This window comes from Streptomyces sp. NPDC088923 (assembly GCF_044749745.1).
Lineage (GTDB): Bacteria > Actinomycetota > Actinomycetes > Streptomycetales > Streptomycetaceae > Streptomyces.
Map to the genome: position 1 here is coordinate 528,705 of NZ_JBIVIO010000002.1, position 113,293 is coordinate 641,997.

Here is a 113,293-nt window from a genome sequence, read left to right on the forward strand (position 1 = left end):
GCGAGCGTCCCGCCGAGCCCCGTCGCCTTCGCCGCGCTCCTCGTCCACGAACTCGGCCACGCCAAGCTCTCCGCGCTCGGCGAACTGACCCACCTCCACGAGGCGGGCCCCGCCGCGGTCTACTTCGCCCCCTGGCGCCCCGACCCGCGCCCCTTCGACGGCCTCCTCCAGGGCGTCTACAGCCACCTCGCCCTCGCCCACTGGTGGCAGGCGTACGCGCTCGGCGGCCCCGAGGGACCCGAACGCGAACACGCCTGGGCGGAGCACACGCGCTGCCACGAGATGGTGGCCGCCGCGCTGCCCCCGCTCGTGGGCTCCGAGGCGCTCACCCCCGGGGGCCGTGCCTTCGCCGACGGGATGGTCGCCGTGCACATCGAGCTGTCCCGCGTCGAGCCGCCCGCCGGACACCTCGCGCGGGCCCGCGCCTACGTCGACACGAAGCGCGCGGCGTGGCGCAGGGAGCGGGACCGGAGTGCCGTTCACGCGTTCGGGCGAACCGCGGGGAAAGGTGCCGGGCAAGGCTCCTGACGGCTCGTGAAAAAGCTTCAGCACACGGTACGTTGAGTGGAATCGAACCACCCGCGGTGTGACCATCGCGGGGCATGCGAGGGGCCCGGCGCCGCGGGGCCGGGACGCAGCCGGGAGGGTGTCGTATGACAACGGGGACAGGCACGAGCGGTGGTGCCGGCCGGCCGCTGGCCGCGCAGCCGATCACGATCAGCTTCGCCGGCTTCAACCGCGCCTGGGCGGCCTGGATCGGTCACCGCCTCAACCTGCGCGGATACCAGGTGTCCTTCCAGCGCTGGGACCCTCCGGTCACCGAGAGCCTGGAGACGAGCTTCGCCGATCTGGTGCTCGCCCCCGGCAAGGTCCTCCTGATCCTCAGTGACTGGTACTTCCAGCTCGGCCCCCGCACCGCGTCCGAGTGGAACACCGCGCTGCGCAACGTCGTCCCGCCGCACCGCGCGCGCTTCGCCGCGGTGAGCGTCGCGAGCGGCGCCCTGCCCACCGCGACCACGGCGCTCGCCCCCTCCGAGCTGACCGGGATCGGGGAGCGCGAGGCCGAGCGCCGCGTCCTGCTCGCCCTCGGCCTGCCGAGCGACCGCCTCCCCACCCGCGTCAACGCGACCCCGGGCCCCCGGTTCCCCCTCGACACCCCCGAGGTCTGGGGCGCCGTCCCGCGCCGCAACACCCGCTTCACGGGCCGCGAGACCCTCCTCAACGAGGCGTACCACTACCTCTCGGAGGCCGGCGAGGGCGCGGGCGTCCTCACCCTCAACGGCATGTCCGGGGTCGGCAAGACCCAGCTCGCCGCCGAGTACGTCTACCGCTTCGGCTCCGAGTACGACGTCGTGTGGTGGATCAGCGCGGAGAACCGCGGCACCTACCGGCGCGGCCTCGCCGAACTCTCCACCGCGCTCGGCCTGCGCACGGGCGACGAGTACGGCGAGCGGCTGCGCGCCGCGCTCGACGCGCTGCGGCGCGGCGACCCGTACGCCAAGTGGCTCATCGTCGTCGACGGCGCCGACGAGCCCGAGGAGGTCTGGGACCTGCTCCCGACCGGGCCCGGGCACGTCCTGATCAGCTCCCGCAACACCGACTGGAGCCAGCACAACAGCCGCCTGCTCGACGTGCCGGTCTACGCGCGCGACGAGTCCGTCGCCTTCATCCGCCGCCGCGCGCCCCGCCTCGACGAGGCGGAGGCGGACCGGCTCGCCGAGGCCCTCGGCGACATGCCCCTCGTCCTCGACCAGGCGGCCGGCTGGCTCAACGACTCGGACATCTCCATCGAGCAGTACATCGAACTGCTGGAGGAGGGCGGCGACACGAGCGTCGTCAAGGTCTCCGCCGACTTCCCCGCGGCCTTCCAGACCGCGTGGAGCATACTGCTCAACCGGCTGCGGGACACCGTGCCCGAGTCCATCGACCTGCTGCGTCTGTGCACGTACTTCGCCCCCGGGCTCATCCCCGTGTGGTTCCTGCGGGACCTGCCCGCGAAGGGCGTACCGGAACAGCTCGTCGGCCTGCTCAACGACCCGCTCCGCTGGAACAGGGCCGTCAACCAGTTGCGTCAGTACTCGGTCGTCCGCCTGGAGTCCCACGAAGGGGCCACCGAGGACGCCCAGTCCGGAGAATCCCTCTACCTGCACCGAATGGTCCATCAAATCGTGCACAGCGACATCTCGGCGGAGGAGGGCGTCGGTCTCGCCGACACGGTGCGGCGCGCTCTCGCGCTCGCCGACCCCGGCCGCCCCACCGACACCCGCAACTGGCCCCGCTACGCCGAGATCGTCCCCCACCTCAAGTACGCCGACGTCCTGCACAGCACGGACGCCGACGTCCAGCGCCTCGTCCTCAACTGCCTGCGGTACATGTACCTCTCGGGCGAGTACGACGCCGGGCGGACCTTCGGGCAGCGCGCCCTGGAGACCTGGCGCGAGGTCCTCGGCGCCGAGCACCCCAGGGTCTGGGACGTCACCCACCACTACGCCAACGTGCTGCGCACCCTCGGCGAGTACGGCCCCACCGAGCGGATCGAGCGCCCCGCCGTCGAGTTCCTGCGCCGCACCAAGGGCGAGGAGGACCTCGACCACCTGCGCGCGGCCGGCGGACTCGCCGCCGACCTGCGCGGGCTCGGCCGCTTCGAGGAGGCCAGGGAACTCTCCCTCTGGCTCGCCGACACCTACCGCGAACTCGTCGGCCCCGAGGACTCCCGCTACCTCAGCGCGCAGAACAACGTCGCCGCCTCGCTCCGGCTCCTCGGCGACTACGAGGGCGCCCTCGCGATCGACCGGCGCATCCTGGAGGACCGCCGCAGGCTGCTCGCCAGGCGGCACCCCTGGACCCTGTTCTCCGAGATCTCGTACGCGACCGACCTGCGCCTGCTCGGGCGCAACGAGGAAGCGTGCTCCAACCTGGAGATGAGCGTCCGCGAGAACCAGCTCGTCATGGGCGGCGACCACCCGCAGACCCTGCGGGCCGAGTTCGGGCTCGCCATGGGCCGCTACCGCCAGGGCCAGCGGCAGGAGGCCGGGGTCGCGCTCGCCTCCGTCGTCGAACGCTGCGAACGCGTCATCGGCGGCCGGCACCCCACCACGCTCCTCTTCCTCGCGAGCCTCAGCTCCTACCTGCGCGAGCACGGGGACATCGACGAGGCGCGCAGGACCGGCGAGCGCGTGGACCTCTCGTACCGCAGGACCCTCGGCGACGCGCACCCGTACACCGCCGGGGTGCGCGGCAATCTCGCCCTCATCCTGCGCAACCTGGGCGAGCGCGAACAGGCGCTGGAGATGAGCGAGGAGGCGCTCGTCACGATGGAGCGCGCGGTCGGCGTCTGGCACCCGTGGTCCCTCGGCTGCGCCGTCAACACCGCCGCGATCCGCAATGTCCTCGGTGACGTCGAGAGCGCGGAACGCCTCACGGCGAAGACCGCGGTGCAGGCCGCCGAGTCCCTCGGCCGTACGCACCCGCTCACCCTCAGCGCCCGTATCGCGCACGCCGCCGACCTGCGCGCCCTGCGCAAGCGCGAGGCCGCCGACAAGGAGGAGTCGGCCGCGCTCGACGACCTCGCCCAGACGCTCGGCCCGCAGCACGTCCACACCGTCTCGGCCCGCTCCCGGCAGCGCCCCTTCTGGGACTTCGAGCCGCAGACGACCTGACGGAGCGCGGCGAAGGCCCCGGGGCGCGGACGGCGGCCCGGGGCCTTCGCCGCCTCGTCGTTCTCCCGCGCGGGCATGAGAGTCAACTCCGCTGCGGAATAATGAAGTTGAGACAGGTGCGGCGGGCGGGGCGAGGGGGAGGACATGGCGGAAGAGGCCGGGCAGGGGAGCGCACCGGACGAGGACATTCCGATCTTCGTCGACACCGGGGTGCCCGGGCAACGCGAGAACGACGGCCTGTGGGACGACGTACGGGCGCGGGGCAACGGCGCGCAACGGGTCGGCACCGTCGTCCGCGACTCCTACGGCGACGCCCTCGACCTCGCCGAGCGCTGCGCCCGCCAGGCCGCGGCCCGCTTCAACGCGCTCGGCCGCGCGGTGCGCCCCGAGGAGGTCGAACTCCAGCTCGCCATCCGTGTCGAGGCCGGGGGCACGATCGGCCTCGCCAAGTCCACCGCGGAGGCACAGCTCCAGCTCACCTTCCGCTGGGCCCCGGGCCGTACGGTCCCCGCGCTCACCGGGGCGGAGGCCGGCGAGGAGACAGCCGCCCCGCAGCACGAGGAGTCGCCCGCCCCGCCCCCGCCGGGAACCGTCTGACACCGGCGGACACGACCGGGCGACGTCTCCCGCACGCACGACAGAAGGCCCCGCCCCCACCGTCTCCGGTGGGAACGGGGCCTTCCCGCTCAAGCAGTCAGCGCGCTCGGACGCTTCCGCGCCTCGGGCGCCTCAGGCGTCGAAGACCTCCGCCACGAGCTGTGCCTGCTCCTGCTGGTGTCGCTTCGCCGAGCCCACCGCCGGGGAGGAGGAGTGCGGGCGGGAGATGCGCCGCAGTCGCTGGCCGTGGGGGAGCGCCGCGCCGACCGAGAGGTCGATGTGGTCGATCAGGTTGAGCGCGATGAACGGCCAGGCACCCTGGTTCGCCGGCTCCTCCTGGGCCCACAGGAACTTCTCCGCGTTCGGGTACTTCGCGAACTCGGCCTGGATCTCGGCGCCGGGCAGCGGGTAGAGCCGCTCCAGGCGGATGATCGCGGTGTCGTCCGCGCCCCGCTTGGTCCGCTCGGCCTCCAGGTCGTAGTAGACCTTCCCGGAGCACAGGACGATCTTGCGGACCTTCGCCGGGTCCGCCGTGGCGTCGCCGATGACGGGGCGGAACTGGCCCGAGGTGAACTCCTCGGCCTTCGAGGTCGCCGCCTTCAGGCGCAGCATCGACTTCGGCGTGAAGACGACGAGCGGCTTGTGGTGCGGGTTGTGGACCTGCCAGCGCAGCAGGTGGAAGTAGTTCGACGGGAGCGTCGGCATCGCGACCGTCATGCTCTTCTGCGCGCACAGCTGGAGGAAGCGCTCGATGCGGGCCGAGGAGTGGTCCGGGCCCTGGCCCTCGTAGCCGTGCGGCAGGAGCAGCGTGACGCCGGAGGTCTGGCCCCACTTCTGCTCGGCGGCCGAGATGTACTCGTCGATGATCGTCTGCGCGCCGTTGATGAAGTCGCCGAACTGCGCCTCCCACAGCACCAGCGCCTCGGGGCGGGCGAGCGAGTAGCCGTACTCGAAGCCCATCGCCGCGTACTCGCTCAGGAGCGAGTCGTAGACGTTGAAGCGCGCCTGGTCCTCGGAGAGGTACTGGAGCGGCGTGTAGTCCTCGCCCGTGACCCGGTCGACGAGCACCGCGTGGCGCTGGCCGAAGGTGCCCCGGCGCGAGTCCTGGCCCGCGAGGCGGACCGGGGTGCCCTCCATGAGCAGGGAGCCGAAGGCGAGCATCTCGCCCGTGCCCCAGTCGATGGCGCCTTCCTCGATCTGCGCCGCGCGCCGCTGGAGCTGCGGGAGCAGCCGCGGGTGCACGGTGACCCGCTCGGGCATGTTGACCTGCGAGTCGGCGATGCGCTTGACGACCTCGGTGGAGATCGAGGTGTCCACGTTGACCGGGAACTCGGCCTGCGGCTGCGCGACCTCGGTCTCGCCGGGCGTCGTGGTGGCCTCGCGGACCTCCGTGAAGACCTTCTCCAGCTGCCCCTGGAAGTCCTGGAGCGCCTGCTCCGCCTCTTCCAGCGTGATGTCGCCCCGGCCGATGAGGGACTCGGTGTAGAGCTTGCGCACCGAGCGCTTCTTGTCGATGAGGTCGTACATGAGCGGCTGCGTGAAGCCGGGGTTGTCCGACTCGTTGTGCCCGCGGCGGCGGTAGCAGATGAGGTCGATCACGACGTCCTTGTTGAACGCCTGACGGAACTCGAAGGCGAGCCGCGCGACGCGGACGACGGCCTCGGGGTCGTCGCCGTTCACGTGGAAGACCGGCGCCTCGATCATGCGGGCCACGTCCGTGGCGTACATCGAGGAGCGGGCCGACTCCGGGGGAGCGGTGAAGCCCACCTGGTTGTTGATGACGACGTGCACGGTGCCGCCGGTGCGGTAGCCGCGCAGCTGCGACATGTTGAGCGTCTCCGCGACGACGCCCTGGCCCGCGAAGGCCGCGTCGCCGTGGAGCGCGACGGGCAGCACGGTGAAGTCGGTGCCGCCCTTGTTGATGATGTCCTGCTTGGCGCGCGCGATGCCCTCGATGACCGGGTCGACGGTCTCCAGGTGCGAGGGGTTCGCGGCGAGGTTGACCTTGATCTGCTCGCCGTCGAGGCCCGTGAAGGTGCCCTCGGCGCCCAGGTGGTACTTGACGTCACCGGAGCCGTGCATCGACTTCGGGTCGAGGTTGCCCTCGAACTCGCGGAAGATCTGCGCGTACGACTTGCCGACGATGTTGGCGAGGACGTTGAGGCGGCCGCGGTGGGCCATGCCGATGACGACCTCGTCGAGGCGCGACTCGGCGGCCGCGTCGAGCACGGCGTCGAGCAGCGGGATGACGGACTCGCCGCCCTCCAGCGAGAAGCGCTTCTGGCCGACGTACTTCGTCTGGAGGAAGGTCTCGAAGGCCTCGGCCGCGTTGAGGCGGCGCAGGATGCGGAGCTGCTCCTCGCGTTCGGGCTTGGCGGTGGTGGCGCCGCGCTCGACCCGGTCCTGAATCCAGTTGCGCTGCTTGGGGTCCTGGATGTGCATGAACTCGATGCCGATGGTGCGGCAGTACGAGTCGCGCAGCACGCCGAGGACGTCGCGCAGCCTCATCATCGTCTTGCCCGCGAAACCGCCGACCGCGAACTCGCGCTCCAGGTCCCACAGCGTGAGCCCGTGCTCGGTGATGTCGAGGTCGGGGTGCTTGCGCTGGTGGTACTCCAGCGGGTCGGTGTCGGCCATGACGTGGCCGCGGACCCGGTAGGAGTGGATCAGCTCGAAGACGCGGGCGGCCTTGGTGACGTCGTCGTCGTGCGAGGCGTCGATGTCGCGGTTCCAGCGGATCGGCTCGTACGGGATGCGCAGCGCCTTGAAGACCTCGTCGTAGAAGTCGTTCTCGCCGAGCAGCAGGTTCGCGACGATGCGCAGGAACTCGCCCGAGGCCGCGCCCTGGATGACGCGGTGGTCGTACGTCGAGGTGAGGGTCATCACCTTGGAGATGCCCAGCTTGTTCAGGGTGTCCTGCGAGGTGCCCTGGAACTCGGCCGGGTACTCCATGGCGCCGACGCCCATGATCACCGCCTGACCGGGCATGAGGCGCGGCACCGAGTGGACGGTGCCGATGCCGCCGGGGTTGGTGAGCGAGACGGTGACGCCGGAGAAGTCGTCCATCGTCAGCTTGTTGTCCCGGGCGCGGCGGACGATGTCCTCGTACGCCTGCCAGAACTCGAAGAAGTTGAGCGTCTCGGCCTTCTTGATCGCCGCGACCACGAGCTGCCGGTCGCCGTTCGGCTTGACCAGGTCGATGGCGAGACCGAGGTTGACGTGCTCGGGCTTGACGAGGGTGGGCTTGCCGTCCTTCGTCGTGAACGAGTTGTTCATCGACGGCATCGCCTTGATCGCCTGCACCATCGCGTAGCCGATGAGGTGCGTGAAGGAGATCTTCCCGCCCCGGGCCCGCTTGAGGTGGTTGTTGATCACGATGCGGTTGTCGAAGAGCAGCTTCACGGGCACCGCGCGCACCGAGGTGGCGGTCGGCAGCTCCAGCGAGGCGTTCATGTTCTTCGCCACGGCGGCGGAGGGGCCGCGCAGCGTCACGAACTCGGGGCCCGCCGCGGCGGACTCGGCCGGCTTCGCGGAGGGCTGCGGCTGCGCCGGGGTCTTCGCGGCGGGCGCGGGCTTCGCCGCGGCGGCCGGCTTCGGCTGCGCGGGAGCCGGGGCGGCCTGCGCGGGGGCCGGGGCGGCCTGCGCCTGCGGGGCGGGGGCCTGCTGCGGCGCGGGGGCGGCCTGGGGGGCTGGTGCCGGGGCCGGGGTCGCGGGCGCCGCGGCGCCGTCCGTGCTCGTACGCGCCGGGGCACTGCCCGGCTTGTAGTCGGCGAAGAAGTCCCACCAGGCACGATCGACCGAATTCGGGTCCTGGAGGTACTGCTGGTAGATCTCGTCCACGAGCCATTCGTTCGCGCCGAAGGCAGCGGCAGGGTCGGAGCCCTGCTTGCCTTGGCCGACCGGCTCGGTCGAGATGCTCGTCGAGTTACTGGGGGACTGTGGCGACACGGCGGTAACCGCCCTCTTCCGCTTCTCACAAGGTGATGGACAGCGGGAATAAAGGCTACGCCTCCGGGACCCGCGGATGCAGGCCGGGCCGGTGATCCGTCGCGTAAGTCACATCGCGGAAGGTGTTTCGCCGTGGTGATTGGCGGGAAACAACCGTGAATTTGACCTACGCCTCCGGCCCCCGCGACGTCGTTGGCGCGCCGGCGGCGGGCCTTCCCGCCGGGGGCTACTGGAATCCGGTGCGGATGTGCGGGCCGGTGGGGGCGGTGGCCGGGCTCAGTGCCCGGTGCGGGCCCCCTGACCTGTCCACATTCGGAAGAACGGGTTCCTCTGGCAGCCTACGTCAACTGCTCGTTCAACGGCTTCCCCGGAAGTGTGACGTGCATGCGGCAGCCCCGAGCTGATTCGGCCACCCGGATACGGCCGCCGTGCAGATCCACCGCCCAGCGCGCGATCGCCAGACCGAGCCCCGTACCGCCGTCGCCGCCCTGGGAGCCCGCCTTCTGCACGTGCGGCAGCGCTCCCCGGTTGAAGCGCTCGAAGACGCGGTGCCACTCGGAGCGCGGGATTCCGGGCCCCTCGTCCATGATCTCCAGCTCCAGGGAGTCGGGGCCCGCGCCCGCGCGCGCCCGCACCGTGACCTTCCCCGCCGCCGGACTGTGCTTGACCGCGTTGTCGATGAGATTGGCCACGACCTGGTGCAGCCGCTCGGGGTCCGCGTACGCGGTCAGCTCGGGCGGCGAGACGTCGAGGGCGAGGGCGACGTCGCTGCGCGTATGGCTCCCCGACTCGGAGGCGAGCTTGCGGCGCGCCACGGCGGCCCCCGTGAGCTGCGCCTCCTTGAGGACGCCCGAGAGGTACGGCCACACCTCGAAGCTCCGCGCCCGCAGCGGCACCGCGCCGTGGTCGAGCCGCGAGAGGTCGAGCAGCGTCTCGACGAGCCGCCCGAGCCGCTCCGTCTGCTTGAGCGCCGTGCGCATCGTCTCGGGGTCGGCGGCCGAGACGCCGTCCACGACGTTCTCCAGGACCGCGCGGAGCGCCGCGATCGGCGTGCGCAGCTCGTGCGAGACGTTCGCGACGAGCTCCTTGCGGTGGTGGTCCTGCGCCTCCAGGTCGTCCGCCATGCGGTTGATCGTCTCGGCGAGCGAGCCCAGCTCGTCGCCCCGGTCCGCGCCCGAGACCCGGCGCGTGTAGTCGCCGTGCGAGATCGCCCGCGCGACCGTCGTCATCTCGGCGAGCGGGGACGCGAGACCGTGCGCGACGAACTGCGTGATCAGGAGCGTCGCGATGACCGAGAAGACCGTGATGAACCGCAGCTCGGTATCGGTGCGCAGCGCCACGAGCAGCAGCCCGGTGGTGATGAAGACCGAGAGCACGACGAGCGTGCCGAGCTTCGCCTTGATCGGGAAGGGCCGCAGCCGCGTCCCCGCCCCGTCCTGGTACTGCGCCATCACGTTCCTCCCCCTCGCGCGTCCAGGCGACCCGCGCCCCTTCACGGCGTCACGACGCTGTGCCGCGTCACGGCGCCGGGGTCTCCAGCGCGTAGCCCACGCCGTGCACGGTCCTGATCCGCTCCGCGCCGATCTTCCGGCGCAGCGCCTTGATGTGGCTGTCGACGGTACGGGTCCCCGAGGCGTCCGCCCAGTCCCACACCTCGGCGAGCAGCTGCTCGCGCGAGAGCACCGCACGCGGCGTCCCCGCCAGGCACACGAGCAGGTCGAACTCGGTCGGCGTCAGGTGCACGTCCTCGCCGCGCACCCGTACCCGCCGCTGCGCGTGGTCCACCTCCAGCTCGCCCAGGCGCAGCACCCCGCTGCGCGGCGTCGCGGCGGCGAGCGCGGCCCGCTCGACGCGGCGCAGGAGCACGTGCACGCGCGCCGCGACCTCGCGCATCGAGAACGGCTTCGTCATGTAGTCGTCCGCGCCCACGCCGAGCCCGACGAGCATGTCCGTCTCGTCGTCGCGCGCGGTGAGCATGAGGACGGGCACCGGGCGGTGCGCCTGCACGCGGCGGCACACCTCCAGCCCGTCGAATCCGGGCAGCATGACGTCGAGGACCAGCAGGTCCGGCTGCCACGCCTCGGCGGTCTCCACCGCCGAGGGCCCGTCCTGCGCGGTCTGCACGAGGAAGCCCTCGGCACGCAGCCGGGCCGCGACCGCGTCCACGATCGTCGGGTCGTCCTCCACCACGAGTACGCGCCGCTGTGCCCCGGCGGCCGGTGCCGTGCCGCTGTGGGAGGTCTGTGTCTGCTCCATCGCCCCGCCCTGAAGGTACGTGTGTCGTCCGTTCCGCTTCTGCCCCGAGCCCACGAGCCCAGACATGAGCCTGCTCACTCGCGGGAACACGCACGGGAACACGTCCGTCCGACGCGCGCGCCCGGCCGACAACACGGGGGCCGGGGGTGGGGGGTCCGCGGTCGTGAAGAGCGTACGGGCACCGGGCGCCGCTTAGCTATGCGGGCCGCAGGGCGAGATGAACGACGTCCGGAACGCCCCGGGCAACAGGGACTTCTTCGGTACGCACCCCCTGGAACCCGGCATTCCGCAAGGCCTCGTCGAAGGCGGGCGAGGGCCGCGCCGACCACACGGCGAGCACCCCACCGGGCGTCAGACGCTCCCGGCAGGCGGCGAGCCCGGCCGCGTCGTACAGCCCGCCGTTGCCCTCGTCGACCGTCCAGCCGGGGCCGTTGTCGATGTCGAGGCACAGCGCGTCGAAGCGCTCCCCGGGGCCGCGCAGGTGGGCGACGAGGTCGGTGCGCAGGATCTCGGTACGGGGATCGGCGAGCGCCCGCGCCGTGTACGCGCCGAGCGGGCCCCTGAGGTGCCACTCCACGATCGCCCCCTCGCGCTCGACGACGACGATCCGCCCCCACCGCTCCCGCCCCGCCGCGCGCACGAGCGAGAAGCCGACCCCGAGCCCACCGATGAGCACCGAGGGCGAGGGCCGCCCGTCGAGCGCGCCGAGCGCCGCGTCGACGAGCAGCCGCTCGGAGCGGCCGTCCGAAGTGTCCATGAGGAACGTGCCGTTGGCGATGATCTGGAGCAGATCCCCGTGCCGCCGCAGCACCACTTCGCCGTACGGGCCCTCGCGCCGGTCGAGGACTTCCGGCGGGGCGTCCGGCCCCGGGCCGAAGCGGGCGCCGGGGAACTCCTCGTCCGGCAGAGCGGTTTTCGGCTGGGCGGCGCTCATCGCACATACCTCCTGGATCGATCGCACCCGCCATCCTCCGGCGGCGCGCCCCGCCCCGGCAAACCGGTTCACGCCCGCTCGGCGCGCGCCCCCTTCGCCACGAAGAGCGCGCCGCCCGCGAGGAAGAGCGCGAGGGCGAGCGCGAGGGCGAGGCGGTCGCCGACGGGCTGGTCGAGCCAGGCCCAGACGCGGGTGGTCGTCGCGTACGGGCGCGGCGTGCGGCCGCCGAGGAAGACGGCGGCCCCGTAGCCGAGCACGGGCAGCCAGCTGAGCCGGGCGCCGAGCACCACGGCGGAGGCCGCGCAGAGCCCCGCGACACCGAGGGTGTTGCGGGCCATGACGCCCGGTCCGTAGGAGGCCGCGCCCCTCTCGCCGGCGGGGGTGACGAGGGACAGGAGCGCGGCCCCGGCGAGCGCGAGCGCGAGGTAGAGCCCGAGGCGCAGGAGGGGGCCCGAACGGGCGGTCGTGGGGGCGATCTCGGGGAGCGGCTCCAGGGTCGCCGCGCCGAGCGCGGCGGCGGCGAGCAGCGGGCAGAGCGCCACGAGCGGGGTGATGGCGTCGGGGTCGAGATAGACCTCGACCGTACGGCTCAGGACACCGCACAGGAGCGCGTTCGCGAGCAGGAGGAGCACCACGCCGGGGACGTGCCGGGCGCGCGCGTGCAGGCGGAGGCCCACCGGGGGGAGGCAGTCGTTCACAGGGCCGGGACCTTCCCGGGCTGCTTCGCGTGGCAGGCGTCGCGGGCGCCGAAGTAGGAGGTGAGCCAGTCGGCGCGGGCGGCGGGGGTCATGGCGCGGAGCCCGCGGTCGGCGGCGCGGAACTCCTTGGTGTTCGCGAAGACGTCGCGCTCCCCGGTGAGCCAGGACATGACGGCCTGCCGCGTGGGGAAGTCGCCGTCGGTCTCCGCTTCGAAGCACGGCAGGAGCGCGTACGCCAGGTCGCGCCGGTAGCGCTCGGGGTCGGTCAGCTCGGCGAGCCGGAAGTCCTGACCGGCCAGGATGCCCGGGGCCTGCGGGAGCGGCCTGCCCCTCCCGCCGGTTCCGCCCCTGTCGTCGTACCGCTCCGGCAGCCCCCGCACCCCGCGCAGCCGCTCCTGCATCGGCCGCGCGACGCGCTCCATGTCGGGCAGCAGGCCCGCGAGGCTCGACCGCACGCACACGGCGGGCACCCCCTGCCGCGCGCAGACCTGCGCCAGCGGCGCGCGTTCCCCGTGCCACAACCGCCCGTCGTGCACGAGCGGCGGGAGGAGCGCGAGGGCCGCGAGCAGCGCGGGGAGCGCGGCGGCGCGGCGGTGGGCGAGGAGCAGGAAGAGGGCGCAGGCGAGGGCGAGCGCCCCGGCCCCGTAGAGGAGCGGCAGCCACGTGGCGGGGGTGTCGCGCGCGACCCAGACGGCCGGGTTGACCCGGGCCGGGGTGTCGCCGCGCAGCACTCCGACGAGCCCGTACAGCAGGACTCCGAGCCCGGGGGCTGCGAGGCGCCAGCGCACGTGGCGCCCCAGGAACTCGCCCGCGAGCGTGGCGGCGCAGATGCCGGCGGCGTCGGCGGGGACGAGCAGGAGTCGCGCGCCGTGGACGCCGCCGCCGAGCGAGGTCGCCCACGTCGCGGCGTACGCGAGGAGCAGGAGGAGGAGGTACGCGGCGACGGTCCACACGAGGGCGGGCAGCGCCGCGACGGCGATCTGTCGCGTGCGCGGGCGCACCATCGTCGCGCGCAGCGCCTCGATCCCCGCCGCGCGGTCCCTGCCGCCCGACCAGCAGCCGGCCGCGAGGGCGAGCGGGAGGCCGATCTGCGCGGCCGCGAGGTGCGTGAACTCGGCGGTCTGCGCCCACACGCCGAGCCACGAGAAGAGCGTCGTGCCGAGCATCAGGGCGAGGACGAGGCCCGTGACGGCGCCCGTGAGAGGGCCCGGGCCGCGCCGCAGTTCGGTCGCGAAGGGCCCGCGTACCGCCACCGGCCGTACCGCGAGGGGCCGTGTCCGTGTCGCTGTCGTCACGCGCCCGCCCCCCAGCCCGGGTTCTCGCGGTGCGCGCGCAGCGCCGCCGTGTAGCCGCGCTCCGTCTCGCTCCCGCCGCCGCTCCACTCCTCGGGCGCCCCGGCGCCGAGCCGGGCGAGGTCGGCGGGGGTCGTACGGAGCACGAGGCGGCCCTCCTCCAGGAGCGTCACCTCGGTGCACGCCTGCGCGACGTCCTCGACGAGGTGCGTCGAGACGAGCACCGTCGTCTCGCGCCCGACCTCGCGCAGCAGCGCGCGGAAGTCGACGCGCTGCTCGGGGTCGAGACCGGCCGTCGGCTCGTCGAGGAGGAGGAGCCTGGGATCGTTGACGAGCGCCTGCGCGATCCCGGCGCGCCGCACCATGCCGCCGGACAGCTCGCGCAGCCGTGAGTCGCCCCGCGCGCCGAGCCCGGTGCGTGTGAGCGCCCGCTCGACGGCCGCGGGCACGTCGTCGGCCGGGACCTCCTTGAGCCACGCGACGTACGCGAGGAACTCGCGCACCGTGAAGCTCCGGTAGTACCCGAACTCCTGCGGCAGATAACCGAGCAGCCGCCGTGCCTCCGTGCGGCCCCGCGCGCTCGCCAGGTCGTGGCCGTGCAGCCGCACGCGCCCCGCGCCGGGCCGCGTGACCGTCGCGAGGACCCGCACGAGCGAGGACTTGCCCGCGCCGTTGGGCCCGAGCAGCCCGTGCACGCCGGGACCGAGCGAGAGGCTCAGCCCGTCGAGGGCGGTGCGGCGGCGGTAACGAACGGTCAGCTCCTCGACTTCAAGGGTCGGGTGCGCGGGCGGGGGCGGCGGGGGAGGAGTCGGGAGGAAGGGGGCGCGCGAGGACATGGGGCTCCAGGGTGTGCGAGGCGGCAGAGGTCAGGTGCGGTGGTAGTGCTCACGGCGGGTGAGGACCGCGAGCGCGGCGAGCACGGCGACGAGCAGCCAGGCGAAGCGCGCGGCGGGCTCGCCCGTGACGAGCGCGATCCGCGCGGGCAGGCCCTGCCAGCCGCCGCCCCCGCCGCCGGGCAGCAGGAGCGCCGCGCCCCAGCCGGCCGCGGCGGCGGCAGCGGCGCCGCCCGGCCCGAGCACGGGCCCCGCGCCGAGCGCGACGAGCGTCAGCGCGAGCGCGGGCAGCAACCAGGCGGCGGCACCGGGGCCTTCGGGCACCCGGGGCAGCAGCGCCCCGGCGGTGGCGAGCAGGGGCACGCTCACGGCGCACACGACGGCCGCGCGCAGCAGGAAGAGCCGCAGTCCGCCGCGCGGGCTGGCGAGGGCGATCTCGTGCGCGGGATCGGCGCCGGGACCGTAGGCGAGCGCGACCCCGGCGAGCGGCAGCAGGGGCGCGCAGGCGACGAGCAGCACTCGCGCGCCCGGGTTCCCGGCCCCGCGCCCGAGCAGCAGGCACAGCGCGGGTACGAGGACGAGCGCGAGCCACCACCCGGGGCGCAGGACGGCGAGGAGGGCGGCGAACGGGGGGCGGAGGCGGGGGCGGTACGGGGCCGGGAGCCGGCCGGGGCGCCGGGTGCGGGGGCGCGCGGAGAGGCCGTGGGAGGTGCCCCGGCGCCGCGCGAACCGCCCCCCGGCGGTCCGCGCGGGCGGCGGGGCGGCGGGGGCCGCGGGCTCGGAAGCCGCGCGGGGGCTCGGGGCCTCGCGCGAGGTGGCCGCTCCCGGTCGTGCGTCGGTCGTCTCGCGGGCGACGGCCGCGAGGAGTCCGGCGCGTACGGCGGCGAGCGCGGGGCCCGCCTCCGTCCGGCGGACCTCGGCGGAGACGAGCGCGGCGCACGCGCCGCACGTCTCGACGTGGGTTTCGAGGGCGCTCGCCGCGGGTTCGGGCAGGGTGCCGTGCGCGTAGCGCGCGGCGTGGGCGGCGCCGGGGTGGCGGGGCGCTGGGGTCATGGGGTGCCTCCCGGGTGGCCGGGGCGGGTGGTGAGGGCGGTGCGCAGCCGGTGGCGGGCGCGCAGCGCGCGGGATTTGACGGTGCCTTCGGGGATGCCGAGGAGGCGGGCGGTCTCGCGGGTGCTGAGCCCGTCCACGACGGTCATCCGCAGCACCTCGCCGAGTTCGGCGGGCAGCCTGCCGAGCGCCTCGCCCGCGTCCCCGTACGCGAGCCCGGACAGGACGCGGTCCTCGGCCGAGGGGGCGGGCGGCACGGGCTCGGCGAGGGGACGTTTCGCGCGCTCCTGACGGCGCAGCGCGTCGGCGAGGCGGCGGCTCGCGAGGGTCCACAGCCAGCCGCCCGTCTCGGCGCCGCGGTGGCGCGCGGCCGAGCGCCACACGGTCAGGAAGGTGTCCTGGAGGATCTCGCCCACGAGTTCCTTGTCGGGGCAGCGCCGCGCGAGCCGCGCGTGGAGCCAGCCGGAGTGGCGGTCGTAGAGCGCGGCGAGCGCGTCGGCGTCGCCCGCCGCCACGGCGCGCAGCAGCGCGGCGTCCTCACCTGCCCCGGTGGGGCGTTCACGTCTCACACCCCCTCTATCGCCGGGCAGCGGCACCGTGGTTCACGATCAGCGGTACGAATTTCGTACGAGTCCTGCTCCGGGTGATCGCTGTGGGCGAACAGGGAAGCGGGAACACCAGAGCTTCTTTGGACATTGAGTCGGTACAGCTCAACTTGACTGCCGAAGGGGAGATCATGGCTCTGACGTCCGCACCGCTCACCCTGCCCGTGCTGCCGCTCGACGACGAGGTCGTCCTGCCCGGCATGGTCGTGCCGCTCGACCTCTCGGACGGCGAGGTGCGCGCCGCCGTGGAGGCCGCCCAGGCCGCCGCCCGCTCCGGCGGCTCCGGGGGCAAGCCGGAGGTGCTGCTCGTGCCGCGCGTCGACGGGGACCACGCCGCCACCGGCGTGCTCGGCACCGTCGAACAGGTCGGCAGACTCGCCGACGGCCACTCGGGGGCCCTCGTCCGGGGCCGGGCCCGTGTCCGCATCGGCGCGGGGACCACGGGACCGGGCGCCGCGCTGTGGGTCGAGGGGACCCGTGTCCAGGAGACCGTGCCCGAGCCGCTGCCCGGCGCGGTGGCCGAACTCGTCACCGAGTACAAGGCGCTCGCGACCGAGTGGCTCAAGAAGCGCGGCGCCTGGCAGGTCGTGGACCGCGTCCAGCAGATCGACGACGTGGCCGCGCTCGCCGACAACTCCGGGTACTCGCCGTTCCTCACCACCGCCCAGAAGACCGAACTCCTGGAGACCGCCGACCCGGTCGCGCGCCTGAAGCTCGCCACGCTCCAGCTTCGCGAGCATCTGGCCGAGCAGGAGATCGCTGAGACGATCGCCAAGGACGTCCAGGACGGCGTGGACAAGCAGCAGCGCGAATTCCTGCTGCGCCGTCAGCTCGACGCGGTCCGCAAGGAACTGCGCGAGCTGAGCGGCGAGGACGGCGAGGACGAGAGCGACGACTACCGCGCCCGCGTCGAGGCCGCCGACCTGCCCGAGAAGGTCCGCGAGGCCGCCCTCAAGGAGGTCGAGAAGCTGGAGCGCGCGAGCGACCAGAGCCCCGAGGGCGCGTGGATTCGCACGTGGCTCGACACGGTCCTCGACCTCCCGTGGAACGAGCGCTCCGAGGACGCGTACGACATCCGCGGCGCCCGCGCGGTGCTCGACGCGGAGCACGCGGGCCTGGACGACGTCAAGGACCGCATCACCGAGTACCTCGCCGTGCGCAAGCGCCGCTCGGACCGCGGCCTCGGCGTCGTCGGCGGCAGGCGCGGCGGCGCGGTCCTCGCGCTGGTGGGCCCGCCCGGCGTCGGAAAAACCTCGCTCGGCGAATCGGTCGCGCACGCGATGGGCCGCTCCTTCGTCCGCGTCGCGCTCGGCGGCGTACGGGACGAGGCGGAGATCAGGGGCCACCGGCGCACGTACGTGGGCGCGCAGGCCGGCCGGATCGTGCGCGCCATCAAGGAGGCCGGGTCGATGAACCCGGTCGTCCTGCTCGACGAGATCGACAAGGTCGGCTCCGACTTCAGGGGCGACCCGGCGGCGGCCCTGCTCGAAGTCCTCGACCCGGCGCAGAACCACACCTTCCGCGACCACTACCTGGAGGTCGAACTCGACCTCAGCGACGTCGTCTTCCTCGCCACGGCGAACGTCCTGGAGTCGATCCCCGAGGCGCTCCTGGACCGCATGGAGCTGGTCCGCCTCGACGGCTACACCGAGGACGAGAAGGTCGTCATCGCGCGGGACCACCTGCTCCCGCGTCAGCGCGAGCGGGCCGGGCTCACCGAGGACGAGCTGACGGTGGACGAGAGCGCCCTGCGCAAGCTCGCGGGCGAGTACACCCGCGAGGCGGGCGTACGGAACCTGGAGCGGGCCCTCGCGCGGCTCCTGCGCAAGCTCGCGGCCCAGCACGAACTGGGCGAGCGGGAGCTGCCCCTCACGGTGACGGAGGCGGAGCTGCGCCCGCTGCTCGGGCGGCCCCACCACGTACCGGAGTCCGCGCAGGACCCCGCCGAGCGGCGCACGGCGGTGCCGGGGGTCGCGACCGGGCTCGCGGTGACGGGCGCGGGCGGCGACGTCCTGTACGTCGAGGCCTCGCTCGCCGACCCGGAGACGGGCGGCGCGGGGCTGACGCTGACCGGTCAGCTCGGCGACGTCATGAAGGAGTCCGCGCGGATCGCGCTCTCGTTCCTGCGCTCGCACGGCGCGGAGCTGGAGCTGCCCGTGGGCGACCTCAAGGAGCGGGGCGTGCACATCCACTTCCCGGCCGGGGCGGTCCCGAAGGACGGGCCGAGCGCGGGCATCACGATGACGACGGCGCTCGCCTCGCTCCTGAGCGGGCGCCAGGTGCGGCCCGAGGTCGCCATGACGGGGGAGGTCTCGCTCACCGGGCGGGTGCTGCCGATCGGCGGGCTCAAGCAGAAGCTGCTCGCCGCCCAGCGCGCCGGGATCACGACCGTCGTGATCCCCAAGCGGAACGAGCCCGACCTCGACGACGTCCCCGCCGAGATCCTCGCGAAGCTGGAGGTCCACCCGGTCACCGACGTCCGCCAGGTCCTGGAGCTGGCGCTCGCCCCCGCGGGCGCGGGGGAGCGGGAGGCGGTGGCCGCCTGACGGGGCGACCGGCCCCCGGGGGCCGGTGGCCGGGACCCGCGCGGTCCCGGCCACCGGCGTGCGGGCTCAGCCGTTGGCGAGGGCCTTGACGCGGTCCAGGGCGCCGTTGAACTTGTTGTGGTCGCCCACCGTCGGGCCCGTCGAGGTGTACTGCCACATCGTGTAGAAGCCCCAGCCGGCCGGCAGGGTCCCCACCGAGGAGGCGTAGCGGGCCACCCAGAGCGGGTTCGTGGAGCCGAAGGCGGCGGAGTTGCCCGTGCAGCTCTGCCACCAGCTCGTCGCCGTGTAGATCACGACGTCGCGCCCGGTGCGGGCCTTGTAGGTGTTGGCGAAGTCCTTGATCCAGCTCACCATCGCGGAGGCGGACTTGCCGTAGCACTGGGCGCCGTACGGGTTCCACTCGATGTCGAGGACGCCGGGCAGGGTCTTGCCGTCCTTCGACCAGCCGCCGCCGTGGTCCACGAAGTAGTTGGCCTGCGCGGCGCCGCTCGTCGTGTCGGGGGTCGCGAAGTGGTACGCGCCCCGGATCATGCCGACGTTGTAGGAGCCGTTGTACTGCTGGGCGAAGGACGGGTTGGTGTAGTACGTCCCTTCGGTGGCTTTGGAGTACGCCCACTTGACGCCGCTGTTCCACAGCGCGCTCCAGTTGACGTTCCCCTGGTAGCTCGCGACGTCGACGCCCTCGGTCTGGGCGGCGCGGGTGTCGCGGGGGAGGCCGCCGACCCCGTCGTGGGCGGCGACGCCCATGCCGAGGTAGGCGCTGCCGCGCTCGGGTACGGAGGGCTCGTCGGCGGCCTGGGCGGCCACCGGCAGGGCGAGGAGGAGGGACAGGGCTGCGAGGAGAGGTCCGGCCGCTCTGAAACGAGAGCGACGGGATGATCGGATCGTATGCACGGACATAGCGTGCCTCCGAGAGGTCCGGCTTGTGGGGAACCTGACGATATGTGCCGCGGCCGGGTCGGGCGCCGTGGCCATGTCAAAACGGAAGCTACGCGAGTAGAGCCGGGGCGGGGTAGGGCACCTTTTGGCCGTCACTGGTCCAGTCCTGGGAAATACTGGACACGCTGCGGTTTCACCCCCGAGAGAGGGCTGTTTTTCAGCCGCCAGGAACGGACGCCATGACCGAGAACGCCTTTCTCGCCCTGGAGCGCGAACTGAGCCTCCTCCTGCGCCGGGCGAGGGCCACGTCGACCGAACTCGCGGGCGAGGTCCACCCGGGCCTGGAGTCGGCCGCGTACAGCTTCCTCGTCCGCCTGGAGAGCGGCGGGCCCCAGCGCGCCACGGATCTCGCGGCGTACTTCGGCGTCGGCAAAGCGACCGTCAGCCGCCAGATCCGCGCCCTCGAACGCCTCGGCCTCGTCACCCGCGCCCCCGACCCCGACGACGGCCGGGCCAGCCTCGTACGTCTCACCCCCGAGGGTGAGGCCCGCTTCCGCCAAGTGCGCGAACGCCGCCGCGCCGGCTACGTCGAGGCGATGTCCGGCTGGCCCCCCGGCGAGGTCGCCGAACTGGCCCGCCTGCTGCACCGCCTGAACGGGTTGTGAGCCCGACCCCCGCCGCGCTACCTCCCCCCGCCCCCCACCTCCGCCAGGATCACGCTCGCGTCGTCGTGCCGCTTCCCCCGCTTCTCGGCACCCTCGGGGGAGCGTTCCAGGCGGCGGACCTCGGCGAGGAGGGCGCGGGGGCCGCGGTTGCGCAGGAGGGTCGCGAGGGCGGTCCAGTCGCCCTGGTGGAAGCGCTCGGTCCAGCGGGTCGCGCCGTCGCTGAGGGCGATGAGGCAGTGCAGCCCCGCCAGGGGCGTCTCGCCGGTCAGGGCGCGCGCGGCGACGTCCGGGTCCGCCGCCGCCGTGAAGAAGCCGCCCTCGGCGTTGCGCAGGGACTCCACCGCGCGCACGTACGCGGCCCGCGCCGCCTCGCGCTCCCCCTCCGCCGCCTCCCGCATCGCCGCGCGCTCCGCGGCGAGCGGCAGGTGGTCGAGGCGGTCGTCGAGCACGGCCCGCACCGCCCCGTCCTGCCCCACGAGCAGCAGCACCGAGTCCGACAGGACCAGGTGTTCGGCCCGGTCGCCGTCCCAGCGGGCCAGCACCACGGTGGCCTGCGGGGTGCGGGGGTGAGAAAGGTCACAGGTCGCCCGATGGAGTTCCGCCGTGCGCCGGATGGACGCGGCGAGGATCTCGCGCAGTGTCAGGTCGGGTCGCGAAACGGACAGTTCGTTGAGGGCGCCCCCGAGTCGTGACACGTACCAGGGCACGCTGTGTGTGCACCCCGTCGCTCCTTCGGGTGGTGTGACCCCGTCAAGAAGGACGAGGCAACCGCCCTGTCCGGAAGCGGGAAGCGATACACAGGTGAAGTCCTCGTCGGCCCGGTCGCTCCCGCCGGGCTCGGTGACCAGTTCGGCGCGCATCACGACAGTCTGCGCGAGCCCTTCACAGAGGCCCCTTCAGGCCCCGTCACGGGTGAATTCCCGCTGGTCAGGGCCTGATTTGCGGCGGAATGATCAGTTCCGTGACGGTGGCGGCGCGGTATCTTGCCAAAGCCCGCCGTGCGCGTCCAACCGGCGCACCACGCACGCCGCCATCCGGGGAATGGGAAACTTGCTCCCCAACTCCCCGGGGCGGTTCACTCCTTCGGGTGGCGGGGCAGGCGATGCGCGCGGCCGCCTCCCGAAGGCACTGGAATGGTCGCGAACGCAACGCGGGGGCGCCTGCACTGACAACCCGTCACCCAGGCGCAGGGGCAGGACGAGTCAGGAATGTGAGCACCGGTGCAGAAAACGCGGCCTCGGGGCAAGGGCGGAGCACGGAGCGAGGAGGAGGTGGCCACGGCGCGGGACCAGCCGATTCCCGGTCAGTTCGCGGGGCGGGAGCCCACACGCCCCGGCGAGGACGAGCCGGGCTCCGCCGCGGACCAGCCGGGCTCCGCTCCGGACCAGCGGACCCTTCCCCGGGACCAGCCGGCCCCCGGCCAGGGCGCGCAGGGCGGCCAGGGCGCACCGGACTCCGCCCCCACCACCCCCGCGCTCCGCATCCCGGGACCCCGGCAGCCCGAGGGCTCCGTGCCCCCGCCCGCACCGCCCGCCGGGCGTCGTAAGCGCGTCCGCTCCCGTCTCGTGATCGCCGTCGCCGTGGTCGCCGCGGCCGTCGCGGTCGCCGGTGCCCCCGCCCTCGCCGACGCCACCGACCGGGTGCACGAGGCGCAGCGGCTCGTGGACGACGCGGGCGTCGCGCAGCAGTCCACCGCGCTCGCCCAGGCCCTCGCCGACGAGCGCGACGAGGTCAGTGCCTACATCGCCGCGGGCCGCCCGCACGGCGACGGCCTCAGCGAACAGCGCAGCGCCCGCGTCGATCGGGGGGTGCAGGAGCTGGAGGCCGCCGACATCCCGAAGGGGCTGCGCGACCAGCTCGACGCGATCAGCGGCGTACGGCGGCAGGCGCTCACGGGCAAGGGCACGGCACTGGCCGCGCACACCTCGTACAGCCGGATCATCGACCACCTGCACGCCCGCGTCGCCCTGCTCGCCGACGCGCTCCCGAAGGACGCCGCCGAGGCCCCGCACGCGCTCGTCGACCTGGACACCGCGGTGACCGAGGCGGGCGCGGTACGGGGGCTGCTCCTCGCGGCGCTCGCCGTGCCCCGGCCCACCGGCACCGAGACCCGCGTCGACCCCCTGACGGGCATCGCCACCACCGTCCCCGTCTCCGACCCGGCGGGCGACCGGCAGCGCGAAGCGCTCAGCCGCGCGGCCCACGAGGCGCAGATCCGCTCCGAGGCCGCGCTCGCCACCTTCCGCGCCACCGCGCGCGAGGCCGACCTCTCCGCGTACACCACCACCGTCACCGGCGCCGACGTCAACAACGCCGAGAAGTACCTCGCCCGGCTCACCGACGAACCCGAGTTCTCCGACGAGGACTTGGGCCTCAAGACCTCCAAGGTCTCCGCAGCGCTCGGCGCCCGCATCGAGCTGATGCGCTCGGCGGACGCGGCGCTCGCCGTGGACCGCTCGCACCGCACCGAGGCGCTGCGCGACGACGAGGTGCGGTCCCTGGAGCTGCGCGTCGCGCTCGTCGGCGTCCTGCTGCTCGCCGCGGCGGGCGTGGGCATGGCCACCGCGCGCTCGCTGACCCGCCCGCTCGCCGCACTGCGCCTCGGCGCGAAACGCCTCGCGGACGCGGAGGACCCCGCGGCCGAGGAGCCGGTGCGCTTCACGGGCCGCAACGACGAGTTCGCCCAGGTCGTGCACTCCGTCAACGTCCTGCACGCGCACGCCTGTTCGCTCCACGAGCGGATCGGGACGCTGGAGGGCGACCGCAAGCACCTGATCGGGCAGCGGCAGTCCGTCGCCGCCGATCGCGACCGGCTCCGTGCCGAGCTGGCCGGGGTCCAGGAGCAGCTGGACCAGGCGAAGGGCTCGATCAACGGCACCTTCGTCAGCCTCGCGCTGCGCACCCTCGGCCTCGTCGAGCGCCAGCTCGGCGTCATCGAGAACCTGGAGGAGCGTGAGCAGGACCCCGACCGCCTCGCGACCCTCTTCAAGCTCGACCACCTCGCGACCGTCATGCGCCGCCACAGCGAGAACCTGCTCGTCCTCGCGGGCGCCGAGCACGGCGTGCAGAACCCGAACCCGGTCCCGCTCGTCGACGTGCTGCGCGCGGCGGTCAGCGAGATCGAGCGCTACGAGCGGGTCCGCATCGCCGCGCTGCCCCCGCACGCGCACATCGCGGGCTTCTGCGCCGACGACCTGAGCCACCTCGTCGCCGAACTCCTGGAGAACGCCACATCGTTCTCGCCGCCCGACGCGCAGGTCGAGGTCTCGGCGTGGCTCCTGGAGAACGGCGAGGTGATGCTCTCGGTGCAGGACGAGGGCATCGGCATGTCCGCCGCGCGCCTCGACGAGGTCAACGAACTCCTCACCTCCTTCCAGCCGGGCGACACCCTCAAGGAAGGGCAGGAGGGGCTCGGGCTCGGCCTCTACGTCGTCGCGCGCCTCGCCTCGCGGCACGGCATCAGGGTCCGGCTGCGCGAGCAGAAGCAGGGCGGCATCGCGGCCGTCGCGGTGCTGCCCCCACCGATACTCGCGACCCCGGCGGCCGGGGTCGTCACCCCCCACGCGGGCGGCCACCTCCCGGGCGCGGCTCCGGCGGTCGCTCTCCCCGGCTCCGAGGCCGAGGCCAACTCCAACGAACTCCCCGGCAGGGAGGTCGCGGAGCCGGTCGCGAACGGTACGGGCACGGGCCTCGCGAGTGCGGGCCAGGAGGCACCGGCCGCCGGTACGACGCAGGAGGCCCCCGCCCCCGGTGCGGACCGGGAAGGCTCCGCCGCCGGTACGGAGGCGCGGCACCCCGTCGCGGAGGGCCGCGTCACCCCCGCCGCCGCACCCGGCACGGACCCGCTCATCGAGGCGGCCGAGGCGAGCGTGGCCGCGGCCCGGAGCCCGCAGGGTGCGAAGCCCGCGGACGAGGTGCCCGCCGCCGAGGCGCCCCCCGCCGGGAGCGCCCCTGCGGAGGACACCCCCGCCGAGCACCCCGCGCCCCCCAAGCCCGCCGCCTCGGGCCCCGGTGTCGCTCCCGCCCCCACGGTCGAGCCGTCGAGCGAGACCACGATGCTCCTGCACCTCCCGCCCGCACCGGACGGCACCCGCCCGGCTCCGGGCGGCGAGAACGGCACGGGCACGGGCCACACCCCGCCCGCGCGGGACGACGCCCCCGTACCGGAACAGCCCTCCGCGAGCGCCGAGCAGCCCCCCGTACGGGACGGGCGTATCCCCGCCCCCGAGGCGGCGCCCCCCGCCCCGGAAGCGGCGGCCCCCGAGGAGCCGCCCGCCCCCGAGGAGCCGCCCGCTCCCGAAGGGCCGCCCGCCGCACCCGCACCCGCACCCCCCGCCTCCCCCTACGCCATAGGGCCGGACGCCCACGCGCGCATCCCGGACACCGCCGAGGCGGAGGCCGCCGCCGCGGAGCGGGTGGAGAGCTGGGACCGGGTCACCGAGAAGGGCCTGCCCAAGCGCACGCCGAAGATCTCGGCGCCCGCCCCCGCACCCCGAGCGGCCACCCCCGGCGTGGACGCCGAGGCCCTGCGCCGCAGGCTCGGCGGCTTCCACCAGGGGGCCACCCAGGGCCGCAAGGACGTGGAGGCCGCCCTCGCCGAGGAGACCGGGAGCCTGACCCCTCCCGGCGCCGAGGACGAGGAACCCGCCCGGCACGGCGCGCAGGCGCCCACCGGGAGCACCCGACCGCCCGCCGCCCCGACCACGGCGGACGCGCGTGAGGTATCAGCCGAGGGGGACTCAGCCGAGGAGGAACGCAGGTGACTGCGCCCGGCCGTACCACAGGTACGGCACGCACCGTCGACTCAACCACGCCGGGCGGCGACCGGACCGGTTACGGCCTCAGCAAAGAGGCCCGTAACCTCCAGTGGCTGCTCACCAACCTCGTCGAGGAGGTACCGGGGCTCCTCTCGGTCGCCGTCGTCTCCTCGGACGGACTGCTGCTGCTCTCCTCCGACCCCGCGCACCAGCGCGCCGCCGCCGAGACGGACCGTCCGCAGGGCCCGCGCGGCTCCAGCGCCGACCTCGCCACGATCGTCTCCGGGCTCGGCAGCCTGTGCGTGGGCGCCGCGCGGCTCATGGACGCGGGCGGCGTCAAACAGACCATGGTCGCGATGGCGGAGGGCGCGCTCTTCGTCATGGCGATCAGCGACGGCTCGCTCCTCGGGGTGCACGCCGCCGCCGACTGCGACATGAGCGTCGTCGCCTACCACATGGCCCTCTTCGTGGGCCGCGCCGGGCACGTCCTGACGCCCGAACTCCGCAGCGAACTGCGGCAGTCGATGGAGGGCGAGGCTCCCGGCGAGCGGCCGGGAGCGAGTACGGCGAAGGGAGCGGGCCAGTGAGCGAGCCCAAGAGTCCGAAGCTCCCGACGAGGGGAGCCGACCGCAAACCCTCGCGCGTGCGCCCGTACTCGCTCACCGGGGGCCGCACCCGTTTCGGGCACGTGCTGCTCGTCGAGACCTTCGTCGCCGCCCTCGAAGCGCCCCAGGAGCGCCCCGAGCTGGTCAACGGCGACCTGCGCACCAAGGTCATGCCGGAGATGCGCGCCATCGTCGAACTGTGCCGCAGGATGCGCACGGTGGCCGAGATCGCGGCGCTCCTGCGCATGCCGCTCGGGGTCGTCCGCGTGCTCCTCAGCGACCTCGCCGACCAGGGAAAGATCCGCGTCTACGGCACCGGGCAGCAGCCCGGCCAGCCCGACCGCGCACTGCTCGAAAGGGTGCTGAGTGGACTCCGCCGCCTCTGATCTCCTCGGCCGCCCCGGGCCCGCGTACGTGGGCACGCGTGCCCCGGCGCAAGCCCCCGCGCCCGGCGAGGAGGACCTCAAACCCTGGCAGCTGGACACGAGCCGGGCTCCCGCGTCGACGAAGATCGTGGTCGCGGGCGGCTTCGGCGTCGGCAAGACGACGCTCGTCGCCGCCGTCTCGGAGATCGTGCCGCTCCAGACCGAGGCCGTCATGACCCGCGCGAGCGAGGACACCGACGACCTCTCCGCGACCCCGGAGAAGTCGACGACGACGGTCGCGATGGACTTCGGGCGCATCACGCTCGACGACGACCTCGTGCTCTACCTCTTCGGTACGCCGGGCCAGCAGCGTTTCTGGTTCATGTGGGACGACATCGTGCGCGGCGCGGTCGGCGCCGTCGTGCTCGCCGACACCCGCAGGCTCGGCGACTGCTTCCCCGCGCTCGACTACTTCGAGAGCTGCGGACTGCCCTACGTCGTCGCCGTCAACCACTTCGACGGCTCGGAGCGGTTCGAGCCGGACGACGTGCGGGAGGCGCTGACGATCCCCGCGCACGTACCTGTGATGATCATGGATGCGCGGCGCAGGATACCGGTCGTCGAGACCCTGCTCGCGCTCGTCGCTCACGCGCTCGACGCCCTGCCCGAGTAGGCGGCGTGACGGTCTCCGTACGGGGGTAGGACGACCCGTACGGAGCCCGGGCCGGCGACGACGTCCCGTACACCCCGGGCGCCCCGCTTCGCGGCCCACGGACGCCCGCCCAGGCAAGGAGAACCGCAAGGCATGCGGAAGGTACTCATCGTGGGGGCCGGGCAGTCCGGTCTCCAGATCGCTCTCGGCCTCCAGTCCCACGGCTACGAGGTCACCCTCATGTCGAACCGCACGGCCGACGAGATCCGCTCCGGGCGGGTCATGTCGACGCAGTGCATGTTCCACACCGCGCTCCAGCACGAACGCGACCTGGAGCTGAACTTCTGGGAGAACCAGGCCCCGCGCATCGAGGGCCTCGGCGTCTCGGTCGCGGCCCCCGACTCCAGCCGCGCGGTCGACTGGGTGGGCAGGCTCGACGGCTTCGCGCAGTCCGTGGACCAGCGCGTGAAGATGGCCGGCTGGATGGAGACCTTCGCGCAGCGCGGCGGCCAGGTCGTCATCCACGGCGCGGCGGTCGGGGACCTCGACTACTTCTCGCGCACGTACGACCTCGTGCTCGTCGCGGCGGGCAAGGGCGAGCTGGTCTCCATGTTCGAGCGGGACGCCTCGCGCTCCGTCTTCGACGCCCCGCAGCGCGCGCTCGCCGTCGCCTACGTGCACGGGCTCGGGCCGCGCCCCGAGCACCCGGACTTCGACGCGGTGCGCTGCAACCTCGTGCCCGGCGTCGGCGAACTGTTCGTCATGCCGACCTTCACCAACACGGGCCGCGCCGACATCCTCTTCTTCGAGGGCGTCCCCGGCGGCCCGCTCGACGCCTTCAAGGGCGTCAAGGACCCCTCCGAGCACCTGGCGCTGACGCTGGAGCTGCTGGAGAAGTTCGTGCCGTGGGAGTACGCGCGCGCCACGAAGGTCGAGCTGACGGACGCGAACGCGACGCTCGCGGGCCGGTACGCGCCCACCGTCCGCAAGCCGGTGGGGCGCCTGCCGGGCGGCGGGGCCGTGCTCGGCGTCGCGGACGTCGTCGTCGCCAACGACCCGATAACGGGGCAGGGTTCGAACTCGGCGTCCAAGTGCGCGGCGAGCTACCTGTCCTCGATCATCGAGCACGGCGACCGGCCCTTCGACGAGGCGTGGATGCGGTCCGCCTTCGACCGCTACTGGGACACCGCCCAGCACGTCGTCAAGTGGACCAACGCGATGCTCGGCGTCCCCCCGGAGCACGTCCTCAACCTGATAGGCGCGGCAGGCCAGTCGCAGCCCGTCGCCGACCGCTTCGCCAACGGCTTCGACGACCCGGCCGACTTCGAGAACTTCTTCTTCGAGCCCGAGAAGACGAACGCCTACCTGGAGTCGGTGCGGGCCGGGGCCTGAGCCCCACGCCGTGCGGGCCCCCGGAAGGGCGGCGGGCCCGCACCGCGGTGATTCACCGTGTCCCCGGGGCCGTGCGCACCCTGCGGCTCACCGCCTCGGTGCGCGCCGCCTCCGCGAGCGCCGCGCTCAGGAGCGGATACGTCGGCGCGAGCTCGCCGAGCAACCCGGCCGCCGCGCCGTCGTCCCGACGCACCAGCGGGTACTGGAGCGCCCCGACGAGCCGCGCCTGCGTGTCCAGGATTCCGGCGGCGGCAGGGGCGAGGCCCCGCAGGCAGCCGGCCGCGTCCGCGCGCCGCCGCGCTCCGACCCGTACTCCGAAGTGGACGAGCAACGCCCGGTCGTCCTCGGGCAGCTCCCCCGCCCCCAGGCGGGCCGCGAGCGCCCGCACGCCCTCGGCCCCGCCGAGCGTGCCCGGGGGCACCGGGAGGTCCGTGCGCCCGGCGGCCCATCGCGCCGCCTCGGGGAGCAGCGCGCGCAGCGCGGCGTCCGGGTCCGGGCGACCCGTGAAGCGGTGGCGCATCACGTACCGCTCCTCGGTGTACGGCACGGTCTCGGCCGCCCACGCGGCGAGAAAGGCGGGCGCGGGAAGCGTTGCCCAGGGGTGGCCGTGCGGGTCGTGGAAGGTCACGAGGCCGTCCGCGTCCAGGTCCAGGGCGACGACGTAGTGGTCGCCGCCGTCCGTGGACGGGGTGCCGGGCTGGTGGAGCAGCAATCCCATGTCCACGGGACCGACGAGGACCGGCCCTTCGGCGAGCGCGGTACGCAGCCGCCGCAGCGCCTCGTCCGGGCCGCCGCCCGCCGTGCGCGCGCACGCCACGCCGAGCAGCCGCAGCGCGGCGTCGACGCCCTGCTCGGGGTCCCAGCCGAGCGCGTCGAAGAAGGGGCGACGGCCGCCGATCCACTGGAAGCCGAAGGCCGAGCCGGTCAGGGTCTCGACGAGCGCGGGCGAGGGGGCGCCGGGCCCCAGGAGCGTGACGAGGGAGTTCGCGTAGCAGTACGGGCCTGAACCGAGGTAGGGCGTGGGCACGGGGTCCTCCGGGAGGTGGGCGCTGGCCTGTCGCCTCCGAGCCGACCGGCTGACACCGTGTGAGGGTCAAGCCCGTGCCTCACGCCTCCTTCGGGCGGGGCTGCCATGGCCACCGGCGGCGCGCGAGCACTCCCTCCGGGTCGTACACGTACCGCCAGCCGCGCGGCATCCCGAGCTTGCTGCCGGGGCGCAGCAGCGGCTCCCGGTTGTAGACGAGCAGGGTCTCCCCGGCGGGGCCCGGGACGGGGACCTTGTACTGCTTGGGGGGCTGCCCGGTGGGGCCGGTCAGTACCGGCAGGGTGCGGCCGTCCAGCGGGCCGCCCACGAACACGACGTTCTCGGTCTTCACGCCTCCAGTGTCACCGAGCGGCTCGGCTGGTGCCCCCACGAGGTGGGTGCGTGCTCACCCATCTCGCGGGGTCTCTCTCAGGCCAGCAGCCCCGAGGACCGCCACAGGCGCCGGCCCACGCCCTCCATCAGCCCGATGTCGTCCAGGAAGTCCGTCAGCCGCTTCGCGCCGTTCTGCATGACCTCCCTGCGGTGCGCGCTCGCCTTCACCTGTCGCAGCGCCTCGCGCTTGTCGAGCCCCGCGTTCGCGTAGACGTCCGGGTTGATGAAGGCGATGGAGAAGATCCGCGCCGCCTCACCCGCCGAGAGCCGCGTGAGGTGCCGCTCCCACTTCGGGGCCGTCACCATCTGCCGCCGCAACTCCTCGCGCGCGTACCGCACGTGCCGCGCCTCCTCGATGACGTGGATACGCGTCACGCCGCGCACGAGCGGCTGCACGCGCTCGTCCGGGAAGGTGAGCCGCTGCATCCAGTCGAGGATCTCCTCGCCGAGCAGCGTGCACGCGAAGGACCCCGGCGTCGTCGAGATCGTCTTGAGGACTCGGCCCATGTTGTGGTTGAAGCGCGTGACCGGGTACGGGTCCACGCCGCCGGTCTTCACCAGGCGCGCGAACATCATCGAGTGCCGGCACTCGTCGGCGATCTCGGTGAGCGCGTACCGCGTGTGGGCGCTCGTGATGTCCTTGTCGTAGATGTGCCGCACGAGCAGCTGCATGAGGATGATCTCGAACCACACGCCGAGCGAGGCGAGCGAGGCCGCCTCGTGCATCGAGAGCGTGACGCGCTGCTCCTCGCTCATCCGCTCCCACATCGGCGTCCCGTACAGCGAGACCAGCTCGGGCGGCCAGAACCACTTGCCCGGCTCGAAGGGCGCGTCCCAGTCCAGCTCCTTGTCGGGGTCGAAGGAGTGCTTCGCCGAGGACTCCAGGAGCCGCTCGGCCACCGCTTCCCTGTTCTTGAGCGTCCCCAGCGCGTCACGGAGGAGCTCGAAGTCCGTCACCGTCGCCATGTCCTGCCACCCTCGTTCTCCGTCGTGCCGGCTCCGGCCGCGTTACCGGCGGTCACACCACTATGAGACTCCGTGTCAGTAAGGGCGTCAATCCCCTTGCCGGAACTTTGCGTTGGGGGTCGCCGCGGGGGAGTAGGTGTCCCGGCGGTCCCGCGCATCGCCTACCGTTTGGCCATGTCCACGCCTCCGCCGCCGCAGCACCCGTACGGAGATCCCCACGGAGATCCCCACGGACCCCCCTACGGCGAGCCGCCCGCCCAGCCCCCGTACCCCTACGAGCAGCAGCAGCCCCATCCCCAGGAGGGGGCGGCCTACGGCTACCCGGCCCAGGACCCGTACGGGCACCAGCAAGCCCAGCAGCCCTACGGCGAACAGCCTTACGGGGGGCAGGCTTACGGGGAACAGGCGCCCTACGGGGGCCAGTACGGGGAGCAGGCATCCGCGCGGTACGGCGAGCAGCCCTACGCGGCTCCCGAGGCCTACGGCGACTGGTCCCAGGCTCCGCAACCCGGCTACGGCACGCCGGAGCCGGCCCCGTACGGAACTCCCTACGGCGCCCCCGAGCCCCTGCCGCCGGGGCAGGAGACCCCGAGCCCGCAGCCTCAGGCGCCCCAGCAGCCGGACCCGCGGTCGTCCGGCCCGTCCCCCGCCCCGGGCTCGCAGCCCTCGTACGGAGCCGCCTACGACTCGCTGTACGGCCCCGGCGCCACGCCCGGTGCCGCCACGGCCGCCGTGCCCGCCTTCGGTGATCCCGCCCCGGAGAGGCCGCGCAAGTCGAAGCGCCCCCTGTTCCTCGGCGTCGGCGCGGGCGTCGCCCTGCTCGTCGTGGTCGGCGCGGTGCTCGCCACGCGCGGCGGTGGCGGCGGCTCCGACCCGGACGCGGGCTTCCCGCAGGTCCACCAGCGCCTCGCGCCCCCCGCGGCCCTCCTCGACGGCGCCTACACGCGCGACCAGGACCTCTCGCGGAACGAGGGCGCGAAGATCAACACCGAGGCGCGCGGCGCCCGCGACGTGCGCGACGCCTCGGCCGTCGTCGTCACGTACGTCGGCGGAGCGGCGGACGGCGGGGGCGGTTCGCTCGTCGTCTCGGGCTTCAACGGCCGCATCCGCGAGCCCGGCGACACGCGCGCCGCGATGCTCAAGGGCGCGGCGGGCGCGAAGGGCGCCAAGCTGCTCGCGCCCGCGAAGAGCTTCGGCGGCGACGCGGAGGCGAAGACGGGCGTGAGCTGCCAGACCATGTCCACGACGCAGGGTTCCGTCACCGTCGTCTTCCCCATGTGCGCCTGGGCCGACGACAACACGGCGGCGACGGTCGCCGAGATCACCCCGAAGAGCGTCGCGGCGAAGACCGCCGACGTCGACCTCGCGGCGGCGGCGAAGCGCGTCGCGCAGGTGCGCTCGGAGATGACGAAGCCGTACTGCCCCGGCGGCAAGGGAGTGTGCTGAGCCGGACGGACGGCACCGGGGCGCGCGGGGGAGGGGCGTGGGGGGAGGCCGGGTGGACGAGGCGTGCGCCGAGCCGGGCGGGAGGGCGTGCGCTGAGCCAGGCGGGACGAGGGCGGTCCCCGGGGTCAGCGCTTCCCCTTCGCCTCCCCCACCACCGCCGCCATCACCGCGCGCGCGATCGGGGCCGCGTTCCCGCCACCGCTGATCTCGCCCCGGTCCGCCGACGCGTCCTCGACCACGACCGCCACGGCGACCCGCGGCGAGGGCTCGTCGGCCCCCTGCGCCCACGAGACGAACCACGCGTACGGGGTCCCCTCGTTGCCGACCCCGTGCTGTGCCGTGCCCGTCTTGCCGCCCACCGTCGCCCCCTTGATCGCCGCGCGCCGCCCGGTCCCCTTCTCGACCGCGTCCACCATGAGCTCCCGCAGCCGCGCCGCCGTCGAGGGGGTCATGGCCTGCCGCAGCGTGCGCGAGGGCGGCGCGTCCACGAGGCCCCCGCCGTGCGTCGTGGTGCGCTCCACCAGCCGGGGGCGCGGCACCGAGCCGCCGGAGGCGACGGCCGAGGCGACCAGCGCCATCTGGAGCGGCGTGGCGCGCGTGTCGTACTGGCCGATCGAGGAGAGCGCGAGCTGCGCCTTGTCGAGCCGGGTGCCGAAGACGGAGCGCACGACGGGCGAGGGGATGCCCGGGCCCGCCTCGTCGAAGCCGAAACGCCCGGCCGCGCGCACCATGCCGTCGAGCCCGGTCCGTACCCCGAGCGCCGCGAACACCGTGTTGCACGACCACCGGAAGGCGTACCGCAGGCTCGCGTCCCCGCACCCCTCCACCTCGTTCGCGAGCCTCGTGTCGCTCCCCGGCAGCCGGTACGGGTCGGGCGCGTCCGTCGCCTCGTCCACGTCCGCCACGGCGCCCGAGTCCAGCGCCGCCGCCGCCGTCACGATCTTGAACGTCGAGCCGGGCGGATAGGTCTGCCGCAGCGCCCGGTTGAGGAGCGGCTGCCCCGGATCGGACGTCAGGCGCGCCCAGGCCGCCGTCACGGCGCGACTCGTCCCCGAGAGCGCGGCGGGGTCGTACGAGGGCGAGCTGACCAGCGCGAGGACGCGGCCCGTGGACGGGTCGAGCGCGGCGACGGCGCCCGTGCGGCCCGCGAGCCCCTCGTACGCGGCGCGCTGCGCCTTCGGGTCGATCGTCGTGACGACGTTCCCGCCCCTGGGCCGCGCGCGCACGAGGTCGTCCCACAGCGGAAAGGCGCTCAGAGCGGGGTCGGTGCCGGTGAGGAGCCCGTCCTCGGCGCGCTCGAGGAGCGTGCTCCCGTACACCTGTGAGGCGAAGCCCGTGACGGGCGCGTAGAGCGGGCCCTCGGTGTACGTACGCTCGTACCGCAGCTGCTCGTGCGTGTCCCGCGAGCCCGTGACCGCGCGCCCGCCGACGAGGATGTCACCGCGCGGCCGGTCCCAACGGGCGATAGCGGCGCGGCGGTTGGCGGGGTTGTCGTCGTAGGCGGAGGCGCGGACGAGCTGGACGCGGACGGCGTTGAGCACGAGGGCGACCAGCAGCAGGAGGCAGAAGAGGGCGGCGCGCCGCTGGTAGCGGCTCACCCCCCGCTCCGTACGTCCCCGAGCCGCACCCCGCCCGTGTCGGGTACGTCCCCGAGGCGCGCCGCCCGGTCGCTCATGCGCAGCAGCAGCGCCACGATGACCCAGTTCGTGACGACCGAGGAGCCGCCCTGCGCGAGGAAGGGCATCGCCATGCCCGTGAGGGGGATGAGGCCCGTCACGCCGCCCGCGATGACGAAGACCTGGAGCGCGACGATCGAGGCGAGCCCCGTCGCGAGCAGCCGCCCGAAGGTGTCGGGGAGTTCGAGACCCGTACGGAAGCCGCGCGCGACGAGCAGCGCGTAGAGGAGGAAGAGCGCCGTGAGGCCCGCGAGGCCCAGTTCCTCGCCCGCCGTCGCCAGGATGAAGTCGGACTTCGTCGCGAAGCCGATGAGGATCGAGTGCCCCGCGCCGAGTCCCGTGCCCGTGAAGCCTCCGGCGGCGAAGGCGAAGAGGGACTGCGCGAGCTGCCCCGGACCCTCGCCCGCCTCGATCGAGGCGAAGGGATGCAGCCAGTCCTCGACGCGCTGGTGCACGTGCGGCTCCAGCGTCCCCACCGCCCACGCCCCGAGCGAGGCCAGGACGAGCCCGGCGGCGATCCACCCGGTGCGCCCCGTCGCGACGTACAGCAGCACGACGAAGAGCCCGAAGAAGAGCAGCGAGGTCCCGAGGTCGCGCTCCAGGACGAGGACGCCGACGCTCAGCAGCCACACCGTCAGGACGGGTCCGATGACGCGTGCGCTCGGCAGCCGCGTCCACAGCAGCCTGCGGCCGGCGTGGCGCAGCGCCTCGCGGTTCGCGGCGAGGTAGCTCGCGAAGAAGACGGCGAGCAGCACTTTCGCGAACTCCCCCGGCTGGAGCGAGAAGTCCCCGAACCGCAGCCAGATCCGCGCCCCGTTCACGGCGGGGAAGAAGATCGGCACGATCATCAGGACGAGGGCCGCGACCATGGCGAGGTAAGAGAAGCGCTGGAGGAGGCGGTAGTCGGGCAGCAGCGCCACGACGGCGAGGAAGAGCGCGAAACCCGTCATCGACCACACGAGTTGCGCGGGCGCCGCGCGGTCGCCCGGGGTCTGGAGGTCGAGGCGGTAGATGAGGACGAGGCCGACGCCGTTGAGCAGCACGCCGATCGGCAGCGGGAGCGGGTCGGCGTACGGGGCGCGCAGTCGGACGAGAAGGTGCGCGAGGAGCGCGAGGCCCGCGAGCACGGCGAGATTGCGCAGTGCGTCGGGCGGCACGCGGTCCTCGCGCGTGAGCCCCACGGCGACGTACCCGAGCAGTACGAGCCCCACGGCGAGTACGAGCAGCCCCAGCTCGACCCCCCGCCGGCGGACGGACGGCACGGCGTGCGCCGAGAGGCCCGCCGCCGCGTCGGCCGTCCTGGTTCCGGTCATGCCGGGAACGTAGCAAGCGGGGTACGGAATGTCCCGTTATGTGAGGTGGAGTCGGCGGGGGCCCGAGCGCGCTCAGGGGCTCAGCAGGTGCGCGGGACGCCCTCGGTCGCGATCGACTTGCTCGGCGTCGCGACCCAGGTCCCGTCCGTCAGGAGGTACCAGCGGTCCTCGCCCCGCACGCGCTCGCCGAGCATGGCGCAGTGGATCGCGACGCTGTCGCCGTACGGGCGCCGCCCGACCTCGGTCCCCGCGCGGCGCGGGGCGTCGCGCAGCGTCAGGCCCTCGCGCGCGACGACGCGGCCGTGCGCGCTGGCGGGCGTCTCCCCGAAGGCGGCGCGGGGGGCCGGGTCGAGGTGGGGGCCCGTATCGGCGTGGGCCGCCGCGGCGGGGGAGAGGAGAGCGGCGACGGCGAGGAGGGCGAGCGCGGCGGGTTTCCGGTACGGCGTCCGAGATGACATGGGCAGACTCCCTGGAGTGCGACGAAGCGACCGCATACGGTCATGAATCAACGTAAAAGCCGCACAGAGAGATCGCAAAAGACCGCAAGGCGTCACGAGCGGCGCTCACTCCCCGGGGCCTGGCCGGGCCCGGCGCTCACTCCCCGGCCCCGCCCCGGAACCGCACCGCCTCCACGGTCCCCTGCCGCGTCGTCTCCTGCCGCACCTCCACGACCCCACCGGGCCGTACGGGCGTGTACGGAACCTCTCCGACCCCGGCGGCGGTGATCACCGCCTCGGCCGCCCCCTCCTCGTCGGCCGGCAGCGCCCCGGCTGCCCCGGCCCGCAGCGCGGGGGCGAGCGGCCGGGAGGCGACGGGGGTGCCGTCACCCGGCAGGGCGAGCACGAGCAGCCGCGGGGCGCGGCGCGCGCCGACGTACCCGAGGACGAGCGCGTCCTTCGTGTCGCGGTGCCGCACCTTGCGCCACGCGCGCCGCCCGCCCTGGTACGCCTGTCCCGCGCGCTTGGCGACGATGCCCTCGACGCCGGTCCCGGCGAGCGCCTCGTACCACTGGAGCGCCGTTTCGCGCTCGTCCGTGGCGGGCACGGCCTGGAGCGGCGGGCCGAGCGGCGCGAGCAGACCGACGAGCCGCGCGCGGCGCTCCTCGTACGGGCGCCGACGCAGGTCCTCGCCGCCGAGCGCGAGGAGGTCGAAGGCGGCGTACGAGGCGGGCAGCGCCCGCGCGAGCACGGGGGCCCGCGCGGCGGTCGCCGCCGCCCGCCGCTGCACGGCGGCGAAATCGGTGCGCCCCTCGGTCCACACCACGACCTCCCCGTCGAGCACGGTCCCCTCCGGCAACCGCTCCGCCGCCGCCACGAGATCGGGAAAGGCGCCGGTCACCCGCCGCCCCGAGCGCGCCTGCAACACGACCCGCTCCCCACGCACCACGAGCAGCCGATGCCCGTCGAACTTCGGCTCGTACACCCACCCGGCCCCCGCGGGCAGCCGGTCGACTGCCTCGGCGAGGGCGGCACGCAGGGGCAGGCCGAACCCGGGGGGCAGACCGGTCACGGCGGCGCCCCCTTCCCCTCGTCCCCCGCCCGTCCCCTCACGGCAGTTCCCCCGCTCCCTCGCCCGCCACCAGCGGCGCGAGGAGTTCGCCGTGCTCCTCCAGACGGGACGGGATGTCCTGGGCCAGCACCACCAGGTCCTGCGGGCCCTCGCAGTGCTCGACCTCCTCCCAGGTCACCGGGGCCGAGACCGTGGGGTAGTCGCGGGCGCGGACGGTGTACGGGGTCGCCGTCGTCTTCGCGGCGGCGTTCTGGCTGAAGTCGACGAAGACCTTGCCCGCGCGGAGCTTCTTCGTCATGCGGTGCAGCGCGAGGTCCGGGAGCTCATGCTCCGCCTCCACGGCCAGCCTCTTCGCGTACGCCGTGACCGCGGACGACGGCGCCGGCACGAGCGGCGCGAGAAGGTGCAGCCCCTTGGAGCCCGACGTCTTCACGTACGCGGTCAGCCCGTCCGCCGCGAGCCGCTCCCGCAGCCACCGCGCCACGATCCCGCACTCCACGATCGTGGCGGGCTCGCCCGGGTCGAGATCGAGCACGAGCCGGTCCGCCCGCCCTTGCGCGTCCAGGCGCCACTGCGGCGTGTGGAACTCCGTCACCAGGTTCGCCGCCCACATGAGCGAGGCCAGATCGTCGATCACCACCTGCTCGCCCGCCCCGTCCGAGCGCTCGACCCGGGCGATCCGCACCCAATCGGGCGTACCCGGCGGCGGATTCTTGGAGAAGAAACGCTGCCCGGACGGCCCGTCCGGGTACCGCAGGAAGGAGACGGGCCGGTCCCGCAGATGCGGCAGCATGACCTCCGCGACCCCCGCGTAGTAGTGCAGCACCTCCCCTTTCGTGAAGCCGTCGCCCGGGTACAGCACCTTCTCCAGATTGCTCAGCGCGAGCCGTCGCCCCGCCACATGCGTGATCGGCGTCATACGATAAGAATTCCACGCAAAGCGGGTGTCCACTCGTCCCGGTCCGAGCCCACGACGGGCGCCCCTCGGCGAAAGGCAGCGACGTGCGATCGATATGGAACGGCGCGGTCTCCTTCGGCCTGGTCAGCATCCCGGTGAAACTCGTCAACGCCACCGAGAACCACACCGTCTCCTTCCGCCAGATCCACACCGAGGATGGCGGCCGGGTCCGCTACCGCAAGGTGTGCGAACTGGAGGACAAGGAGGTCTCGGGCGACGAGATCGGCAAGGCGTACGAGGACGCGGACGGCAGCCTCATCCCCATCACCGACGAGGACCTCGCCTCGCTCCCGCTCCCGACCACCAAGACGATCGACATCGTCGCCTTCGTCCCCGCCGACAGCATCGACCCGCTCCAGATGGACGCCGCCTACTACCTCGCCTCGGGCGGCTCGAACGCCGCCAAGCCGTACACGCTGCTGCGCGAGGCGCTCAAGCGCGGCAACCGCGTCGCCCTCGCCAAGTTCGCCCTGCGCGGCAAGGAACGCCTCGGCATGCTCCGCGTCGTCGGCGACGTCATCGTCCTGCACGGACTGCACTGGCCCGACGAGATCCGCGTCCCGGAGGGCGTGGCCCCCACCGAGGACGTCAAGGTCCGCGACAAGGAACTCGACCTCGCCGAGTCCCTCATGGACACCCTCGGAGAGGCCGACGTGAACGACCTCCACGACGACTACCGCCAGGCCGTCGAGGAGATGATCGCCGCCAAGACCGAGGGCCACGAACTCCCCACCCCCGAACGCCCGGCGGGCGGCGGCAAGGTCATCGACCTGATGGCAGCCCTGGAGAACAGCGTCAAGGCAGCCCAGGAGTCCCGAGGCGGCGACCCCTCGGACGAGGAGGTAGCGGAGGTCCACCAACTGGAGGACCGAAAGAAGAAGGCGGCCCCGAAGAAAAAAACAACGTCCGCGAAGAAGACCGCCCCGCAGAAGAAGACCGCCCCGGCGAAGAAGACGACGGCGAAGAAGACGGCCCCGAAGAAGAAGACGACACCCGCCCGGAAGAAGGCGTCCTGAAAAGCCGTACAGCCGCCGGACCGCGACGCAGGAGCGACGCGGATGCCGAGAACCAACGCGAAAGAGCGGGAGCCGGTCGAACCGGCTCCCGCTCTCATCATTCGGCATCCGCCCAACTCAGCGCGCGACTTCCGCTGATCTCTGGCGAGTGCCCCCGGCAGGATTCGAACCTGCGCACACGGCTCCGGAGGCCGTTGCTCTATCCCCTGAGCTACGGGGGCGTGTCGGCCGCTGTGGGGCGGCGACGGGTAGAACGTTACCAGCTTCGGGTGGGTGGGCGTGACCGGGTATTCGGCTCCGTACGGGTGTCCGGGTGGGTCCCTCCGCGGGGGTGGATGTGGGGAAAGCCGGGACGAGGGGTGGGGGGCGCGCCTAGGCTCGGGGGTGTGGCAGGGGCGACCGGCCGGGTTCTTGTCGTCGACGACAACAAGATGATCCGGCAGCTGATCAGGGTCAACCTCGAACTGGAAGGCTTCGAGGTGGTGACCGCGGCCGATGGTGCCGAGTGCCTGGAGATCGTGCACGAGGTGCGGCCCGACGTCATCACGCTCGACATCGCCATGCCCCGCCTCGACGGGGTGCGGACCGCCGAGCGGCTGCGGGCCGATCCGCGTACGAGCCACGTGCCGCTCGCCATGGTCAGTGCCTCCAGCGCCGACGAGGTCGACCGCTCGCTCCCCGAGATCGACCTCTTCCTCGCCAAGCCCTTCGAACCCGAGCTGCTCGTCGCCGCCGTGCGGGAACTCGCCGAGCGTGGCCGACGGGTCTCCGTCGACAAGGAGGAGGGGGAGTAGCAGCTCCGGCCCGCCTCACTCCGCCCCGCCCACCTCACTCCGCCCCGCCCGCCCAGCCCCACCCCGCCCCGTCCACATTCCGGGACCTGGCCTTTATCCATTCGCCCCCACCCCGCCCCCCTCCCCTACGCTGGACCCGTGACCCCCGCAGAACTCTCCCGCACCGTCCTCGGTGCGCTGCGGCATGTCGTGGGTGAAGGAGAGGTCCGGTCCGTGCCGGAGCAGGTGCTCGGGCGGGTCACCGTCGCCGTGCCGAGGCCCGGCGGGTACGGGGACTACGCCTGCAACGTCGCGCTCGTCGCCGCCGGGCCCGCCCACACCTCCCCCCTCGCCCTCGCCGCCCTCCTCCGCGAGCGGCTGCGCCACGATCCGCGCCTCGCAGACGTCCGCGTGACCGGGCCCGGGTTCCTCAATTTCCTGCTCGCCGACTCCTCCACGTACGAGCGCGACCTCGTCGCCGAGACCCTCGCCCCCCGCCGCGGCGACGCCCTCGCGGGTCACCGGCTCGTCCTCCGGCCCCTCGGTGAGCGCGCGCACGTCCTCGCCGAGGCCGTCGCCCGCATCACCCGCGCACAAGGCGGCGAGGCACACGTACGCACCGACGCTGGCGAGCCCCTCCGCGCCGCCCCCCCGTACGAGCAGACCGCCCCCCTCGACCCCGACTCGCACCGCTGGGCCCTGCTCCACACCGCCCCCGCCGACCGCCCGCGGCTCGACGCCGCGCTTCTCGTGCAGCGCGTCGAGAACCCCCTCTTCCTCGTCCGGTACGCGCACTCCCGCGCCCGCGCCCTCGTGCGCAACGCCGCCGCACTCGGGTACGCGCCCGAGCCGGGCGACAGCGGTCCCCACGCCGCGCCGCTGCTCGCGCTGCTCGCCGAGCACCCCGCCGTGCTGCGCCGCGCCGCCGAGTACCGCGCGCCCGACCGGCTCGCGCGCCGGCTCGTACGGCTCGCCGGCGCGCTCCTCGACCTGCACGACCGCACCGGCGGGCTGCTCCCGCTCGGCGGGCTCAAACCCCAGGCCGCCCACCGTGCCCGGCTCGCCCTCGCCGAAGCCGCCGGGACGGTGCTCGCCGGTGGCCTGACCCTGCTCGGCATCAGCGCACCCCAGTACGTGTGAGTACGAGGAAGAGAGCACGACAGCCATGAGCCGTTCCGCCCACCCCGCGGGTCCCCGCCACGGAGACGTCCTCCCCGAGGGCCACTACGCGGCCCCGCCCGCCGACCTCAACGCCCTCGACCCGAAGGTCTGGGCCCGCACCGTCCGCCGCGAGACGGCCGAAGAAGGCGCGCTCAGCGTCGGCGGCGTGCCCGTCACGCGCCTCGCCGAGGAGTTCGGCACGCCCGCGTACTTCCTGGACGAGGAGGACTTCCGGGCCCGTTGCCGCGACTGGCGCTCCGCCTTCGGCGAGGCGGCCGACGTCTTCTACGCGGGCAAGGCCTTCCTCAGCCGCGCCGTCGTGCGCTGGCTCCACGAGGAGGGCCTCAACCTCGACGTGTGCTCCGGCGGTGAGCTGCTCACCGCGCTCGACGCGGGCATGCCCGCCGACCGCATCGCCTTCCACGGCAACAACAAGACGGCGCCCGAGATCGAGCGCGCCGTCGCCGCCGGGGTCGGCCGCATCGTCGTCGACTCCTTCCAGGAACTCGCCCGCGTCGCGCACACCGCGCAGGCGCTCGGCCGCGTCCAGCGCGTGCAGATCCGCGTCACCGTCGGCGTCGAGGCGCACACCCACGAGTTCATCGCGACCGCGCACGAGGACCAGAAGTTCGGCCTCGCGCTCGCCGGGGGGCAGGCCGCCGAGGCCGTGCGCCGCGCGCTCACCCTCGACGGCATCGAACTCGTCGGCATCCACTCCCACATCGGCTCGCAGATCTTCGACATGGCGGGCTTCGAGGTCTCCGCGCGCCGCGTCGTCGGGCTGCTCGCCGAGATCCGCGACGAGCACGGCGTCGAACTGCCCGAGATCGACCTCGGCGGCGGCCTCGGCATCGCTTACACCTCCGAGGACGACCCGCGCGAGCCGCACGAGATCGCCAAGGCGCTCGGCGACATCGTCACGCGCGAGTGCGAGAGCGCCGGGCTCGCCGTGCCCCGTATCTCCGTCGAGCCGGGCCGTGCCATCGTCGGGCCCACGGCCTTCACGCTCTACGAGGTCGGCACGATCAAGCCGCTGGAGGGACTGCGCACGTACGTCTCCGTCGACGGCGGCATGTCGGACAACATCCGCACCGCGCTCTACGACGCCGAGTACACCGTCGCGCTCGCCTCGCGCGTCTCCGACGCCGAGCCGATGCTCGTCCGCGTCGTGGGCAAGCACTGTGAGAGTGGCGACATCGTCGTGCGCGACGCCTTCCTCCCGGCCGACCTCGCGCCGGGCGATCTGCTCGCCGTGCCGGCGACGGGCGCGTACTGCCGCTCGATGGCGAGCAATTACAACCACGCGCTGCGCCCGCCCGTCGTGGCCGTACGGGACGGGCAGGCCCGCGTCATCGTGCGCCGTGAGACGGAGGAGGACCTGCTCAGGCTCGACGTCGGCTGAGCCGGGGCGAGGGTGCGGGGCGTCGTGGCAGGGCGGGTCACGGCGCCCCGCACCCGTACGGAATGCTTGTCTCACGCATCGGACGCGGGGCTGAAACCCCGGGGCCGTGCGTGAGACTGGACCCACCGCGACACACAGACTCCGCGACACACAGGGCTCCGCGACACAAAGGCTCCGCGCCACGGAACACGCGGAAGCCCGCGGAACGACACGGAAAGACGAAACGAGGTCGGATGATGCGCACGCGTCCGCTGAAGGTGGCGCTCCTTGGCTGTGGGGTAGTCGGCTCAGAGGTGGCGCGCATCATGACGACGCACGCCGACGACCTCGCCGCCCGCATCGGGGCCCCCGTCGAACTCGCGGGCGTCGCGGTGCGCCGCCCGGACAAGGTGCGCGAGGGCATCGACCCCGCGCTCATCACGACGGACGCGACCGCGCTCGTCAAACGCGGCGACCTCGATGTCGTCATCGAGGTCATCGGCGGCATCGAGCCCGCCCGCACCCTCATCACGACGGCCTTCGCGCACGGCGCCTCCGTCGTCTCGGCGAACAAGGCGCTCCTCGCGAAGGACGGCCCCGCGCTGCACGCCGCCGCCGTCGAGCACGGCCGGGACCTCTACTACGAGGCCGCCGTCGCGGGCGCCATCCCGCTGCTCCGCCCGCTGCGCGAGTCCCTCGCGGGCGACCACGTGCACCGCGTCCTCGGCATCGTCAACGGCACCACCAACTTCATCCTCGACAAGATGGACTCCACCGGGGCCGGCTACCAGGAGGCCCTGGACGAGGCCACCGCGCTCGGCTACGCGGAGGCCGACCCGACCGCCGACGTCGAGGGCTTCGACGCCGCGGCGAAGGCCGCGATCCTCGCCGGGATCGCCTTCCACACCCGGGTCGGCATCGACGACGTGCACCGCGAGGGCATGACCGAGGTGACCGCCGCCGACTTCGCCTCGGCGCGCGCCATGGGCTGCACCATCAAGCTCCTCGCGATCTGCGAGCGCGCCGCCGACGGCAGGAGCGTCAGCGCGCGCGTGCACCCCGCGATGCTGCCGCTCAGCCACCCGCTCGCGGGTGTCCGCGAGGCGTACAACGCGGTCTTCGTCGAGTCCGAGGCGGCCGGGCGGCTCATGTTCTACGGCCCGGGGGCGGGCGGCGCGCCGACCGCTTCGGCCGTGCTCGGCGACCTCGTCGCGGTGTGCCGCAACCGGCTCGCCGGAGCCACCGGGCCCGGTGAGTCCGCGTACGCGGGACTGACCGTCTCGGGCATGGGCGAGGTCGTCACGCGCTACCACATCAGCCTGGACGTCGCCGACAAACCCGGCGTGCTCGCCCAGGTCGCGACGGTCTTCGCCGAACAGGGCGTGTCGATCGACACCGTGCGCCAGCAGGGCCGGGGCGACGGCAGCGGCGAGGCGAGCCTCGTCGTCGTCACCCACCGGGCCGCCGACGCGGCCCTCAGCAGCACCGTCGAGGCGCTGCGCAAGCTCGACACCGTCCGGGGCGTCGCCAGCATCATGCGGGTTGAAGGAGAGTAGGCAGTCATGGTCCACCAGTGGCGCGGCATCATCGAGGAGTACCGGGACCGGCTCCCGGTCGAGGACACGACCGAGGTCGTCACGCTCGGCGAGGGCGGCACCCCCCTCGTCCCCGCGCAGGTGCTCTCCGAGCGCACCGGCTGCGAGGTGTATCTCAAGGTCGAGGGCGCCAACCCGACCGGGTCCTTCAAGGACCGCGGCATGACGATGGCGATCACGCGCGCCAAGGAGGAGGGCGCGAAGGCCGTCATCTGCGCCTCCACGGGCAACACCTCCGCCTCGGCCGCCGCGTACGCCGTACGGGCCCGCATGGTCAGCGCGGTGCTGGTGCCGCAGGGCAAGATCGCGCTCGGCAAGATGGGCCAGGCCCTCGTGCACGGCGCCAAGATCCTCCAGGTCGAGGGGAACTTCGACGACTGCCTGACCCTCGCCCGCGCGCTCGCCGACAACTACCCGGTGTCGCTGGTGAATTCGGTCAATCCGGTACGTATCGAGGGGCAGAAGACCGCCGCGTTCGAGATCGTCGACGCGCTCGGCGACGCCCCCGACATCCACGTCCTCCCGGTCGGCAACGCGGGCAACATCACGGCCTACTGGAAGGGGTACCGCGAGTACGCGGCCGACAAGGTCGCGAGCCGCACCCCGCGCATGTGGGGCTTCCAGGCGAGCGGTTCGGCGCCGATCGTGCGCGGCGAGGTCGTCAAGGACCCGCGCACCCTCGCCACCGCGATCCGCATCGGCAACCCCGCCTCCTGGCAGCAGGCGCTCGCCGCGCGCGAGGAGTCGGGCGGCCTCATCGACGAGGTGACCGACCGCCAGATCCTCGCCGCCTACCGGCTGTTGGCGGGCCAGGAGGGCGTCTTCGTCGAGCCCGCGTCCGCCGCCTCGGTCGCCGGGCTGCTCAAGGCCGTCGAGCAGGGCCTCGTCGACCCGGGGCAGCGCATCGTCTGCACGGTGACGGGCAACGGCCTCAAGGACCCCGACCGCGCGACGGAGGGCGCCCCGCGCCCGACCGTCATCCCGGTCGACGCGGTGGCCGCGGCACGGCGGCTCGGGCTGACGGGCTGACAGGCTGACGGGCCGGCACCACGTCCGCGGGCGCCGGCACACGTCAGCGAGCGCGCGGCCGTCACCCGACCGGGTGGGGGCCGCGCGCTCCTCTGCCTGTCTCCGCGTTGCAAGACACAGGCGGGTGTCATTCCTGGCGCGCCCCCCGCCCCGTGAAACCCGCACAAGGCATACGGAACCGCCCGAAGTCGCGGGGGTCGCACGGCCCGCGGACGACACGCGTCATGCGCCTCCCGTGCGCCCTATGTCGCGGGGGGCGCTTCCTTCGATAGGCTGTGCCCCACCTGCCCCGCCGCTTGTGCCGCGGTGCCGCTGCCGTTGTGGCCGTACGATCCCACGCGCCCGGATGTGATCCGGACGTTCCGGGGGGATTCGCCGGAAGCGTGGAAATCCCCGCCCCCGCACCCCAATCCCCACCAGCCCGCCCCGCGACAGTCACCGTGAGGGCTGCCGCCTCCAGCGGCCCGCCCCACGCTGCGCGGTCAGTACCCGCCCGAGGAACACAAGGAGAGTCCCCACGCGATGGCCGGTCCCGCCTTTCGCGCCGCCGCCGTCCGGGTGCGCACCCCCGCCTCCAGCGCCAACCTGGGTCCCGGCTTCGACGCCTTCGGGCTCGCGCTCGGCCTCTACGACGACGTCGTGGTGCGGGTCGCCGACTCGGGGCTGCGCATCGACATAGCCGGTGAGGGCAGCGAGACGCTGCCGCGCGACGAGAAGCACCTCCTCGTACGGTCCCTGCGCGCCGCCTTCGACCTGCTCGGCGGACAGCCGCGCGGCCTGGAGATCGTCTGCGCCAACCGCATCCCGCACGGCCGCGGGCTCGGCTCGTCCTCGGCGGCCATCTGCGCGGGGATCGTCGCCGCGCGGGCCGTGACGACCGGCGGCGAGAGCCGGCTCGACACGCAGGCCCTCCTCGAACTCGCCACCGAGATCGAGGGCCACCCCGACAACGTCGCGGCCTGCCTGCTCGGCGGGTTCACGCTCTCGTGGATGGAGGGCGGGCTCGCCCGGGCGGTCCGGATGACGCCCGCCGACTCCGTCGTCCCCGTCGTCTTCGTCCCCGGGCGCCCGGTGCTCACCGAAACCGCCAGGGGACTGCTTCCGCGCACCGTGCCGCACACCGACGCGGCGGCGAACGCGGGCCGTGCCGCGCTGCTCGTCGAGGCCCTGACCAGGCGCCCCGGGCTGCTCTTCACGGCGACAGAGGACCGTCTTCACCAGGAGTACCGGGGACCGGCGATGCCCGAGTCGCTCGCCCTGGTGGAACGGCTGCGGGCGGACGGGGTGCCCGCGGTCATCTCCGGCGCGGGACCCACCGTCCTCGCGCTGGTGGACGAGGAGGCGGCCGACAAGGTCGCCGGGCTCGCGGGCGAGGAGTGGGCAGCGGCCCGCGTCCCCGTCGACACCGCGGGCGCGAGTGTGCTGCCGCTGGCGCCGTGACCCCACGGTCGCCGCACAGGAGAGGGGGAATATGTGTTGGATACGGTATTGTTAATCTCGACTGCGCACCCAATCGCCCAACGGCGAGGTGCCACGTGTCTTCGCCAGGAATCCGGGACCACCCGGAGCGCCGATTTTTCTCGGGGCGCCGGTTCTTCCCGAAACACAGGGGCGGGACACCTCATCTTCCGGGAGCCCCCGTATCGCGCCGTGCCACGCACGGAGCGACACCGAAGCGCTCCGGAACGGGCGTGACCCAATCCCGTGACACGCACTTCTGGTGACACGGCTGAGTCAGGCGTCTTCACCACCGTATTCCTCCGCCTCTTTGGCGGTCCATCGCCCCGGCGCATCCCCTTCACAGAGGACCACAGCCGGACAGCACAACCGGTCGCCGAGCCAGACAGGCCGACGTCCGCTCCAGGGAAGGACCCTTCGTGAGCGACACCACCGATCTGATGGGCGTGAGTGCCGACAGCGCGGCCGAGGCTGCGCCCACCACGGACGCCGCCCCCTCCGCGGGGACCCGGCGCCGCCGCGGCACAGGGCTTGAGGGCATGGTGCTGGCCGAACTCCAGCAGGTCGCCTCAGGGCTCAAGATCAAGGGCACCGCGCGGATGCGCAAGAGCCAGCTGATCGACGCCATCAAGGAGGCGCAGTCCGGCGGAGGCGCGCCCGCGGCCGAGCCGAGCGCCGAGGCCAAGCCGAAGCGCCGCACCACCTCCAAGGCGCGCACCGGCGAGGAGGCCCCGAAGGAGGCCGCCGCCGCTCCCGCCGCGGAGCAGGCGCAGGCCGCCGAGGCCGGGCAGCAGCAGATCGACATCCCCGGGCAGCCCGCCAGCGAGGCCCCCGGCGGCGAGCAGCGCCGCAGGCGCCGTGCCACGGCCGAGGCCGGCAGCCCCGAGGCCGCCACCGAGCAGCCGCAGGCCGCCGAGCAGCCGCAGCGCGAGAACCGCGACGACCGCGGGAACCGCGACAACCGCGCCAAGCAGGACCGCCAGGACGGCGGCCAGCAGGGCGGCCAGCACGGCCAGCACGACGGCGACAACGCCGAGGGCCGCTCGGGCCGTGACCGCGACCGCCGCAGGGGCCGCGACCGCGACGGCCGCGACAACCGCGACGGCCGTGACAACAACCGCGACGGCCGCGACAACCGCGACCGTGACCGCGACAACAACCGTCGCGGCAACAAGGGCGACGACCAGCAGGGCGGCGGCAACCAGAACCGCCAGAAGCAGCACGACAACCGGCCGCAGGACGACTTCGACGACGACGGCGGACGCCGTGGCCGCCGGGGCCGCTACCGCGACCGCCGGGGCCGTCGCGGCCGCGACGAGATCAACGAGCCGCAGGTCAACGAGGACGACGTCCTGATCCCCGTCGCGGGCATCCTCGACATCCTCGACAACTACGCGTTCATCCGGACCTCCGGCTACCTGCCGGGCCCCAACGACGTGTACGTCTCGCTCGCCCAGGTCCGCAAGAACGGCCTGCGCAAGGGCGACCACGTCACCGGCGCGGTCCGCCAGCCCAAGGACGGCGAGCGGCGCGAGAAGTTCAACGCGCTCGTGCGCCTCGACTCGGTCAACGGCATGGCGCCCGAGACCGGGCGCGGCCGCCCCGAGTTCCAGAAGCTCACCCCGCTCTACCCGCAGGACCGGCTCCGCCTGGAGACCGACCCCGGGGTGCTGACCACGCGGATCATCGACCTCGTCGCCCCGATCGGCAAGGGCCAGCGCGGGCTGATCGTGGCCCCGCCGAAGACCGGCAAGACCATGATCATGCAGGCGGTCGCCAACGCGATCACCACGAACAACCCCGAGTGCCACCTCATGGTCGTCCTCGTCGACGAGCGGCCCGAAGAGGTCACCGACATGCAGCGCTCGGTGAAGGGCGAGGTCATCTCCTCGACCTTCGACCGGCCCGCCGAGGACCACACCACGGTCGCCGAGCTGGCGATCGAGCGGGCGAAGCGGCTCGTCGAGCTGGGCCACGACGTCGTCGTGCTCCTCGACTCGATCACCCGCCTCGGCCGCGCCTACAACCTGGCGGCCCCGGCCTCCGGGCGCATCCTCTCCGGTGGTGTCGACTCCACGGCGCTCTACCCGCCCAAGCGCTTCTTCGGCGCCGCGCGCAACATCGAGGACGGCGGCTCGCTCACCATCCTCGCCACCGCGCTCGTCGAGACCGGCTCGCGCATGGACGACGTGATCTTCGAGGAGTTCAAGGGCACCGGCAACATGGAGCTGGTCCTCGACCGCAAGCTCGCGGACAAGCGCATCTTCCCCGCGGTCAACGTCGACGCCTCCGGCACCCGCAAGGAGGAGATCCTCCTCGCCGGTGACGAGCTGGGCATCGTCTGGAAGCTGCGCCGCGTGCTCCACGCGCTCGACCAGCAGCAGGCGATCGAACTGCTCCTGGACCGGATGAAGAAGACCAAGTCCAACGCGGAGTTCCTGCTCCAGATCCAGAAGACCACGCCCGGCACCGGCAACGGCGGCGAGTGAGGTCCCAAGGACCCGCAGGACCTGAACGAAGGCCGGGGGCCGCTTTCCCGCGAGGGAGGGCGGCCCCCGGCCTTTGCGCTGCCCGGGGACGCCGTCAGCGGCCGTACGAGGACCGCCCGGCGGTACGGGGCGGCCGCGCGAGCCGGGACCCGCCCCAAGGGGAACAGCCGCGTACCCCCGCGTACCCGTACCCCCGCGCACCCGCCACCGCACCCGCGTGTCCTTCGCCACAGCCCGTGAGCGCCCCCGTTCCCGCAGCGCGCGGGAAAACCGCAGGCAGTCCGCGTGGGGAGGGCACCGGTCGGCCGACGTGGGGTCCGTCGTGAGCACAGCCCGTTGTGCGACGCTGGCGAAATCCGGCCTTGTGCTGACGTGAGCACGCCGGGACGGGGGAGCCACGCGACAGAGCTGAGGAGCGCATGACCGACACCCCCGCAAGCCCCGAAGAGGGGTCCCGTCCCCGCCGGGGCGGCAAGGGGCGCCGCCGCAAGCCGCGCGCCCGCCGCAAGGGCCTGCTGATCGCCGCCTGGGCCACCGCGGGCGTCGTCGTACTCGGCGGTTCGGGCCTCGGCTACGCGTACTGGCACCTCAACCACAACATCAAGGGCGTCGACATCGACGCGGCGCTCGGCAAGGACCGGCCCGCCGACACCGACGACGGCTCGATGGACATCCTCGTCCTCGGCTCCGACTCGCGCTCGGGCAGCAACGGCGAGTACGGCCACGACGAGGGCGCGGCACGCTCGGACACCGCGATGGTCGTGCACGTCTACGAGGGCCACAAGAAGGCGAGCGTCGTCTCGATCCCGCGAGACACCCTCGTGGACCGGCCCGCGTGCACGACGGGCGACCGGAAGGCCGTCCCGGCCGCGCACCAGGCGATGTTTAACAGCGCCTACTCGGCCGGCGGGCCCGCGTGCGCCGTCAAGACCGTCGAGTCGATGTCCGGCATCCGCATGGACCACTACGTCGAGGTCGACTTCACGGGCTTCAAGAAGCTCGTCGACGCGCTCGGCGGCGTCCCGCTCACCACCACGAAGCCCATCCAGGACACCTCCAGCCACCTGAGCCTCGGCGCGGGCAGGCACACGCTGGACGGCGAGCAGTCCCTCGGCCTCGTCCGCACCCGGCACGGCGTCGGCGACGGCAGCGACCTCGGCCGCATCCAGCTCCAGCAGGCCTTCGTCAAGGCGCTCATCGACCGCGTCAAGCACGTCGGCGTCCTCGGCAACCCCGCGAAGGCGTACAAGCTCGCGGGAGCGGCGACGAGCGCCCTCACGACCGACTCGGGACTCGACTCGGTCGGCGGGCTCGCCAAGTTCGGCACCTCGCTCAAGGGCGTCAAGACCTCCGCGACGACGATGGTGACCCTGCCCGTCGCCTACGACCCCCAGAACGCCAACCGGGTGCTCCCCGACACCGGGAAGGACGCACTGCTGTGGAAGGCGCTGCGCGCCGACCGGGCGGTCCCCGCGGCGGCGCTGCACGGCACGACGCAGGGCGGCGCCGACGGGGTCGTCAAGGGCTGAGACCGGGGCGCAGGGGCGCGCTCGCACCCGTACACCGCGGGCCTCACGAACCGGCACCGGCGGACGACCCTCCGTACGGGAATACCAGCGCCCCCACCCCGGTTTTGGGGGATGCGGCCAGTGCTGGCAAACTGGTACGTCGGTCCCGGTTCACGTGGCGCCATTCCCGGCTCCGCGACCCGGCACCCTCCAGAACCTAGGAGACACCTTGAAGCGCGACATCCACCCCGAGTACGTCGAGACGCAGGTCAGCTGCACCTGTGGCGCGTCGTTCACGACCCGTAGCACCGTCCCGTCCGGCACCATCCGCGCCGACGTGTGCTCCGAGTGCCACCCGTTCTACACGGGCAAGCAGAAGATCCTCGACACCGGCGGCCGCGTGGCCCGCTTCGAGGCCCGCTTCGGCAAGGCCGCCACCGGCTCCGCCAAGAAGTAGCGAGCCGAACGCGCCGGTCCTCGGCCGCCCCTCGGGGCGGCCGGGGCCGGCGCTTTTTCGGCGGTGGCACGCCCCCCCCGGCGCCACGGCCCCCAGCGGTCCCCCCGTGCGGCCCAGCCCCGCAGCCCTTCCACGTACGCGATTTGGAGCCCGGAGATGTTCGAGGCGGTCGAGGAACTCATCGGCGAGCACGCCGAGCTCGAACGGACGCTCGCCGACCCCTCGGTCCACGCCGACCAGGCCAACGCCCGGCGGCTCAGCAAGCGCTACGCCGAGCTGACGCCCATCGTCGGCACCTACCGGGCCTGGCGCGCGACCGGGGACGACATCGCCACCGCCCGCGAACTCGCCGCCGAGGACCCCGAGTTCGCCGCCGAGGTCAAGGAGCTGGACGAGCGCCGCGAGGAACTGACCGAGAAGCTGCGCCTCCTGCTCGTCCCGCGCGACCCGAGCGACGAGAAGGACGTCATCCTGGAGATCAAGGCGGGCGCGGGCGGCGACGAGTCCGCGCTCTTCGCCGGGGACCTGCTGCGCATGTACCTGCGGTACGCCGAGCGGGTCGGCTGGAAGACCGAGATCCTCGACGCCACCGAGTCCGAGCTGGGCGGCTACAAGGACGTCCAGGTCGCCGTGAAGACGAAGGGCAACGCCGCCCCCGAACCCGGCCAGGGCGTCTGGGCGCGGATGAAGTACGAGGGCGGCGTGCACCGCGTGCAGCGCGTGCCCTCGACCGAGTCCCAGGGCCGCATCCACACCTCGGCCGCCGGGGTCCTCGTCACCCCCGAGGCCGAGGAGGTGGACGTCGAGATCAACCCGAACGACCTGCGCATCGACGTCTACCGCTCCTCGGGCCCCGGCGGCCAGTCCGTCAACACGACCGACTCGGCGGTGCGCATCACGCACCTGCCCACCGGCGTCGTCGCCTCCTGCCAGAACGAGAAGAGCCAGCTCCAGAACAAGGAGCAGGCCCTGCGCATCCTGCGCTCCCGCCTCCTGGCCGCCGCCCAGGAGGAGGCCGAGCGCGAGGCGGCCGACGCGCGCCGCAGCCAGGTGCGCACCGTGGACCGCTCGGAGAAGATCCGGACGTACAACTTCCCCGAGAACCGCATCTCCGACCACCGCGTCGGCTACAAGGCGTACAACCTCGACCAGGTGCTCGACGGGGATCTCGACGCGGTGATCCAGGCGTGCGTGGACGCGGACTCCGCGGCCAAGCTCGCCGCGGCGTGACCGCGCGCGGGGCCGTCGTCCGGTCCCGTACGACGCCCCCCGAGCGTGTGACCGAAAGCGGCCCCCCGCGGGCCGCGGCAGCCGGCGGCGCCGGCGCCACAGGAAGGACAGGCGCGTGAACCTCCTGCTCGCCGAGGTGGCCCAGGCCACCCAGCGGCTCGCCGCCGCCGGTGTGCCCTCTCCCCGCAACGACGCGGAGGAACTCGCCGCGTACGTGCACGACGTCAAGCGCGGGGAACTGCACACCGTCCCGGACACCGACTTCGACGCCCGCTACTGGGAGACGATCGCCCGCCGCGAGGCGCGCGAGCCGCTCCAGCACATCACCGGGCGGGCCTACTTCCGGTACCTGGAGCTCCAGGTGGGCCCCGGCGTCTTCGTGCCCCGGCCCGAGACCGAGTCCGTCGTCGGCTGGGCCATAGACGCCGTGCGCGCGATGGACGTCGTCGAGCCGCTCGTCGTGGACCTGTGCACGGGCTCCGGCGCCATCGCGCTCGCGCTCGCCCAGGAGGTGCCCCGCTCCACGGTGCACGCCGTCGAGCTGAGCGAGGACGCCCTCGTGTGGACCCGCAGGAACGTCGAGGGCTCCCGCGTCCACCTGCACCAGGGCGACGCCTTCGCGGCCCTGCCCGAACTCGACGGCCAGGTCGACCTGGTGATCTCCAACCCGCCGTACATCCCGCTCACCGAGTGGGAGTACGTGGCGCCCGAGGCCCGCGACCACGACCCCGAGATGGCGCTCTTCTCCGGCGAGGACGGCCTCGACACCATCCGCCGCATCGAGCGCACCGCCCACCGCCTGCTGCGCCCCGGCGGCGTCGTCGTCGTCGAGCACGCCGACACCCAGGGCGGCCAGGTGCCGTGGCTCTTCACCGAGGAGCGGGGCTGGGCCGACGCGGCCGACCACCCCGACCTCAACAACCGCCCGCGCTTCGCGACCGCCCGCAAGGCCCTGCCGTGAGCCGCCCCGCCCCGTCCCACCTCCCGCACCACCCCACGCAACCGCACCTTCCCCGCGAACAGGAGACCCGCTGATGGCACGGCGATACGACTGCGACGACGCGACCGACCGCGCCACCGGCCTGCGCGAGGCCGCCTCCGCAGTGCGGCGCGGCGAACTCGTCGTCCTGCCGACCGACACCGTCTACGGCATCGGCGCCGACGCCTTCAGCGCCGAGGCCGTCGGTGACCTGCTCGCCGCCAAGGGCCGTGGGCGCAACATGCCCTCGCCCGTGCTCATCGGCTCCCCGAACACCCTGCACGGCCTCGTCACGGACTTCTCCGAGACCGCCTGGGACCTCGTGGACGCCTTCTGGCCCGGCGGCCTCACGCTCGTCGCCCGCCACCAGCCCTCGCTCGCCTGGGACCTCGGGGACACCCGCGGCACCGTCGCGATCCGCATGCCCCTGCACCCCGTCGCGATCGAGCTCCTCACGGAGTTCGGCCCGATGGCCGTCTCCTCGGGCAACCTCACCGGCCACCCCTCGCCCGAGACCTGCGACGCCGCGCAGGAGATGCTCGGCGACTCCGTCTCCGTCTACCTCGACGGCGGTCCCACGTCGGGAAACGTTCCTTCCTCGATCGTCGACGTGAGCGGCGAGGTGCCCGTGCTCCTGCGCGCCGGGGTCATCGACGCCGAAGAGCTGCGCAAGGTGGTACCCCATCTCAAGGTGGCCAGTTGACGGCCCCCGGCGAAGGGCGGGACATACCCGGGGACCCGCCCGACCCTCCCTTCCGCATCCTCCACGTCAGCACCGGGAACGTGTGCCGCTCGCCGATCACCGAGCGGCTGACCCGCCATGCCCTCGCGGCCCGGCTCGGGGCGCGCGCGGGCAGCGAGCTGATCGTGGAGAGCGCGGGCACGTGGGGGCACGAGGGCGCGCCGATGGAGGAGAACGCGGCGGCCGTGCTGAGTGAACTGGGCGCCGATCCCGCGGGGTTCCGCGCCAGGGAACTGCTCGACGGGCACGTCATCCACGCCGACCTCGTCCTCACCGCGACCCGGGACCACCGCGCCCAGGTCATCTCGATGGGGCACTCGGCAGGCCTGCGGACCTTCACGCTCAAGGAGTTCACCCGGCTCGTCCGGGCGATAGACCCCGCGACGCTGCCGGACACCGCCGATCTCGCGGGCCGCGCGCGGGCGCTCGTCCGGGCCGCCGCCGCGCTGCGCGGCTGGCTGCTCGCGCCCACGCCGGAGGCGGACGAGGTGCACGATCCCTACGGGGCGCCGCTGACGTTCTTCGAGGCCATCGGCGGGGAGATCAGCGAGGCGCTCGACCCCGTGATCAACGCGCTGACAGGGGCCGAAGTGGCCCGGTGAACCGGGGAAGTGCCCTGGTGGCCCGGGGAAGTGCCCCGGCGCCGGGGCCGCGTGCTGCCCGGAGCCTTGGGGGAATCCGCCCGAGTGCCCGGGCGCGGTACGTCCCCCGTGCGACGGATGTGCGGTGCGGGGGATTTGGGAGGGTCGGGGGCCCCGTGACCCGCTACGGGGGCGTTTCGGGACAACCAAAGGGGCTACCCGGAAGGTCAAGGCGGTATGCGCGCGAAGCTAAGGTGTGCGCTGGAGGATGGCCGCTCGATCTGTGGGGAAGCCCGTGCGTGAATACCTGCTGACGCTCTGCATCACGATGGCGGTGACCTATCTGCTGACCGGACCGGTGCGGAAGTTCGCCATCGTCGCGGGCGCGATGACCGAGATCCGGGCCCGGGACGTGCACCGCGAACCGACCCCCCGGCTCGGGGGCATCGCGATGTTCGCGGGGCTGTGCGCGGGACTGCTCGTCGCCGATCACCTCACGAACCTCAACAGCGTCTTCGTGACCTCGCACGAGCCCCGGGCGCTGCTCTCGGGCGCCGCGATCATCTGGATCGTCGGCGTGCTCGACGACAAGTACGAGATCGACGCCCTCGTGAAGCTCGGCGGCCAGCTCATCGCTGCCGGCGTCATGGTCGTCCAGGGCCTCACCATCCTGTGGCTGCCGATCCCCGGCGAGGGCACGATCCTGCTGAGCGCCTGGCAGGGCAATCTGCTCACGGTCGCCCTCGTCCTCGTCACGGTCAACGCGGTCAACTTCGTGGACGGGCTCGACGGCCTCGCGGCCGGCATGGTCTGCATCGCCGCCGCCGCGTTCTTCCTGTACTCCTACCGCATCTGGTACGGGCACGCCATCGAGGCGGCGGCCCCCGCGACGCTCTTCTCGGCGATCCTCATCGGCATGTGCCTCGGCTTCCTGCCGCACAACATGCCCCCCGCCAGGATCTTCATGGGCGACTCGGGCTCGATGCTCATCGGGCTCGTGCTCGCCGCCGGCGGCATCTCGATCACCGGGCAGGTCGAGCCGGACGCGCTCAACCTGTTCACGGGCTCGGAGCGCGCCTCGGTCCACGAGATGGTGCCCTCGTACATCCCGCTCCTGCTGCCCCTGTCGATCATCGCGGTGCCCGCGGTGGACCTCGTGCTCGCGGTGGTACGGCGCACCTGGCGCGGCCAGTCGCCGTTCGCCGCCGACCGGGGCCACCTCCACCACCGTCTGTTGCAGCTCGGGCACTCCAAGTCCCGGGCCGTGCTGATCATGTACTTCTGGTGCGCGCTCATCTCGTTCGGGACGCTCGCCTACTCGGTGAACTCGGCCTCGATGTGGATCGTGCTCGCGATCATGGCGGGGAGCGCGGTGGGTCTCGTGCTGCTCCTGCTGCCGCGCTTCCAGCCCCGGGTGCCGCACTGGGCGGAGAAGGCCGTGCCGCCGCGCTACCGACGGCGCAGGGCCGCGCTGCGGCGGGCCAGGGCCGAGGCGGCGGCCGCCGCGGTGGACGCGGCCGCGGAGGGGGCCGCTCCGGCGCGTACTGCCCACGGGGCGACGGCACTCGGCGCCTACGAGAAACGGGACCACGCGCACTCGGCGGGCTCGCGGCCCTGAAATCCCGGAAAGGTTACGGGCTCCGCCGGGAGTTCACCTGGACGTGCCGAGCAGCCTCAACTGCTGGCAAAATCCCCTTAATAGCAGACAAGTTGATGCAAGGTCACGCCCTGGGCGGGGAATTAGCGCTCACGTGTGACAACTAGCACACGTTCGAGGTAAAGACCTCATCAAATAGTTTGTGATAGCGTTCACGAGGCCGGGGGAACAGAGTCGAAGAACCGTGCTTTGACGGCTCGTTGACCTTTGTCACCCGGAGACCCCCGTCTCCCGCCCGGTCTACGCTCGTCCTCGACGACACCCCCTTGTGCAGTACCCCTGTGCTGTCCCCACCCACGTAGCGGAGTTGCCGCCATGCCCTCCCAGGACACCCTCCTCCTCCAGCGGACCGCTGTGCCCACAGCCGCCGCCGGCGCGATCGCCGCTGTCGTCAGCGCGTTCGTGGCAGGCGGAAAGGGAGCCCTCGGCGCCGTGGTCGCGACCGTCATCGTGCTGCTCTTCATGGGCGGCGGCCTCGCGATCCTCCAGTGGGTCGCCCGCACGTACCCCTCGATCTTCCAGGGCATGGGGCTCGCGCTCTACACGGGCCAGCTGCTGCTCATGTTCGTGTTCGTGGCCGTCTTCAAGGACACCGACCTCTTCGACCCCAAGGTCTTCGCCTCCGTCCTGGTGGCGGGGACCTTGATCTGGATCGCGGCACAGGCTCGCGCGCACAGCAAGGCGAAGATCCTCTACGTCGACCCGGAGGCCGCCGACAAGGCCGCGAACGGGGCGAAGACGGGGTCCCGCGCATGAGGGGTAGGGGCGGGATAAAGGGTCGCGGACGCGACTGCTATTGTCCGGTTCCAACTGCGGCATCGCGGACGCGGCCATCCGAGCCTTGTCCTGCTGGACCGCGAGGCTCGTCGAGCGAGAGCCGTCCCCACACCCGTAACACCAGTCCCGTGCCGACCAGCGGCTCCGCGCCGCGCCGACACAACGAGGTTGCCGTACCTATGCGCCACGCTGAAGGAGCCCGCGGTGAGTGCTGACCCGACGCAGGTGCTCGCCTTCGAGACCGACTGCCACATCTTCGACGGATGCGGTTTCCCGGCCCCGGGCCTGCACTCGTTCCTGTTCAAGCCGCTCTGGGGCGACGGGGACAGCAATCTTTACTTCAACAAGACGATGCTGCTGGCCCTCGTGGGCTCGATCATCATCGTCGGCTTCTTCTGGGCCGCCTTCCGCAAGCCGAAGGTCGTCCCCGGCAAGCTCCAGATGGTCGCCGAGGCCGGATACGACTTCATCCGGCGCGGGGTCGTCTACGAGACGATGGGCAAGAAGGAGGGCGAGAGGTGGGTTCCGCTCATCGTCTCCCTCTTCTTCTTCGTCTGGATGATGAACCTCTGGTCGGTCATCCCGGTCGCCCAGTTCCCGGTCACCGCGATCATCTCGTACCCCGCGGTCCTCGCTCTCCTCGTCTACGTGACCTGGATCAGCCTGACCTTCAAGCGGCACGGCTGGTCCGGCTTCTGGAAGAACGTGACCGGCTTCGACAAGTCGCTCGGCCCGGTCGCCTACCTCGCCGCGGTCATCGAGCTCTTCTCGAACCTGCTCGTGCGTCCCTTCACGCACGCGGTGCGACTCTTCGCCAACATGTTCGCGGGCCACACGCTGATCCTGCTCTTCACGATCGCGAGCTGGTACCTGCTCAACGGCGTGGGGATCGCGTACGCGGGTGTCTCGTTCATCATGACGCTCGTGATGACCGCCTTCGAGCTGTTCATCCAGGCCCTTCAGGCGTACGTCTTCGTGCTGCTGACCGTGACCTACCTCCAGGGCGCCGTCGCCGAGCACCACTGACCTCGGCCCGCCCCACCCTTGATCGTCCGGTGGCCAACCCCCACCGGTCCGCGTAAAGAGAAGGAAGAACCGGCATGTCCGCTCTCCAGACCCTCGCCGCTGACACCGTCACCGGCTCGCTGGGCTCGCTCGGCTACGGCCTCGCCGCCATCGGCCCCGGCGTCGGCGTCGGCATCATCTTCGGCAACGGCACCCAGGCGCTCGCCCGCCAGCCCGAAGCGGCCGGCCTGATCCGCGCCAACCAGATCCTCGGCTTCGCCTTCTGTGAGGCGCTCGCCCTCATCGGTCTGGTCATGCCGTTCGTCTACGGCACCTGATCCGCCCGCGACGTACGCCCACTAGACGGAAGGCACCCAAGTGAGCTCACTGCTGATGCTCGCGGCGGAAGAGGAGAACCCCCTCGTCCCGCCGATCCCCGAGCTGGTCATCGGCGCCCTCGCCTTCGTCATCGTCTTCGGCCTCCTCGCCTGGAAGCTCCTCCCGAACATCAACAAGGTTCTGGACGAGCGCCGTGAGGCCATCGAGGGCGGGATGGAGAAGGCCGAGGCCGCTCGTACCGAGGCCGACAGCGTGCTGGAGCAGTACAAGGCCCAGCTCGCCGAGGCCCGTCACGAGGCCGCCAGGCTGCGGTCCGAGGCGCAGGAACAGGGCGCCACGCTCATCGCCGAGATGCGCGCGGAAGGCCAGCGGCAGCGTGAGGAGATCATCGCCGCCGGCCACACCCAGATCGAAGCGGACCGCAAGGCCGCGGCGACCACCCTGCGCCAGGACGTCGGCCGCCTCGCGACCGAACTGGCAGGCAAGCTGGTCGGCGAGTCCCTGGAGGACCACGCCCGCCAGAGCCGCACGATCGACCGTTTCCTCGACGAACTCGACGCGAAGGCTGAGGCGGCACGATGAACGGAGCGAGCCGCGAGGCGCTGTCGGCCGCGGTCCAGCGTCTCGACGCGCTGACGGACTCGACGTCCGCCGACGCCACGACGCTGGCCGAGGAGCTGACGGCGACCACCACGCTGCTCGACCGCGAGGTGTCCCTGCGTCGGGTCCTCACCGACCCGGCGCAGCCCGCCGAGGCCAAGGCGCAGCTCGCCCAGCGACTGCTCGGCGGTCAGGTCAGCGGTCCCACCGCCGACCTCGTCGCCGGACTGGTGCGCTCCCGCTGGTCGCGTTCGCGCGACTTCACGGACGCCCTGGAGGAGCTGGCGAACCTCGCCGAGCTGACCGCCGCGCAGCGGGCCGGCGGCCTGGACGACGTGGAGGACGAGATCTTCCGCTTCGGCCGGATCGTCGTCTCCGACCACGCGCTGCGTGCCGCGCTCACCGACGACTCGGCCCCGGCCGAGGCGCGCGCGGGCCTGGTGCGCAACCTCCTCGCGGGCCGTGCCCACGCGAGCACCGAGCGTCTTCTCGCCCGGCTCGTGGCACACCCCCGAGGACGTAGCCTGGAAAGCGGACTGGAAACGCTCGCCCGGCTCGCCGCCGAGCGCCGTAACCGGCTCGTGGCTGTGGTCACCTCCGCGGTACCCCTCAGCGAAGCCCAGCGCGACCGCCTCGCGCGGTCCCTGGCGAAGCTGTACGGCAAGGAGCTGCACCTCAACCTCGATGTGGACCCGGAAGTCCTCGGTGGCATCCGCGTCCAGATCGGTGACGAGGTCATCAACGGCTCTCTCGCCGACCGCATCGAAGAGGTCAGCCGCCGGATGGCGGGCTGACCGGCCGACGGCGCCCGGCCGGTACGGCCGGGCTCGCGGACCCGAGCGGTCGCGGAGACCGGGCGGCCCCGGACGCCGAACGGCTTCGGCGCCCGGACGCCGAGCAGCTGTAGAGACATGCACGATCAAACGGCCCGGTTGGGCCGTCCACAGGATGAAGAAGTTCTGGGGGGTTCCCCCAGGAACCCCCAAAGACTTCGGGCCCAACAAGGAGAGCAGGGAACTCAGATGGCGGAGCTCACGATCCGGCCGGAGGAGATCCGGGACGCACTGGAGAACTTCGTCCAGTCGTACAAGCCGGACGCGGCCTCGCGCGAGGAGGTCGGCACTGTCACCACCGCGGGCGACGGCATCGCCCGTATCGAGGGGCTGCCCTCGGCGATGGCGAACGAACTGCTGAAGTTCGAGGACGGCACCCTCGGCCTCGCCCTCAACCTTGAGGAGCGCGAGATCGGTGCCATCGTCCTCGGCGAGTTCAGCGGCGTCGAGGAGGGGCAGCCGGTCACGCGTACCGGCGAGGTCCTCTCGGTCGGCGTCGGCGACGGCTACCTCGGCCGTGTCGTCGACCCGCTGGGCACCCCGATCGACGGTCTCGGCGAGATCGCGACCACCGGTCGCCGCGCGCTGGAGCTTCAGGCTCCCACCGTCATGCAGCGCAAGTCGGTCCACGAGCCGATGGAGACGGGCTACAAGGCCGTCGACGCCATGACCCCGATCGGCCGCGGCCAGCGTCAGCTGATCATCGGCGACCGCCAGACCGGCAAGACCGCGCTGGCCGTCGACACGATCATCAACCAGCGGGCCAACTGGGCGTCGGGCGACCCGAAGAAGCAGGTCCGCTGCATCTACGTCGCCATCGGCCAGAAGGGCTCGACCATCGCCTCGGTGCGCGGTGCCCTCGAAGAGGCCGGCGCGCTGGAGTACACGACGATCGTCGCCTCGCCGGCCTCCGACCCGGCCGGCTTCAAGTACCTCGCCCCCTACACCGGCTCGGCCATCGGCCAGCACTGGATGTACGAGGGCAAGCACGTCCTGATCATCTTCGACGACCTGTCGAAGCAGGCCGACGCCTACCGCGCCGTCTCCCTCCTGCTGCGCCGCCCGCCGGGGCGCGAGGCGTACCCGGGTGACGTCTTCTACCTGCACTCGCGTCTCCTGGAGCGCTGCGCGAAGCTCTCCGACGACCTGGGCGCCGGTTCGATGACGGGTCTGCCGATCGTCGAGACGAAGGCCAACGACGTCTCCGCGTTCATCCCGACCAACGTCATCTCCATCACCGACGGCCAGTGCTTCCTGGAGTCCGACCTCTTCAACGCCGGTCAGCGCCCCGCGCTGAACGTCGGTATCTCGGTCTCCCGCGTCGGTGGCTCCGCCCAGCACAAGGCGATGCGGCAGGTCTCCGGGCGTCTGCGCCTGGACCTGGCCCAGTACCGCGAGCTGGAGTCCTTCGCGGCCTTCGGCTCCGACCTGGACGCCGCCTCCAAGGCGCAGCTCGCCCGCGGTCAGCGCCTGGTGGAACTGCTCAAGCAGGACCAGTACCAGCCGATGGCCACCGAGGACCAGGTCGTCTCCATCTGGGCCGGTACCAACGGCAAGATGGACGAGGTGCCCGTCCCCGACGTGCGCCGCTTCGAGAAGGAGCTGCTCAGCTGGCTGCACAGCACGCGGCAGCCGCTCCTCACCTCCATCAAGGAGGGCGCCAAGATGTCGGACGACACGCTCACGGCGGTCGGCGACGCGGTCGAGGAGTTCAAGAAGCAGTTCCAGACCTCGGACGGCAAGCTGCTGGGCGACGACGCCTCCGCGACCGCCGCCAAGTGACGACCGAAGGGACCTGACTCATGGGAGCCCAGCTCCGGGTCTACAAGCGGCGTATCCGGTCCGTCTCGGCGACCAAGAAGATCACCAAGGCGATGGAGATGATCGCCGCCTCGCGCATCGTCAAGGCGCAGCGCAAGGTGGCGGCTTCGGCCCCGTACGCGACCGAGCTGACCCGCGCGGTCACGGCGGTCGCGACCGGCTCGAACACGCAGCACCCGCTGACCACCGAGGCCGAGAAGCCCGTCCGCAGCGCCGTCCTGGTTCTCGCCAGCGACCGCGGTCTGGCCGGTGCCTTCAACGCCAACGCGCTCAAGCAGGCGGAGCGGTTGACCGCGAAGCTGGAGGCGGCGGGCCGCACGGTCGACGTCTATGTCGTCGGCCGGCGCGGCATCGCGCACTACAACTTCCGTGAGCGTGCCCTCGCGGGTTCGTGGACGGGCTTCACGGACGAGCCGACCTACGCGGACGCCAAGACGGTGGCAGCGCCGCTGATCGAGGCCATCGAGAAGGACACGGCGGAGGGCGGCGTGGATGAACTCCACCTCGTCTACACCGAGTTCGTCTCGATGATGACGCAGACCTCGCGGGACGACCGGCTCCTGCCGCTCAGTCTCGACGAGGTCAAGAAGGAAGCGGCGCCGGAGGGCGAGATCCTCCCGCTCTTCGACTTCGAGCCCTCGGCGGAGGACGTCCTCGACGCCCTGCTGCCGCGGTACGTCGAGAGCAGGATCTACAACGCGCTGCTCCAGTCCGCCGCCTCCAAGCACGCTGCCACGCGGCGCGCGATGAAGTCGGCCACGGACAACGCCGGAGAGCTGATCAACACGCTGTCCCGGCTCGCCAACCAGGCCCGCCAGGCCGAAATCACCCAGGAAATCAGCGAGATCGTCGGTGGCTCCAGTGCCCTGGCCGACGCGAACGCGGGGAGTGAAAAGTAATGACGACCAGTGTGGAGACGGCCGTCGCGACGGGCCGCGTCGCCCGGGTGATCGGCCCGGTCGTCGACGTGGAGTTCCCCGTCGACGCGATGCCGGAGATCTACAACGCGCTGCACGTGGACATCGACGACCCGGCCGAGGAGGGGACGCGCAAGACGCTGACCCTCGAGGTCGCCCAGCACCTGGGTGACGGCCTGGTCCGCGCGATCTCCATGCAGCCCACCGACGGCCTGGTCCGCCAGGCCCCGGTGACCGACACCGGCGAGGGCATCAAGGTCCCGGTCGGCGACTTCACCAAGGGCAAGGTGTTCAACACCCTCGGCGAGGTGCTGAACAAGCCGGAGGAGAACGCGAACATCGGCGAGCGCTGGGCGATTCACCGCCAGGCGCCGAAGTTCGACGAGCTCGAGTCGAAGACCGAGATGTTCGAGACCGGGATCAAGGTCATCGACCTGCTGACCCCGTACGTCAAGGGCGGCAAGATCGGTCTGTTCGGTGGTGCCGGCGTCGGCAAGACGGTGCTCATCCAGGAGATGATCTACCGCGTCGCCAACAACCACGACGGTGTCTCGGTGTTCGCCGGTGTCGGTGAGCGCACCCGTGAGGGCAACGACCTCATCGACGAGATGAGCGACTCGGGCGTCATCGACAAGACCGCGCTGGTCTTCGGCCAGATGGACGAGCCCCCGGGGACCCGTCTGCGCGTCGCGCTCGCCGGCCTGACGATGGCCGAGTACTTCCGCGACGTCCAGAAGCAGGACGTGCTGTTCTTCATCGACAACATCTTCCGCTTCACGCAGGCCGGTTCCGAGGTCTCCACGCTGCTCGGCCGCATGCCCTCCGCGGTGGGCTACCAGCCGAACCTGGCCGACGAGATGGGTCTCCTCCAGGAGCGCATCACCTCGACCCGTGGTCACTCCATCACCTCGATGCAGGCGATCTACGTGCCCGCCGACGACCTCACGGACCCGGCCCCGGCGACCACCTTCGCGCACCTGGACGCGACGACGGTGCTCTCCCGCCCGATCTCCGAGAAGGGCATCTACCCGGCCGTGGACCCGCTGGACTCCACGTCCCGCATCCTGGACCCGCGGTACATCGCGAAGGACCACTACGACACCGCCATGCGGGTCAAGAACATCCTTCAGAAGTACAAGGACCTCCAGGACATCATCGCCATCCTCGGCATGGACGAGCTGGGCGAGGAGGACAAGCTGGTCGTCTCGCGCGCCCGTCGCGTCGAGCGCTTCCTCTCCCAGAACACCCACGTCGCCAAGCAGTTCACCGGTGTGGACGGCTCGGACGTGCCGCTGGACGAGTCGATCGCGGCCTTCAACGCGATCTGCGACGGTGAGTTCGACCACTTCCCGGAGCAGGCGTTCTTCCTCTGCGGTGGCATCGAGGACCTGAAGGCCAACGCCAAGGAGCTGGGCGTCTCCTGACCCCGCCGCTCCACCGCCGTCCGGCCGGGCACCGTCCCGGCCGGTCGGCACCCGGGGCGCTCGCCCCGGCCCGGGGCGCTCGCCCCGGCCCGGGGCGCTCGCCCCTGGGGCCCGTACCCGCCCCGTAGAATCTTTTCCCACACCCGGCCGGCGCGCCGGGTGGTGACCCGAGGAGCACCTCTTGGCTGCTGAACTGCATGTCGAGCTGGTGGCCGCGGACCGCAGTGTCTGGTCCGGCGAGGCCACCCTCGTCGTCGCCCGCACCACCTCCGGCGACATCGGCGTCATGCCCGGTCACCAGCCGATCCTTGGTGTGCTGGAGTCGGGCCCGGTGACGATCCGTACCACCGAGGGCGGCACCGTCGTCGTCGCGGTGCACGGCGGCTTCCTGTCCTTCGCGGACAACAAGCTGTCGCTGCTCGCGGAGATCGCGGAGCTGTCCGAGGAGATCGACGTCCAGCGTGCCGAGCGCGCGCTGGAGCGTGCCAAGTCCGAAGCGGACGCCCACGCCGAGCGCCGGGCCGAGGTCCGGCTGCGGGCGGCGGCGTCGCACTGACCGCACGCGCGATAACGTAGTACCTCAGCCGCGGCCCGGCCTGGATTCGTCCAGACCGGGCCGCGGCTGAAACCATAGGGTGAGCCCTTTTCCCGGGGTCGCCGCGCAACCGTCATCGAAGAGGCGAGGAGGTCGGTACTGGTGTTCCTCACTCTCCTGGTGTGCGGGCTGGTCGTGGTCCTGGTGGCGGCGGGGCTGTTCGTCTTCGGGCTGCGCAGGCGGCTCATCCAGCGCTCGGGCGGCACCTTCGACTGCTCGGTGCGGTGGAACGCGCCCCCGCGCGGCGACACGAGCGGCAAGGGCTGGATCTACGGGGTCGCCCGCTACAACGGGGACCGGGTCGCGTGGTTCCGCGTCTTCTCCTACTCGCCGCGCCCGCGCCGGCTCCTGGAGCGCTCCGAGATCGAGGTGACCGACCGGCGGCTGCCGGAGGGCGAGGAGGAACTCGCGCTCCTGTCGGACGCGGTGGTGCTCGGCTGCCTCCACGGGGGCACGCGGCTCGAACTCGCGATGAGCGAGGACGCGCTGACCGGCTTCCTCGCCTGGCTGGAGGCGGCGCCCCCGGGGCAGCGGGTGAACGTGGCGTAGCTCCCGGGGGGAGCTCGCGTGGTGCGGGGGAGCGGTTGTCAACCTCGCGTCGGGAGGCGGCACTTCGGGCGTACGAGCGAGAAGCCGGGGAGACGGGGGGCGTTCCCGTCTCCCCGGCTTCGTTCGCGGGGGGTGGCTCAGTGGTGCGGGCCGTGGACTACTTCAGGCCGTCGTTGATCGCCGAGACGAGCTCGCCGTTGCTGGTGTCGCCGCTGAACTCCCAGAAGAAGGCGCCGCCGAGGTTCTGGCTCTTGGCCCACGCCATCTTGCTCTTGATCGTCGACGGGGTGTCGTAGCTCCACCACTGGGTGCCGCAGTGCGCGTACGCCGTGCCCGCGACGGTGCCGGTGGCCGGGCAGCTCGTCTTGAGCACCTTGTAGTCCTCGATGCCCTGCTCGTACTTGCCGGGCGCGGGCCCGCTCGCGGTGCCGCCGGGGGCGTCCTGCGTGACGCCGGTCCAGCCGCGTCCGTAGAAGCCGATGCCGAGCAGGAGCTTCGCGGCCGGGACGCCCTGCGCCTTGAGCTTGGCGATGGCGTCGGCGGAGTTGAAGCCGGCCTTCGGGATGCCGCTGTACGAGGTGAGCGGAGAGTGCGGGGCGGTGGGGCCCTGCGCGTCCCAGGCGCCGAAGAAGTCGTACGTCATGACGTTGTACCAGTCGAAGGACTGCGAGGCGCCCGCGTAGTCGGCGGCGTCGATCTTGCCGCCCGCGCTGCCGTCCGCCGTGATCGCGGCGGTCACGAGGTAGTCCTTGCCGAAGGTCGTGCGGAGCGCCGAGGCGAGGTTCTTGAGCGCGGCCGGGCCGCTCGTGTCACAGCTGAGGCCGCACGCGTTCGGGTACTCCCAGTCGATGTCGATGCCGTCGAAGACATCGGCCCAGCGCGGGTCCTCGACGAGCTGCTTGCAGGACTGCGCGAAGGCCGTCGGGTTCTTCGCCGCGTCACCGAAGCCGCCGGACCAGGTCCAGCCGCCGAAGGACCACAGGACCTTCAGGCCGGGGTGCTTGGCCTTGAGCTTGCGGAGCTGGTTGAAGTTGCCGCGCAGCGGCTGGTCCCAGGTGTCGGCCACGCCGTCCACGGACTGGTCGGCGGTGTACGCCTTGTCGGTGGCCGCGTAGGAGTCGCCCATGACGCACTTGCCGCCGGTGACGTTCCCGAACGAGTAGTTGATGTGCGTGATCTTCCCGGCGGAGCCCGAGCTCTCCAGGTTCTTCACGTGGTAGTTGCGGTCGTAGACGCCCCACTCGGTGAAGTACCCGAGCTTGACCTTGTCGCCGCCCGTGCCCGGGTTGCCGGGGTCGGTGCCGCCCCCGCCCGTCGTACGCACCTTGACGGCGCCCGAGACGGGACCCGTCTGGTCGGCGGTGTCGCGGGCCTGGACGGTGTACGAGTAGTCCGTACCGGCCTTGAGGGAGGAGTCGGTGTACGAGGTCGTCGTCACCGTCGCGACCTTGGCGCCGTCGCGCAGCACGTCGTAGTTCTTGACGCCCTTGTCGTCGCTCGCGGCGCCCCAGCTCAGCTTCGCGGAGGTGTCGGTGATCGCCGAGGCGGTCGGGGTGCCGGGCTTCGTGGGCGGGGTGTCGCCGGGGGTCGTCGTCCCGTCGCACGAACCGCCGTTGAGCTTGCACCCGGCGGGGGAGCCGGAGCCGGTGCCGTTGAAGCCGAAGGAGACGGTGGCGCCGGGGGCGAGGCTGCCCGCCCAGCTCTTGTTCTTCGCGGTCCAGTGGTCACCCGAGTTGGTGACGTCCGCGTCCCAGGCCGAGGTGACCTTGGTGCCGGAGGGGAAGTCCCACTCCAGGGTCCAGCCGTTCAGGGAGGTGGTGCCGGTGTTCTTCACCGTCCACTTGCCCTCGAAGCCGCTGCCCCAGTCCTGGGTACGGGTGTAGCTCGCGGTGGCCTGTTCGGCGGCCTGCGCGGGGGAGGCGCCGAGGCCGACGAGTGCGGTCAGGGGAAGGATCAGGGTCGTGAGTCCGGCGAGGACTCTGGTGCGCAGACGGCCCGGTCTGCGGGGGGTTCCTGAACTCAAGGCGTACTCCAGCAGTTGAGTACCGATGGTGGGGTGGAACCCTGCGACGCCCGTGAACACGGCCCCTCGGGGAAGGGGTGACATGTTCACCGCAGATGGGGGGAGCGTAGAAAGGTCTGGACCAGCGGTCAAGAGGTCTGGACCAAAAGTGGCCGAGCGGGGTACGGGGGCGCGGGGCCGGGGCCCGCGCCTCGCGCGGCGTCCCGCCTAAAGACCCAAGTCCCTGGCCAGGAGGGATGCTTGAAGGCGGTTGCGCAGCTCCAGCTTCGCGAGCAACCGGCTCACGTGGGATTTCACCGTGCCCTCGGCGACATCGATCCGCTCCGCGATCTCCGCGTTCCCGAGCCCCTCGCCGAGACAGCTCAGCACTTCCCGCTCACGGGGCGTGAGTCGCGCGAGGCCCTTCGGCGCGGACCGCTCCGGCCTCCTGCCGCCGCGTGCGAACTCCGCGAGGAGCCGACGTGTGACGGCGGGGTCCACGACGCCGTCCCCGGCGGCCACCCTCCGTACCGCGGCGACGAGTTCACCGGCCTCGGCGGTCTTGAGCAGGAAGCCGGCCGCGCCCGCGCGCAGCGCCCCGAAGACGTAGGCGTCGAGGTCGAAGGTCGTCAGGACGAGCACGTCGGCGAGCCCCTCGGCGACGATCGCGCGGGTCGCCGCGACCCCGTCGAGGCGCGGCATCCGTACGTCCATGAGGACGACGTCGGGCCGCAGGGCGCGGGTCAGCTCCAGCGCCTCCTCGCCGTCCGCCGCCTGACCCGCGACCTCGATGCCCGGCGCCCCGCGCAGGATCAGGGCGAGCCCGGCGCGCACGGAGGCGTGGTCCTCGGCGACGAGGACGCGCAGCGGTCGCGGGGGACGGGACGGGGTGGTCATCGGGTGGCCTCTTCCTGGGTGGGGAGGGTGGCGCGTACGGTCCACCGGGTGTCCTCGGGGCCCGCGCGGAAGGTCCCGTCGAGCAGTGCCGCGCGCTCGCTCATGCCGAGCAGCCCGGCCCCGGCGCCGGGCGCGCGGGACGCCGCGTCCGGGTCGCGCGGGCTCGTGACGTCGATACGCAGCAGCCCGTCCGCCTGCCGCAGGCGCACGCGCACCTCGCCGGGCGCCGCGTGCTTGAGCGCGTTCGTGACGGACTCCTGGACGATGCGGTACGCGGCGAGCTCGACCGGCGCGGCGAGCGGGACGCGTACCGGCTCCTCCTCCAGCCGGAACCGCAGCCCGTGCCGGGCGCCCTCCTCGTCCGCCTGCCGCAGGAGTGCGCCGATCCCCGAAAGGCGCGGTTCGGGGCCCGGCTCCTCGTCCTCCGCGCGCAGGACGTGGATGAGGCGCCGCATCTCGGTGAGCCCCGCGACGCTGTTCGCGCGGACGACACCGAGCGCCTCGCGGGAGAGCGCGGGGTCGTCGGCGGCGAGCGCGGCGGAGGAGTGCACGGCGATCGCGGAGAGGTGCCCGGCGACGATATCGTGCAACTCCCTTGCCATTCGGGCCCGTTCGGCCGCGAGCGCCTCCACGCGGTCGCGTTCGGCGAGCTGGGCGGTCCGCTCGGCGAGTAGCCGTGCCGCGCGCGCCTCCTCGCGGTGGCCCCGGACGACGGCGCCCGAGGAGGCGGGCAGGAAGCTCACGATGCCGAGGAACGCGCCGAGCAGCAGCGCCACCGGCTCGCGCAGCCACACGAGCAGCGCGGCCGTCCCGCCCAGCGTGACGAGTGCGGTCGCGCGCGGCAGCACGCGCGCCCAGCGCGACGGCCCGTACACGACGGCCGCGTAGACGAGGTCCGTGCCGAGCAGCACCGTCGCGAGCGAGCCGCTCGTGAACACGTCGGCGAGCACCGTCACGCACCCGGCGGCGAACCCGGCCCGCGGCAGCGTCCGCCGGTACAGCCCGGCGAGCGCCGCCACCGCGAGCGGGAGGAGCACCCACGCCCCGCCGAGCGGTCGTGCCCCGCCGTAACTCGCCACGCCGAGCGCCCACAGGAGCACCCCGCCCGCGAGCCCGGCCGCCGCGAGCAGCGCGTCATCGCGGTGGGGGCGGGGGAGGCGGTGGGGTGCGGGCGGCATGAGGCCATCACAGCACGACGTGCGCGGGGATACCTCGTTCCCGGGTCAGGTGCCCGCGCCCGGGAGACTGCGCCTTTCGTTGAGGCCGGAATCGGCACCGGGGCCGAGGCCGGGACGGCGGGCGGAGGCGAAGCTGGACGAACGAGCCCGGGGGAGATCCGGGGGAGATCCGGGGGAGAGAGGAGACGCGCCGTGATCATCACGTCGATCGTCGTGTGCGAGGTCGCCTTCTGGGTGCTGCTCGCGGCGGGGCTGCTGCTGCGGTACGCGGCGCACAGGCCCAGGGCCGGGGTCGCCGTGCTGCTCGTCGAGCCCCTGCTCGAAGTGGTGCTCCTCGCCGTGACCGCCTTCGACCTGCGCCGGGGCGCCGAGCCCTCCTGGACCCACGGCCTCGCGGCCCTCTACCTCGGCGGTACGGTCGCCTACGGCCGCTACACCCTGCGGTGGCTCGACGGCCACGCCCGCCATCGCCTCGCCGGCGGCCCGCGCCCGGCCGGGCCGCCCCGCCACGGCCGCGCCCGCGCCGCGCACGAGGTCCGCCTCTGGCTCCGTACCCTCCTTGCCGCCGCCCTCGCCTGCGGACTCCTCCAGCTCGCGATCCTCTACGTCGGCGGGGCGGAGGCCGCGGCACCGCTCCGCTCCTGGCAGTTCGTCGCCCTGCGCGCGCTCGGCATCCACGGCCTCATCGCGCTCTCGTACGTCGTGTGGCCCAAGCGCGCACCGGTCGGCAAAGCGGCTGGGGCGGAACGAAGTTGACTTCGGCGGCGTTGTGCCGGGTGCGGTCGCCGGGGTGCCTCGCGCGACCGCTGACCGGTGACCCGGCCTCGGGCGCCGGGCTCCACAGCGACCGAACGAAGGACCGCACATGCCCTCGAACGACGCCCGCAGCTCAGTCCTCGCGCTCCTCGGCGACGGTGGCCGGGGCGGCGTGCTCACCCTGAAGAAGGACGGCCGCCCCCAGGTCTCCACCGTCGACTTCGCCCACGACCCCGCGACGGGCCGTGTCCGCTTCTCCACCACCGACGACCGCGCCAAGGTCCGCAACCTGCGCCGCGACCCCCGCATCAGCCTCTACGTCACTCGCCCCGACGGCGGTGCCTACGGCGTCTACGAGGGCACCGCCTCGCTCACCCCCGTCGCCGCCGCCCCCGACGACGCGAGCGTGGAGGAACTCGTCGACCTCTACCGCGCCGTGCGCGGCGAGCACCCCGACTGGGACGAGTACCGCAGGGTCATGGTCGAGGACGGCCGCCTGGTCGTCTCCTTCACGATCGACCACGCCTACGGGTGGGGCGGCGTCTAGAGCCCGCGCCTTGGGTGGGGCGGGGCGGCGTCTAGCGCTCCCCGCCCGGCACCCACAGCACGTCCCCGCGCTCCGCGTTCGCCGCCCGCGCCAGGATGAAGAGCAGGTCGGAGAGGCGGTTGAGGTACGTCGCCGTGAGCGGGTTCATCGTCTCGCCGTATGCCTCCAGGGCCGCCCACGTCGAGCGTTCCGCGCGCCGTACCACCGTGCACGCCTGGTGCAGCAGCGCCGCGCCCGGGGTGCCGCCCGGGAGGATGAAGCTGTCGAGCTTCGGGAGCGGCGCGAGGAAGCGGTCGCAGTCCGCTTCGAGGCGGTCCACGTACGCCTGCTCGACGCGCAGCGGCGGGTGCGCGGGGTGCTCGACGACGGGCGTGCACAGGTCGGCGCCCACGTCGAAGAGGTCGTTCTGCACCCGCGTCAGGACCGCGGCGACCTCCGCGTCGAGCCGCCCGAGCGCGAGCGCCGTGCCGAGCGCGGCGTTCGCCTCGTTCGCGTCGGCGTAGGCGGCGATACGGGGATCGGTCTTGGCGGTACGCGACATGTCGCCGAGCGCCGTCGTGCCCTTGTCGCCGGTGCGCGTGTAGATACGGGTCAGATGGACCATGCGGCCAGCCTATCGGGGCCCTCGCGCAGGGGCCGGTCCGGGCGATTGTGTGATGTGTGTCCCGGGGGACGTGACGCGCATCTCTTCGGCGCCACCGGGCGCCGCAACGGCGCTAATCTCCGCCGGGGGCCGGTGACTGAACCGGCGTCACCGGCGGGGCGGCAGGGGCCCCCGCCGTCGGGGCGGCACGACCGCGCGGCGGACGCGCGCGGGCGGGACGCGCGCACGCCGGGACAGGACGGCCCGTCAACACAGCCGAAGAACACAGCCGAAGAACACAGCCGAATCAACACAAAGGGGTGCGGAAGTGGCAAAGAAGCTCGTCGTCGTCGGGGCCGGGCTCATGGGGTCCGGTATCGCGCAGGTCGCCGCGCAGGCCGGCTGGGAGGTGGCGCTGCGGGACGTGACGGACCAGGCGCTGACCCGGGGCACGGACGCCATCAAGGCCTCGTACGAGAGGTTCGTCTCGAAGGGCAAGCTCGCCGCCGACGACGCGGAGGCCGCGCTCGCGCGGATCACCACGACCACGGACCTCGACGTCGCCGCCGAGGCCGGGATCGTCGTCGAGGCCGTCTTCGAGAAGCTCGACGTCAAGCACGAGATCTTCCGCACCCTCGACGGCATCGTGAAGGACGAGACCGTCCTCGCGTCGAACACCTCCGCCATCCCGATCACCAAGATCGCCGCCGTCACCTCGCGCCCCGAGCGCGTCGTGGGCACGCACTTCTTCTCGCCGGTGCCGATGATGGCGCTCTGCGAGCTGGTGCGCGGGTACAAGACCAGCGACGAAACCCTCGCCCGCGCAAGGGAGTTCGCCGAGTCCGTCGGCAAGACCTGCATCGTCGTCAACCGTGACGTGGCCGGCTTCGTGACCACCCGGCTCATCACCGCGCTCGTCGTCGAGGCGGCCAAGCTGGAGGAGTCCGGCGTCGCGAGCGCCGAGGACATCGACCTCGCCTGCAAGCTCGGCTTCGGTCACGCGATGGGGCCGCTCGCCACCGCCGACCTCACGGGCGTCGACATCCTGCTGCACGCCGCCGACAACATCTACACGGAGTCGCAGGACGAGAAGTTCGCGGCGCCCGAGCAGATGCGCCGGATGGTGGACGCCGGTGACATCGGCCGCAAGAGCGGGCAGGGCTTCTACGAGCACTGACCTTCGCGGGGGCCTTCGCAGGGCCTTCGGGCGGCCTTTCGTACGGGCCTTCGGGTGCCGGGGGACGGCGGCGTCCCACGCGGACGCCGCCTCACCCTTCGGGGTGAATTCGGTATCGGTTCGCTCACAGGCGGCAACTTCTGTTCCGGGACGGCAGTCAGTTGCTGTGACATACAGGGACATGCCTTGGCTGACATGAACACATCGGGGAGCGGGTTATGCACATCAGGGGCGACCACAGCGAGCTGGTCGTCGGGGGCCGCCTCGATGTCCGCAGCGCGGCGGACGCCCGTTCGGTCCTGCACTCGGCCGTCGACGACGGGGTGGGGGATCTCGTGCTCGATCTCTCCGAGCTGGACTCCTGGGACGCGACGGGGCTCGGGGTGATCATGGGGGCGCACCGCAGGGCGGGGCGGTGCGGGCGGCGGCTCGTCCTGCGGGCGGTGCCGGCGCAGATGCAGAGGTTGCTGGTGGCGACGCGGCTGCACCGGATTCTGGCGATCGAGGCGGTGGCGCCGTAGGCGGGGCGGGGGTGTTGGTGCGGGCTCGCCGGGGGGTGACGTCGCGGGGCTCCGCCCCGGGCCCCGAGTTCGGGGCTCCGCCCCGGACCCCGCTCCTCAAACTCCCCCAGCCTTCGGCCGGGAGGTACCCCCAGAGGGGCTGGATGGTGGTGGCTGCATTGGAGGAGGGGCTGGATCGGTCGGCTGGGTTCTCTGGTGCGGGACCTTGGAATCCACACGAGACCGTGATGTACCCGCAGCTGTTCCGAGGGGCGGGGTCGGGAATACTGGCCTGAGGTTTTAGGGTGCCTTCGCTTACCGACGGTACAGACGCTTCTTGGGGGGCACAGGACCAATGGACGAGCGCGAGCCTGAGCTTCCGGCGACTGCCGCGGAGGCCATCGAGGCCGTGGAGGCCGCCGCCGACGCCGGTGGCGGGACGCCGTTCGACGCTTTCGGGGTAGGCGACGACGCCGAGGCGGACCCCGACCCCGGGGAGAGCGGAGTCGCCGACCTCCTCGCTCCCTTCGGCGACCCCCCCGCCGCCAAGGCACCGAAGGCGCCCGAGGTGCCCGGGGAGCCCATACCCGGCGACCGGAGCCCCGGCGACCAGAGCCCCGTCGTCCTGCCCAGCGGGCTGCCCAAGCGCGAGCCCGGACGCACCTCGGCGCCCAGGAGCGGCGGCCCGGCGCAGCGCGAGTCCGTCTTCGGTTCCGCGCCCGGGGAGACCTCGGCGCCCTCCTTCTTCGGCGCCGCGCCCGCCCCGCGCCCCGAGCCCGCGCCGCCCGCCCCCGAGCCCGTCGCCTCCGAGCCCGTACGGGACATGACCACGGCCCTGCGCCGGCGCCCCCGTCCCGTACGCGACCCGCTCGGCCCCGACTTCGGGCCCGCGCCCACCGGTCCCGCCAGGACCACCCGGATCGTCGCCGACGACCTGCTGCTCACCGTCAACCCGGTCGACGGCTCCGAGGTCACCCTCTGCCCGCCCGGCGAACTCCCGGACCGCCCCGCCAAGCGCGGCCCCGCCGTCCGTGCCGAGCGCTCCCGCGCCGCCCGCCCGCCGCTGCCCAGCGGGCCCACCGACGGGCCCGGGCGGCTCCTGGAGCGTACGGAGGTGCGCGAGCGGATCACGCGACTGCTCGCCCGCGGCCGTTCCGTACGGCTCACGGGGCCCGGCGGCAGCGGCAAGAGCGCGCTGCTCGCCGAACTCGTCGACGCCTGCGCCGACCTCGCCCCGGACGGCGTGGTGCTGCTCAGTGGGCGCGGCCGTACCCCCGTCGACCTCCTCGGTGACCTCGCCACCGAGGTCTTCGAACTCACCCGCCACCGCCCGGGCCCCGCCCTCCTGCGCGAACTGCTCGCCGAGATCGGCGCCGTCGTGATCGTCGACGACCTGGAGTTCGGCGCCGCCGCGCTCGACGAGATCCTCGACGCGACCCCTGAGTGCGCCTTCCTCGTCGCCACCACGCCCGACACCCCCGCCCCCTCCGCCGAGGCCCGTCTGGAGGAGATCACCCTCTCCGGGGTCGCGCGCTCCGGCGGCCTCGCCCTCCTGGAGCGGGCCGTGGGCCGCCCGCTCACCGAGGAGGAGGCCAACTGGGCGGGCGACCTGTGGTTCGAGTCCGAGGGCCTCCCGCTGCGCTTCGTCCAGGCCGGGGCCCTGCTCCAGCAGCGCGACCGTCTCGTGGCCGGGGCCGAGCCGGACGGCGACGAGGACTTCGCGTTCTTCGCCGACACCCAGGCCGACCCCGCCCGCCCGGGCCCCGAGGGCGAGATCCCGCTGCCGACCCTCGCCGAGGGCGCGGCGCCCGCCGCGGCGCTCGCCGCCCGGCTCAGCGAGGCGGCCCGCGAGACCCTGCGGTACGCGGTCGCGCTCGGCGGCGAACTCCCGCACCCCGCCCACCTGCCCGCGCTCACCGGCGACACCCACGCCGACGCCGCCCTCGCCGAACTCACGGCCACCGTCCTCGTCACCCCGGCCGGCAGCGGCCACCGCCTCGCCACCGGCGTCCTCGTCCAGCTGGAGGCCGCCGGGTACGCGGAGGACGCCCCCGCGCGCGCCGACGCCGTCGCCCGGCACTACGCCTGGTGGGCCGCCCACCCCTCCGTGACCCCCGAGCGGGTCGCCGCCGAGGCCGAGGCGGTGCTCGCCGCGCTCGCCGCCTGCGTCGCGGAACCCCTCCCGCCCGTCGAGGACGAGGGCGGCGAGGACGACGCGGGCGCCGCCGTCCTCCTCGCCCGCGCCGTCGCACCCGCCTTCGCCGCCGCTCTGCGCTGGGGCGCCTGGGACCGCGTCCTGCGCCACGGGCAGGACGCCGCCCGGCGCGCGGGACGGGTCGCCGACGAGGCCTACTTCCACCACGAACTCGGCGTCCTCGCGCTGTGCGAGGACCGGCCCGAGGCGGCCCGCGCCGAACTGGAGTCCGCGATCGGGCTGCGCGGCGCGCTCTCCGACCGGCGCGGCACCCTCGCGGGCCGCCGCACCCTCGCCCTCGCCGACGACCGGGCGGGCATGCCGCAGCGCCCGGACGTCGAGGAGGGCGACCCCGACGTCGTACCGCGGCCGCCCGAGGCGGCGACGGCGGCGACGGCGGTCGTCGCCCAGCTTCCCGGCGCCTTCACCAGCGCGCCGGACCCCCTCTTCGACCCGCGGGCCGAGACCGAGGTCTTCCCGCGCCAGGACCCGGCGCCGCGCGCGAGCGAGCCGAAGGGCGGAGTGCGGCGCTCGGCCCTCAAGGGGAGCCGCCGCAACCTCGTCGCGGCAGGCGCCGGGGCGCTCCTCGTCGCCGTGCTCGGCACCGTCGTCACCCTCGGCACGCTCTCCGACAACGAGGACGCCCCCGCCGACCGCGTCACCACCGAGCACTCCGCGAGCACCGACGACGACGGCGACGGCCTCAGCGCCGACACCCCGCCCGACGAGTCGGGCTCCACCACGGACCGTCCGGCCCCCACGCCCTCGGCGACCGACCCGGGCGAGGACGGAGTCCTCGGCACAGCGGACGACCCGGCACCCTCCACGACGGCGAGCGAGTCGCCCGGCTCCTCGGCCTCCGCGCCCGACGACGACAAGGAGTCGAAGCCGGGCTCGAAGCCGAGCGCGTCGCACAAGCCCGGCGGCTCGAAGCCGAGCGACCCCTCGAAGTCGCCGGCCGACCCCAGCCACTCCGCCTCCGGCTCCCCCACCCCGGACGACCCGGGCGACTCGGGCGAGCCCACCGACGACCCCACCGAACCGACCGATCCCACCGACCCGGGCGACAGCGATCCCTCCGAGCCCGAGACGAGCAACTCCGCGAGCGACCCGGTCGCGAGCGTCACGGCGGGGGACCCGGAGAGCTCGCAGGCGGCCGGGGTCGCGTAACCCGCGTACGAGTACCACGGGCTGGACCACGCTCCGCGGGACGGCGGACACGACGAGGCCCGCCGGGCGCAGAGACCTTCGTCCACCACGGCGGCTTGCCGAACCACGCGGGCCCGTGCGGGAAGACCCCTTCGACGCCGCTTCGGCGGACGACCGCCACACACGGTGAGCGCCCGGTGGTGCGCGGCGCGTGAGCGCGTGCCGGGTTCCTCCTGGTACGGGGCCCGGGCAGGCGCGTGATTTGGCCGAACCCACACAGTCGCATGGCATATGCCAAGGGCTCCGCGGTGCGGTGATCCGGCGGGAGCCGGGAGGGAGCGGGGCCAGGAGGGGGTCGGGCGGGAGCGCGGGCGGGTGCGGGGCCGGTGGCGGTACGGACCGGGGCGGCCTCCGGCGTGCGGTGCGGGCCGACCCGGCCTCCGGCGTGGCGTGCGGACTGCCTCGGTGGGGAGACGCTCCGCCCGCCCCCGTACCGCCGTCGCGTCAGAACAGGCGCAGCTTGTCGTCCTCGATGCCGCGCAGCGCGTCGTAGTCGAGGATCGCGCAGTCGATGCCGCGGTCCGTCGCGAGGACACGGGCCTGCGGTTTGATCTCCTGAGCGGCGAAGATGCCGCGCACGGGGGCCAAGTGGGGGTCGCGGTTGAGGAGTTCCAGGTAGCGCGTGAGCTGTTCGACACCGTCGATGCCGCCCTGGCGCTTCATCTCGATCGCGACCGTTTGGCCCTTGCCGTCCCGGCACAGGATGTCGACCGGGCCGATCGCCGTCATGTACTCGCGGCGGATGAGCGTGTAGCCCTCGCCGAGGGTGTCCAGGCGGTCGGCGAGGAGTTCCTGGAGGTGCGCCTCGACGCCGTCCTTGATGAGGCCCGGGTCGACGCCCAGCTCGTGGGAGGAGTCGTGCAGGACCTCCGCCATCGTGATCACGAGCTTCTCGCCGCCCTTGTTGATCACCGTCCATACCGGAGTGCCCTCGGCCTCGCCCTCCTTGAGGGTGCACGGCGGGGACATCCAGTTCAGGGGCTTGTACGCCCGGTCGTCCGCGTGGATCGAGACGCTGCCGTCCGCCTTCACGAGGATCAGCCGGGGCGCGAGGGGGAGGTGGGCGGTGAGCCGCCCCGCGTAGTCCACGGAGCAACGGGCGATGACAAGGCGCATGGTCCGCAACGCTATCCGACCCGGACCCGTGCTCGCGATCCGCCCCGAAACCGGGGCCCCGCGGTGGCCGGTTGTGTGCGCGCACGCCTGGTGTGCCCCCGGAGCCGTGCATAACGTGTTGGCAGGAGGTCGCGACACGAGCACGCTGCGTGTCCGGGCCTCCCGCCCTGTCCGTGGACCCCCGCCGCTCGGGGGTGCGAGAGGAGTACCCATGTCGCTCGACGTCTCACCGGCACTGTTGGCACAGGCCGAGCGAGGCGAGGTGGACGAGGCCGAGTTCGTCGACTGCGTCCGGACCTCGCTGCCCTACGCCTGGGAGATGATCAGCTCCCTGGTGGCTCAGCTGAAGGTGGACGGAGGGGACTTCGCCGACAACCAGACGCCGCCGCCCAGCGAGAAGGAGCGCGGCCAGCTCCTGCGCGCACTCGCCAGCGATGCCATCAGGGGCGCGCTCCAGCGCCACTTCGGTGTCCGCCTCGCCTTCCAGAACTGCCACCGGGTCGCGGTCTTCCCCCTCGACCCCGCCGTCGACGAACGGCTCACGCGCTTCACCTCGGTCCGCGCCCAGCTCCTCAACCAGTCCCCGGAGCTGCGCGACTGCTGACCGCGTCCCGTTCTCCCGCCGCGTCGGGGGACGCTCCGTCCCCCGACGTAGCCGGAACTCATCAGTCCGTCGCCCCGCGTCCGTCTGTTTTCAGGCCACGTGGAGCACGCTTCCTACGTCACCCGGAGCCCGCGTGCCGCCCGTGCCGCTCCGCTCAGTCCAGCAACGGCAGCAGCTCAGCCCCCGCCCGTCGCAGGTTCGCCTCCGTCGTCGCGAGATCGCCCGAGCCCTCGGCGAGGAGCGCGAAGCGCGTGATCCCGGTGCGCTCCGCCGTCGCCGCGAGCCGCCGCGCGGCCGTCTCGGGGGTGCCGACCGGGTGGATGCCGCACAGGAATTCGGTGTACGCGACCGGGTCCCGCATCCGCCGCTGCCTGCCATCCACCGTGACGTGGGCGCCGAGCCCCTCGCGGAACCACTCCGGCATCGCCTTGACGAGCGTGTCGCGGGCCTCGGCGTCGCGGTCCGCGAGCTGGAGCACCCCGGCGCTGATGTGCGCGGCGGCGGCGATCCGCTCGGGGTCGAGCCCGGCCGCGCGCGCCTCGGCGCGCCACAACGCGACCATCGACGCCTTCTCCTCGTCCCGCGCGTGCATCCCGAGCAGCATCGGCAGGCCGCGCCGCGCGGCGAGCCGTACGGTGCCGGGCGAGGTGCACGCGACGACGACCTCGGGCCCCGGCTGCCCGGGCAGCAGCGCCTGCGCGGGGCGCGGCACGACGCTCACCTCGCGGAAGGCGTAGCGCTCGCCGCTCGCGCCGACCCGGCCCTCGCGCAGCCAGCGCAGGAGCAGGTCCAGGGATTCGGGGAAGTGCCGCTCGAAGGCGTCGAGCCCGGCGCCGAAGACCTCCAGGTCCACCCACGGCCCGCCCCGTCCGACCCCGAGCGAGAACCGCCCCTCGGCCGCGAGGTGCAGGAGCGCCGCCTGCTCGCCGAGCGCGACCGGGTGCGCGGTCGGCAGCACGCTCACCGCCGTGCCCACGCGCAGCCGCCGGGTGCGGCCGAGCAGCAGCGCGGCGAGCGTGACCGCCGAGGGGCAGGTGCCGTACGGCACGAAGTGGTGCTCCGCGAGCCAGACCGAGTCGAAGCCGGCCTCCTCCGCCACCTCGGCCGAGCGCACCGCGCGGTGCAGCGCCTCTCCGTGGCCCTGGCCCGGGTACTGCCCCGCCAGGACGAAACTCCCTATCCGCATGAGCCGTTGACGCCTCCTTCGTGCCGAACGGGCCGGATCGCCCGCTGACGGCAACAACGCCTGACACGTGCCAAGGGCACGGCTTGGCGGGAGGATTGGCGGATTGTCCGGGAAGCGGGCGGAGCGGGAGCCGCTTGTCTCGGGGCGAAGCCCGGGGGCGGTACGCGGCGGCCCCGGCGTGCGCCCCCGGCGCGCGGTGCCCTCGCGGGCGCGCGCGTACGCTGGACGGTATTCCCGTCCGGCCGCCGCCTGAGAGGTGTTTCAGTGTCCCCCCGCCGCAACCGCCCCAAGGGAGCCTCCGGCTCCGGCCAGCGGGCCGACGAGGACCCGGGCAACCGCTACGGGCTGCACCAGACCGAGTCCTGGCAGGGCGAGGAGTGGTCGGTGCGGCACGTCGCGGGCGCGAGCGCCGCCGGCAAGACGTACCGCTGCCCCGGCTGCGATCAGGAGATCCCCTCGGGCGTTCCGCACGTCGTCGCCTGGTCCGAGTACTCGGGCGTCGACGAGCGTCGGCACTGGCACAAGGCGTGCTGGAACGCCCGCGACCGCCGGGCGACGCGCGTCCAGCGCTCGCGCAACGCGCCCCGGTACTGAAGCCGAGCCGCCGAAGCCCTGCCGCCGAACCCCCGCTACTGAAGCCCCGCTGCTGAAGCGGGGCCCCGGTCACACGTCCCGCCGGTGCAGCACCGCGAAAGCGCAGCCGACGACCGCCGCCGTGAGGACGACGAGGAGGCCGAGCTGGGGGAGCCCGTTGCCGTCCTGGTCGGGGGTGAGCAGCAGCGAGAGGGCGCTCGGCGCGCTGTACTCCATCATCTTCTGCCCGAAGCCCTTCGTCGACTCGATGCTGACGAGGAAGAGGGGCAGGATCGTCGGCAGGAAGTACACGCCGAGCATCGTCGCGATCGCGCCCGCCGAGTGCCGCAGCATCGTCCCCACCGCGAGCGCGAACACCCCGAGCAGCGAGACGTAGAGGCTCGCGAGGAGCGCGGGCCGCCCCCAGTGCAGGTCCGAGCCGTCCGGGACGAAGGGCGCGCTCGCGGTCGAGACGATCCCCGTCGAGACGAGCACGGCGACGAAGCCGATCGCCGAGAAGACGAGGAACTTCGCGGCGAGCACCCGGTGCCGCTGCGGCGCGGCGGTCAGGGTCGGGCGGATGAGCCCGGTCCCGTACTCGGAGGAGATGACGAGGACGCCGAGGGTCAGCAGGCAGATCGTGCCGAGCAGCAGACCGGGGAAGGCGAAGAGCGTCACGCGGTCCTCGGAGCCCATGTGATCGCCGACGGTGGCGGCGAAGGCGAGCCCGACGCCGACGACGAGCAGCACGAAGACGCCGAGGGTCCAGAGCGTCGAGCGCACGCTGCGGATCTTCGTCCACTCGGCGCGCAGCGCGTGCCCGAGGTGCGCGCGCACGATCGGGATGGGCGACTCGTACGGTGCGGGGACGGCGGACGAGCCGGCGGAGACGTACGGGGCGGGCGTGGCGGGGGCGGGACTGGCGGCGGGGGCGGGCTGCGGCTGCGGGGTGCTCATCGGGCTTCCTCGTGCTCCTGGGCGGCGCCCGGCACGGCGTCGGCGGTCCGGGCGTCGGCGGTCCGGGGGTCGGCGGTCCAGGCGTCGGCGGTACGGGGATACGGGGTGTGCGGGGCGTACCAGCCGGGCTGGCCGGCGCCGGGCTCGGTGGGCTCGGCGGGCTTCGCGCCGAAGGGGTCGGGCTCCTCGAAGCCTTCGAGGGAGTCGGCCGTCGAGCGGTAGTCCACCTCGGTCTGCGTCAGGCGCATGTACGCCTCCTCCAGCGAGGCGTGGTGGGGCGACAGCTCCCACAGCCGCACCCGTTCCCCGTGCGCGAGGTCGCTGATGGCCGGGAGGGCGAGCCCCGTGACGCGCAGCGCCCCGTCCGGCTCGGGCAGCACCTGCCCGCCCGCCTTACGCAGCAGGCCGGCGAGCCGCTCCGCCTCGCCGTGGGCGTCGTCCGGGACCCGTATCCGCGCGAAGTCCGTGGCGTTGCGCGCGATGAAGTCGCGCACGCTCATGTCAGCGAGGAGCCGGCCGCGCCCGATGACGACGAGGTGGTCCGCCGTGAGCGCCATCTCGCTCATGAGGTGCGAGGAGACGAAGACGGTACGGCCCTCGGCGGCGAGCGCCCGCATGAGACGGCGTACCCACAGGATGCCCTCGGGGTCGAGGCCGTTGACCGGCTCGTCGAAGAGGAGGACGCGGGGGTCGCCGAGGAGCGCGGCGGCGATGCCGAGGCGCTGCCCCATGCCGAGCGAGAAGCCACCGGCCGGGTGCTTCGCGACGTCCTGGAGGCCGACGACGCCGAGCACCTCGTCGACCCGGCGGGCCGGGATGCCGGAGAGCTGGGCGAGCGAGAGGAGGTGGTTGCGCGCGGTACGGCCCTTGTGCACCGCCTTCGCGTCGAGCAGCGCGCCGACCTCGCGCGGCGCGTTGGCGAGCAGGCGGAAGGGGACGCCGCCGACGGTGACGTCCCCGGCCGAGGGCTGCTCCAGGCCGAGGATGAGCCGCATCGTCGTGGACTTGCCCGAGCCGTTGGGCCCGAGGAAGCCGGTGACCACCCCGGGCCGCACGGTGAAGCTGAGGTCGTCCACGGCCTTCTTCGCGCCGTACCACTTGCTGAGGCCCCTCGCCTCGATCATCCGCGCACCCGTCCTCGCCCGTCCGTGTCCCGCCCCCGCATGGGTGAGGAGGCTATCGGGCCCCCGGCGGTTCCCGCCAAGACGAGGCAGAGGAAAAGCGGCGGGCCCCTCTGCGGGCCCCGCCGGCCGCGTCAGGCGCCCGCCGGCCGCGTCAGGCGCCCCCGGCCGCGTCAGGCGTCCCGGTGGCGCAGCAGCGCGTATCCGACGAGCAGGGCGGCGGCGACCCAGGCGACCATGATGAGGAGCCCGCCCCAGGGGCCGTACGGGGTGTCGTCGTGCAGCGGCGGCACGACCTCCATGATCTTCGTGCCCGCCTGGTCGGGGAGGTACTGGCCGACCTTCTTCGTCGCGTCCACGTTGCCGAGGATGTTCGAGATGATGAAGAAGAACGGCATGAGGATGCCGAGCGAGAGCAGCGGGCTGCGCAGCATCGCCGCGATCCCCATCGAGAACATCGCGATGAGCGTCATGTAGAGCGCCGCGCCGAAGACCGCGCGCAGCACGCCCGGATCGCCGATCGAGGCCCCGTGGTCGCCGAGGATCAGCTGCCCGACGAAGAACGACACGAAGGCCGTGATCAGGCCGACGACGAAGGCGAGCACCGTCGCGACGGCGACCTTCGAGAAGAAGAAGACGCCCCGGCGGGGCACGGCCGCGAGCGAGGTGCGGATCATCCCCGTCGAGTACTCGTTGGAGACGACGAGCACGCCGAAGACGATCATCGCGAGCTGGCCGAGACCCATCCCCGCGAAGCTGATGAAGGTGGGGTCGAAGGTGATCCTGTCCTCGCGGCTCATCGAGTCGAAGTCGTTGCTGGTCACGACGCTGATGAGCACGCCGAGGCCGAGGGTGACGACGAAGGCGAGACCGAGGGTCCACACGGTCGAGGCGACGGAGCGGACCTTCGTCCACTCCGAGTGGAGTACTTGTGACACGGCCATCGCTCAGTTGCCCTTCCGGTCCCGGTTCTCGCCCCAGCCCTGTCCACCCGCCGGGGGCGGGGGCGGGGGCTCGGCGCCGGGCGGGACCACGGCGGGGCCCGCTCCGGTGTGTGCGTGGTACTCGACCGTCTGGGCCGTGAGCTGCATGAACGCGTCCTCCAGGGAGGCCGACTGCGGGCTCAGCTCGTGCAGGACGAGGCCGTGCCGGTGGGCCAGCTCGCCGAGGCGCGCCGGGTCGGCGTGATCCGCCTCCAGCGAGCCCTCCGCGCCCTCGGTCACCGAGACGCCCTCCTGCCGCAGCACGTCGAGGAGGCGTTCGCGCTCGGGGGAGCGGAGCCGGACGTACGTCCGCGAGTTGTCCCGGATGAAATCGGCCATCGAGGTGTCGGCGAGGAGCCTGCCCCGGCCGATGACCACGAGGTGCTCCGCCGTCAGGGCCATCTCGCTCATGAGGTGCGAGGAGACGAAGACGGTACGGCCCTGGTGGGCGAGCGAGCGCATCAGGTTCCTGATCCAGTGGATGCCCTCGGGGTCGAGGCCGTTCACCGGCTCGTCGAACATGAGGATGCGCGGGTCGCCGAGGAGCGCGCCCGCGATGCCGAGGCGCTGTCCCATACCGAGCGAGAAGCCCTTCGCGCGCTTCTTCGCGACGGGCGTCAATCCCACGACGTCCAGGACCTCGTCCACGCGCCCGGCCGGGATGCCGTTCGACTGGGCCAGGCACAACAGGTGGTTGCGGGCGCTGCGGCCGCCGTGCATCGCCTTCGCGTCGAGCAGCGCGCCGACCTGCGTGAGCGGCTCGTCGAGCGCGGCGTACGGCTTGCCGTCGATGAGCACCCGGCCCCGTGTCGGCTTGTCCAGACCGAGCATCATGCGCATGGTGGTCGACTTGCCCGAGCCGTTGGGGCCGAGGAAGCCGGTCACCACGCCCGGGCGGACGGTGAAAGACAGGTCGTCCACGGCGAGTTTGTCGCCGTAGCGTTTCGTCAGCGCTGAGACCTCGATCATGTGTCCACGCTAACGAAGTCCCCGCGCGAACGCCCGGCGGCAGGCGCACGGGACGGACTCGGCTCCGTAACGGAAAGCGGAAGACCGCCCAACGGTACGGGAACACCGGACACCGTCCTGCGGGAACCGGGCGGAGGCATTCCGCCTCCGCCCGGTCCTTTGGTCGTTCACCCCGCCCGAGGTGGTGTCGCGTCAGCGGGACTGCTGGGCCGGGACACCCCGCGTGACCGTCTCGTCCTCGGCGGGCGCGCCCGCCGCGGCGACGGCCGCACCGGTGAGCGTGGCGAGCATCTCGCGCACGTTGGTGAGCTGCGCGTTGATCGAGTCGCGGCGGTTGGTGAGGGCCGCGAGCTCGCGCTCGGACTCGCTGCGGATGCGGTCGGCCTTCGCGTTGGCGTCCGCGACGATGTCCTCGGCCTGGCGCTGGGCCGTCTCGATCGTCTGGCGCGAGCGGCGCTCGGCGTCGGTGCGGAGCTTCTCGGCCTCCAGGCGGAGCTGCTCGGCGCGGTGCTCGATCTCCGCGAGGCGCTTCTCGGCCTTCGCCTGACGCGAGGCGAGGTCGCGCTCGGACTGCTCGCGGCGCTTGGCGAGATTCGTCTCGAAGTCGGCGGCGGCCTGCGCGGCCTTGGCGCGGGTCTCCTCGAAGAGGGCGTCCGCCTCCTCACGCTTCGACTGCGCGTCCTTCTGCGCCTCGGCACGCAGGTTGCCGGCCTCGCCCTTGGCCTTCTCGACGATCCGGACGCCCTCGTCCTCCGCCTTCGCCTTGCGCTCGGAGGCGTAGGACTCGGCGTCGTTGCGCACCTGCTGCGCCGCGGACTCGGCCAGCTCCCGGTGCTGCTCGGCGGCCCGGCGGGCCTCCTCGCGCAGGTCCTTCGCCTCTTCCTCGGCGAGCCGCAGGATCTTCTCGACCCGGGCACCGAGGCCCGCGTACGAGGGCTCCGCGTCACTCACCTGCGCCTGGGCGTTCTGCGTTTCGAGGTGCAGCTCCTCGATCCGCTTCTCCAGGGCGGTGATGCGGTTCAGCGCGCTGTCACGGTCGGAGACGAGCTTCGAGATGCGTTCGTCCACCTGAGCGCGGTCGTACCCACGCCGCACAAGCTCGAAGCCGTAGGGGGAAGTGTCGCTCATGGGGTTCCTGTCGAAAGAGACCGGTGAGGTGATAGGGGGAATCCTAGGGGTCGGGGCGGCGTGTCATCGAGTAAATGCCCGTTTGATCTGGAGAATGCCACCCCTTTTGTGCGCACGTGGATCGTTTTCTTCCGATCCGCCGTCAACACAGCGCCCACACAGGACGACTGACTGGTCGTCGTCACCGGGAACACCGTCCCTCCGGCTCGCACACCAGCGGCACTCCCGACGCCGTGCGCCCTCCTGACACTGTGACTACCGCTCCGTCTGCTTTCCACCCGAACGAGTCGATCCGGCCACGGCCCCCGCCTTGACGCCGCTCTGCGCGTCCCGGCCGCCCGCACCCTTCCCGGACCCCTCGCCCGGCCCGCCGGCGTTCTTGCCGCCCGGGGCCTCGAAGTTCTCCAACGCCTCCAGTACGTCCTGGACACGGCCGATCTCGGCATTGATGTCCTGCCGCCGCCGCACCAGGATGTCCAGTTCGCGCTGCCCCTCCGCCGTGATCCGCTCCGCCTCCGCCTTCGCGTCGGCGACGAGCCGGTCGGCGAGCCCCTCCGCCTCGGTCTTCTTCTGACCGGCCTCCTTCAGGAGCGTCTCGGCCTTCTTGACCGCGGCGATCCTGACCTTCCCGGCCTCCGAGTTGGCGTCCGCGAGGAGGTCCTTCGCCTTCGACTCCGCCTCGGCGAGCTGCTCCTCGGCCGCCTTGACGAGCGCGTCGCAGCGCTCGCCCGCCGTGCGCATCGCCTCCGCCGACTCGCGACGTGCCCGCTCGTGCAGCTCCTCGATCTCCGCCGTGATCCGCTCGCGCAGCTCCTCGGCCCGCTCCCGCACCCGCGTCGCGTCACCGCGCGCCCCGACGAGGAGTTCGTCCGCGTCCGCGCGCGCCTTCTCGACCGCCGCGTGGCCCTCGGCACGGCCCTCGGCGACGACCCGCTCGGCCTCCGAGCGCGCCGCGCCCACCATCCGGTCGGCCTGCTCCTCGGCGTCCGTCGTCGTCTTGAGCGCCGCTTCGAGCGCCTCGTTCGACAGCTTCTCGGCCTCCGCGCTCGCCTCCGAGACGAGCCTGTCGACCTGCTCGGCGGCCTCGGTGCGCCGCTTGTTCGCCTCCGCGCGCGCCTCGTCGAGCAGCCGCTGCGCCTCCGCGCGGGCCTCGCTCCGCGCCCGCTCCGCCTCCTCGGCCGTACGGGCCGTCAGCTCCGCCGCGCGCTCCTTCGCGGCGCGCTCGGCCTCACGGGCCTCGGCGGCGGCCGACTCGGCCTCGCCGCGCAGCCGTTCGGACGTGTTCTTCGCCTCGATGAGCAGCCGCTCGGACTCGTCCTTGGCGCGTGTGAGCCGCCGGTTCGCCTCCGCCGTCGCGCCGACGACCTCGCGCTCGGCCTCGGCCGCCGCCTCCTCGCGCTGCCGCGTCGTCTCCGCCGCGACCCGCGCCGTCAGCTCCTCGGCCTCGGTGCGCGCTCCCGCCAGGAGCGTGTCGGCCGCCTCGGCCGCCTCCGTACGGATACGGTGCGCGTCCTCGCGGGCCTCGGCCCGCGCCGCCTGCGCCTCGCGCTCGGCGTTCTCGCGCTCCCCGGCCAGCGCGGCCCGGACCTGCTCCGCGTGCCGCTCGGTCGCCGTGCGCAGTTCCTCGGCGGCCTGCTCGGTCTCCGTACGCAGCGCCTCGGCGGCCTGCTCGGTCCCGGTCCGCAGCGCTTCGGCCGCCTGCTCCGACTCCGTCCGCAGTCGCTCGGCCGTCTCCTGCGCCCCGGTCCGCAGCCGCTCGGCCTCCTCGGCCGCCTCGCGCACCGTGTGCTCGGCCAGCTCGGTGGCCTGCGTGCGCTCCTCGCGTGCCTCGGCCCGCAGGCGCGCCGCGTCCTCGCCCGCCCGCTCGCGCTCCGCGTAGGCGTCCGCGCGGACCCGGTCGGCCTCCTCCTGTGCCTCGCTCCGCGTGCGCTCCGCCGCGTGCTCCGCCGCCGAGCGCAGCCCCCTGGCGGCCTCCTCGGCCCGCTCCTCTATCCCCGCGACGGCCTCGCGCGCCTGCTGCGCGGACTGCTCCGCCGCCGCGACCAGCTCGCCTGCCCGGGTCTCCGCCTCCTCGACGAGCCGGACCGCCTCGGCCTCCGCCTCCTCGACCCGCGTACGCGCCTTGGTGAGCAGCTCCTCGGCCCGCTCGCGGGCCCGCTCCCGCTCCTCGCCCGCCTCGGTACGCGCCGACTCCAGCGTCTCCTCGGCCGTGCGCCGCCGCCGCTCGGCCTCCTCCTGCGCCGCGGCCAGCTCCTCGGCCGCCTGCGTCGTGACGCGCTCGGCCGCCGCGCTCGCCTCGGCGCGCAGCCGCTCGCCGGTCTCGCGGGCCTCGTTGCGGACCCGTGCCGCCTCGGTCTCGGCCTCCGCGCGCAGCCGTACGGCGGTCTGCTCCGCCTCGGCCCGCGAGGCCGCGACCTCCGCGGCCGCCTCGGTGCGCAGCCGCTCCGCCTCGGCCTCGGCCTCCTCGCGCACCGCCCTGGCCCGCTCGGCCGCCTCGGCCCGTACCTTCTCCGCGTCCTCCGCGCTCGCCGCGCGCAGCCGCTCCGCCTCCGCGCGCGCCTCGCTGAGCGCCTCCTCGGCGCTCCCGAGCCGCTGTTCGGCCTCGGCCCGCAGGCGGGTCAGCTCCTCGGCCGCGTCGTCCTTGAGCGCCTGCGCCGCCCGCTCCGCCTCGGCGCGCAGCTCCGCCGCGTCCTCCTCGGCCCGCGTCCGCTCCGCCGCACCGCGCTCGGCGGCCTCCGTCGTCAGCCGCTCCGCCTCGGTGCGCGCCTCGGCGAGCAGCTCCTCGGCCTGCTCGCGCAGCGCGCGGGCCTTCTGCTCGCCCTCCGCGCGCGCCTTCTCGGCGTCCTCGGCCGCCGTGCCGCGCAGCTCCTCGGCATCCGAACGCGCCTTGGTCAGCAGCTCCTCGGCCCGCCCCGCGGCCTCCTCGATCTGCTGCACCGCCTCGCGGCGCGCCTCGCCCCGGATGCGCTCGCCCTCGGCGACCGCGTCGGCGCGCAACTGCTCGGCCTCGCCGCGCAGCCGCCGTGCCTCCTCCTGGAGTTCGACGGTCCGCGCCCGGTACTCCTTCGTGTCGTCCTTCGCCGCCCCGCGCAGCTCGTCGGCCGCCGACTCGGCCTCGGCGCGCAGCCGTTCGGCCTCGGCCTGCGCCTCGCCCTTGATCCGCTCGGCCTCCTCGGAGGCGGAGCCGGTCGTCGCGCGCGCGTCCTCCTCGGCCTTGTGCAGCACCTCCTCGGCACTGCGCGCCGCCTTCGCGAGCGCGGCGGCCGCGTCCTCGGCGGCGGAGCTGCGGGCCTTCTCGGCCGCTTCGGCGAGCACCCGCTCCGCCTCGGCGACGGCCTCGTCCCGCTCCCGTACCGCGTCCGCCTTGAGCGCCTCGGCCTCCTTGGTGGCCTCGCTCACCAGGCGCGCGATCTGCTCCTTGGCGGTACGGGTGCGCAGTTCGTTGTCCGCCTCGACGGTCGACAGGACCTTCGCGGCCCGCTCGTCGGCCTCGCCCGTGACCTTCTCGGCCGCGGTCCGCGCCTCGCGCAGCGCCCGCTCCGCCTCCGCGAGGCGCTCCTCGGCGGCCCGCGCCTGCTCGGTGGCCTGCCGGCGCGCCTCCTCCGTCTCGCTCACCGCGGACGTACGCAGCCGCTCGGCGTGCTCGGTGGCCTCCTGCGCCTGCGCGGCGGCCGAGGAGAGCAGCCGCTCCGCCTCGGCGCGCGCCCGGCGCACCAGGGCGTCCGCCTCGGTCCGGGCGCTGTCCGCCTCGCCGCCGATGCGCTGCCTGGTCTCCTCGACGACGCGCTGCGCCTCCGCCCGGGCGGCGGCGAGCGCGCGCTCGGACTCGGCGCGCGCCTCGTCCACGAGCTGCCGGGCCTGCGCCTCGCTGCGGGCGCGCAACTGCTCGGCCCAGGCGACGTTCTCGTTGACGTGGGACTCGACGGTCGCGCGGCGCTCGGCCAGCTCCTGGTCGAGCTGCTGGCGCCTGCTCGTCGCCTCCTGGTGCAGCTCCGCCTGGAGCCGCGCCTGCTGTTCCGCGTGCTCCTGGAGGAGGCGCTGGGTACGGGAACGGGCCTCGCGCAGCTCGCGCTCGGCGTCGATGCGCAGCTGGTCGGCCTGCATCTGCGCGGTGCGCAGCATCTGCTCGGCCTGGTAGGCGATGTCGCCGTTCTCGTACCGAGGACGGAGCGCGAGCGCGCGCCGCGCCTCGTGCAGCTTGGCGCGCAAGACCTCGACCTGGTAGCCGAGGTCGTCGGCGTGCTGGACGGCCTTCTCCCGATCGGTCTTCAGCCGTTTCATCTCGGCTTCGAACCGTGAGAGGTGGTCGTCGTCAGCAGCTTGGTGGCTCTCCTGGCGTTCGTAGCCCCGCACCGCGCGGTCCCATCCGTCCCCTGGTCGTGACACTCCGAGCGAGCCCGCCCGCCCTTCGGACGTGCTCCGGTCCTGCGGGGACCCGTCCGGCGGACCGGTTCCCTTCGTGCGGGTGCCCGCCCGGCGGACGCGCTCCCGTCTTCCGGGGAATGGTGTCAGACAGCCGCCCCGGCGCGCACCGTCGCCCCGACACCGCCCCTGCCACCCGGACCCCGGCCCGCGACCTCGCGGACGCGGCCGCGAGGCCGGGCCCACGGTCGCGACCGGGAGCCGGGTGCCAACCCTACCGGCACCCCTATCCGGAGGTCAGTCCTCCGTCGGCTTCCGGCCGATGAACCCGCCGGTCCCGCCGCGCCGGGACGCGGCCGCGTCGTGCGCCCCGTCACACGCCCTGGCCGGTGACCGCCCGCTCACCGCTCAGTACATTGAGGTAAACCCTCGTTCACTCTCACTGCATAGGGGCTGTGCGTCATGGCCGGAACAGCTGGAACCCAGGGCACCACATCGGTGATCGTCGCGGGCGCCCGCACCCCGATGGGGCGTCTCCTCGGCTCGCTCAAGACCCTCTCGGGCGCCGATCTCGGCGGCTTCGCGATCAAGGCGGCGCTGGAGCGGGCCGGGATCGGCGGGGAGCAGGTCCAGTACGTGATCATGGGCCAGGTGCTCCAGGCGGGCGCCGGGCAGATCCCGGCCCGCCAGGCGGCCGTCAAGGCCGGCATCCCGATGAGCGTGCCCGCGCTCACCGTCAACAAGGTGTGCCTCTCCGGGCTCGACGCGATCGCGCTCGCCGACCAGCTCATCCGCGCCGGTGAGTTCGACATCGTCGTGGCGGGCGGCCAGGAGTCCATGACCAATGCCCCGCACCTGCTCCCGAACTCCCGCGCGGGCCACAAGTACGGCGCGATCGAGATGCTCGACGCGATGGCCCACGACGGGCTCACCGACCCCTTCGAGAACATCGCGATGGGCGAGTCCACCGAGAAGCACAACACCCGCCTCGGCATCACGCGCGCCCCGCAGGACGAGTTCGCCGCGCTGAGCCACCAGCGCGCCGCCGCCGCACAGAAGAACGGGATCTTCGAGGCGGAGATCACACCCGTCGAGATCCCGCAGCGCAAGGGCGAGCCCGTCCTCGTCGCCACGGACGAGGGCGTACGGGCCGATACGACCGTCGAGACGCTCGGCAAGCTGCGCCCGGCCTTCGCCAAGGACGGCACGATCACCGCGGGCACCGCCTCGCAGATCTCCGACGGTGCCGCGGCCGTCGTCGTGATGAGTCGCGCCAAGGCCGAGGAACTGGGCCTCGAATGGCTCGCCGAGATCGGCGCGCACGGCAATGTCGCGGGCCCGGACAACTCCCTCCAGTCGCAGCCGTCGAACGCGATCCGGCACGCGCTCTCCAAGGAGGGCATCGGCGTCGAGGACCTCGACCTCATCGAGATCAACGAGGCGTTCGCCGCCGTCGCCGTGCAGTCGATGGCCGACCTCGGCGTCACCCCGGAAAAGGTCAACGTCAACGGCGGTGCCATCGCCCTCGGCCACCCGATCGGCATGTCCGGCGCCCGCCTCGCCCTCCACCTCGCCCTGGAGCTCAAGCGGCGCGGCGGCGGCGTGGGCGCCGCGGCCCTGTGCGGGGGCGGCGGGCAGGGCGACGCGCTGGTGCTGCGGGTCCCGAAGAACTAAGGAGAGCGGCGGGACGGTGAAGGGGCGGACCCCGTGCGGGGGGTCCGCCCCTTCACCGTTCGCCCGCCCGCCCGCCCGCCCGTTCGGCCGCCCGCCCGCCCGTTCCGCGCCCGGCTCACGCGGCCGGCGTGATGACCAGCACCGCCACGCACAGCACGAGCATCCCGCTCGCGTTCAGGAAGAGGTTGCGCCCGAAGTCCCGCGCCCTTACGTGCGCGCCGATCGCGAGCAGGAAGTAGAGGACGAGCGCCGCCGAGGTCAGGACCGCGAGCGGCTGCCACCGGATTCCGGCCACGAGCCCGGCCGCCGACGCCGTCTTCACCACCGGGAGCAGCGGCCACCAGCGGCGCGGCAACCCGACGTCGGTGAGGCAGTCGCGGACGAAGTCCACCGGACGCAGGCTGAGCACGGCATCGACGAGCTGGACGAGCGCGAGGGCGAGAAGCGCGAGGTGTGTCCCTTGCATGACGGACCTCCGGGGCGGCGAGCGGGTGCTTCGCCAGGCTGACCGGGCGGCGCGGGGAAACGTGACAGGCGCGTCAGTCGTCGCTCTCGTGCGTCACCTTCGCCCCGTCGAGCGCCACGGACCACTCCGCCCCCTCGGGCCCCGTCTCCACGCTCCAGTACCCGTTCCCCTCGTCCTCCAGATCGACGGAGACCACCGTGCCCTTCGCGGCGGCGGCGCGGGCGGCCCGCGCGGCGCTCGTGGCGTCCCCGGTCAGGAGGTCCTTGGCGGTCCGTACGTCGTCCGCCTCGCCGCGCTCCGCGTGCGCGGCGAGGACCTTGCCGCTCGACGGCGAGACGTCGACGTGCCGGAGCGTCCCGGAGCGGTCGAGGATCTCGACCTCCCACACGAGGCGCCCGTCGTGGTCGTCGTCGATCTCGGCCGAGACGGCGCGGCCCGGGGTGCGGGCGAGCGCGGCGGCGAGGGCGTCGGGCGCCGACAGCTTCCGCGCGGCGGCGGCCTCCGCCTTGTGCTCGTCGGCGTCGTGGGCGCGCTCGCGGGCGTCGTCGTCGCGGTCGTCGCTGTCGCTTCCGTCGTTGTCGTCGTTGTCGTCGCGCGCCGTGTCGGCTGCGCCGGTACGGGCGAGCCCCGCCTGCTGGTGCTCCGCCTGCTGGCCGGTGCTCGCCTCCGTACCCGTACCGGAGGCCGCGGACGTACCGCCGTCACCTCCGAGGGACGCGGCGGCGACTCCGCCACCGGCCGCGAGGACGACGGCGGCGGCGAGGGCGGCGAGTACGGGCTTGCGCGGCGTCTTGCGCTGCATGAGGAACCTCCTGCGGGAGCGGGCTTTCGCTGACCTGGCTCACTGTTGCCCGCGCCGCCTGAAGGCTTCCTGAAGCTTCCTGAAGGCCGCTTCAGGGAGGATTTGGCAGGCTGTGCGTCATGCGCCTGCTGATCGTGGAGGACGAACGCCGCCTCGCCCGCTCCCTCGCCCTGGGTCTCGGTGCCGAGGGCTACGCCGTGGACGTCGCGCACGACGGGACCGAGGGCCTGCACCGGGCGACCGAGGGCGGCTACGACCTGATCGTCCTCGACATCATGCTTCCCGGCATGAACGGCTACCGCGTCTGCGCCGCCCTCCGCGCCGCGGGCGACGACACCCCGATCCTCATGCTCACCGCGAAGGACGGCGAGTACGACGAGGCCGAGGGGCTCGACACCGGCGCCGACGACTACCTCACCAAGCCGTTCTCGTACGTCGTCCTACGCGCCCGCGTCAAGGCGCTGCTGCGCCGCCGCGCCACCGCGGCGCCGCCCGTACGCGAACTCGGCGCCCTCCGGCTCGACACGGGCGCGCGCCGCGTCCGCCTCGCGGGCGAGGAGATCCCGCTCACGGCCAAGGAGTACGCGGTGCTCGAACACCTCGTGCTGCGCGCCGGGCAGGTCGTCTCCAAGGCCGACATCCTCGAACACGTCTGGGACTTCGCCTACTCCGGCGATCCCAACATCGTCGAGGTCTACGTGAGCACGCTGCGCCGCAAGCTCGGCGCCGGCCTCATCCGCACCGTGCGCGGCGCCGGGTACCTCCTGGAGCGCCCGTGAGGCGCTTCTTCGGCTCCGTACGGGGCCGGGCCACCGTCGCCGCGACGCTCGTCGTCGCCGTCGTCCTCGTCGCCGCGGGCACCGCCGTCGTCCTCTCGCTGCGCGCCAACCTCATCGACCGCGCGGGCGCCGACGCCGAGTCCGCGGCGCGCGAGGTCGCCGCGCGCCTCGCGACCGGCACCGCCTGGGACGCGCTCGACCTCCCCGACGATGACGACGAACCCGTCCAGATCGTGGACGGCACGGGCCGGGTACGGGCCGTCAGCGAGGACCTGGAATCCGTCAGCGGTACGGGGACGAGCGACGTCAAGCCGTCCGCCGGGCCCGCGCCCGCGCGCGGCACGCTCGACGACGACGCCCACCTGAGCAGCGGCGAGGCCGTCATCGACGGGGACCGGGGCACGTACCGGTGGGCGGCGATCGAGGTGAAGCCGCAGGTGAGCGGGGACGACGGGGACGGCCGGGACGACGGCGCCGCGGGGGAGGACCGGGACGAGGGCGGGGACTCCTCGGGCGGTGAGGAGGCGGACTCCCCGGGTGGCGACGACGACGCGCGGACGTTCACCGTCTTCGCGGGGGCGCCGCTCGACGCCGCCGACAGCGCCGTGCGCACCGCGCTCACCGCCATGCTCATCGGGCTGCCCGTCCTGCTCGTCGTCGTCGCCGCCGTCACCTGGACCGTGACCGGGCGCGCCCTGCGCCCCGTCGAGGGCATCCGCGCCGAACTCGACGCCATCACGGGCTCGCGCGACCTCGCGCGCCGCGTCCCCGAACCCGCGACGCACGACGAGATCGCCGCCCTGGCACGTACCACCAACGCGACGCTCACCGCGCTCGAAGCCGCCGTCGACAAACAGCGCCGCTTCGTCGCCGACGCCTCGCACGAGCTGCGCAGCCCCATCGCCTCGCTCCGCACACAGCTCGAAGTGGGCGCGGAGCACCCGGAGCTGCTCGACCTCGACGGCGCGGTGGAGGACACCGTACGGCTCCAGCACCTCGCCGCCGACCTGCTGCTCCTCGCCCGGCTCGACGCGGGGGAGCGGCCCCCCGACCGCCCCGTGCGGCTCGCGGACCTCGTCGCGCGCGAGGCGGCGGAGCACGGCCTGCGCGCCCTGATCGAACCGGAACGGGCGGACGGCTACGAGGTACGCGGCTCGGCACCCCAACTGGGGCGCGTCCTCGGCAACCTCCTCGACAACGCCCGCCGCCACGCCCGCTCCGACGTCGCCCTCAGCCTGCGCCAGGAAGGCGCCGAGGCGGTCGTGACGGTGTCCGACGACGGCCCCGGCGTCCCGCCCGCCGAACGCGAGCGCGTCTTCGAGCGCTTCGTCCGCCTCGACGACGCCCGCACGCGCGACGAGGGCGGCGCGGGCCTGGGCCTCGCCATCGCCCGCGACGCGGCCCACCGCCACGGGGGCTCGCTGGTGGTGGACGAACGGCGCGGCGGGGGAGCGGAGTTCGTGCTGCGGGTGCCGCTGGCGGGGTGAGGCGGGGTGGCGGCACGGGGGCGTGCCGCGTGAGGCCGGGCGGGGCGCGGGGCCGGGGTGGCGCGAGGGGTGAGACAAGGCGGTGGTGGATCGGGGCCCTGGAGGATTCGCCATCCCGGTACTAGCGTCGGCCCCCTGTTGCCGGACGAGAGGGGGCGCCGTGACGGGTGCGGAGGGTGTGCTGGCGGGGAAGAACGCCGTGGTCACCGGGGGGTCGCGGGGGATCGGCCGGGCCGTCGTGGAACGACTGTGCCGCGACGGCGCGCGGGTCGTCCTCACGTACCGGCGGGAGCGGGAAGCGGCCGACGAGGTGTGCGCGGCGGTACGGGCCGGGGGCGGGCAGGCGTACGCCGTGCGGCTCGACCTCGCCGACGCGGCGGCCACCGAGCAGGCCATGGCGGCGGCCGAGGCGCGCCTCGGCGGACTCGACATCCTCGTCAACAACGCGGCGCGCACGTCCGCCCGGCTGCCGCTCGCGGAGACCGGCACGGAGCACTTCGACGAGGTGCTGACCGTCAACACCCGCGCGGTCTTCCTCACCACGCGCTACGCGGCCCGCCATCTGCGCGACGGCGGCCGGATCATCACCGTCTCGACGGCGAACACCGTGCGCCCGGGGCCGGGCATCGCCCCGTACGTGATGAGCAAGGGCGCGGTCGAGCAGCTCATGGCCGTCGCCGCCCACGAGCTCGGGGCCCGGGGCATCACGGCGAACACCGTCTCGCCCGGCGCGACCGACACGGACATGCTGCGCGGCGCCAACCCGCCCGAGGCGCTCGCCGCCGTCCCGGCCATGACCCCGCTCGCCCGCCTCGGCACCCCGTCCGACATCGCCGACGTCATCGCTTTCCTCGCGGGCCCGGACGGGCGCTGGATCACGGGGCAGAACGTACGCGCGACGGGCGGACTGGCCTGAGGCGGCCGGGGCGGGAGGTGCGCGGCCGGGGGCGGGGACGGGGGTGCCTGCGGCGGGCGGTGCCTGGCGTGGGCGGTGCCTGAGGTGGGCCGTGGGTCGTGGGTCGTGGCTGGGGTCGGCCGCGCCTGAGCTGGATGGGTGGCGGGGCCGGGGCCGGGGGCGTCGGCTCGGCGGGTGGCGTGCCCGGCTCAGCGGGCTTCGCGCACCTCGCGCAGCCCCTCGGCGATCGGCCGGAGGTAGCTGTGCAGTGTCGTGAGCTGCTCGGGGGTGAGCCGGTCGATGAAGTGGCGGCGCACCGAGGCCACGTGGTGGGGGGCGACCTCGCGCATCGTCGTCAGGCCCGGCTCGGTGAGCACGGCGAAGAGGCCGCGCCGGTCGGACTCGCAGTTCTCCCTGCGGACGAGGCCCGCCTTCTCCAGACGGGTGATCTGGTGCGAGAGGCGGCTCTTGGACTGGAGGGTCGCGGCGGCGAGATCGCTCATCCGCACCCGGTGCTCCTCGGCCTCCGAGAGGTTCACCAGGATCTCGTAGTCGTTCATGGTGAGCCCGAACGGCTGGAGATCGCGTTCGAGCTGGTGGGTGAGGAGCCGGTTGACTTCCAGGTGGGTGCGCCAGGCGCACTGCTCGTCCTGGCTGAGCCACGGCGTGGCCTCGCTCGTCGTCTTCTCCGTGTCCATGAGAACACTCTACCGAAGAAGTTGAAAACCGAACGAAACCCGTGACGTGAGCTGTCCCACGAGCCGCCACACTAACCCCGTACCCCCGCCCGAGGACCTCGTTCGTCTCGCGCGCCGCCCGCGCCCCCCCGCTACCGGGATCTATTCGCGGTGCTCCGGCCTTCAGGCCGGGGGTGCAGCGAATCTGCCGGTGTGACGCGGAGTGTCACCGTAACGGGTCCGGCGTAGCCGGGCGGAGGTATGCCGCCTGCGGCGCGGAGCGCCGCGAGGCTTCCCGGCGGAGCCGGGCGATGCTCACCCGGGCCGGTTCTGCTGCTCGATGTACTGCCTGACCACGGACAGCGGGGCGCCGCCGACGGTGCCGGCGAAGTAGGAGCCGGACCAGAGCTTGTTGGCCCGCCAGTAGTGGCGCACCAGGTCGGGAAACTCCTGGCGCAGGCGGCGAGAGGAGACACCCTTGAGGGAGTTGACCAGTTTGGTGACGGCGACCTTGGGTGGAAAGTTCACCAGCAAGTGGACGTGGTTGTTCCCGCCGTTGAACTCCACCAGCTCGCACTCGAAGTCCGCGCACACGGACCGCATGATCTCCTCCACACGCCGCAGGTGGGCGTCAGTGAACACCCTGTGCCGGAACTTGGTCACGAAGACCAAGTGGACATGCATCGCGAATGTGCAGTGCCGACCAGTTCTGATCTTCTGCATCTCACCCATAACCCAAGTATGTATCGTGGCCGGCATGCAGCTTCGGTACAGCTTCCGCCTGTACCCGAACGCCGTCCAGCAGGCCGCGTTGGCGAGGGCGTTCGGGTGCGCCCGCGTCGTGTTCAACGACACGGTCCGCGCCCGCGAGAACGCCCGGGCGGCCGCGGAGCCGTTCCCGAAGATCGGGGAACTGTCCACACGGCTGATCACCCAGGCCAAGCAGACGAGGGAACGCTCCTGGCTGGGCGAGGTCTCCGCCGTGGTGCTCCAGCAGTCCCTGCGGGACGCCGAGAGCGCGTACCGCAACTTTTTCGCCTCCCTCACCGGCACCCGCAAGGGCCCGAAGCTCGGCCCGCCCCGCTTCAAGTCCCGCAAGGACAGGCGGCAGTCGATCCGGTTCACCGCGAATGCCCGCTGGAAGATCACCGACGCGGGCCGCCTCGACCTGCCGAAGATCGGTGCGGAGAAGGTGAAATGGTCCCGCGCCCTGCCCGTCACACCGTCCTCGGTGACCGTGATCAAGGACGCGGCAGGACGGTTCTTCGCCTCCTTCGTCATCGACACCGATCCCGCCACCGAACGTCTGCCGCGGACCGAGAACACCATCGGCATCGACCTCGGCCTGACCCACTTCGCCGTCCTGTCCGACGGCACGAAGATCGACTCCCCGCGGTTTCTGCGCCGCGCGGAGAAGAAGCTGAAGAAGGCCCACAAAGAGCTGTCCCGCAAACAGAAGGGTTCCAAGAACCGGACCAAGGCCCGCCTCAAGGTCGCCCGCGCCCACGCGAAAGTCGCCGACGCGCGCCGTGAGTTCCACCACCAGCTCTCCACGAAGCTGTTCTCCGAGAACCAAGGGATCGCCGTGGAGAACCTGTCGGTGGCCGGACTGGCACGCACCAGGCTGGCCAAATCCGTGCACGACGCGGGCTGGTCACAGTTCATCAACATGCTCGCCTACAAGGCCGAGCGGTACGGCCGCACGCTGGTCAAAATCAGCCGGTTCGAACCGACCAGCCAGATCTGTTCGACCTGCGGCCACCGCGACGGGCCCAAACCCCTGAGCGTGCGGGAATGGACCTGCGGCGCCTGCGGCACCCGCCACGACCGGGACACCAACGCAGCGATCAACACCAAGACGGCCGCCGGACTGGCGGCATCGGCCTGCGGAGCGCCGGTAAGACCAGGAGCGATCCCGGCACAGCGCGAAGAAACAGGAAGCCACGGATTCCCGACCGGAAACCGTGCCGCGTAGCGGCACGGCAACCCGTCAAGGAAGGCCAGAATTCTCGCCCTTCAGGGCGAGGAGCATGTCAAAAGCCGAACCTCCGCTGAATGTCCCCCAGCTGCCCCGGCATCCTGGGCAGGCCCTGCGACCCGCCCGCCCCGCCCGGCGCGTGGCCGGGCATGCCCGGGCGGCCCGGGGCCCCGCCGCCCGGTACCCCGGGCTCGGCGGGGGCCGTGCCGATGTCCTTCTCCGCCATGAGCTGCTCGCTCGACTGGAGGAGGACGGTGCCGGCCCCGACGAACTCGAACTGGTGCTCCTCGCCGGAGGCGCCGCCCAGCCCGGTGAGGGCGCGGACGCCACCGAGGAAACCGCTCAGGTAGCCGTGGTCGTAGTGGTGGCACGGCGAGGGGCAGTCCGCCCAGCCCACGAGCGCCTGCGGGTCGACGCGCAGTGGTGGCTCCATGAAGACGACCGGGCCATTGGACGCGGCGATGAACTTCCCGGTGCCGATGAGGGTCAGGAAGCCGGGCACGATCGACTGCTTGAGCGCGAGGCTCGGCTCGTAGGCGAGGAGGTTGCCCGAGCGGACCGTGAGGTTGCCGTCCTCCAGGTCGAAGCTGTTGACGTCGAAGGCCCGGTCCGCGAGGAGCATCTTCCCCTCGCCCTCCGCCACGACCCAGTCGCTCGCGTGCAACGGCGAGTGGAAACTCGTCCGCAGCAGCCGGTCGAAGCGCCCGCTGCCGATGCCGTCGAAGGAGATCCGCCCGTAGTAGGCGATCATCTTCCCCTTTTGGAGGAACCACTGCGAGCCCCGCAGCTCCACGCAGAACGTGTACGCGTTGACGTTGTCGTCCGAGGGCAACGTGTGCGGGTCGAGGACGGGGGTGCCGTCGGGAACGAGCGGGTTCACAGCTTCTCCTCCGATGCCTGCACGAAGACCGCGCCCTGCCCCGACAGCTCCAGCTGGAAGGCCTCGCCCGAGCCCCGGCCCACCATGTCGCGCCAGCCGAGGGCCGTGGACAGCTTGTTCCGTACCTCGCCGTAGTGCGCCACGTACGCCTGCGGATCGACGTGCACGGAGCGCCCCGGCGTGATCGGCAGCTCGATGACCCCGCCGTGCGCCATGACCGCGACGGCGCCGTGCCCCTTGAGCGTCGTCGTGAAGAGGCCCTGACCCGTCACCTGGCCGCGCACCATCCCCATCACACCGCCCTGCGCGCCGAGGAAGAGCGTGCCCTGCTGGAGCGAGCCGTCGAAGGCGAGCAGCCGGTCCGCCTCGACGCACAGGGTGTCGCCCGAGAGGTTGACGACCTGCACGTGGTGCCCGCCGTGCCCGAAGAGCACCGTCCCGTGGCCCTCGACCGTCATGAGCGGCGTCGCCTCGCCCGCGACCCGCCGCCCGATCATCGACATGACCCCGCCCTGGCCGCCGCCCACGTTCGGCGTGAAGCTCACCTCGCCCCGGTACGCGAGCATCGCGCCCCGCTGGCTGAAGAGCCGCTGCCCCGGCAGCACCTGCGCCTCGACCATCTTCGAGTTGATCTCGCTGAACGGCATCAGAGGTCACCCCCGAACGTCTTCCGCTCGCTCGGCTGCACCCACACGACACCCTCGCCCTCGAAGCGGATCTGGAACGCCTCGCCGCCCCCTTCGCCCATCACCGTCCGGAAGTTGACGCCGGACTGGAAGTGCTGGCGCAACTGCCCCTGGTGCGCCACGTACGCCCCGGGGTCGACCTGGAGCGGGTACGCGGAGCTGACCCGCAGCGCCATCGCGGGCCCGTCCGAGAGCAGCGCCGCCTGCCCGCTCCCCTCGACCGTCGTCGTGAAGAGCCCCTGCCCCTGGCTCGCGCCGCGCAGCCCCGTGAACGTCGTCCCCGTGCGCAGCCCGGCGTCCGTGCACAGCAGATTGCTCGCCTCCACGTACAGCGTCTCGCCGCGCAGGCTCACCACGCTGATCTCCGTCGCCTTGTCCGCGAACCAGCACGTCCCCTCGCCGCGCACCTCCATCACCTCCATCTGCTCCCCCGTGAGCCGCCGCGTGACCATGCCGCGCAGCCCGTCGCCGCCGCCGGAGAGCTTCTTGAAGTTCATCCGGCCGTCGTACGCGACCATCGAGCCGTTCTTCGCGCGCACGGCGTCGCCGCTGAGCTGGACGGCGAGCACTTTGCTGCCTTGGAGTCGGAGGTGAGCCACGCCTTCGAAGGTACTGGGCGCGGGGCGCTCCCGGGAGCCGTTTCGACCCTGAATCACCCCGGAGATCCGACCCCGAGAGACCTCAGGGGCGCGCGGGGCGCGGGGGAGGCGTGCGGGGCTGCCGGGGGTGGTGCGTGAGCGGAGCCACCCCACCCCCATCCCTCCCCGCCCCGGCGGGCTGCGAGAATGGAGCGGCTTGTGCGCGCGTTCACAAGATCGTGTGAGAGCGTGCACGGACTCCCCACCGTCCGCTCCCTCCTGCCTTCCGACCGAAAGTTCCGCGCCGTGGACATCAAGACAGCCTCCGCCCTCCGCCGCCTCCGCCTGGTCTCGGCCCCCGAGGCGGTCTCCTTCCTCCTCCTGCTCGTGTGCTCGATCCTCAAGCGCACCACCGACTTCAACGCCGTGCCCGTCATGGGCATGGTCCACGGCGTCCTCTTCGTCCTCTACGTGATCTTCTGGATCGACGCCTGGAATCGCGCCAAGTGGTCCGCCGGGCGCGGCATCCTCTACTTCGTCCTCTCCGTCCTGCCCACCGGCGGCTTCTTCGCCGAGCGCAAGCTCAAGCGCGAGGCCGAGGACGCGGTCATCGCCGGCCGCGCCCGTCGCGAAGGGATCGTGAACGCGTGATCGTCGCCTTCTCCGTCTCCCCGCTCGGCGTCGGCGAGGAGGTCGGCGAGTACGTGGCCGAAGCGGTCCGCGTCGTCCGCGAATCCGGCCTCCCGCACCGCACCGACGCGATGTTCACGAGCATCGAGGGCGAGTGGGACGAGGTCATGGACGTCGTCAAGCGCGCCACCGCCGCCGTCGAGGCCCGCAGCTCCCGCGTCTCCCTCGTCCTGAAGGCCGACATCCGCCCCGGCGTCACGGACGGCCTCACCCGCAAGGTCGAGACGATCGACCGCATCCTGGGCGAGAACCCCGCCTGAACAGAGCGCCTCACCGCTCACCGGCCCCCTCGTGCGTTGCGTACGAGGGGGCCTGCGTTGTCCGGGGGTGCGGGGAGATGACGTACGAGGCGGGCCCGCCCGGTCAGCCGCACGCCCGCCCGCACGCCCGCCCCTCACCCCTCCCCTTCCGCCAACGCCGTCCCCAACCCCGTCCTTCGGTACACCACTTCCCGTCCGTAGCGCCGCGCGTGCAGGAGGCCCGCCGCGTGCAGGGCCGTCAGGTGGGCGGAGACTGTGGACGGGGCGAGGGCGAGGCGGTCGGCGAGGGCGCTCGTCGTGGCCGGGACCGCCAGTGCCGCGAGCACCTTCGCGCGGCCCGCGCCGAGGATGCCGACGAGCGCGTCCGGCGCCCGCTCCGGGACCCCGGTCCACAGCGAGGCGAGGCCCCGGGCCGGGTAGACCAGCGTCGGCTGGAAGGGTTCCTCGACTCCCGTCACGATGTCCGGCCACGTGTGGACGCTCGGCATGAGGACCAGCCCCTCGCCGCGCAGCCACCGCTCGTGGTCGACGCGCTTGTCCACCGTGAGCGTCCTGCCCTCCCACCGCACCCGCGTGTCCAGTTCCGGCAGCAGCCCGCCGAGCCCCACCTCCGCGAGCCGCCGCGCGTGGTGGGCCACGTCCGCTTCGAGCAGCGCCCGCAAGCGGGGCCACTCCGGTTCCACGAGCGCGTGCCAGGCCGCTTCGAGCAAGTCCGCCGACTCCACCACGGCCCGTTCCGGCTCCGCGAGCAGTCGCCGTCCCCACGCCGATTCCCTACCGCGTACCGAACGCAGCGCCTGCGCGAGGTCCCTGCGCGCGGCGGCGGGATCGGTCGCGCGTACGCGGGCCAGTTCCTCGCCGATCTCCGCCGTCGCGCCCTCCGGCGGCGGCGCCCAGAAGTCGGGGGAGTGGCCCCGGTGCGGCATGAGCCGCCACAGCGGCCGCAGGTCGAGCCCGGCCGCCGCCGCGCGCATCCGGTCGAGCCGCCCCTGGTGGTACGGGAAGCGGTCGGGCCGCGTCAGCGTACGGACCGCCTCCTGCGTCTCCCACAACGGCGAGAACGCGAACCGGCACCGCAACAGGTCCCGGTCCCCCAGATGCAGACGCTGCGCCACGCTCGCCCTCACCCTCCCACGGCCTCCGATTCGGCTGGAGCCGAAACGATACGTCCGGCGCGCCCGCCCCCCGATGCTCGCCCCATGCCCGAGCCCACCGCTCCCACTCCGCCCGCCCCGACTCCGCCCGCCCCCACGGCCGACGCCCGTCCCCGCTACGGCACCCTCTTCCGCCTCCCCGAGTTCCGCGCCGTCTTCCTCGCCCACCTCTGCTCCCTCCTCGGCACCGTCGTCAGCGAGATCGCGCTCACCGTCCTCGTCTTCTCGCTCACCGGCTCCCCCTTCCTCTCCGCCCTCGCCTTCGCGCTCGGCCTGCTGCCCTACCTGATCGGCGGGACCCTGCTCGCCGGGCTCGCCGACCGGTATCCCGCCCGGCGCGTCCTCGTCTGCTGCGATGTCGTCAGCGCGGGCTGCGTGGCGCTCATGGCGCTGCCCGTCACACCCGTCGCCGGGCTGCTCGCGCTGCGCGTCGTGCTCGCGCTCGTCGCGCCCGTCTTCGCGGGCACGCGGATGGCGACGCTCGGCGACATCCTCGGGGACGGGGACGCCTTCGTGCTCGGGCGCTCGCTGCTGCGGATCGTCTCGCAGACCGCGCTGCTCGGCGGGTACGGCGTCGGCGGGCTGCTTCTCGCGCTCGTGCCGCCGCGCGGGGCGCTCCTCGTCACGCTCGCGACCTTCCTCGGCTCCGCCACGCTGCTGCGCCTCGGTACGCGGCACAGGCCCGCCCGCGCCCGTACCGCCGCCACCGGGCTCGTCCGCGACTCGCTCTCCGGCGTGCGCGCCGTCCTCGCCCTGCGCGCGCCCCGCCTCGCGCTCTGCCTCCTCTGGGTGCCCCCGGCCTTCGCCGTCGTCCCCGAGGGGCTCGCCGCGCCCTACGCCGCCTCGCTCGGCGTCGGCGGGGCGGGGCTCGGGCTGCTGCTCGCCGCGATCTCCGCCGGGATGATCACCGGCGAGCTGCTCGCCGGCATCCTCCTCACCCCCGCCGCCCGCGCCCGCCTCGCCCTCCCCCTCGCCGCGCTCGGCACTCTCCCGCTGGTGCTGTGCCTGCTGCGCCCCGGCTACGTACCGCTGCTCGCCCTCCTCTTCGTGACCGGTGCCTCGGCCGCGTACACGCTCGGCCTCGACCGCTGGTTCGTCGACTCCGTCCCGGTGGCGCTGCGGGGGCGGGCGATGACCGTGCAGACCGCCGGGCTCATGACCGCGCAGGGGCTCGGCACCGCGCTCGCCGGGGCCGTCGCCGAGCGGCTCGACCCGCACCTCGTCGTCGCGGGGGCCGGCCTCCTCGGCACCGCCTGCTGCCTCCCGCTCGCCCTGTCCGCACGCCGCGCGCGCCGGGTGCCGGGCGGGGGAGGGCCGAAGGATGAGACGGGGCTGACCACGATATGACCGGCCGGTAGGGTCGGGGGCGTGCCGAAGCCGCTCAGCCTCTCCTTCGACCCGATCGCCCGCGCGGATGACTCCTGGCGGCAGCGGTGGGGACACGTCCCCTCGATGACCGCGATCACCTCGATCATGCGGGCCCAGCAGATCCTCCTCGCCGAGGTCGACGCCGTCGTCAAGCCGTACGGACTGACCTTCGCGCGCTACGAGGCGCTGGTGCTGCTCACCTTCTCCAAAGCGGGCGAGCTGCCGATGTCGAAGATCGGCGAGCGGCTCATGGTCCACCCCACCTCGGTGACCAACACCGTCGACCGCCTCGTGCGCTCCGGTCTCGTCGCCAAGCGCCCCAACCCGCAGGACGGGCGCGGCACTCTCGCCTCCATCACACCCAAGGGCCGCGAGGTCGTCGAGGCGGCGACGAAGGACCTGATGGACATGGACTTCGGCCTCGGCGCCTACGACGCCGAGGAGTGCGCGGAGATCTTCGCGCTGCTGCGCCCGCTGCGCGTCGCGGCCGGAGACTTCGAGGAGTGACGGGACGGCCCGGCCCCCGGCGCGGGGCTGACCAGCGGCTTCGTCGGCGGGCCCGCCCCGCGTACCGTTCGCCCGATCCGCCCGGTTAGGCTCCCCCCATGAAGAAGAGCGTGCTGACCCGCTACCGCGTGATGGCCTACGTCACCGGTGTGCTGCTGGTCCTGCTGACCCTCGGTGTCATCGCCAAGTACGTGCTCGACATCGACGGCGCCACCGGCCCGACCCGGGTCATCGCCATCGCCCACGGCTGGCTCTACGTCGTCTACCTCGTCGTCGCCTTCGACCTCGGCTCCAAGGCGAAGTGGAAGGTCGGCAAGCAGCTCTGGGTGCTGATCGCGGGCACGATCCCCACGGCCGCGTTCTTCGTCGAGCGCAGGATCACCCCCGAGCTGGAGGCGAAGGTCGCCGCGCGGGACGCGAAGGCCGTCCCCGCCGCCCGCGCCGCCGCCGGAGCCGAGGCCAAGAAGGGCTGAGGCGGGTCCGTACGCGTACGAGGCCGGGTCCCGCTGCCCACGGGGCCCGGCCTCGTACGCGTGCCCTCAGCGCCTCACCACGGCAGCGGGCCCTCCCGGTCCACCGCACGGCCCGTCCCGGCGGAGGCGTCCTCCGTCGCCAGCGCGACGATCGCGTCCGTGCCCTCCGTGACCGTCTGCGTGCCCGTGTGGTGGTTGAGGTCGGTCGCCGTGTAGCCGGGGTCCGCCGCGTTGAAGCGGACGCCCTCGACGCCACGCGCGTACTGCGTCGTCAGCATCGTCACGGCCGCCTTGGACGAGGTGTAGAGCGGCGAGACGACCGAGTGCTCGACGCGCTCCGGGTCGTGCGTGAGCGTCTGTGAGCCGAGCCCGCTGGTCACGTTGACGACGCGCGGGTCCGCCGACGCGCGCAGCAGCGGCAGGAACGCGTGCGTCGTCCGCACGACGCCGAGGACGTTCACCTCGTACACCGCGCGGGCGTCCTCGCCCGTGACGTCCGCCGCTTCCTTGAACGGGCCCGTGACTCCCGCGTTGTTGACGAGGACGTCGAGGCGGCCCTCGTGCGCCGCCACGTCCTTCGCCGCCGCCGCGACGGACGCGGAGTCCGCGACGTCGAGCGCCACCCAGCGGCCCCCGACCTCCTCGGCGACGGCCCGCCCCCGCTCCGGGTGGGCCGGCTCCCGACAGTGCGCGCTCCGCACGGCCTTATCCAGGCACCTTCGACCCCAGGAACGCCCCTACCACCCGGCCGGTCCGGGGCCGCCCGCCGCCGCACGGGACGCTCAGCCCTCCAGGCCCTCGACGAGCAGGGCCGCGAGGCGCCGCGACCACTCCTCGTCCACCGGCTCCGCGCTCACCAGCGCCCGGTGCACGACCGTGCCCGCGATGACGTCGAAGATGAGGTCCGCGTTGCGGGCCGCCGAGACGGGGTCGGGGTCGCGGGGGATCTCGCCGCGCTCCTGGGCGCGGCGGCGGCCCAGCAGGACGAGACGTTTCTGCCGGTCGACGATGGCGGAGCGGATACGGTCGCGCAGCGCCTCGTCGCGGGTCGACTCGGCGATGACGGCCATGAGGGAGGTACGGGTCTCGGGGCGCTCCAGGAGCCGCGCGAAGCGCAGCACGACGGCCGAGACGTCGCCCGCGAGGCTCCCGCAGTCCGGGAGTTCGAGTTCGTCGAAGAGCACGGCGACCGCGTCCACGACGAGTTCGTTCTTGCCCGCCCAGCGCCGGTAGAGCGTGGTCTTCGCGACCCCCGCGCGCGCGGCGACGTCCCCGAGCGCCAGCCCCGACCAGCCCGACTCGACGAGCACCTCGCGCGTCGCGGCGAGGATCGCGGCATCGGCCGCCGCGCTGCGGGGCCGCCCCGAGCGGTGCCGGTCGGGTGGCGGGGCCGGGGAGGAGGTCGCTGCGGGTGTCGCGCCGGACGGAGGGAGGTCGGAGGCGGGCATGGCGTGACCATACCGGCCAGTAGCACTGCGGGGTGTGAACGAGATCACCACGCGCCCGGCGGACTCAGGAGTTACGCTACGACGCGTAGCGAAAAGCTCCCCGCCCCGCGCGGGAACGCTTCGAGCGACAACCGCACCCGGGGTGGGGACCCCGGGTAACTCGTGCCGCACCCGCCGCCCCGCGTGGTGCGCACACCCCGTACGGGTGACTTCGTACGGGCTGGAGAACGGTCCGCCCCCGGGCGAGTGCGCGGAGAGCCGGTGCATCCTGCACCTGGCTTTTCCGCCGTGGCGGCGGAAGGGGGAGGATGGGCGCATGCAGCCACGGAACATGTCCATGAGCGGGGTCGTCGACCTCGCCGCGGTGAAGGCGGCCCAGGAGGCCAAGGCCAAGGCCGAGCAGGCCCGCGCCGAGCGTGCCCGCGCGGGCGACACGGGAGCGGTCCCGCCCTCGGGGCTCGTCATCGACGTCGACGAGGCGGGCTTCGAGCGCGAGGTGCTCCAGCTCTCCACCGAAGTCCCCGTCGTCATCGACTTCCAGGTCCCGCGTGCCGAGCCCTCGGCAGCGCTGAGCGCCGTCCTCGAACGCCTCGCCGTCGAGTACAACGGCCGGTTCGTCCTCGCGCGTGTCGACGCCGAGGCGAACCAGATGCTCCTCCAGCAGTTCGGTGTCCAGGGCATCCCCGCCGTCTTCGCCGTCGTCGCGGGCCAGGCGCTCCCGCTCTTCCAGGGCGCCGCGCCCGAGGAGCAGATCCGCCAGATCCTCGACCAGCTCATCCAGGTCGGCGAGGAGCGCTTCGGCCTCACCGGTATCCAGGTCGACGCCTCCGCCGCCGAGCGGGCCCCGGCCGAGGAGGAGCCCGCGGGCCCCTACGACCACCTCCTCCAGGCCGCCGTGGACGCCCTCGACACCGGCGACTTCGCGGGCGCCGTCCAGGCCTACCGCAACGTCCTGAGCGAGGACCCGGCCAATACGGAGGCCAAGCTCGGGCTCGCGCAGGCCGAGCTTCTGCGCCGGGTCTCCGAACTCGACCCGGCGAAGGTCCGCGGCGAGGCCGCGGAGCGCCCCAAGGACGTGTCCGCGCAGCTCGCGGCGGCCGATCTCGACCTCGCGGGCGGCCACGTCGAGGACGCCTTCGGGCGCCTCGTCGACACCGTCCGCCAGGTCTTCGGGGAGGAGCGGGACACCGTCCGCCTCCGGCTCCTCGACCTCTTCGAGGTGGTCGGCCCCGACGACCCGCGCGTCGTGGCGGCCCGTCAGGCTCTCGCGCGCGTGCTCTTCTAGGCGGGTAACCGGGCATATGCCCCTTGCTCCGTGCCCCGGTGGATTTGGCGACACGGCGACCTGAGCACCCCCTCTTTGCCAAAACTTGGCAAAGAGGGGGTGCTGTTACTTGCAGTAAGAGGAGCCCGACCTTCCGTCGCTCGTCGTGCGGTGATGTCCCGTTATGCGCCCTTGTGCGAAGCGACTTTCCGTGCGGCGGGGGAGCGCGGCCGATGCCTCGCGGTCATGTCGGCGTTACTAGTCAGTAACGAACCCCTTGTGCCCGACCGCCGAATGCACCACGATCGGGCACGCTCGGTCCACTGCCTCCGGTCCGACAGCCAATCGGCGCCCGGGGGTTCATGGGTCCCCACCGGGTGGGCCGGAGTCCTCGCGGGCGCCGGCCGGGACAGGGGGGTCTCCGCCGGTCGGCGGGGCCTGTCCACGGGTTGCGTGAAGGCGCGGCCAAGTGGTTGTCGCTCGGGGGTGATCGCCGGAGATCGCCGCGCTTCACGCGCGGCCATTCCCCGGCGCTTCTTCCCGAGGACGTAGCGCTTCTCCCATCCCTGCCCACCGCCGCCGCCGAAGCGGCGGCCGGTACGGGCCCGGGATGTACGTCCGAGAAGGAGGAAATCATGGAATCTGTCGCTCGTGGCGGGACCAGATGGCGTCGTTTCGCCGTCGTCATGGTCCCGGGTGTCGCTGCCACGGCGGCGATCGGGGTCGCGGTGGCGCAGGGCGCGCTCGCGGCCTCGTTCAGTGTGTCGGGCCAGCAGTTCAAGGTCTCGGCGGACAAGCTCGAGGGTGATGGCTTCGCCCAGTACGGCGGTATGGACCGCGGCCCGGACGAGAAGACCGGGCACGCCGTTGCCGTCTCCTCGTTCAAGAGCGCCGACCTGTACAACATGTGCCAGTCGGTCGTGACGCCGAACGTGCCGCTCGTCGGCACGATCACGCTCCAGCTCAAGGCCGGTGGCGGCGGTACTCCCGCGCACGCCGACAACCTGTACGTGGACCTGGACGAGTTGTCCGGTGACGCGACGTTCTCGAACATCGACATCGGCGTGGCCGCCGGTGCGCAGAGCCGTGGCCCGAAGAACGCCGAGGGGACCAACCCCGGCGCCTTCGCGCAGCAGGCCGAGCACGCCTCGATCAAGAACGTCAAGCAGACCGCCTGGGCCACCACGGCCGGGAGCTTCAGGCTGAGCGGGCTCAACATGAAGCTGCACAAGGGTGTCAAGGAGTGCTACTGAGCACTCCCGGCGGACGAGTCGAGGGAGCGCCCCAGGGCGGCCCTCCCGCCACACGCTGACCGCGTGACCGTGGGCGGTGTGGTCCGGCCGGGCCGCCCACGGTGCGCCACCCCTCTGTCGCGGACGACCTCCGCGCGGGGTACGGGGCGGTTCTCCCGCGTCCCCCGCCCACTCGCGGGCGCCCGTCACCCCTCCATCCACGTACAGCCGGTTCCAGGGAGCTGTTTTCCATGAGCGCCGAGTCCCCAGGGCTGAGCCACCGAGTGCACGACTGGCGAATCCGCTTTCACCACTGGCGGGGCACCCGGCCCTTCTGGGCCGGTCTGCTCACGCTGCTCAGCGGCATCCCGATCATCTACGTTCCGTACAACAACCCCAAGCTGGGGAGCCTTCAGTTCATCGTGGGGACGACGGCCGGTGCCAGTTCCCTCATCATCGGGGTGCTGCTCATCACGCTCGGCCTGACGATGTGGTACCAGGTGCAGGTACGGGTCTTCGCCGGCGTCGCCACGATCCTGCTCGGCCTGGTCTCGCTGCCCCTGTCCAATGTCGGCGGTCTCGTTGTCGGCTTCCTCCTCGCCCTCTTCGGCGGCGGTCTGGCCCTCTCCTGGGTCGCGGACAAGAAGGGCCCGTCGAGGAAGACCAAGGCCGGTGACCCGGCGGGCGACCCGAGTGGCGACCCCGCCCCCGAGGGCCAGGGCGGCCCCGACGCGGGCCCCGGCTCCGTACTGCCGCGGCAGCCCGGACCCGCCGGGGACGACGCCCCGGCCGGGGACGGCGGGCGGCCCTTCGCGCACCTCGCCGACGGTGGTGGGCACCGTGCCGAATGACGAGCTGCACCCGGGGGAGGAGCGCAGATCGGGTCCCCGGCACGCGGCGCCGCGCAAGTCGGTCCTGACCAAGTTCCGGATACCCGCGGGCAAGGCGATGGCGCTGGCGGCCATGCCGACGGCCGTCTTCGTCGGCATGGGGCTCACCCCGCGCCTCGCGCTCGCCGACGACAAGACCGACCTGCCCTTCGCGCCGGGCCCCTGCGTGACCCGCTCCGACGAGCCGGGCCAGGAGCCCTCCGGGTCCGCCTCCGCCTCCACGAAGCCCTCGCCCTCGCCCTCGACGAGCACGAGCCCGGGCGCCTCGCCCTCGCCCTCCGCGACGCCGAACGCCTCCGCCTCGGACGAGGCGAAGGACGGTGCCAAGGACGGCGCGAAGGACGGTGCCAAGGACGGAACCGAGGCCAAGGCCGAGGACGGCTCGGGCACCACCGCCACCGCGCAGGACAAGGCGGACGCGAGCCCCGAGGCGAAGAGCGCGAAGAAGGCGGAGGACGAGCCCTCGTCGAGCCCCTCGCCCAGCGCCTCCGAGACGAAGAACCCGCTCGACCCGCTGGGCCTCGGCGGCGCCCTCAAGGACCTCTTCACGCCGAAGGAACAGAAGGACGAGGACGCGGACGCCTCCGGCGAGGAGAAGCCCGTGGCGGATGACAAGGCGGCGGACGACAAGGCGGCGGACCCCGAGGACGCGGACGCGAAGGACGCGGACTCAAAGGCGGATGACAAGTCCGCCGACTCCAAGGCGGCGGACGGCAAGGCCACGACGGACGGGGCCGAGGGCGACGCGACCAAGCCCCGTACCCTCAAGGACGACCTCAGCGACGCCGCGCGCGCCGCCGGTGCCTCCGAGGAGGACATAGCCGAGGGCGCCCGCAAGGCGGGGGAGCAGAACGCCAAGGGCGCGCAGGGCGGGAAGGCCGAGGAGGGGGACGCGGCCAAGGGCGACGGGCCCGAGCCCTACCCCTGCCCCACGCACGACGCGAAGGCGCTCGCCGACGCCGACGTGGACGAGAGCTTCCCGCGCGTCGCCGAGGACCCCTGGACGCTGCACACCACCAAGCTGAGCCTGCACGGGCTCGGTTACGACGGGATCGTCAAGGTGCGCACGCCGAGCGGCAAGGTCAAGAACGTCCTCAAGTTCACCGCGACCGGCATCGACATCAAGGACCTGCACCAGACGGCCGTGGGCCCCGGCGCGTACACGACGCACGTCAAGGGCGCCCCGGGCTCCACGTCGACGATCCGCGACGGCAAGGTCACGATGTACACGGAGGAGCTGAAGGGGAAGCTGCTCGGCCTCCTCCCGGTCGACTTCACGCCCGACAGCCCGCCGCCGCTGACCCTGCCCGAGCTGTTCTTCACGGACGCCACGGTCGTCCAGGCCGGCCAGTTCGGCGGCACGCTCACCATTCCGGGCCTGCACAACTACCTGGACCAGAGCGGCAGCTGAGCCCGCCCGGCCGCCCACGCGAGAGGGGCGCCCCCCGGAAAACCGTGGGGCGCCCCTCTCGCGTGCCGTTCCGTCCCGCGCGGAGCCCTGCTCAGCCCTGCTGGTTGTCGCCCAGGTGGTGGACCCGGACGAGGTTGGTCGAGCCGGGGACGCCGGGGGGCGAGCCCGCCGTGATGACCACGGTGTCGCCGTTCTTGAGCGAGCCCAGCTTCACCGTCTCGGCGTCCACGAGGTCGACCATCGCGTCCGTCGTGTCCACGTGCGGCACGAGGTACGGGGTCACGCCCCAGCTCAGCGCGAGCTGGTTGCGGGTCGACTCGTCCGTCGTGAAGGCGAGGACCGGCTGCGCGGTGCGGTAACGGGCCAGGCGGCGCGCGGTGTCACCGGACTGCGTGAAGGCGACCAGCGCGTCCGCGTCGAGGAAGTCCGCGATCTCGGCGGCGGCACGGGCGACCGAACCGCTCTGCGTGCGCGGCTTCTTGCCCTCGTCGAGCGGCTTGAGGCCCTGCGAGAGCAGCGCGTCCTCGGCCGCCGTGACGATCTTCGACATCGTCTTGACGGTCTCGATCGGGTACGCGCCCACGCTCGACTCGGCCGAGAGCATGACCGCGTCCGCTCCGTCCAGGATCGCGTTCGCGACGTCGCTCGCCTCGGCGCGCGTCGGGCGCGAGTTGGTGATCATGGACTCCATCATCTGGGTCGCCACGACCACCGGCTTCGCGTTGCGCCGGCACATCTCCACGAGGCGCTTCTGCACCAGCGGGACCTTCTCCAGCGGGTACTCCACGGCGAGGTCGCCGCGCGCCACCATGACGGCGTCGAAGGCGAGGACGACCTCCTCCATGTTCGCGACGGCCTGCGGCTTCTCGACCTTCGCGATGACGGGGAGGCGCTTGCCCTCCTCGTCCATGATCTTGTGGACGTCCTTGACGTCCGAGGCGTCGCGCACGAAGGAGAGCGCGATCATGTCGGCCCCGGTGCGCAGCGCGAAACGGAGGTCCTCGACGTCCTTCTCGGAGAGCGCGGGGACGTTCACGGCCGCGCCGGGCAGGTTGATGCCCTTGTGGTCGGAGACCACGCCGCCCTCGATGACGATGGTGTGGACCTTGGGGCCCTCGACCGAGGTGACCTTCAGCTCGACGTTGCCGTCGTTGATGAGGATCGGGTCGCCCTTGGCGACGTCGCCCGGGAGGCCCTTGTACGTCGTGCCGCAGATCGTGCGGTCGCCCTGCACGTCCTCGACGGTGATGGTGAACTCGTCGCCGCGCACGAGCTCCACGGGACCGTCGGCGAAGGTCTCCAGGCGGATCTTCGGGCCCTGGAGGTCGAAGAGGACCCCGACGGTCCTGCCGGTGTCGGCGGCGGCCTTGCGGACGCGCTGGTAACGCCCGAGGTGTTCTTCGTGCGAGCCGTGGCTCATGTTGAGCCGGGCCACGTTCATGCCGGCTTCGATAAGGGCCTTCAGCTGATCGTACGAGTCGACCGCTGGACCGAGAGTGCAGACGATTTTGGAACGGCGCATGAGGCAAATCCTATCGGTTTGTTTCGGGGCGGGATTAACGGACTACCGGAAGAACACATGGGCGCGGGGCCGCTCAGACGAAAGGGTTTCCCGCGGTGCGGGAACCGCCGGAGAACGCGACACATGGGCACCGCCGCGCTCAGGTGGGCCGCCCGGAATACCGTGAAAACGGACCGGAAACGCGTACGGAAATCGCGGTGCGGCAGCCCCGCGTGAATTCAGCCCCGCGCACCTCCTTCCGTGACGATTCGGTACGTCTGCCGCGAGATCTCCAGTTCCTCGTCGGTCGGTACGACGGCGACGGCGACGGGCGTTCCCTGCGGCGAGATGACCCGGGCCCGCTTCCCGCGCACCGCGTTGCGCTCCGGGTCCACGGCGAGCCCGAGACCGGTCAGCCCCTCCACGGCCGCGGCGCGCACGGGCGCCGAGTTCTCGCCCACGCCCGCCGTGAAGGCGAGCGCGTCGACGCGGCCGAGGACGGCCGTGTAGGCGCCGATGTACTTGCGCAGCCGGTGGACGTACACGTCGAAGGCGAGCCGCGCGGTGCGGTCGCCCTCGTCCGCCCTGCGGGTGATCTCGCGCATGTCGTTGTCACCGCACAGGCCGTACAGGCCGCTCTTCTTGTTCAGCAGCACATCCACATCCTCGGCCGACATGTTCGCGTTCCGCATCAGGTGGAAGACCACCGCGGGGTCGATGTCCCCCGACCGGGTGCCCATCACGAGCCCCTCCAAGGGGGTCAGCCCCATCGAGGTGTCCACACTGCGGCCCCCGCGCACCGCGGCGGCCGAGGCCCCGTTGCCCAGGTGCAGGACGATCGTGTTCGTCTCCTCGTAGGGCCGCCCGAGCAGCTCCGCGGTCGCGCGCGAGACGTACTGGTGCGAGGTGCCGTGCGCTCCGTAGCGGCGGATGCGGTGCGCCTCGGCGACGGCGGTGTCGAGCGCGTACCGCGAGGCCTCCTCGGGCATGTGCGCGTGGAAGGCGGTGTCGAAGACGGCGACCTGCGGCAGCGAGGGATTCAGGCGCCGCGCGGTACGGATGCCGGCGAGACCCGCCGGGTTGTGCAGCGGGGCGACAGGGATGAGCCGCTCGATCTCGCGCTCCACGTGCCAGTCCACGAGCGTCGGCCCGTCGAAGAGCCGCCCGCCGTGCACGATGCGGTGCCCCACCGCGAGCAGCTCGGGCGAGTCGAGCCCGAGCCCGTCGCGGGACAGCTCGGCGGCGACCGCGTCGAGGGCCTCGTCGTGATCGGAGACGCGGCCCTCACGGGACCGCGTCTGCGGCTCCGAGCCGGTCAGAAGGGTGTGCTCGACGCGTGAGGTGCGCTCCCCGATCCGCTCCACGAGACCGGTCGCGAGCCGCGACTCGTCCCGCATGTCGAGGAGCTGGTACTTGACCGAGGAGGAACCGGAGTTGAGGACGAGCACGCGAGTGGGTGAGGCGGACACGGGGGGCCTTCCGGGAGAGGGGCGGGGGCGGGGGACAGCGGCACGCTACGGCGCTCAGTCCGCGTTCTCCGTCTGCCCCGCCTGGATCGCCGTGATGGCGACCGTGTTCACGATGTCCTCGACGAGCGCGCCGCGCGAGAGGTCGTTGACGGGCTTGCGCAGGCCCTGGAGGACCGGCCCGACGGCGACCGCTCCCGCCGAGCGCTGCACGGCCTTGTACGTGTTGTTGCCCGTGTTCAGGTCCGGGAAGATCAGCACCGTCGCGCGCCCCGCCACCGGCGAGTCGGGCAGCTTCGTCGCGGCGACGGACGGATCGACGGCCGCGTCGTACTGGATCGGGCCCTCGATGAGCAGATCGGGGCGCTCGGCCCGTACCAGCTCCGTCGCCCGCCGCACCTTGTCGACGTCCGCGCCCGAGCCGGAGGTGCCCGTCGAGTACGAGAGCATCGCGATACGCGGCTCGACGCCGAAGGCCGCGGCCGTGGCCGCCGACTGGATCGCGATGTCCGCGAGCTGCTCGGCGTCCGGGTCGGGGTTGACGGCGCAGTCCGCGTAGACGAGGACCTTGTCGGCCAGGCACATGAAGAAGGCCGAGGAGACGAGCCTCGCGTCCGGGCGGGTCTTGATGACCTCGAAGGCCGGGCGGATCGTCGCCGCCGTCGAGTGCACCGCCCCCGAGACCATGCCGTCGGCGAGCCCGGCCCGCACCATGAGCGTCCCGAAGTAGTTGACGTCGGCGACGACGTCG

General features: G+C 73.0%; 101 protein-coding genes and 1 tRNA gene (2 of these 102 only partly in view). 57 read left to right on the forward strand and 45 right to left on the reverse strand.

What is annotated here, in order from left to right; genetic code table 11:
• The 3 genes from ACIP4O_RS13590 to ACIP4O_RS13600 form a co-directional block, all read left to right on the forward strand.
• Window positions 1-528, forward strand: partial view of an aKG-HExxH-type peptide beta-hydroxylase gene (locus tag ACIP4O_RS13590; protein ID WP_401574638.1) — the end only. It extends 969 nt beyond the left edge of the window; the window shows 528 of its 1,497 coding nt (coding positions 970-1,497); its start codon lies off the left edge, out of view; it ends in the stop codon at window positions 526-528.
• A gap of 125 nt (window positions 529-653) precedes the next feature.
• Window positions 654-3,659: an FxSxx-COOH system tetratricopeptide repeat protein gene (fxsT, locus tag ACIP4O_RS13595; RefSeq protein ID WP_401574639.1), complete on the forward strand. Its 3,006-nt coding sequence runs from the start codon at window positions 654-656 to the stop codon at window positions 3,657-3,659.
• A 144-nt stretch (window positions 3,660-3,803) separates the two neighbouring features.
• On the forward strand, window positions 3,804-4,256 hold the full coding sequence (locus ACIP4O_RS13600; RefSeq protein WP_401574640.1) for a CU044_2847 family protein: 453 nt from the start codon (window positions 3,804-3,806) through the stop codon (window positions 4,254-4,256).
• 132 nt (window positions 4,257-4,388) lie between these two features.
• Here ACIP4O_RS13600 and ACIP4O_RS13605 read toward each other — a convergent pair whose 3' ends face one another.
• From ACIP4O_RS13605 to ACIP4O_RS13645, 9 genes are all read right to left on the reverse strand, one after another.
• Window positions 4,389-8,204, reverse strand: a complete 3,816-nt coding sequence (locus tag ACIP4O_RS13605; protein WP_401574641.1) for a multifunctional oxoglutarate decarboxylase/oxoglutarate dehydrogenase thiamine pyrophosphate-binding subunit/dihydrolipoyllysine-residue succinyltransferase subunit — start codon at window positions 8,202-8,204, stop codon at window positions 4,389-4,391.
• Between the two features lie 338 nt (window positions 8,205-8,542).
• Window positions 8,543-9,655: an ATP-binding protein gene (locus ACIP4O_RS13610; RefSeq protein ID WP_401574642.1), complete on the reverse strand. Its 1,113-nt coding sequence runs from the start codon at window positions 9,653-9,655 to the stop codon at window positions 8,543-8,545.
• Between the two features lie 67 nt (window positions 9,656-9,722).
• A complete protein-coding gene (locus ACIP4O_RS13615; protein ID WP_164283088.1) occupies window positions 9,723-10,460 on the reverse strand; it encodes a response regulator transcription factor in 738 nt (245 codons plus the stop codon).
• 196 nt (window positions 10,461-10,656) lie between these two features.
• Entirely contained in the window at window positions 10,657-11,394 is a 738-nt protein-coding gene (locus tag ACIP4O_RS13620) for a spermidine synthase (RefSeq protein ID WP_401574644.1), read from the reverse strand.
• Window positions 11,395-11,462: 68 nt separating this feature from the next.
• Complete coding sequence (locus ACIP4O_RS13625) at window positions 11,463-12,092, reverse strand: hypothetical protein (protein WP_401574646.1); 630 nt, start codon at window positions 12,090-12,092, stop codon at window positions 11,463-11,465.
• Window positions 12,089-13,387 carry a hypothetical protein gene (locus tag ACIP4O_RS13630; protein ID WP_401574647.1) on the reverse strand — a complete coding sequence of 433 codons (1,299 nt, stop codon included), beginning with the start codon at window positions 13,385-13,387 and terminating at the stop codon, window positions 12,089-12,091. Before ACIP4O_RS13630 ends, ACIP4O_RS13625 begins: the two co-directional genes overlap by 4 nt.
• The gene (locus ACIP4O_RS13635) at window positions 13,384-14,220 is read right to left on the reverse strand and encodes an ABC transporter ATP-binding protein (RefSeq protein ID WP_401574648.1); all 837 of its coding nucleotides are present in this window, start codon (window positions 14,218-14,220) and stop codon (window positions 13,384-13,386) included. Before ACIP4O_RS13635 ends, ACIP4O_RS13630 begins: the two co-directional genes overlap by 4 nt.
• 30 nt (window positions 14,221-14,250) lie before the next feature.
• Complete coding sequence (locus tag ACIP4O_RS13640) at window positions 14,251-15,270, reverse strand: zf-HC2 domain-containing protein (RefSeq protein WP_401574649.1); 1,020 nt, start codon at window positions 15,268-15,270, stop codon at window positions 14,251-14,253.
• Window positions 15,267-15,836, reverse strand: coding sequence for an RNA polymerase sigma factor (locus ACIP4O_RS13645; protein WP_401574650.1), 570 nt, complete (start codon window positions 15,834-15,836; stop codon window positions 15,267-15,269). Before ACIP4O_RS13645 ends, ACIP4O_RS13640 begins: the two co-directional genes overlap by 4 nt.
• A 167-nt stretch (window positions 15,837-16,003) precedes the next feature.
• Here ACIP4O_RS13645 and lon point away from each other — a divergent pair, with 167 nt between their 5' ends.
• Window positions 16,004-18,418: an endopeptidase La gene (lon, locus tag ACIP4O_RS13650; protein WP_401574651.1), complete on the forward strand. Its 2,415-nt coding sequence runs from the start codon at window positions 16,004-16,006 to the stop codon at window positions 18,416-18,418.
• 66 nt (window positions 18,419-18,484) lie between these two features.
• Here the strand turns inward: lon and ACIP4O_RS13655 are convergent, their stop codons facing one another.
• Window positions 18,485-19,318, reverse strand: coding sequence for a lysozyme (locus tag ACIP4O_RS13655; RefSeq protein ID WP_361331592.1), 834 nt, complete (start codon window positions 19,316-19,318; stop codon window positions 18,485-18,487).
• Between the two features lie 218 nt (window positions 19,319-19,536).
• Here ACIP4O_RS13655 and ACIP4O_RS13660 point away from each other — a divergent pair, with 218 nt between their 5' ends.
• On the forward strand, window positions 19,537-19,962 hold the full coding sequence (locus tag ACIP4O_RS13660) for a MarR family winged helix-turn-helix transcriptional regulator (RefSeq protein ID WP_361331594.1): 426 nt from the start codon (window positions 19,537-19,539) through the stop codon (window positions 19,960-19,962).
• Between the two features lie 17 nt (window positions 19,963-19,979).
• Here the strand turns inward: ACIP4O_RS13660 and ACIP4O_RS13665 are convergent, their stop codons facing one another.
• The gene (locus tag ACIP4O_RS13665) at window positions 19,980-20,822 is read right to left on the reverse strand and encodes a hypothetical protein (protein WP_401574652.1); all 843 of its coding nucleotides are present in this window, start codon (window positions 20,820-20,822) and stop codon (window positions 19,980-19,982) included.
• A gap of 411 nt (window positions 20,823-21,233) precedes the next feature.
• Here ACIP4O_RS13665 and ACIP4O_RS13670 point away from each other — a divergent pair, with 411 nt between their 5' ends.
• The 5 genes from ACIP4O_RS13670 (at window position 21,234) to ACIP4O_RS13690 (ending at window position 27,733) form a co-directional block, all read left to right on the forward strand.
• Window positions 21,234-24,725, forward strand: coding sequence for a nitrate- and nitrite sensing domain-containing protein (locus ACIP4O_RS13670; protein ID WP_401574653.1), 3,492 nt, complete (start codon window positions 21,234-21,236; stop codon window positions 24,723-24,725).
• On the forward strand, window positions 24,722-25,306 hold the full coding sequence (locus ACIP4O_RS13675) for a roadblock/LC7 domain-containing protein (protein ID WP_401574654.1): 585 nt from the start codon (window positions 24,722-24,724) through the stop codon (window positions 25,304-25,306). Before ACIP4O_RS13670 ends, ACIP4O_RS13675 begins: the two co-directional genes overlap by 4 nt.
• Window positions 25,303-25,710: a DUF742 domain-containing protein gene (locus ACIP4O_RS13680; RefSeq protein ID WP_164287373.1), complete on the forward strand. Its 408-nt coding sequence runs from the start codon at window positions 25,303-25,305 to the stop codon at window positions 25,708-25,710. Before ACIP4O_RS13675 ends, ACIP4O_RS13680 begins: the two co-directional genes overlap by 4 nt.
• Window positions 25,691-26,362 (forward strand): GTP-binding protein, encoded by a 672-nt coding sequence (locus ACIP4O_RS13685; RefSeq protein WP_401574655.1) that lies wholly within the window; start codon window positions 25,691-25,693, stop codon window positions 26,360-26,362. The genes ACIP4O_RS13680 and ACIP4O_RS13685 overlap by 20 nt, the downstream gene beginning before the upstream one ends.
• A 132-nt stretch (window positions 26,363-26,494) precedes the next feature.
• The gene (locus tag ACIP4O_RS13690; protein WP_401574656.1) at window positions 26,495-27,733 is read left to right on the forward strand and encodes a styrene monooxygenase/indole monooxygenase family protein; all 1,239 of its coding nucleotides are present in this window, start codon (window positions 26,495-26,497) and stop codon (window positions 27,731-27,733) included.
• Between the two features lie 52 nt (window positions 27,734-27,785).
• Here the strand turns inward: ACIP4O_RS13690 and ACIP4O_RS13695 are convergent, their stop codons facing one another.
• The 3 genes from ACIP4O_RS13695 to ACIP4O_RS13705 all read right to left on the reverse strand — a co-directional run bounded on the left by ACIP4O_RS13695 (window position 27,786) and on the right by ACIP4O_RS13705 (window position 30,116).
• Entirely contained in the window at window positions 27,786-28,760 is a 975-nt protein-coding gene (locus tag ACIP4O_RS13695) for a hypothetical protein (protein ID WP_401574657.1), read from the reverse strand.
• Between the two features lie 79 nt (window positions 28,761-28,839).
• Window positions 28,840-29,109 (reverse strand): hypothetical protein, encoded by a 270-nt coding sequence (locus ACIP4O_RS13700; protein ID WP_401574658.1) that lies wholly within the window; start codon window positions 29,107-29,109, stop codon window positions 28,840-28,842.
• A gap of 77 nt (window positions 29,110-29,186) precedes the next feature.
• Window positions 29,187-30,116, reverse strand: a complete 930-nt coding sequence (locus tag ACIP4O_RS13705) for a diiron oxygenase (protein WP_361331606.1) — start codon at window positions 30,114-30,116, stop codon at window positions 29,187-29,189.
• Between the two features lie 174 nt (window positions 30,117-30,290).
• Here ACIP4O_RS13705 and ACIP4O_RS13710 point away from each other — a divergent pair, with 174 nt between their 5' ends.
• Complete coding sequence (locus tag ACIP4O_RS13710; protein WP_401574659.1) at window positions 30,291-31,562, forward strand: hypothetical protein; 1,272 nt, start codon at window positions 30,291-30,293, stop codon at window positions 31,560-31,562.
• A gap of 125 nt (window positions 31,563-31,687) precedes the next feature.
• Here ACIP4O_RS13710 and ACIP4O_RS13715 read toward each other — a convergent pair whose 3' ends face one another.
• From ACIP4O_RS13715 to ligD, 5 genes are all read right to left on the reverse strand, one after another.
• Complete coding sequence (locus ACIP4O_RS13715) at window positions 31,688-33,160, reverse strand: penicillin-binding transpeptidase domain-containing protein (protein ID WP_401574661.1); 1,473 nt, start codon at window positions 33,158-33,160, stop codon at window positions 31,688-31,690.
• Window positions 33,157-34,551 carry an FtsW/RodA/SpoVE family cell cycle protein gene (locus ACIP4O_RS13720; RefSeq protein WP_401574662.1) on the reverse strand — a complete coding sequence of 465 codons (1,395 nt, stop codon included), beginning with the start codon at window positions 34,549-34,551 and terminating at the stop codon, window positions 33,157-33,159. Before ACIP4O_RS13720 ends, ACIP4O_RS13715 begins: the two co-directional genes overlap by 4 nt.
• Before the next feature lie 80 nt (window positions 34,552-34,631).
• Window positions 34,632-35,009 (reverse strand): hypothetical protein, encoded by a 378-nt coding sequence (locus ACIP4O_RS13725; protein ID WP_401574663.1) that lies wholly within the window; start codon window positions 35,007-35,009, stop codon window positions 34,632-34,634.
• A gap of 136 nt (window positions 35,010-35,145) precedes the next feature.
• Window positions 35,146-36,060 (reverse strand): ATP-dependent DNA ligase, encoded by a 915-nt coding sequence (locus tag ACIP4O_RS13730; protein ID WP_401574664.1) that lies wholly within the window; start codon window positions 36,058-36,060, stop codon window positions 35,146-35,148.
• Window positions 36,061-36,097: 37 nt separating this feature from the next.
• Entirely contained in the window at window positions 36,098-36,979 is an 882-nt protein-coding gene (gene ligD / locus ACIP4O_RS13735; protein WP_401574665.1) for a non-homologous end-joining DNA ligase, read from the reverse strand.
• Window positions 36,980-37,062: 83 nt separating this feature from the next.
• Here ligD and ACIP4O_RS13740 point away from each other — a divergent pair, with 83 nt between their 5' ends.
• A complete protein-coding gene (locus ACIP4O_RS13740) occupies window positions 37,063-38,034 on the forward strand; it encodes a Ku protein (RefSeq protein ID WP_401574667.1) in 972 nt (323 codons plus the stop codon).
• Window positions 38,035-38,183: 149 nt separating this feature from the next.
• Here the strand turns inward: ACIP4O_RS13740 and ACIP4O_RS13745 are convergent.
• Window positions 38,184-38,255: transfer RNA gene (locus ACIP4O_RS13745), tRNA-Arg, on the reverse strand.
• A 165-nt stretch (window positions 38,256-38,420) separates the two neighbouring features.
• Here ACIP4O_RS13745 and ACIP4O_RS13750 point away from each other — a divergent pair.
• The 24 genes from ACIP4O_RS13750 (at window position 38,421) to ACIP4O_RS13865 (ending at window position 63,934) form a co-directional block, all read left to right on the forward strand.
• On the forward strand, window positions 38,421-38,828 hold the full coding sequence (locus ACIP4O_RS13750; protein ID WP_401574668.1) for a response regulator: 408 nt from the start codon (window positions 38,421-38,423) through the stop codon (window positions 38,826-38,828).
• A gap of 138 nt (window positions 38,829-38,966) precedes the next feature.
• On the forward strand, window positions 38,967-39,947 hold the full coding sequence (gene nrtL, locus ACIP4O_RS13755) for an ArgS-related anticodon-binding protein NrtL (protein ID WP_401574669.1): 981 nt from the start codon (window positions 38,967-38,969) through the stop codon (window positions 39,945-39,947).
• Window positions 39,948-39,972: 25 nt separating this feature from the next.
• Window positions 39,973-41,370, forward strand: a complete 1,398-nt coding sequence (gene lysA / locus ACIP4O_RS13760) for a diaminopimelate decarboxylase (RefSeq protein WP_401574670.1) — start codon at window positions 39,973-39,975, stop codon at window positions 41,368-41,370.
• Between the two features lie 236 nt (window positions 41,371-41,606).
• Entirely contained in the window at window positions 41,607-42,905 is a 1,299-nt protein-coding gene (locus tag ACIP4O_RS13765) for a homoserine dehydrogenase (protein ID WP_361331724.1), read from the forward strand.
• A gap of 6 nt (window positions 42,906-42,911) precedes the next feature.
• The gene (gene thrC, locus ACIP4O_RS13770) at window positions 42,912-43,973 is read left to right on the forward strand and encodes a threonine synthase (protein WP_401574671.1); all 1,062 of its coding nucleotides are present in this window, start codon (window positions 42,912-42,914) and stop codon (window positions 43,971-43,973) included.
• A gap of 522 nt (window positions 43,974-44,495) precedes the next feature.
• Window positions 44,496-45,413, forward strand: coding sequence for a homoserine kinase (gene thrB / locus ACIP4O_RS13775; RefSeq protein WP_361331645.1), 918 nt, complete (start codon window positions 44,496-44,498; stop codon window positions 45,411-45,413).
• Between the two features lie 437 nt (window positions 45,414-45,850).
• Window positions 45,851-47,920, forward strand: a complete 2,070-nt coding sequence (gene rho, locus ACIP4O_RS13780) for a transcription termination factor Rho (protein WP_401574672.1) — start codon at window positions 45,851-45,853, stop codon at window positions 47,918-47,920.
• A 419-nt stretch (window positions 47,921-48,339) separates the two neighbouring features.
• Window positions 48,340-49,449, forward strand: a complete 1,110-nt coding sequence (locus ACIP4O_RS13785) for an LCP family protein (RefSeq protein ID WP_401574673.1) — start codon at window positions 48,340-48,342, stop codon at window positions 49,447-49,449.
• Window positions 49,450-49,657: 208 nt separating this feature from the next.
• Window positions 49,658-49,885 (forward strand): 50S ribosomal protein L31, encoded by a 228-nt coding sequence (gene rpmE, locus ACIP4O_RS13790; RefSeq protein WP_007822028.1) that lies wholly within the window; start codon window positions 49,658-49,660, stop codon window positions 49,883-49,885.
• Between the two features lie 156 nt (window positions 49,886-50,041).
• Complete coding sequence (prfA, locus tag ACIP4O_RS13795) at window positions 50,042-51,115, forward strand: peptide chain release factor 1 (RefSeq protein WP_361331651.1); 1,074 nt, start codon at window positions 50,042-50,044, stop codon at window positions 51,113-51,115.
• 115 nt (window positions 51,116-51,230) lie between these two features.
• A complete protein-coding gene (gene prmC / locus ACIP4O_RS13800) occupies window positions 51,231-52,076 on the forward strand; it encodes a peptide chain release factor N(5)-glutamine methyltransferase (protein WP_401574674.1) in 846 nt (281 codons plus the stop codon).
• A 73-nt stretch (window positions 52,077-52,149) separates the two neighbouring features.
• Entirely contained in the window at window positions 52,150-52,797 is a 648-nt protein-coding gene (locus ACIP4O_RS13805; RefSeq protein ID WP_361331655.1) for an L-threonylcarbamoyladenylate synthase, read from the forward strand.
• Window positions 52,794-53,438 carry a protein-tyrosine-phosphatase gene (locus tag ACIP4O_RS13810; RefSeq protein ID WP_164291921.1) on the forward strand — a complete coding sequence of 215 codons (645 nt, stop codon included), beginning with the start codon at window positions 52,794-52,796 and terminating at the stop codon, window positions 53,436-53,438. Before ACIP4O_RS13805 ends, ACIP4O_RS13810 begins: the two co-directional genes overlap by 4 nt.
• 247 nt (window positions 53,439-53,685) lie before the next feature.
• Window positions 53,686-55,035 (forward strand): MraY family glycosyltransferase, encoded by a 1,350-nt coding sequence (locus ACIP4O_RS13815; protein WP_401574676.1) that lies wholly within the window; start codon window positions 53,686-53,688, stop codon window positions 55,033-55,035.
• A 354-nt stretch (window positions 55,036-55,389) separates the two neighbouring features.
• Window positions 55,390-55,830: a hypothetical protein gene (locus ACIP4O_RS13820; RefSeq protein WP_401574677.1), complete on the forward strand. Its 441-nt coding sequence runs from the start codon at window positions 55,390-55,392 to the stop codon at window positions 55,828-55,830.
• Window positions 55,831-56,055: 225 nt separating this feature from the next.
• Window positions 56,056-56,877, forward strand: coding sequence for a F0F1 ATP synthase subunit A (gene atpB / locus ACIP4O_RS13825; protein ID WP_361331663.1), 822 nt, complete (start codon window positions 56,056-56,058; stop codon window positions 56,875-56,877).
• A gap of 74 nt (window positions 56,878-56,951) precedes the next feature.
• Complete coding sequence (locus ACIP4O_RS13830) at window positions 56,952-57,194, forward strand: ATP synthase subunit C (RefSeq protein ID WP_007822004.1); 243 nt, start codon at window positions 56,952-56,954, stop codon at window positions 57,192-57,194.
• 40 nt (window positions 57,195-57,234) lie between these two features.
• Window positions 57,235-57,777, forward strand: coding sequence for a F0F1 ATP synthase subunit B (locus ACIP4O_RS13835; RefSeq protein ID WP_361331665.1), 543 nt, complete (start codon window positions 57,235-57,237; stop codon window positions 57,775-57,777).
• The gene (locus ACIP4O_RS13840; RefSeq protein ID WP_401574678.1) at window positions 57,774-58,589 is read left to right on the forward strand and encodes a F0F1 ATP synthase subunit delta; all 816 of its coding nucleotides are present in this window, start codon (window positions 57,774-57,776) and stop codon (window positions 58,587-58,589) included. Before ACIP4O_RS13835 ends, ACIP4O_RS13840 begins: the two co-directional genes overlap by 4 nt.
• Window positions 58,590-58,817: 228 nt before the next feature.
• The gene (atpA, locus tag ACIP4O_RS13845; RefSeq protein WP_401574679.1) at window positions 58,818-60,410 is read left to right on the forward strand and encodes a F0F1 ATP synthase subunit alpha; all 1,593 of its coding nucleotides are present in this window, start codon (window positions 58,818-58,820) and stop codon (window positions 60,408-60,410) included.
• Between the two features lie 20 nt (window positions 60,411-60,430).
• Complete coding sequence (locus ACIP4O_RS13850; protein WP_401574680.1) at window positions 60,431-61,348, forward strand: F0F1 ATP synthase subunit gamma; 918 nt, start codon at window positions 60,431-60,433, stop codon at window positions 61,346-61,348.
• Window positions 61,348-62,790, forward strand: coding sequence for a F0F1 ATP synthase subunit beta (gene atpD, locus ACIP4O_RS13855; RefSeq protein WP_401574682.1), 1,443 nt, complete (start codon window positions 61,348-61,350; stop codon window positions 62,788-62,790). The genes ACIP4O_RS13850 and atpD overlap by 1 nt, the downstream gene beginning before the upstream one ends.
• Window positions 62,791-62,971: 181 nt before the next feature.
• A complete protein-coding gene (locus ACIP4O_RS13860; RefSeq protein WP_361331675.1) occupies window positions 62,972-63,346 on the forward strand; it encodes a F0F1 ATP synthase subunit epsilon in 375 nt (124 codons plus the stop codon).
• A 141-nt stretch (window positions 63,347-63,487) separates the two neighbouring features.
• Window positions 63,488-63,934 carry a DUF2550 domain-containing protein gene (locus ACIP4O_RS13865; RefSeq protein WP_361331677.1) on the forward strand — a complete coding sequence of 149 codons (447 nt, stop codon included), beginning with the start codon at window positions 63,488-63,490 and terminating at the stop codon, window positions 63,932-63,934.
• A 157-nt stretch (window positions 63,935-64,091) separates the two neighbouring features.
• Here ACIP4O_RS13865 and ACIP4O_RS13870 read toward each other — a convergent pair whose 3' ends face one another.
• The 3 genes from ACIP4O_RS13870 to ACIP4O_RS13880 form a co-directional block, all read right to left on the reverse strand.
• Window positions 64,092-65,957 (reverse strand): glycosyl hydrolase family 18 protein, encoded by a 1,866-nt coding sequence (locus ACIP4O_RS13870; protein WP_401574683.1) that lies wholly within the window; start codon window positions 65,955-65,957, stop codon window positions 64,092-64,094.
• Between the two features lie 207 nt (window positions 65,958-66,164).
• Window positions 66,165-66,833 carry a response regulator gene (locus tag ACIP4O_RS13875; protein ID WP_401574684.1) on the reverse strand — a complete coding sequence of 223 codons (669 nt, stop codon included), beginning with the start codon at window positions 66,831-66,833 and terminating at the stop codon, window positions 66,165-66,167.
• Complete coding sequence (locus tag ACIP4O_RS13880) at window positions 66,830-68,011, reverse strand: sensor histidine kinase (RefSeq protein ID WP_401574685.1); 1,182 nt, start codon at window positions 68,009-68,011, stop codon at window positions 66,830-66,832. The genes ACIP4O_RS13875 and ACIP4O_RS13880 overlap by 4 nt, the downstream gene beginning before the upstream one ends.
• 192 nt (window positions 68,012-68,203) lie before the next feature.
• Here ACIP4O_RS13880 and ACIP4O_RS13885 point away from each other — a divergent pair, with 192 nt between their 5' ends.
• Together ACIP4O_RS13885 and ACIP4O_RS13890 are read left to right on the forward strand one after the other, a co-directional pair.
• Window positions 68,204-68,767: a hypothetical protein gene (locus tag ACIP4O_RS13885; RefSeq protein WP_401574686.1), complete on the forward strand. Its 564-nt coding sequence runs from the start codon at window positions 68,204-68,206 to the stop codon at window positions 68,765-68,767.
• A gap of 109 nt (window positions 68,768-68,876) precedes the next feature.
• Window positions 68,877-69,314, forward strand: a complete 438-nt coding sequence (locus tag ACIP4O_RS13890; protein ID WP_401574687.1) for a PPOX class F420-dependent oxidoreductase — start codon at window positions 68,877-68,879, stop codon at window positions 69,312-69,314.
• A gap of 31 nt (window positions 69,315-69,345) precedes the next feature.
• Here ACIP4O_RS13890 and ACIP4O_RS13895 read toward each other — a convergent pair whose 3' ends face one another.
• Window positions 69,346-69,918, reverse strand: coding sequence for a cob(I)yrinic acid a,c-diamide adenosyltransferase (locus ACIP4O_RS13895; protein WP_401574688.1), 573 nt, complete (start codon window positions 69,916-69,918; stop codon window positions 69,346-69,348).
• 307 nt (window positions 69,919-70,225) lie between these two features.
• Between ACIP4O_RS13895 and ACIP4O_RS13900 the strand changes: the two genes are divergently transcribed.
• The 3 genes from ACIP4O_RS13900 (at window position 70,226) to ACIP4O_RS13910 (ending at window position 74,938) form a co-directional block, all read left to right on the forward strand.
• Window positions 70,226-71,074 (forward strand): 3-hydroxyacyl-CoA dehydrogenase family protein, encoded by an 849-nt coding sequence (locus tag ACIP4O_RS13900; protein ID WP_401574689.1) that lies wholly within the window; start codon window positions 70,226-70,228, stop codon window positions 71,072-71,074.
• Between the two features lie 218 nt (window positions 71,075-71,292).
• Window positions 71,293-71,595 carry an STAS domain-containing protein gene (locus ACIP4O_RS13905; protein ID WP_164291181.1) on the forward strand — a complete coding sequence of 101 codons (303 nt, stop codon included), beginning with the start codon at window positions 71,293-71,295 and terminating at the stop codon, window positions 71,593-71,595.
• Between the two features lie 334 nt (window positions 71,596-71,929).
• Window positions 71,930-74,938: a hypothetical protein gene (locus ACIP4O_RS13910; protein ID WP_401574690.1), complete on the forward strand. Its 3,009-nt coding sequence runs from the start codon at window positions 71,930-71,932 to the stop codon at window positions 74,936-74,938.
• A 483-nt stretch (window positions 74,939-75,421) separates the two neighbouring features.
• Here ACIP4O_RS13910 and nucS read toward each other — a convergent pair whose 3' ends face one another.
• The gene (nucS, locus tag ACIP4O_RS13915) at window positions 75,422-76,093 is read right to left on the reverse strand and encodes an endonuclease NucS (protein WP_361331695.1); all 672 of its coding nucleotides are present in this window, start codon (window positions 76,091-76,093) and stop codon (window positions 75,422-75,424) included.
• A 211-nt stretch (window positions 76,094-76,304) separates the two neighbouring features.
• On the opposite strand from nucS, the gene ACIP4O_RS13920 reads away from it, so the two are divergent.
• The gene (locus ACIP4O_RS13920) at window positions 76,305-76,697 is read left to right on the forward strand and encodes an SCO5389 family protein (protein ID WP_164287592.1); all 393 of its coding nucleotides are present in this window, start codon (window positions 76,305-76,307) and stop codon (window positions 76,695-76,697) included.
• 154 nt (window positions 76,698-76,851) lie between these two features.
• On the opposite strand, the gene ACIP4O_RS13925 is transcribed toward ACIP4O_RS13920, so the two are convergent.
• A complete protein-coding gene (locus ACIP4O_RS13925) occupies window positions 76,852-77,883 on the reverse strand; it encodes an LLM class flavin-dependent oxidoreductase (RefSeq protein ID WP_361331697.1) in 1,032 nt (343 codons plus the stop codon).
• Between the two features lie 264 nt (window positions 77,884-78,147).
• Between ACIP4O_RS13925 and ACIP4O_RS13930 the strand changes: the two genes are divergently transcribed.
• Window positions 78,148-78,477, forward strand: a complete 330-nt coding sequence (locus tag ACIP4O_RS13930; RefSeq protein ID WP_401574692.1) for an ATP/GTP-binding protein — start codon at window positions 78,148-78,150, stop codon at window positions 78,475-78,477.
• 69 nt (window positions 78,478-78,546) lie between these two features.
• On the opposite strand, the gene ACIP4O_RS13935 is transcribed toward ACIP4O_RS13930, so the two are convergent.
• From ACIP4O_RS13935 to scy, 6 genes are all read right to left on the reverse strand, one after another.
• Window positions 78,547-79,413: an ABC transporter permease subunit gene (locus tag ACIP4O_RS13935; RefSeq protein ID WP_401574693.1), complete on the reverse strand. Its 867-nt coding sequence runs from the start codon at window positions 79,411-79,413 to the stop codon at window positions 78,547-78,549.
• On the reverse strand, window positions 79,410-80,537 hold the full coding sequence (locus tag ACIP4O_RS13940; protein ID WP_401574694.1) for an ABC transporter ATP-binding protein: 1,128 nt from the start codon (window positions 80,535-80,537) through the stop codon (window positions 79,410-79,412). Before ACIP4O_RS13940 ends, ACIP4O_RS13935 begins: the two co-directional genes overlap by 4 nt.
• 170 nt (window positions 80,538-80,707) lie before the next feature.
• Window positions 80,708-81,478, reverse strand: coding sequence for an ABC transporter permease (locus tag ACIP4O_RS13945; protein ID WP_401574695.1), 771 nt, complete (start codon window positions 81,476-81,478; stop codon window positions 80,708-80,710).
• A 3-nt stretch (window positions 81,479-81,481) separates the two neighbouring features.
• The gene (locus tag ACIP4O_RS13950; RefSeq protein ID WP_361331707.1) at window positions 81,482-82,486 is read right to left on the reverse strand and encodes an ABC transporter ATP-binding protein; all 1,005 of its coding nucleotides are present in this window, start codon (window positions 82,484-82,486) and stop codon (window positions 81,482-81,484) included.
• 192 nt (window positions 82,487-82,678) lie between these two features.
• Window positions 82,679-83,614, reverse strand: coding sequence for a cellulose-binding protein (locus ACIP4O_RS13955; protein ID WP_008745581.1), 936 nt, complete (start codon window positions 83,612-83,614; stop codon window positions 82,679-82,681).
• Window positions 83,615-83,869: 255 nt separating this feature from the next.
• The gene (gene scy / locus ACIP4O_RS13960; protein ID WP_401574697.1) at window positions 83,870-87,967 is read right to left on the reverse strand and encodes a polarized growth protein Scy; all 4,098 of its coding nucleotides are present in this window, start codon (window positions 87,965-87,967) and stop codon (window positions 83,870-83,872) included.
• Window positions 87,968-88,438: 471 nt separating this feature from the next.
• Between scy and ACIP4O_RS13965 the strand changes: the two genes are divergently transcribed.
• Entirely contained in the window at window positions 88,439-89,650 is a 1,212-nt protein-coding gene (locus ACIP4O_RS13965; protein WP_401574698.1) for an acetyl-CoA C-acetyltransferase, read from the forward strand.
• A 115-nt stretch (window positions 89,651-89,765) separates the two neighbouring features.
• Here the strand turns inward: ACIP4O_RS13965 and ACIP4O_RS13970 are convergent, their stop codons facing one another.
• Complete coding sequence (locus ACIP4O_RS13970; protein ID WP_401574699.1) at window positions 89,766-90,116, reverse strand: DoxX family protein; 351 nt, start codon at window positions 90,114-90,116, stop codon at window positions 89,766-89,768.
• 73 nt (window positions 90,117-90,189) lie between these two features.
• Window positions 90,190-90,918 (reverse strand): PepSY domain-containing protein, encoded by a 729-nt coding sequence (locus ACIP4O_RS13975; protein ID WP_401574700.1) that lies wholly within the window; start codon window positions 90,916-90,918, stop codon window positions 90,190-90,192.
• A 119-nt stretch (window positions 90,919-91,037) separates the two neighbouring features.
• On the opposite strand from ACIP4O_RS13975, the gene ACIP4O_RS13980 reads away from it, so the two are divergent.
• The 3 genes from ACIP4O_RS13980 to ACIP4O_RS13990 all read left to right on the forward strand — a co-directional run bounded on the left by ACIP4O_RS13980 (window position 91,038) and on the right by ACIP4O_RS13990 (window position 94,100).
• Window positions 91,038-91,697, forward strand: coding sequence for a response regulator transcription factor (locus ACIP4O_RS13980; protein WP_361331716.1), 660 nt, complete (start codon window positions 91,038-91,040; stop codon window positions 91,695-91,697).
• Window positions 91,694-93,184 (forward strand): sensor histidine kinase, encoded by a 1,491-nt coding sequence (locus tag ACIP4O_RS13985; protein WP_401574701.1) that lies wholly within the window; start codon window positions 91,694-91,696, stop codon window positions 93,182-93,184. Before ACIP4O_RS13980 ends, ACIP4O_RS13985 begins: the two co-directional genes overlap by 4 nt.
• Before the next feature lie 160 nt (window positions 93,185-93,344).
• The gene (locus ACIP4O_RS13990) at window positions 93,345-94,100 is read left to right on the forward strand and encodes an SDR family oxidoreductase (protein ID WP_401574702.1); all 756 of its coding nucleotides are present in this window, start codon (window positions 93,345-93,347) and stop codon (window positions 94,098-94,100) included.
• 188 nt (window positions 94,101-94,288) lie between these two features.
• Here the strand turns inward: ACIP4O_RS13990 and ACIP4O_RS13995 are convergent, their stop codons facing one another.
• Together ACIP4O_RS13995 and tnpA are read right to left on the reverse strand one after the other, a co-directional pair.
• Window positions 94,289-94,777 carry a MarR family transcriptional regulator gene (locus tag ACIP4O_RS13995; RefSeq protein ID WP_361333669.1) on the reverse strand — a complete coding sequence of 163 codons (489 nt, stop codon included), beginning with the start codon at window positions 94,775-94,777 and terminating at the stop codon, window positions 94,289-94,291.
• A 294-nt stretch (window positions 94,778-95,071) separates the two neighbouring features.
• A complete protein-coding gene (gene tnpA / locus ACIP4O_RS14000) occupies window positions 95,072-95,488 on the reverse strand; it encodes an IS200/IS605 family transposase (RefSeq protein WP_401574703.1) in 417 nt (138 codons plus the stop codon).
• 25 nt (window positions 95,489-95,513) lie between these two features.
• Between tnpA and ACIP4O_RS14005 the strand changes: the two genes are divergently transcribed.
• Complete coding sequence (locus ACIP4O_RS14005; RefSeq protein ID WP_401574704.1) at window positions 95,514-96,731, forward strand: RNA-guided endonuclease InsQ/TnpB family protein; 1,218 nt, start codon at window positions 95,514-95,516, stop codon at window positions 96,729-96,731.
• Window positions 96,732-96,789: 58 nt separating this feature from the next.
• On the opposite strand, the gene ACIP4O_RS14010 is transcribed toward ACIP4O_RS14005, so the two are convergent.
• From ACIP4O_RS14010 to ACIP4O_RS14020, 3 genes are read right to left on the reverse strand one after another with little or no spacing between them, the layout of a single operon-like run.
• Entirely contained in the window at window positions 96,790-97,614 is an 825-nt protein-coding gene (locus ACIP4O_RS14010; protein ID WP_401574705.1) for an AIM24 family protein, read from the reverse strand.
• On the reverse strand, window positions 97,611-98,261 hold the full coding sequence (locus tag ACIP4O_RS14015; protein ID WP_401574706.1) for an AIM24 family protein: 651 nt from the start codon (window positions 98,259-98,261) through the stop codon (window positions 97,611-97,613). Before ACIP4O_RS14015 ends, ACIP4O_RS14010 begins: the two co-directional genes overlap by 4 nt.
• Window positions 98,261-98,899, reverse strand: coding sequence for an AIM24 family protein (locus ACIP4O_RS14020; RefSeq protein WP_361333664.1), 639 nt, complete (start codon window positions 98,897-98,899; stop codon window positions 98,261-98,263). Before ACIP4O_RS14020 ends, ACIP4O_RS14015 begins: the two co-directional genes overlap by 1 nt.
• A gap of 285 nt (window positions 98,900-99,184) precedes the next feature.
• Here ACIP4O_RS14020 and ACIP4O_RS14025 point away from each other — a divergent pair, with 285 nt between their 5' ends.
• A complete protein-coding gene (locus tag ACIP4O_RS14025) occupies window positions 99,185-99,529 on the forward strand; it encodes a DUF3817 domain-containing protein (RefSeq protein WP_007821948.1) in 345 nt (114 codons plus the stop codon).
• A complete protein-coding gene (locus ACIP4O_RS14030; protein ID WP_401574707.1) occupies window positions 99,526-99,828 on the forward strand; it encodes an MTH1187 family thiamine-binding protein in 303 nt (100 codons plus the stop codon). Before ACIP4O_RS14025 ends, ACIP4O_RS14030 begins: the two co-directional genes overlap by 4 nt.
• Before the next feature lie 134 nt (window positions 99,829-99,962).
• Here the strand turns inward: ACIP4O_RS14030 and ACIP4O_RS14035 are convergent, their stop codons facing one another.
• Window positions 99,963-100,943: a DUF5937 family protein gene (locus tag ACIP4O_RS14035; RefSeq protein ID WP_401574708.1), complete on the reverse strand. Its 981-nt coding sequence runs from the start codon at window positions 100,941-100,943 to the stop codon at window positions 99,963-99,965.
• A gap of 84 nt (window positions 100,944-101,027) precedes the next feature.
• Here ACIP4O_RS14035 and ACIP4O_RS14040 point away from each other — a divergent pair, with 84 nt between their 5' ends.
• The 3 genes from ACIP4O_RS14040 (at window position 101,028) to ACIP4O_RS14050 (ending at window position 103,330) form a co-directional block, all read left to right on the forward strand.
• The gene (locus ACIP4O_RS14040) at window positions 101,028-102,329 is read left to right on the forward strand and encodes an MFS transporter (protein ID WP_401574709.1); all 1,302 of its coding nucleotides are present in this window, start codon (window positions 101,028-101,030) and stop codon (window positions 102,327-102,329) included.
• Between the two features lie 21 nt (window positions 102,330-102,350).
• A complete protein-coding gene (locus ACIP4O_RS14045) occupies window positions 102,351-102,857 on the forward strand; it encodes a MarR family winged helix-turn-helix transcriptional regulator (protein ID WP_401574710.1) in 507 nt (168 codons plus the stop codon).
• 98 nt (window positions 102,858-102,955) lie between these two features.
• The gene (locus tag ACIP4O_RS14050) at window positions 102,956-103,330 is read left to right on the forward strand and encodes a DUF3817 domain-containing protein (RefSeq protein WP_361333644.1); all 375 of its coding nucleotides are present in this window, start codon (window positions 102,956-102,958) and stop codon (window positions 103,328-103,330) included.
• A gap of 74 nt (window positions 103,331-103,404) precedes the next feature.
• Here the strand turns inward: ACIP4O_RS14050 and ACIP4O_RS14055 are convergent, their stop codons facing one another.
• On the reverse strand, window positions 103,405-104,031 hold the full coding sequence (locus tag ACIP4O_RS14055) for an SDR family NAD(P)-dependent oxidoreductase (protein WP_401574711.1): 627 nt from the start codon (window positions 104,029-104,031) through the stop codon (window positions 103,405-103,407).
• An 81-nt stretch (window positions 104,032-104,112) separates the two neighbouring features.
• Window positions 104,113-104,778, reverse strand: coding sequence for a TetR/AcrR family transcriptional regulator (locus ACIP4O_RS14060; protein WP_361333638.1), 666 nt, complete (start codon window positions 104,776-104,778; stop codon window positions 104,113-104,115).
• A gap of 316 nt (window positions 104,779-105,094) precedes the next feature.
• On the opposite strand from ACIP4O_RS14060, the gene ACIP4O_RS14065 reads away from it, so the two are divergent.
• From ACIP4O_RS14065 to ACIP4O_RS14080, 4 genes are all read left to right on the forward strand, one after another.
• Window positions 105,095-106,063 carry a tetratricopeptide repeat protein gene (locus tag ACIP4O_RS14065; protein ID WP_361333635.1) on the forward strand — a complete coding sequence of 323 codons (969 nt, stop codon included), beginning with the start codon at window positions 105,095-105,097 and terminating at the stop codon, window positions 106,061-106,063.
• Window positions 106,064-106,677: 614 nt separating this feature from the next.
• Window positions 106,678-107,295, forward strand: a complete 618-nt coding sequence (locus ACIP4O_RS14070) for a DUF6230 family protein (RefSeq protein ID WP_401574713.1) — start codon at window positions 106,678-106,680, stop codon at window positions 107,293-107,295.
• 230 nt (window positions 107,296-107,525) lie between these two features.
• Window positions 107,526-108,125 carry a DUF6114 domain-containing protein gene (locus ACIP4O_RS14075; protein WP_401574714.1) on the forward strand — a complete coding sequence of 200 codons (600 nt, stop codon included), beginning with the start codon at window positions 107,526-107,528 and terminating at the stop codon, window positions 108,123-108,125.
• Window positions 108,115-109,575, forward strand: coding sequence for a hypothetical protein (locus tag ACIP4O_RS14080; protein WP_401574715.1), 1,461 nt, complete (start codon window positions 108,115-108,117; stop codon window positions 109,573-109,575). Before ACIP4O_RS14075 ends, ACIP4O_RS14080 begins: the two co-directional genes overlap by 11 nt.
• A gap of 91 nt (window positions 109,576-109,666) precedes the next feature.
• On the opposite strand, the gene pyk is transcribed toward ACIP4O_RS14080, so the two are convergent.
• The 3 genes from pyk to pta form a co-directional block, all read right to left on the reverse strand.
• The gene (gene pyk / locus ACIP4O_RS14085; protein ID WP_401574716.1) at window positions 109,667-111,097 is read right to left on the reverse strand and encodes a pyruvate kinase; all 1,431 of its coding nucleotides are present in this window, start codon (window positions 111,095-111,097) and stop codon (window positions 109,667-109,669) included.
• 218 nt (window positions 111,098-111,315) lie between these two features.
• Window positions 111,316-112,545, reverse strand: coding sequence for an acetate kinase (locus tag ACIP4O_RS14090; protein ID WP_401574717.1), 1,230 nt, complete (start codon window positions 112,543-112,545; stop codon window positions 111,316-111,318).
• A gap of 54 nt (window positions 112,546-112,599) precedes the next feature.
• Window positions 112,600-113,293: the 3' end of a phosphate acetyltransferase gene (gene pta / locus ACIP4O_RS14095; protein ID WP_361333618.1), read on the reverse strand. It continues 1,388 nt past the right edge of the window; 694 of the gene's 2,082 nt are visible here — the last part of the coding sequence; its start codon lies beyond the right edge, outside the window; it ends in the stop codon at window positions 112,600-112,602.

What these genes read in the sequence shown, in the direction of transcription:
- ACIP4O_RS13945 (WP_401574695.1), bottom strand. Translation starts at nt 81,478, where the DNA reads ATGGCCGTGTCACAAGTACTCCACTCGGAGTGGACGAAGGTCCGCTCC.
- ACIP4O_RS13725 (WP_401574663.1), bottom strand. Translation starts at nt 35,009, where the DNA reads ATGTCATCTCGGACGCCGTACCGGAAACCCGCCGCGCTCGCCCTCCTC.
- ACIP4O_RS13785 (WP_401574673.1), top strand. Translation starts at nt 48,340, where the DNA reads ATGACCGACACCCCCGCAAGCCCCGAAGAGGGGTCCCGTCCCCGCCGG.
- ACIP4O_RS14075 (WP_401574714.1), top strand. Translation starts at nt 107,526, where the DNA reads ATGAGCGCCGAGTCCCCAGGGCTGAGCCACCGAGTGCACGACTGGCGA.
- ACIP4O_RS13895 (WP_401574688.1), bottom strand. Translation starts at nt 69,918, where the DNA reads ATGGTCCATCTGACCCGTATCTACACGCGCACCGGCGACAAGGGCACG.
- ACIP4O_RS13815 (WP_401574676.1), top strand. Translation starts at nt 53,686, where the DNA reads ATGGCCGCTCGATCTGTGGGGAAGCCCGTGCGTGAATACCTGCTGACG.
- ACIP4O_RS13635 (WP_401574648.1), bottom strand. Translation starts at nt 14,220, where the DNA reads ATGTCCTCGCGCGCCCCCTTCCTCCCGACTCCTCCCCCGCCGCCCCCG.
- ACIP4O_RS13920 (WP_164287592.1), top strand. Translation starts at nt 76,305, where the DNA reads ATGTCGCTCGACGTCTCACCGGCACTGTTGGCACAGGCCGAGCGAGGC.
- ACIP4O_RS13600 (WP_401574640.1), top strand. Translation starts at nt 3,804, where the DNA reads ATGGCGGAAGAGGCCGGGCAGGGGAGCGCACCGGACGAGGACATTCCG.
- ACIP4O_RS13965 (WP_401574698.1), top strand. Translation starts at nt 88,439, where the DNA reads ATGGCCGGAACAGCTGGAACCCAGGGCACCACATCGGTGATCGTCGCG.
- ACIP4O_RS13710 (WP_401574659.1), top strand. Translation starts at nt 30,291, where the DNA reads ATGTCCACGCCTCCGCCGCCGCAGCACCCGTACGGAGATCCCCACGGA.
- ACIP4O_RS13705 (WP_361331606.1), bottom strand. Translation starts at nt 30,116, where the DNA reads ATGGCGACGGTGACGGACTTCGAGCTCCTCCGTGACGCGCTGGGGACG.
- ACIP4O_RS14070 (WP_401574713.1), top strand. Translation starts at nt 106,678, where the DNA reads ATGGAATCTGTCGCTCGTGGCGGGACCAGATGGCGTCGTTTCGCCGTC.
- ACIP4O_RS13665 (WP_401574652.1), bottom strand. Translation starts at nt 20,822, where the DNA reads ATGCGCGCCGAACTGGTCACCGAGCCCGGCGGGAGCGACCGGGCCGAC.
- ACIP4O_RS13660 (WP_361331594.1), top strand. Translation starts at nt 19,537, where the DNA reads ATGACCGAGAACGCCTTTCTCGCCCTGGAGCGCGAACTGAGCCTCCTC.
- ACIP4O_RS13935 (WP_401574693.1), bottom strand. Translation starts at nt 79,413, where the DNA reads ATGAGCACCCCGCAGCCGCAGCCCGCCCCCGCCGCCAGTCCCGCCCCC.
- ACIP4O_RS13805 (WP_361331655.1), top strand. Translation starts at nt 52,150, where the DNA reads ATGGCACGGCGATACGACTGCGACGACGCGACCGACCGCGCCACCGGC.
- atpA (WP_401574679.1), top strand. Translation starts at nt 58,818, where the DNA reads ATGGCGGAGCTCACGATCCGGCCGGAGGAGATCCGGGACGCACTGGAG.
- ACIP4O_RS13875 (WP_401574684.1), bottom strand. Translation starts at nt 66,833, where the DNA reads ATGACCACCCCGTCCCGTCCCCCGCGACCGCTGCGCGTCCTCGTCGCC.
- ACIP4O_RS13905 (WP_164291181.1), top strand. Translation starts at nt 71,293, where the DNA reads ATGCACATCAGGGGCGACCACAGCGAGCTGGTCGTCGGGGGCCGCCTC.
- fxsT (WP_401574639.1), top strand. Translation starts at nt 654, where the DNA reads ATGACAACGGGGACAGGCACGAGCGGTGGTGCCGGCCGGCCGCTGGCC.
- ACIP4O_RS13970 (WP_401574699.1), bottom strand. Translation starts at nt 90,116, where the DNA reads ATGCAAGGGACACACCTCGCGCTTCTCGCCCTCGCGCTCGTCCAGCTC.
- ACIP4O_RS13620 (WP_401574644.1), bottom strand. Translation starts at nt 11,394, where the DNA reads ATGAGCGCCGCCCAGCCGAAAACCGCTCTGCCGGACGAGGAGTTCCCC.
- pyk (WP_401574716.1), bottom strand. Translation starts at nt 111,097, where the DNA reads ATGCGCCGTTCCAAAATCGTCTGCACTCTCGGTCCAGCGGTCGACTCG.
- ACIP4O_RS13880 (WP_401574685.1), bottom strand. Translation starts at nt 68,011, where the DNA reads ATGCCGCCCGCACCCCACCGCCTCCCCCGCCCCCACCGCGATGACGCG.
- ACIP4O_RS13890 (WP_401574687.1), top strand. Translation starts at nt 68,877, where the DNA reads ATGCCCTCGAACGACGCCCGCAGCTCAGTCCTCGCGCTCCTCGGCGAC.
- ACIP4O_RS13850 (WP_401574680.1), top strand. Translation starts at nt 60,431, where the DNA reads ATGGGAGCCCAGCTCCGGGTCTACAAGCGGCGTATCCGGTCCGTCTCG.
- ACIP4O_RS13980 (WP_361331716.1), top strand. Translation starts at nt 91,038, where the DNA reads ATGCGCCTGCTGATCGTGGAGGACGAACGCCGCCTCGCCCGCTCCCTC.
- ACIP4O_RS14060 (WP_361333638.1), bottom strand. Translation starts at nt 104,778, where the DNA reads ATGCCCGCCTCCGACCTCCCTCCGTCCGGCGCGACACCCGCAGCGACC.
- nucS (WP_361331695.1), bottom strand. Translation starts at nt 76,093, where the DNA reads ATGCGCCTTGTCATCGCCCGTTGCTCCGTGGACTACGCGGGGCGGCTC.
- ligD (WP_401574665.1), bottom strand. Translation starts at nt 36,979, where the DNA reads ATGACGCCGATCACGCATGTGGCGGGGCGACGGCTCGCGCTGAGCAAT.
- ACIP4O_RS13765 (WP_361331724.1), top strand. Translation starts at nt 41,607, where the DNA reads ATGCGCACGCGTCCGCTGAAGGTGGCGCTCCTTGGCTGTGGGGTAGTC.
- thrB (WP_361331645.1), top strand. Translation starts at nt 44,496, where the DNA reads ATGGCCGGTCCCGCCTTTCGCGCCGCCGCCGTCCGGGTGCGCACCCCC.
- thrC (WP_401574671.1), top strand. Translation starts at nt 42,912, where the DNA reads ATGGTCCACCAGTGGCGCGGCATCATCGAGGAGTACCGGGACCGGCTC.
- ACIP4O_RS13640 (WP_401574649.1), bottom strand. Translation starts at nt 15,270, where the DNA reads ATGACCCCAGCGCCCCGCCACCCCGGCGCCGCCCACGCCGCGCGCTAC.
- tnpA (WP_401574703.1), bottom strand. Translation starts at nt 95,488, where the DNA reads ATGGGTGAGATGCAGAAGATCAGAACTGGTCGGCACTGCACATTCGCG.
- ACIP4O_RS14005 (WP_401574704.1), top strand. Translation starts at nt 95,514, where the DNA reads ATGCAGCTTCGGTACAGCTTCCGCCTGTACCCGAACGCCGTCCAGCAG.
- atpD (WP_401574682.1), top strand. Translation starts at nt 61,348, where the DNA reads ATGACGACCAGTGTGGAGACGGCCGTCGCGACGGGCCGCGTCGCCCGG.
- ACIP4O_RS13830 (WP_007822004.1), top strand. Translation starts at nt 56,952, where the DNA reads ATGTCCGCTCTCCAGACCCTCGCCGCTGACACCGTCACCGGCTCGCTG.
- ACIP4O_RS13975 (WP_401574700.1), bottom strand. Translation starts at nt 90,918, where the DNA reads ATGCAGCGCAAGACGCCGCGCAAGCCCGTACTCGCCGCCCTCGCCGCC.
- ACIP4O_RS13950 (WP_361331707.1), bottom strand. Translation starts at nt 82,486, where the DNA reads ATGATCGAGGTCTCAGCGCTGACGAAACGCTACGGCGACAAACTCGCC.
- ACIP4O_RS14050 (WP_361333644.1), top strand. Translation starts at nt 102,956, where the DNA reads ATGAAGAAGAGCGTGCTGACCCGCTACCGCGTGATGGCCTACGTCACC.
- ACIP4O_RS13690 (WP_401574656.1), top strand. Translation starts at nt 26,495, where the DNA reads ATGCGGAAGGTACTCATCGTGGGGGCCGGGCAGTCCGGTCTCCAGATC.
- ACIP4O_RS13610 (WP_401574642.1), bottom strand. Translation starts at nt 9,655, where the DNA reads ATGGCGCAGTACCAGGACGGGGCGGGGACGCGGCTGCGGCCCTTCCCG.
- ACIP4O_RS13840 (WP_401574678.1), top strand. Translation starts at nt 57,774, where the DNA reads ATGAACGGAGCGAGCCGCGAGGCGCTGTCGGCCGCGGTCCAGCGTCTC.
- ACIP4O_RS14040 (WP_401574709.1), top strand. Translation starts at nt 101,028, where the DNA reads ATGCCCGAGCCCACCGCTCCCACTCCGCCCGCCCCGACTCCGCCCGCC.
- ACIP4O_RS13720 (WP_401574662.1), bottom strand. Translation starts at nt 34,551, where the DNA reads ATGACCGGAACCAGGACGGCCGACGCGGCGGCGGGCCTCTCGGCGCAC.
- lon (WP_401574651.1), top strand. Translation starts at nt 16,004, where the DNA reads ATGGCTCTGACGTCCGCACCGCTCACCCTGCCCGTGCTGCCGCTCGAC.
- ACIP4O_RS13955 (WP_008745581.1), bottom strand. Translation starts at nt 83,614, where the DNA reads ATGAGCGACACTTCCCCCTACGGCTTCGAGCTTGTGCGGCGTGGGTAC.
- ACIP4O_RS13995 (WP_361333669.1), bottom strand. Translation starts at nt 94,777, where the DNA reads ATGGACACGGAGAAGACGACGAGCGAGGCCACGCCGTGGCTCAGCCAG.
- ACIP4O_RS13820 (WP_401574677.1), top strand. Translation starts at nt 55,390, where the DNA reads ATGCCCTCCCAGGACACCCTCCTCCTCCAGCGGACCGCTGTGCCCACA.
- ACIP4O_RS13615 (WP_164283088.1), bottom strand. Translation starts at nt 10,460, where the DNA reads ATGGAGCAGACACAGACCTCCCACAGCGGCACGGCACCGGCCGCCGGG.
- ACIP4O_RS13910 (WP_401574690.1), top strand. Translation starts at nt 71,930, where the DNA reads ATGGACGAGCGCGAGCCTGAGCTTCCGGCGACTGCCGCGGAGGCCATC.
- ACIP4O_RS13655 (WP_361331592.1), bottom strand. Translation starts at nt 19,318, where the DNA reads ATGTCCGTGCATACGATCCGATCATCCCGTCGCTCTCGTTTCAGAGCG.
- ACIP4O_RS14065 (WP_361333635.1), top strand. Translation starts at nt 105,095, where the DNA reads ATGCAGCCACGGAACATGTCCATGAGCGGGGTCGTCGACCTCGCCGCG.
- prfA (WP_361331651.1), top strand. Translation starts at nt 50,042, where the DNA reads ATGTTCGAGGCGGTCGAGGAACTCATCGGCGAGCACGCCGAGCTCGAA.
- ACIP4O_RS13940 (WP_401574694.1), bottom strand. Translation starts at nt 80,537, where the DNA reads ATGATCGAGGCGAGGGGCCTCAGCAAGTGGTACGGCGCGAAGAAGGCC.
- ACIP4O_RS14015 (WP_401574706.1), bottom strand. Translation starts at nt 98,261, where the DNA reads ATGCCGTTCAGCGAGATCAACTCGAAGATGGTCGAGGCGCAGGTGCTG.
- ACIP4O_RS13925 (WP_361331697.1), bottom strand. Translation starts at nt 77,883, where the DNA reads ATGCGGATAGGGAGTTTCGTCCTGGCGGGGCAGTACCCGGGCCAGGGC.
- lysA (WP_401574670.1), top strand. Translation starts at nt 39,973, where the DNA reads ATGAGCCGTTCCGCCCACCCCGCGGGTCCCCGCCACGGAGACGTCCTC.